Origin of the sequence: Vibrio sp. UCD-FRSSP16_30 (assembly GCF_001676025.1) — a bacterium.
GTDB lineage: Bacteria > Pseudomonadota > Gammaproteobacteria > Enterobacterales > Vibrionaceae > Vibrio.
On the sequence record NZ_LZFW01000001.1, the window covers coordinates 1 to 115,343 of the forward strand.

Here is a 115,343-nt window from a genome sequence, read left to right on the forward strand (position 1 = left end):
CCGCAGTCGTATTTAAGGCGTAATACCTCTTTGATTTTATTCATTGGAGTTCTCTTTTTGGCCATTATCGCTTCCTTTCCTTCTTGTTTTAGAAGTAAAGGATAGCGAGCTATTGATTTAAAAGAGAAAAAGGAAGGATTTCGGCCATTACGATCGCAGTTTTCGCTATTCCGATCATCGATTTCGGAGTTAGGTTAAAAGTGATCTGATAATCGCGGAATCAGCGATCGGTTTAAACCGAAATGGGTGATCGGATAATCCCGAAATGGGTGATCGGAATGCTCCGAAATATGCACTATATATAATCATTTCAGATATAAGATATAGACTTATTTCAAATAGGATGGTGTCAACGGTATTTATAATTAGTTGCTATATCAGTTCAAGTTGGATGGCGTGGTCGGATGTATTTAGTTCGATGATATTAATTTCAATTATAAGTATTTTGATATATTTCTTTAAGGTATGGGGTGGCGGTGATAGCAAGCTACTTATATCATTATCGCCATTATTTCCTTTTCATATATGGCCAATTGTATTGTATTGTATTGTATGTATTGGTGGGTTAGTGACTTTGTTTTATTGGTTTAAGGTTAGAGTGTTATTTGTAAATAATGTGGAGCGAGGGGTACCATACGGGGTGGCAATACTTTTAGGTACAAATCTCTGTTTAGGTGGAATTATAACTGGTGTGATTGCTATATAGAGATTAACGCATTATGAATACACGTATAATATTTGTTTTTTCATTTACAATAGTGTCAATAGCGCTCTTTATCCTTTTCCAAAATGTGAATGCTCGTGCTCAAAATAAAGTACATAAGGAATATGAATCACAAAAAGAGCAAATTAAAGAGGTAAGCTTTGTCCTTTGGAAAGCAAAAAAAGAATTAGAAAGAGGAGAAAAAGTAACAAAAACGGACTTTGTACGTATCGTGGTACCTCAAGAACAAGCACTTTCTTTAGGGGTTGATGGAGATGTATTGTTGCCGTTAGAGTCGGATGCATTAATAAATAGAAAGATCGATAAAGGAGAGTGGGTTTACTCTGAATTTATCTCTAATCCCAATGATAGTGGTTACTTAGACCTTCTTGCCTCTGAGGGAATGATTCTTTATCCACTACCGATTTCAACAATTAACCTGATTAATAATTACATTCGTCCAGGGGATAGAATTGACATCATTTCGGTTAGTTCACCATTAACTAATCTCGCTGATACTGGTGCGCGAATTACTCAATTTCGTGGAGTAAAAGCTCGTACAATTAAGCGAAATGTCAAGGTGTTGGCTTTTGAGCAAAAGCCTGTTGACTCTAAAGAACAAACCCCACAGAGCAGTAACTCTTTAAGTCCAAGAGTCTCCGCGGCTGGTGATTCTAAAACAACCGTAGTGATAGAAATTGAACCAGAATTTGTCTCTCGCCTCTCTTTAGCCCAGCGCACCATGCATCTAGAAATTTACCGCTCACAAACGAGTGGTGAAATTACTCCTGCCAATATGAGTGATGTGATTGAAAATTATCAAGGCATTCGTGAATTGCGCGGCGCAGAAACGCAAACCACTAATCCGGAGGTGTACTAATGTTAGTTAGATTATTTCGTTCATTGGCATTAGTGCTGTGTTTTGTCTCCTTACAAGCTCAGGCTTATTTAATCCCGCTTAATGATGCGCGTTCAGTACGCACCAAACAGCAAATTGGCACGGTATTTATGAGCCAGCCGACCATTGCTGATTATAAAGTCATCAATGAGCGCCAAATAGTAGTGTTCGCCAGTGCGATTGGTAAAACCCGTTTAATGATCTACGACATTGATGGCCGCTTGGTGGTCTCTAGAGTAGTAGAGGTGACTCAGCCCCTTAATCAAGTGCGTAGTGAGATTACTAAACGCTATCCAGATTTAGAGATTGAAGTGGTTCCTATGGGAGCCAAAATAGCGGTCAACGGTACGGTGTTTACTGAAAAACAGCGCGATGGTATTTATGCGTTAGTGGCAAGCATACTAGGTAAAGAACCGGTCGCTCGTTATCCAACCTTTGATATTCCTTTAGAGTTACCTGAACCATTTGAAGCAGATTCACAAACTCAATTTTATCGCAATTATACTTATAGTGATTTAATAGAGGGCTTGCAAATGAGCTTTCCTTTTCAAGTCAATGTACGCACTACAATAGCCGCGGTAGGTAGTGAATTTGAGGAAACAATTGGCATTGATTGGACATCAGGTGGTTCACCGGGTGTGTTTACTTTCCCAGATATGACTGCTACTGATTTATCAGCCACTATTACGGCTCTTGCTAATGACAATTTAGGGGAAGTGCTAGCAGAGCCTAATCTAACAGTACTTTCTGGCCAAGAAGCTTCTTTCTTAGTCGGTGGTGAAATCCCAATGATTACCTCTGATACCAACGGCACCACTATATCGTTTAAAGAATACGGTATTGGCCTAGATATCGCAGCCAAAGTACACAATGAACAAAAGATTCGACTGCGCGTTCAACCAAGTGTCAGCGTAGTGGACCAAATTTATAAAACCACCACTGCCGAAGTGCCTCAGTTATCAACTCGTAAAGCGACCACAACCATTGAAATCGCTGATGGACAAACTTTTATGATTGGCGGTTTGATGAACAGCGAAGATATAGAATCTCTACAAAAGATCCCTCTACTAGGCGATATCCCTTTATTTGGTGCGCTGTTTAGCAAAGCTACCACCAATCGTAAAACCACAGAAGTGGTGATTATCGCCACGGTTAATTTGGTTAAACCTACCAAAGCAGAACAATTGACTCTGCCTCGTATCCATAAAACCAATACTTTTTCGCGCTGGATGGGCATGAGTAATGAATTTGATGAACAGCGTCAACAAGATGCTCAATTGATTGAACTGCTTAATCGTGGAGGGTTTGCTCAATGATGAGATTTATTACTAGCGTATTGGCTATTTTATTGATTAGTGGTTGCGCCGATCATGCCTTACAAAATCGAGGCTCAGAGAGTGTGGCTTATCAAGAGCAACATCGATTTGAATTTAGCTTTCACTCTCAAAGTGAACAGCTTGATTTACAGCAAGTGAATTCATTAGTTGAGCAGTTTGATCTGCGTAAAGCGCGTTTTACGGTGCAATACCCGAGTGTCTATGAAAAGCAAGCTAGTGACTTAGTGCATTACTTAAAAGATATGAAGATTCGTCCGGATTGGATTACTAACGAAGCTTTAGATAAGGGCGATAGTGTGGTGCTAATCGTATCTCAATGGCAATCCGTGATTGAATATTGCAAGCCAGTAACGATCACTCTAGCAATGCCACAAGCAGGCTGCTCGGTAAAAACTAATCACACCATACAACTTGTTAACCCAGGGGCGAGAGTAAATTAATGGCGAATATGTTTGATCTCTCCGAAGAGCTTTCTCTCGATATTGATAAAAAGAAGAAATCTAGCCCCAAAGCAAATGCGCCAAAACAAAGTGGTGGTGCAACACTGTTTTTTAATGATGCAGAATGTAAAGAGACGGTCTTAGAAGCGTATAACTTTGAAGGATTAGAAGTGCCAACCTGTATTAAAGGCCTGCCTAATAGTGATAAGCAGCAAGCACTTGGTGATGTAGTGCTAGTGCAAATGACTCAATCACTAGACATTGAAATTGATGCCCAGCAAGTGAATGCGACTTTACCCAATAGTAAAACCGTCATTTTATTGGGCCAGACTGACTCTATTCATACTTTGCGCCGCTTAGAGAAAATGGGCTTTTACTATTTGCCGTGGCCGGTGGATAAATTAGAGCTTATTGAGTGCTTAAAACAAGCCAGTCGTGATGAGCGTAAGCGTTATGAAAGCGGTTATTTTCGTAAGGCCAAGCGTGTTGCTGTAGTGGGGACGAAAGGTGGCATAGGCACTTCTGTTATTGGTACAGAGTTGTGTAGCTTACTGGCAAAAAAAGGCAGTCGCACCGTATTGGTGGATCACCATTATTCTCTTAGTAACATCGATATTATTTTAAGTAAAAAAGAGCTAGAACAGGTCGATATCAGCAGTATTACTGTCGAGCCGAGCAAATTAGATGAAGAGTCTGCGAGCAGTTATCTCAACGAAGTAGAGCACAACTTTTTGTATCTTGGCTTTACTGGCGAAGATAAGCTCGATGAGCTGGAAAAATACACTAATACGGTCAGTGAAAAACTTAGTCGTCAGGCGAACTTTATCGTGAGTGATTATTCTGGGTCATTAGATTTCCCGGTTAAAGCCGAGACCTTAATTGCTGAGCATGATGTAGTGGTACTGATCACTGAGCCTTCTGTTTCTGGGATAAGAGCGACACAGCGTTTGCTGGATAAAATTAAAGATGTAGTAATTCCTCAGTTAGTTAGGCCACGTGTGATGGTGGTAATTAATCATCACCGACCAGAAGCATCGTTTAATTTAAACATTGAAGAAGTAGAACGCTTTTTAAAAGTGAAAGCGGATATGGTCATTCCATTTTATAAAACCGCTTCTAAGCAATTAATTGATGGCAAAAAACTGCAAGCATTAGAAAAAGGTAAACAAGTGCCTTTTACACAGCTTGCAATGGTCATTAACGGCCAAAATTTGAAGAAGAAAACGGGACTGTTTTCCGGTTTGTCTTTTAAGCGAGCTAAGAAATGAGCCTAACGAAAGAGTTGTACGAACAGTTTCGTGCGCAAATATTTGAAGTCATTGATGCCAGTGTCGTCAATCAGATGACTCCTCAAGAGCTTAATGCACAAATAGAACGAGCAATTGGCAAGCTGTGTGAAAACTATCCCACGCCAGTACCTGCGGTAACAAGGGCAGAGCTTAGTAAAAACTTAGTTGATGAACTTGTCGGTCTAGGACCGCTACAGCAATTAATGGAAGACGAGTCCATCTCTGACATCATGGTTAATGGTGTCGATGAAGTCTTTATAGAACGAAATGGTAAAACACAAAAAGTGGACATTTCGTTTATGAATCATCAGCAGCTTATCGAGATTGCTAAGCGTATCGCCAACAATGTTGGGCGACGTGTAGATGAGTCTAGCCCTTTATGTGATGCCCGTTTAGAAGATGGCAGTCGTGTGAACGTGGTTATTCCTCCTATTGCCTTAGATGGCGTTGCCATCTCTATTCGTAAGTTTAAAGAACAAAAATTAGGTCTCAGAGAGCTTGTTGGGTTTGGCGCAATGTCGCCGGCGATGGCGCGAGTATTAATGATTGCTGCCCGCTGCCGCTTAAACATTATCATCTCTGGTGGTACAGGCTCCGGCAAAACCACCATGCTCAATGCTTTGTCTCAATACATTGGTAATGATGAGCGAATTCTAACCATTGAAGATGCAGCAGAGCTTAGAATTCAGCAGCCGCACGTTGTGCGCTTGGAAACGCGCCCAGCAAGTACTGAAGGCTCGGGAGCTATTACTCAGCGAGACTTGGTGATCAACGCTCTGCGTATGCGTCCTGAACGAATTATCTTGGGTGAGTGTCGCGGCGCAGAAGCGTTTGAAATGTTGCAGGCAATGAACACCGGTCATGATGGGTCAATGTCGACATTACACGCTAACACCCCTCGTGATGCGATGTCACGTATTGAGTCGATGGTGATGATGGCTAACTTAGCACTGCCACTAGCGGCGATACGCCGAACAATTGTATCTGCTGTTAATCTGATTATTCAGGTCAACCGTTTGCGTGATGGTAGCCGTAAAGTTACTAGTATTACTGAAATTTATGGCCTTGAAGGTGAAGCGCCAGTAATGGAAGAGATTTTCCGCTTTTCTCAAGATACAGAGCAGGGCAAAGATAAAATCTCTGGTAGCTTCGTGACTTCAGGTTTACCGAGTCGCTCACAAATAAGCATTCGAGCTTCTGAATATGGTTTGTCCCGAGAACTTGAAGCTGCCTTTGAAATGGAAGCAGAAAGCGTATGAACATTTGGCTGCTGTTAAGCATGACTGTATTAGGTATTGGCTTGTTGGTTTACTTCAAGCGTAAGCCTGATCCTCGCTATGCTTTCTTGCAGCAAAATATTAAAAGTAAGAGTAATGAGCATTACGCTGTTAATTTTAAAGGATTAACTCAGTCTGGAATATTGCTGAAATTGAGCAATTTATGGAGTGTGATTCAAGCCTCCCTTGGTAAGAAAGCAGTGTTGAAAATATTTCTATTTATCGGGATTATTAATAGCGTAGGTATGTTTGTTAATCAAAGATGGTTCGATTTTCCCCTATGGGAGGTGAGTCTGATAGTAACTCTATTAGGTTTGTTTTTCGGGTTACGACTTGTAGTAGATAAACGACGCAAAGCTTTTGAAAATGACTTTCCTGATGCATTGAATATATTAATGAGTGCGGTGACTGCAGGCGAAGGTATCAATGCTGCGTTTGCTTATGTGGCAAAAGTCTCGGACAACGACGTGGGACGAGAGTTTAAAGATATTTCTGACCGAATGCGTTTAGGTGAATCTACTCAGGCTATTTTTGATCGTTCTTGTAAGCGCTTCCCTTATCCTCCTTTTTTGTTTTTTGTTATTACTATTCGCGCCAATATGGAACGTGGAGGTCAATTAAAAAATGTATTAAGTAAGTTAATTCGAGTATTAGTTGAAGCTAAAAACTTAGAAAAAAAGAAGATGGCAATGACATCTGAAGCCCGGATTTCTGCAAAAATTGTCGGTGCTTTACCATTTTGCTTTCTGATGTTACTTAATTGGTTAAATCCAAAAGATCTTGAATTTGTATTATTTAACCCCGATGGACGATGGATATTATATTACCTTTTGATGAGTGAAGGTCTTGGTATGTTTATTGTTTGGTGGCTAGTAAAGAGTATTCGCTGATGTTAATGGTTATATTTTTTGTGCTTGCCTCAACATTAATAGCACTAGGAATTACTTTATATTTAAATCATAAAGCAAAACAATATAAAGTTAAATGTTTTTTAGATAGCAAAAAGCAAGCAAATTTCAGTGTTGTTCATGAGTTGCTTGGCGGTGTAGGTAAGAGCACACAAAGGGAAAATAGAGATAAGTTTGAAGATGCAGGAATTTATAATCGTGAGCTATTGCGTTATTACACGCCCATTAAGCTGAGTTTATTTGTCCTTTGTACATTTGCTATTTTATTATTTCTACATGAAACAATTGAAATGTTAATTAGTTTTACTGGAGCTATTATTATGGTGATTGTGGCCCCCTGATATGTATTTAGCTTGGCGTAAAAAAAGACTCATAGAGAAAAATTCACGCCAACTTCCTTATATGATAGATATGATGGCAGTTTGTATTCAAACAGGAATGACATTAGAAGGCGCATTTCGTTATTTAGGGGATGAACTTAAAGGCTTTGATAAAGACTTATGTTATCAAATTCGTAAAACCTCAGATGCAGCAGAAGTTAAGGGAATGGAAGTGGCGTTAAAGGATTTGAGTAAACGTATTCCCACTCCACAAGTACGAAGCTTTGCGCTAACTTTAACGCAAAATATTCAATATGGTACTTCTATTGCACCAGTGCTATCTGATTTGGCAGAAGATTTTCGTAATGAACAAATTTTATTAATGGAAGAAAAAGTAGGTAAGTTATCAGCTCAAATGAGTGGACCTTTAATTTTGTTCATTATGTTCCCTATTCTGGTGTTAATTTTAGCTCCGGGTATAACTCGCATGATGTCAGGTAATTAGTATGCGTAATTTTATGTTTATTTTTACTTTATTTATTACTGGTTGCGCTACTCAGTCTAGCCATACCGAAGAGCAGTTAGTATCACAATTGACGGTCAGTAAAAATTACTCTGGTTTAATTGAATTATATAAATCCAAGGTAGTAGCTAACGATAAAGATTGGCTATCACAGCAGCTATTAGCTGAAGCTTACTTGGCTAATGAAGATATTGAATCTGCAGATTTTTATATTCAGCGAGTATTAACACTTTCACCTAAGCCAACTGCCGATGCTCACCTGATCAAAGGCAAGATATTAGCTAAAAACTTTAGTTATGAAGAGGCAATAGAACAATATTCTCAAGCTATGGTATTGGGTTTAAATAGCGCTGATCTATATATGAGTCGAGGTATTGCACTTGCTCAGGCCAAGCATTACGAAACCGCGATTGATAGTTTTAATTTGGCTCGTTTACGTGGTTTTGACGAAGTATCCGTGAAAAACAATATTGCGATGGTGCATATCTACCAAGGGGACTTTCAATCTGCGGTAGACATTTTATTACCTATTTATGAGCAAGACAGCAGTAATAGTAAGGTGAATGCGAATCTAAAGTTGAGTGTGATGAAGCTTGAAGGTGAAGATAGTCTTGAAATACAAGATGAGCCTGTTGCTGAAGTCTTAGTGCTAAATGATCCAGCAAAAAAATCTGTGGGCTCAGAGCTTACTGTCAATAAAGAGAATCAACCTATACCCGATATCGTTGATACACAAGTAGAGGTTACTTCTATTAGTGCTGAAGCGTTCTTTGAAGCTGATGCGCCGCTAAATGTACAAAAGAATGAACCTCAGCAGCGTCGTTATTATCTGCAGTTGGGCGCTTACGACAATATGCCTGAAGCATTACAAAAAAGAAATGAGCTTTTGGATACACAATTGCCAATTACTATCCGTCCTGCTGATTTAGGTAAATCAGGTACTTGGTATCGTTTGTTGACTGGGGACTTTGATTCTTATCGTCAGGCGCAATCATTTGCTAAGCAAAATATACTACTACTGGATGGCCATGATTACTTTATTCAGGTAATAAAATAAATGAAATGTAAGAGTAGGTGGAAAGAAAAAGGAGTTGTATCCATAGAGTTTGCTCTGGGAGGGTTTGCATTATTTCTAGCATTATTTTCTGTTTTAGAGTTGGGGCGCTTTTCATTTATTGTGAATCTTACGGATGCCACACTGTCAGAGAGTACTCGTAAAATTCGTATTTATGATGGACAGACTCTAGGTGCTGTTTACAAAGAGCGATTAGATGAAGTGTTGGAAAGTGATGATTCTTTTTGGAATCGACTGGGGTTTCTGAACTACACAGATTTCTCTTTTGTAATTGAAACATACACATCCTTAGAAGCTGTACAACTGCAAACCCCTGTTGCGGGGTGCGAGCGTTGTCCGTTAGTGATGTATCAGCTGAGTTATCACTACAGCCCTGTTGTATTTGAGACTGTGCTCCCTAGTGCAATCATTTCTCGACGCATTTTAACCGTTCAAGAGCATGAAGGGTGGGAAGATGAAGAGAGTTAATTATCAAAAAGGTGCTTTTACTGTAGAGCTAGCATTTGGCATGACTATCTTAATCATCATGATGTTCTTTATTGGTGATTTGGCCGCACTATTATCAGCAAAAACACAATCAGGGCAGGTGAGCTACGCCATTGCTACAGCGACAAAAGAGCGAAGCCGATTTTTTGAGGGTAGACATACTTTATCTGAAGATGATTTTGACTTACTTAATAGTATTGCGGGCGATATGTTAGAGCACCAAGCCCCTGAAAAACAAGACGGTTATGGGATTACGATTGAGGGTTTTGATGATAAGGGCTCTGAGTCTTTCACAAAACCTTTTGATGATAACGAAACTTGTCAGCCATCGACCTCCATTGAACATTTAGGTCATCTACGCCCTAAACGAGAGGATGGCGTTATGTTCCCTATTTATCAGGTCACCATCTGCATCAAGATGGAAGGCACGTCACAATATTTTCCTGGCATGAGATATGTAAAAAGCTCATCGGTGTTGCCAGGACGCTAACTCAAGGAAGGTTTAGATGAAATATTTTAGGAAACAAAGGGGCGTAGCGATTATCGTTATCGCATTAAGTATGGTTGCAATCGGGGGGATGGCGCAACTGGCTATTGAAGGCGGGCGAATGATTCAAGAAACCAATCGTTTGGCTGATGCTTCGGAAGCAGCGACCCTTGCAGTAGCGATAGCAAATAATACAGAAGAAGGCTATGCAGATAAGGTGGCCCGTGATTATCTTGAGCAGTACTTACCTAATGTTGCAATCAATGATGTAAAAGTAATTCGCGGGGAAGGTAAAGAAGTTATTGATGGTAATACGCTTTATTATGTTCAATATGAAGTGGAAGCCAATGCCACTTTTGATGCCCAAATCAACTTTTTGGACAATGATGGTGCGAATATAACTGAAACTCGTTCAGTTGATAATGATGCGATGGCACGCACTTATATGTTGCCATCGGATTTAGACCTTGTGTTTGTGGCTGATTTTTCTGGATCTATGAATGATCCGTGGGGAGATAAAACCCAACTGCAACATTTAAAAGATCAGGTTGATATAATTTCAAAAGACTTGTTGTCTAGCAGTGCGACTAATGCCGGCTATGCTCATCGAATAGGGTTTGTTCCTTTTAATTTAAGGACTAGAGAAAAGTTGGCTGGTGAAAATGAATACCGTTGTGTGACAGAGCTAGAATATAAAACGAATATTTCTGGTACGAAAATCAATTATACAGGTATAGATTGGCATTACTGGGGAAAGAAAAATGCAAATGATGTAAGTAACTGTATATCAAAGGAAGGAGTCTGTGAAAAAAATACGAACTTACAAAAACAAGCGTCTTTTATAGATGATGTGTTTAAAAAATCAAAAAGTGAAGTTATCAACAATAGTTATTATCGTTATCCGGATCCTAAATTCTATGTTGATATAGATAAAACAGCCATAAATTGGTTAGAATCGAAAACTAAAGTTAGTAATTTACATCCGGAAGCTAGTAATACTGGTACTAATTTATTTCATACAGGCATGTGTGGAGATGCAGCAAAATTTGAGTCAATACACTTATCTTTAGAAGCCCCTGCAGTAGAAGAGATGAAAGCAAGTGGTTGGACATCTGTTTACCAAGGGTTAATTCGTGGAGCTCAAATTCTTGCTGAAGGACGAACGACTTTAGATGATCCAGATAAAAGTGATAAATATCATGAGCGAGCTCAAATGCTATTGATTCTTAGCGACGGGCAAGAGAACCCTTATCAAAGTACCTTCACCGACCTGGTTAATGCGGGGCTTTGTTCGAATATTCGTGAACATTTTATTGAGCATGATAGTCCTTTATATATTGGTGTTATAGGTATCAACTTTGATGCATCTGAAGAATCAGAATTCCATAAATGCGCCGATGGAATTATCGATGTAAGTCATAGCCAAGATCTTCTCGATAAAATCCAAGAGCTAATCCAAAAAGGTGCCGCCACCAACGGCGTATCTCGCCTATACGATAAAACACTGTAAGGAAAGATTATGAGATTATTAGTCGGTGCATTTTCATTAGGTCTTTTCGCTTTTAGCGCGTATGCAGCTGATTCTGCAGTGAATGCCAATATAGAGCAATTATGTTCTACCGAACATATGTTGGTTAAGCACTCTGTCACTATTGGAGAAGCTTATGCGGTTGCGGGGAATCGTGGACAGCATTATCAAATTCAACCGTCATTAAATAATGAGCAGAAATCTAAATTGAAAACTACACCTATTTCATTAGATGAGGGGTGCTTTGAGTATCTCAACAGTAATAATCTATTACAGGTTGATTCTAGCGGTGTGATTGCGCGGGTGTATTTTAATTTTGATCAAAGTGATTTAACGGAGACCTCTAAGGTTACGTTAACGGCGCTGGCTCAGCGTTTAAAAGATCTTAATGAAGTGCCGAAGTTAGAGGTTGTGGGTCATACCGATAATGTGGGCAGTGATGAATATAATAAAAAGCTAGGAGAGCATCGCGCTCAGACCAGTAAAGTGTATTTGGTTGAAAATGACATTACTAAAGAGATACTTTCAGCACATTCAGCCAGTTTTTCTCAGCCGCTAAAAGACAATGATACTGAGCAAGGACGAGCGGCGAATCGTAGAGTTGAGATTAAGATCTCAGACCCATCTTAAACTGTTTGAATATACCGCTCATTTCGCTAACGTATATAACAACTTAGCCGATACGCTTTAATAAGTGCTATCGGCTTATTTCTTTCTAATACAGCAAATCTCTTATGACCTTATCTAGTAAACACAAACGATTCTCCTTTAGCGCACTCGCATTGTTAGTAATTGCGATGTTCAGTTTAAATTTGTACTTACTGCCAGATGAGCAAGTACTGCTTTATGATACAAAGCGACTGTTTTTATGTGCTTTGGTTGTGCTTACTTGTATCAGCCTTATGTTTTCTGGTGAGTTAAGGCGTCAAATTATTCATCGTTATGTTAGTGCAAGTATTGCAGTGCGTATTTTGATTGCGACATTCTTTGTTTTTGCTCTGGTAGCTGAATTGTTTGGGCTTTATCCTGAAAAGGGAATAGTTCTTTACTTCTATTTTGTTGGTCTACTGTTTTTAATCCTTTGTTTTTCTTTAGAACAACCATCTCGAAGCAGCTTTAAGCTTATTTCTCTCATTATTTTCTGTAGTTTTCTATCGGTTTTTATCGGTTATTCTGTGGCTACTTTTTGGGGAGATGGAGCAACAATCTTCACCATTTTAAGCTATGTAAATCCTCGATTTCTAAATCAAGTTCAAATTTGGCTCGTTATCCCAAGCTTATATATGGTTTTAGTATCCAAAGATAAGGCGAGTTATCTATTTCCAATTCTTAATTTTGCCATGATGTTTGCATTGGATGCACGAGGTTTGGCGATTGCTTCTTTGGGGGGGATAGTGTTGTGGTTATTAATAGATAAGCACAACCGTTATGCTATTTTTAAAATATCATTACTTTCTCTCATATTGGGTTTATTGGTATCGGTGATCTTTTTATCACCATTACCTAGCTATTTAATGCATGGTCAAGGATCTCAAACGTTACTTGATCTACGAGATACGACAGCTGATAGGTGGACTTTGTGGCAATACGTTATTGAGCAAGCTAAGTTTTTTGGGTTGGGTGGTAATGGTTTTGTCTGTACTTCTATTCGTGAAATTCGTCCTCACAACTCAGTGCTATATGTATTACTCAACTGGGGCGTTATTCCTGCGATATGTTATATCTCTTTAGGACTAATCCTTCTAAAACAAGTGATCTCTGAAACTCACATCCGTTACCGTATTATCGGTCTAACTCTATTGTCTGGGCTTGCACATAGTTTAGTTTCAGGAGTCCTAGATTCTCCTCTAAGTCTCTTATTGGCCTGCCTATTCACAGGATGGTTCTGCGGAAGAAAGCCTCTAATAAAATCGACAACCAAACCCACCCCTCGTTGGGCGCACATTGCATTAATTACTGTTGCAGTGCTGTGCATCGTTTCTGTGAGCTATAAAGTGAGCATTCGTGTGCAAAATAACTTCTATATCGATCATGTAGAGGAAGTTCTAAGACCTCAATTTTGGCTAGGTAATAATTGCCCTAACAAATAACTACTCAACAGGTTTCATTTGAGTTAACACATTCATGAGGATTATGGAGTGGTTTTGATGTCAATAGTGAGACCTATCGCAAATAACTGATTTACTTAATATTATTGAAATAGAAATATCATTAAATTCTATGTATAAGTACGGGTTAGATAGTTTGGTTTCATATGTCATTTTTTGATGAATCGAAAATCCAAGCAAAAAAGCAGTCATAAATAGATTGCAAATAACTCAATGGCTAACTAGCCGCGTGACATAGAAAGTTGTGGTTTATTTTAGCTCATGGGATGAGCGCGATTATTAGGTTTTAAATAAACAATGATTGAAGCAATAGAAGCTTTCATATTAGCAGCAGAGAATAATTCATTTAGCATTGCTGCAAAAAAATTGGGGAAAAGTCAGTCTGCGGTAAGTCAGTTGATCCATAATCTAGAAATAGACTTGGGCTATGAACTGTTTACTCGAAAAGGGCGTTTTATCTCTCTTAACGATAATGGACATGCATTATTGAAACAAGCGCGGCTGGTTAAAGCGCAGTACACTCGTTTTGTGACTCATGCGGAGCAACTCAAAACCAACCAAAAGCAGCGTATCAACATCGGGATTGATCCACTGCTTTGCCCAAAAAATACCACTCGACTGATTCAACAATTTGAAGTGACTTTTTCTTCAGTCGAAGTGCACCTTGTTTATCGAGATAGCCAATCGTTGAATACACTTTTGCTCGCAAAAGAGTTGGACATTGTGATTGGTGGCAATGATGACTTCTTGCCATCATCGGAGTTTCATACTGAAAGTATTGGTTCTGTCGAGAATATTTGGATAGCGCAAGAGCAGTCTATTGCACGTATTAACTCAGCTGAACAGCTATTTGAGTTGAGTTCTTATCGCTATTTAATTCCACCCCAATTTGAAACGGAAGCATTAAAAGCGATTACCGATATTGCCTCGGTTTGGCGTATTGATGACATCAATACCTTGTATAAAATGTGTGAGTCGGGCTCAAATATTGCCTGCATTCCACATAATGCATTGGTTACTCTGTCACAACATGAAAACTTGCGAGTGATCAGCTCTCGTCTATTACCAAAAGTGAAAAAAGGCTTAGCCCTGAGTTGGTATTTGGATTCTCGCACTACGCCATTTTGTCATTGGATTAGCCAATCGTTACAAAATAACCCGAATGCAACTCCAAATGCTAACCTAGTTTCGCGAGTTTTAGCCCCCGCCTAATCTGTTTGCAATGACGAACTTTATGCACAAAGCCTAGTACTGACTAGGCTTTGTTACGTTTGGTTTAGCAACAATTAAACTTTGGCAAGCATATCTATGCAGATTTCCAGTTAATGGGTCAGAAATTTGATGCGCTTCAAATCGTTGCGAGAGAGTTACGGAAAACCTTCGATTTCGCTTATAACTTAGGCGCTTAGGCTGTATGGACGTTAAGGCCTTGTGATATTATAGCCACTCGTTTTCATAGATGAATTTGTTGATGCTACAAGTTACTGAACTATCTGCAATTAGAGATGAAAGAATTTTATTTGATGACCTGTCTTTTAATATGCAGGCTGGCGATCTCGTGCAAGTTGAGGGGCGTAATGGCACCGGTAAAACTACCTTGCTACGAATCATCGCAGGGCTAGGAGACAAAGAATCGGGAGAGATAAAGTGGAAACAACAATCCATTTTTTCTGATCGTGAAAGCTTTCATCAAGACTTATTGTTTTTAGGGCATCAAACGGGCATTAAACGAGATTTAAGTGCGTATGAAAACTTATCTTTTTACCTTAGCTTTAGTGACCAGTCGTACACTCAAGATGAAGTTTGGCAGGCATTGACTAAAGTGGGACTTGCCGGACGTGAAGATGTTCCTGTCGCAACATTGTCAGCCGGTCAGCAAAGACGTGTGGCACTGGCAAGGCTGTGGCTAAGTAAGCACCCTCTATGGATTTTAGATGAGCCGCTGACTGCAATCGATAAGCAAGGCGTTAAAGTATTAGAGCAATTGTTTGTGCAGCACACAGAGCAGGGCGGCATGGTGTTATTAACCACTCACCAAGATTTGTTTGAAAATAGCACAAAACTTCGCAAGATAAGGTTGGGACACTGATGCTAAACCATATGGGGTCGATTATCCGCCGCGAGCTTTTGATCGCATTTCGACGCCGCGCCGACATTTTCAATCCGCTGTGGTTTTTTATCATAGTGATCACCTTATTCCCTCTGGGTATCGGTCCTGAGCCAAATCTACTTATTCGTATCGCGCCGGGCATTATCTGGGTGGCCGCGCTTTTGGCTGCATTATTGTCACTTGAACGATTGTTTAAAGATGACTACCAAGACGGCGCTTTAGAGCAACTAATGCTACAGCCATTACCTCTGCCGCTAGTGGTGATCTCTAAAGTGATTGCCCACTGGATCCTAACGGGCTTGCCTCTGATTTTAATTAGTCCGTTATTAGCAGTATTGCTTAGCCTTAGCTGGGACTCGTGGATTGCAGTGCTAGTGACATTACTTCTTGGTACACCAACCTTGAGCTTCTTAGGCGCAATTGGAGTTGGTTTAACCGTTGGATTACAAAAGGGTGGGGTTTTACTTAGCCTGCTTATTTTACCTCTTTATATACCGGTTCTCATTTTTGCTACATCCGCAATTGATGTAGCCAGTGCCGGCGCATCTTATAACGGTCAATTGGCGGTTATGGGCGCAATTTTAGTAGCTTCAATTACATTAACGCCTTTTGCGACGAGCGCGGCATTGCGCGTCTCAGTCAATTAATTTTAATTTCTCAGAGAGTAAAAAAACATGTGGAAGTGGCTCCATCCTTACGCAAAATCTGAAGCAACCTACCAACTGAGTGGGAAGCTGCAACCGTGGTTTACCGCTTTAGCTTTATTGTGTCTTACCTGCGGGACTGTGTGGGGTTTGGCGTTTGCGCCAAGTGATTACCAGCAAGGTGACAGCTTTAGAATTATCTATATCCATGTGCCATCGGCTATTTGGTCAATGGGCGCTTATATGGCAATGGCGATTGCCGCTTTTGTTGGTTTGGTTTGGCAGTTGCGACTGGCTAGCCTGGCGGCGCTGGCAATTGCGCCAATTGGCGCGGTATTTACTTTTATCGCTTTGGTGACTGGCGCTATATGGGGTAAACCTATGTGGGGCACATGGTGGGTATGGGATGCACGCTTAACCTCTGAGCTAGTTCTATTGTTTGTTTATCTTGGGGTGATTGGTTTGTATCACGCTTTTGATGATCAAAAAACAGCGGCCAAAGCAGCCGGTATTTTAGCGGTTGTTGGCGTTATTAATCTGCCGATTATCCATTTCTCTGTGGAATGGTGGAACACCCTACACCAAGGTGCAAGTATTACAAAATTTGCTAAACCATCGATATCTAACGATATGTTGTGGCCTCTGCTACTCAATATTTTTGGCTTTGCCTTTTTCCTAGGTTCGGTTTCTATGATTCGTTTTAGAACGGCGATTTTACAAAAAGAAGCTCATCGACCTTGGGTTCAGCAACTTGCTAAACGCACATTTATCAAAGGGTAAAGTATGCATTTCGATTCTTTTTCTGAGTTTTTATTAATGGGAGGCTATGCTTCCTACGTTTGGGGCGCCTTTATCATCACCTTTGGTGCGCTTGGATTATTGTTTGTATTGAGTTGCCGCGAAAGTAAGGCAACCTTAAAAGAAGTGAAAAATAAAATGGATCGCCAAACGCGCATTGACGCGGCTAAGAATATGGAGAACACCCTATGAACCCGAGACGTAAAAAAAGAATGGGCTTAATTGTCGCACTATTATTGGGACTAGGGGTGACAGTAGGGCTAATGCTCTATGCTTTGAATCAAAATATGGATTTGTTCTATACGCCAACTGAAATCGTGAATGGCAAACCAAACGGTGAAAAACCTCATGTTGGTCAGCGTTTGCGTATTGGCGGAATGGTGGTAGCAGGAAGCGTTTCTCGCGATTCACAATCACTACAAGTTTCGTTTGATGTTGCCGATGTAGGCCCTGCGGTCACGGTGACTTATGATGGCATCTTGCCGGATTTATTCCGTGAAGGACAAGGCATTGTCGCGCAAGGCGTATTAAAAGACAGCCACACGGTTGAAGCATTTGAAGTGCTTGCAAAACATGATGAAGAATATATGCCACCTGAAATTGCAGAAGCAATGAAGGTTGTTCATGAGCCTCTTGAGTACACTCAAGAACAAAAACAAGGAAGCGGTCAATGATTGCTGAGTTAGGGCATTTTGCCCTTATAGTCTCGCTTGCGATGGCGGTGTTGTTAAGTGTGTTGCCTCTGTGGGGCGCATCTAAAAACAATGCTTTGCTGATGAATACTTCAAGACCTTTGTCTTGGGGCATGTTCATCTTACTTGCTATCTCATTCTTTATTCTGTGCTGGTCGTTTTATACCAACGATTTTACGGTGCAGTATGTCGCCAGTAACTCTAACAGTAATCTGCCTTGGTATTATCGAATTACCGCAGTGTGGGGCGCGCATGAAGGCTCATTATTACTGTGGGTTTTGATACAAGCGGCTTGGACTGTTGCGGTAGCCACGTTCAGTAAAGGTATGCCTCAAGAGTCTGTGGCGAGAGTATTAGCGGTGATGGGTATGATCACTGTGGGTTTCTTACTGTTTATTATTGTCACTTCTAACCCATTTGATCGCACGCTGCCTTACTTCCCTGTCGATGGGCGAGACCTCAACCCATTACTGCAAGATCCTGGGCTTATTATTCACCCACCGATGTTGTACATGGGCTATGTTGGCTTCTCGGTTGCGTTCTCTTTTGCCATTGCATCATTGATGACTGGTCGTCTTGATACGGCATGGGCTCGCTGGTCAAGACCTTGGACAATTGCGGCGTGGTCATTTCTAACAGTAGGTATCGCGCTAGGTTCATGGTGGGCTTATTACGAACTTGGCTGGGGCGGCTGGTGGTTCTGGGATCCAGTAGAAAATGCTTCATTTATGCCATGGCTTGCCGGTACAGCGTTAATGCACTCATTAGCAGTGACTGAAAAACGCGGCACCTTTAAAGCGTGGACAGTTTTGCTGGCTATCTCTGCATTCTCTCTTAGCTTGCTAGGTACCTTCTTAGTACGTTCAGGTATTTTGGTTTCTGTACACGCCTTTGCTTCAGATCCTGCTCGAGGCATGTTTATTTTGGCCTTCTTAGTGGTGGTCATTGGCGGTTCATTATTACTGTTTGCTCTAAAAGGCGCATCAGTACGAGTACGCGGTAACTTTGACTTGGTATCACGAGAAAATGCTTTATTGGCAAACAATGTATTGCTAGTCGCGGCATTGGTTGTGGTGCTAGTGGGTACTTTATTACCGTTAGTTCACAAACAGTTAGGGCTTGGCTCGGTATCTATCGGCGCGCCGTTTTTCAATATGCTATTTACTTGGTTAATGGTGCCGTTTGCGTTCTTATTAGGCATTGGTCCTCTTATTCGCTGGAAGCGCGATACCCTTGCTCAATTGGCTAAACCTCTACTCATCAGCGGTGTTATTTCACTTTCCCTTGCGGCAGTGATGGTATTGCTACTGAGTGAACGCTTTACCGGTCTTGCTTTCTTAGGCTGGGTGATGGCGTTGTGGATTGTCTGCTTACATGCTTATGAGCTTTATGAGCGTGCGACACACCGTCACTCATTTACCGTCGGTATCACTAAATTACCTCGTAGCCACTGGGCAATGATGAGTGCGCACATTGGTTTGGCGGTGACGGTTATCGGTATTGCGATGGTGCAGAACTACAGCATTGAACGTGATGTCCGATTAGCACCGGGTGAGAATTTTGTTATTGAAGGTTATAACTTTAATTTCTCCGCTCTTCGAGATAACGATGGTCCAAACTATGATGGGTATATTGCTGACTTTGAAATCACCAAAGATGGTAAATACATCAATACGTTACATGCAGAGAAGCGCTTTTATACTACCGCTCGCTCTATGATGACAGAAGCGGCCATTGATGCCGGCTTTACTCGTGACCTTTATATCGCCTTGGGCGAAAAGCTGGATGATAACGTGTCATGGGCTGTGCGTATTTACTACAAACCGTTCGTGCGTTGGATTTGGGCAGGTAGCTTGTTTATGGCATTTGGCGGTGCAATTGCTATTAGTGATCGCCGTTACCGTTTCCGTAATAAAAAAATCAGCAAGGGGGCGTAATGAATAAGAAGATATTATTTGTCCCTTTACTGATGTTTATGGTGCTGGCCATGGTGTTTGCCACCCAGCTAACCAAAAACGCAGGTGGTGATGATCCCACTAAGCTGGAATCCGTGTTAATTGGTAAGCAGGTTCCAGTCTTTAAACTGGAAGATCTTGAAACTGAAGGTCTACTGCACGACCAAGCCATCTTTATAGGTCAACCTTTACTGCTTAACGTGTGGGCAACTTGGTGCCCAACGTGTTATGCCGAGCATCAATATCTTAATGAACTTGCAGCGCAAGGGGTTAAGATCATTGGTCTTAACTACAAAGATGATCGCGGTAAGGCCAATAAATGGCTGACCGATTTAGGCAACCCTTATATGGTGAGTCTGTTTGATGGCAGAGGTATGCTTGGATTGGATCTTGGCGTATATGGCGCACCGGAGACCTTTTTGATTGATGCCAAAGGTGTGATTCGTTATCGCCATGTGGGTGATGTAAACAGCACCAATTGGCGTGAAAAATTAGGCCCTATGTATCAAGCCCTTTTAGATGATATGCGCGATGAGGTGAAATTATGAAAAAATGGATTTTCCCTTTCATCTTGTCATTGATGGTGAGCGTGACCGCGCATGCGGTTATTGAAGTACACGAGTTTGATACCCCTGAGCAAGAGCTGCAATTTCAGGAATTGAACCATACTTTGCGCTGTCCTAAATGTCAGAACAATACGATTGGCGATTCCAATGCCGAACTTGCTTTAGATCTTCGTGAAAAAGTCTATGAAATGACTAAAGATGGTAAATCTAAGCAAGAGATTGTGGATTACATGGTTGCTCGTTACGGTAACTTTGTGACTTATAAACCGCCGTTCACTATTGCGACTGCTGTGTTGTGGCTTGGGCCTTTATTGGTGGTGGTCATTGGCTTTGGTTTTATCCTAACTCGAAGCCGTAAAAGACCCGTTAAGACAGTACAAAGTGCCACGTTAAGTGAAGAAGAACAGCAACGCCTCAACGCCTTGCTCAAAGACGATAATGGAGACAACAAATAATGACGTTGTTTTGGATTACTACTTTAGTTATTGTCCTGTTTGCCGCAGCCTTAATTATAATTCCACTGATTCGCAAACAAGCCATCAACGATGCCGAGCGTCGAGATGAGCTAAATAAAGTCATCTTTAAAGAGCGTGTTGCAGAACTCGCTGTTGAAGATGATGAAGGTATCGTTGTTGATAAAGAAGAACTGATTGTTGATCTTAAACAGGCACTTCTTGATGACATTCCAGAAAATCAGCAATTAGCATCGACCAAGCTTGCTTCTCCTATATTGGTAGCGGTGGTTTCTGCGGTATTGCTATTGGGTGTGTCATACGGTTTTTACGCTAAATATGGCGCAATTAATGAAGTGCAGCAGTGGCAAAAAGTCAGTGCTAACTTACCTGCGCTAAGTAAGAAACTCATGGATGCCCATGGGGAAGCATTAAGTGAAGATGAGCTTAATGACATGACGTTAGCATTAAGAACTAGCTTACATCGTAACCCTGATGATGCCACTGGTTGGTTGTTGTTAGGTCGTATTGGTTTAGCCAATCGTGATATCGAAACTGCAATGGGCGCAATGAAGCGAGCACGCAAGTTAGAGCCTAATAATGTGGATATTCAGCTGGGTCTTGCGCAATCATTAACCTTATCTAACGATGAAGTTGATCATGCTGAAGCAGAACGTTTATTGCATGACTTATTACGCCAAGATTATGTCGATTTAAGAGTGTTCTCTTTGCTTGCCTTTAGTGCATTTGAAAAGGGTGACTATGCAGGAGCGGTGCGCTACTGGAGAACAATGCAGCAGTTGATTGGCCCTGAAGATAGCCGTTATGACATGCTTGAACGCAGTATTAACAGTGCACGTAGCAAGCTTGGCGGTACAGCTGAAGCCATTCCTGGTGTCGTGAGAATTGGCATTTCTGTTGTTGACGGAGCTCAGCTTCCACAGCAGGGAGTATTAATTGTCTCAGTACATAGAGCCGACGGTTCTCCAATGCCAGTTGCAGCCGCGCGTTATGGCTTAGGCAGTTTTCCTCGTATGATCATGATGGACGACGGAAACAGCATGCTAGAAGGACTACAACTCTCTAGTCTTGATTCATTTATCGTTCGTGCTCGCATTGATACTGACGGTGATGTTTCAACCAAAGAGGGTGATTGGTATGGAGAAAGTGCTGTTACTATGAAGGGTGAAGATGTAACTTTAATTATTAATAGTCAATACTAGAAGTTAGAGGTGTAGTGGCGTAGTCTCTACACCTCAATTTTTAATGGTAAAAAAGGGAACGGATATCCTGCATGTATAGAATTTGGATATTATTTGTCATATTGATGGCAGGATGTGCCTCGCATCCTGAGCAGCAAGGTACCGATAGCAGTACCTCGCAAGTGAACGATCCTTTCGAAAGCTTTAACCGCGTAATGTGGAATATCAACTACGAATTCCTCGACCCTTATTTTGTGCGCCCCGTTTCTTTGACCTATACCGGTTATACTCCTGTCTTTATTCGCAGCGGAATAAGCAACTTCCTCGCCAACCTTGATGAACCTGCCAGTATGGTCAATAACCTGTTGATGGGTAATGGAACACTGGCGTTAAATCATTTAAATCGCTTTTGGATTAACACTACTTTTGGTGTAGCAGGGCTCTATGATGCTGCTTCTCAAGGTGGCATTGTTAAACAAGACGAGCGAGCGTTTAGTGATGTGCTTGGTAAATGGGGGGTAGGTAATGGCTGGTACTTCATGATCCCAGCATACGGCCCTATTACGTTGCGAGAGGTGACTGATCAGGCTGATGGCTTGTATCCGCCACTTTCGTATCTCAATATCTGGGCAAGCCTTGGCAAGTGGTTCTTTGAAGGTATGGAAACACGTTCGGCATTGGTTGCTCAAGAAGGGACATTAAAAAATTCCCCTGATCCATATTTGCTGTCACGAGATGTGTTTTTACAACGCAGAGACTATAAAGCTGAGATCAGTGACAACGAAGCGGTGGACGAAGAGCAAGAAGATTATCTAGATGATTACCTTGATGACGAATTTTAAGTTACCCTGTTAGGCATTGTTGTTTATCCAAGATAGTCAGGTGTAGTTATGTCTTTAGAGGCACCTTCTTTAGAACCATTCTCAAACATTTATCAACGTGCATCCCATCGTAAGGGTGGCGATGCTCAATTAGAATTGCGACTGACCAAGCCGTTAACACCTGCCGAAATTGAATGCATTGCTGATGACCGTTGGTTATCAGCAATGACAATGAAGGTGTTTCAGTGTGGCATTTCTTGGCAAGTCGTTCGAGACAAATGGCCAAACTTTGAAGCACTGTTCTTCGATTTTAAACCCGAACTTCTGCTGATGCTGTCAGATGAGCATTGGGAACAAAAAGCCAAAGAACCGAAAATCATTCGCCATCTTACTAAAGTCATGACCATTAAAACCAATGCTGAAATGCTGATGAATGCGCGCTTAGATCATGGCGGATTCTCGAAGATGGTCGCTCACTGGCCTGCTGAGAATATCACTGAGCTTTGGGACTACATTAAGAAGCATGGCAGTCGATTAGGCGGTAACACCGGCGCGTATACTTTACGACAAATGGGCGTTGATACCTTCATTTTATCTTCAGATGTAGAAGGCTATTTGCGCAGTTACGGCATTATTGACGGTGGCCGAGATACTAAAAAATCTCGCGCGGCAGCGAATAAAGCATTTTGTCATTGGCAAAAAGAGTCGGGCAGAAGCATGAGCGAAATCAGTCAGATTATTGCATTTGGCGGTGGGGATAATCGGGTATAGGAAGGGGACAAGGGGGCTAGATACTGGTTTTCTAGGACCTAGGGTCTATAATCCAAAACCTATAACCAAAATCACAAAAGGTGTTGAACTTTGCAGTTCAACACCTTTTTTATTTGCCTGAGTTCTAATTAAATTAGAAGCTTTGGCTGTATTGTAGGCCGACTAGGATTGCGTCTGCGCGAGTTGTTGCTGTAAGCGCTGAAGTACCTGTACTTGGGTTTAGCTCAGTTACGCTTTCATCAGAGCCAACTAGGTAGGTAATACCAAAGTCTAGCGTCGAATCTGCTGTGAAGTGGTAGCTTGCACCAGCAGAGAACCAGTTACGGTCTGAATCTGGAACAGAGATAGAAGTTAACTCGTCTTGTGCACTAGTGTCATACATGTAACCAGTACGCAGTTCAACTTTCTCAGTTACATACCAAGTACCACCGATTGCAAAGTGGAATCCATCCTGCCATTGGTATTGTTTGTTGTAATCACCTTTAATGTAACCAGCATTTAGATTTTCGAAGTCAATTTCATCGAATGCACTCCAACCGATCCATTGCACAGAGTAGTGAACTGCGAAGTCAGTATCTTTAATGTGGTGGTAACCTGAAAATTCAGCCATATCGGGTAGAGGTAGGTCAATTTTCTGATTCTTGTCATCTTCAACACTGATATCAGGGGTATAACGGTAGGATAAGCCCCAACGGTTATTTTTATCAAGTTCGTAAACCGTACCTACGTTGAAACCAACAGCCCAACCATCAGCATCTTCTACGTCAACAGTTTGCACGGTACCAAGACCAAGCTCGCTACCGCCACGACGGAAAGTGCCTTGACCATAGATAACATCAAGACCAGCACCAAAGCTCCATTGTTCATTTAGACGATAAGAGCCAGACAAACCAATGTTCATGCTCTTAATATCAGTTTCGCCACCGAAAGCAGAGTTACTGTAAACAGGACTATCAGAGAAGTCAGTACTAGTACCAAAATTTGAGTAGGCGTTAATACCCCAAGCAAATTTATCATTCACTGGAACGATAAGATGGATATTAGGTGCTACTGAAGTGCCACCGACATCATCATAATCTGGGTTACCAACAGGAGCGCCAGTATATTGCGCATTTGATACCGAAATATCAGTAATAATTGTTTCAAAACCAAGGGACAAAGAAGTTTTATCAAAAAGGGCCATTGTCGCTGGGTTACGTGCCATAGATGATGCGTTGTCTGCAATAACAGCATCACCGGCAAATGCACGACCAATACCTGTTGCTGATTGTGCGTTAAGCTGGAAACCTGCAGCATGTGCCTGAGAAGTAGAGGCAATCACTGCAACTGCAAGTAGAGAGCGTTTAAGAATACGCGTCTTATTCATGAATAATTTCCTTATGTTTTACGCTAAAGTCCTAGCGTATCAACCGGTGTAAAATGTCGAAGTCGGCTGATACTATTGCTAAATATAGTTTTAACAACTCAGACCACTAGGTAAATTAATGAAATTGTTCATTTTTGAGAGCAAAGTGAGCAAATCGTTTAGATTTAATGCATTACTTAGAGTTATTGCTCTAAATCAATTATTGATCAGATAAATCAATTGAAAGTGATAACCCCTTCGCACTTATGGATTGTAAGGGGTTGAAATAACATGAGAATTTTGATTACGACATTGGGATTATGATGCTTGATAACTGTTTTGCAACTTCAGATACATCCTCGTCACTTTCACCCACCAAAATCATAGATGCGTTACCAATAGGCACTATGGCCCCAGACATCTGTTGCTCATTAAAGTTCAGTGTATGCTCTGAGCTGATATTGGTAATAAACAGCGTTATACGTCCTTTTTCGCCCTCAAATACCATATGCAAAGCATTGGCTTCACCAAATCCACAGTGATTTAAATAATACACATGGTAGGGAAAGCTCTCGCTAAATTGGTAAGAGAAAGGGGTTAATTTGGCGTTGATTTGAGTCGAGTTAACTTGTTCATCTAATTGGTTAGTAAACGGGCTCTCATCAATCACATGCTGAACGGCGGTATCAGCCAAACTTGCGTGCGCCGCTGGTATTAGATTGGCAGACCAATTTAGTTGTCCAACCAAGACACCTGCTGCAAAAGCAACTGAAGCGGCGATAGCAAAGCTCTTCTTGGCAAATGCTTTACTAAAGCGAGCACGAACCACATTGTCATCATTGCTTTGGTTAAATAAAATTTTATCAGCAAGATCGTCAGGAACATCCACACGCATTGCTTGCTCAATACGCGCATCGAGATTTAGCACATCATCGACAAACTTTGTATTGTGCTCATTGCTGGTGATGGCATCGATAATATCTTCGTCTCTTGCCTTTGGGTCAGACATGATACGGCGGCGAAATTCTAAATCATCCATTTTGTCTCCCCTTATTTGACGTAGACGCTTCCAGTTGTTCTTTAAGCTGATTTCTTGCTCTAAACAGCCGAGTCATGACTGTGTTTTTATTTAGATCTAATATTTGGCTGATTTCCTCACCACTAAATCCACCAACAACTTGTAGAAATAGCGGTTCGCGGTATTCGAGCTCTAAACGCATAATTTGAGCTTGTAACCATTCACTTTGATGAAAGCCATCATCATTGGAAAATCCTTCATTGCCGGGATCATCTATATCGACTAAATCCAACTGCTTTCTTTCAAAGCGACGTGCATTTTCTCGTCTTAAAATAGTAATGAGCCAAGACTTTGCCGCTTTATCATCTTGTAGTGAGTCCAATGCCTTCCATGCACGTAGGCAGGTTTCTTGTACAAGATCTTCTGCAACAGAACGATCTTTACACAGCCAGTATGCATAGCGAAAAAGGTCACGATGATAGGCTCGCACCAAGGTTTCGTATTTTTTTTGTTTATTCATAACAGAGTCGACCGTCTCGATCGGACTTTTCTTTCGAGATTTCTTTTTATTATCGAAAATCCGCAGCATCGGTGCTCATTCTCCTTTGTGACTCATAATGAGTTGCTGATTGAGTCCTGCATAAGTAACGGTATTGTTACCTGTATTGCCATGTAATGTAAAACCTAATGCGCACTAAACTGTATGCTTATGATTGTGTCGGAGTTTAATCATGCTAATAAGTTCACTTTAATGTCTGTAAGTCTCGTTTTTTGACTAAAAACAGAGTCAGATAACTTTATATTTTGATTTTGTTAACATTTTAATTACAATGATCAGGTCTGACCTCTTAACTATCAACGAAAAGCTATCAAATAAGGAAGTGTGATGGGATTACAGCAGTTAACCACCCGGCAGGGAGATAGAGTTGCAGTGGTAGCGGGATTAAGAACCCCGTTTGCACGACAAAGCACCGCATTTGATGGTGTATCAGCATTAGATCTTGGCAAAATGGTGGTAGGCGAAATGCTTGCTCGTAGTGAAATCGATGCTTCTTTAATTGAGCAAGTGGTCTTTGGGCAAGTGATTCAGATGCCGTCTGCGCCGAACATCGCTCGTGAAATTGTGTTAGGTACGGGCATGAACATCAATACCGATGCTTACAGTGTCACGCGTGCGTGTGCGACAAGCTTTCAGGCAACCGCTAACGTTGTTGAGTCCATTATTGCCGGCAACATTGAAGTGGGCATTGCCGGAGGCGCGGATTCTTCATCAGTGCTTCCTATCGGCGTCACTAAATCATTAGCTGCAAATTTATTAGCGTTAAGTAAAGCGCGTTCTCTTTCGCAAAAGCTTAAAATTGTCAGCAATTTTAAAATGAAAGATCTGATGCCAGTACCGCCTGCTGTCGCGGAATATTCTACAGGATTGTCGATGGGGCAAACCGCAGAACAAATGGCTAAATCTCATTCTATCTCTCGACAAGATCAAGATGCACTTGCTCATCGCTCGCACGCTTTTGCCGCCAATGCATGGAACGAAGGCAAGATTCGCGATGAGGTGATGACTGCATACCCAGAACCGTATAAAAAATGGATTGATACTGATAACAACATTCGTTTTGACTCCACCATTGAAGGCTACGCCAAATTAAGACCGGCTTTTGACCGCCAATTTGGTTCAGTAACCGCAGCAAATGCCACCCCTCTTACCGATGGGGCGGCGGCCATCATGCTCATGACCGAAAGCAAAGCCAAAGCATTGGGTTTAGAGATCCTTGGTTATATTCGCTCTTATGCGTTTTCTGCAACGGGCGTTGATAAAGACATGCTGATGGGACCTTCTTACGCAACGCCTATAGCCCTTGATCGAGCTGGAATCACCTTAAATGATTTAACCTTGATTGATATGCACGAAGCGTTTGCCGCTCAAGCATTAGCTAACGTAAAAATGTTTGGCAGTGATCAGTTTGCTAAGCAAAAACTCGGCAGAGACAAAGCCATCGGTGAGATTGATATGGAGAAATTTAACGTACTAGGCGGCTCCATTGCTTATGGACACCCCTTTGCTGCCACTGGCGCAAGAATGATTACTCAGACTTTGCGTGAGCTTAAAAGACGTGGCGGAGGTTTGGGTCTTAACACCGCTTGCGCCGCAGGTGGCCTAGGTGCGGCGATGATTTTGGAGGTGGAATAATGACTGAGGCAAAAACATTCGCTCTACGCATAGACGAAGAGCAACTAGCCTGGCTATCGATTGATGTGCAAGGCGAGAAAATGAATACTCTTCAAGCCGCTTTCGCTGATGAAATGAATGCGATACTAAGCGAACTTGAACAAAAGAAATCACAAATATCAGGTTTGATTGTTCATTCTTTAAAACCGGATAACTTTATTGCTGGCGCTGATGTACGAATGCTCGATGCTTGCACTAGCGCTGATGAAGCCAGCAAGCTTGCCACTACAGGTCAGCAAATGTTTGCTTCATTATCAGCGCTACCATTTCCTGTGGTGGCGGCGATTCATGGACCCTGTCTTGGTGGCGGGCTGGAATTAGCACTGGCGTGTGATTATCGCGTGTGCAGTGATGACGATAAGACTCGCTTGGGGCTACCAGAAGTTCAATTAGGTTTACTACCTGGCTCTGGAGGTACTCAGCGACTACCTCGTTTAATCGGGTTAGTGCCATCTTTGGATCTTATCTTAACCGGTAAACAACTTAGAGCGAAAAAAGCCAAGAAATTAGGGCTGGTCGATGCCAGTGTGCCACACAGCATTCTTATGGATGTGGCCAAAACCTATGCCAATAAATCGAAGCGTAAACGCAAAGCGCCAGCGAAAGAAAAGCTGATTGCTAGGATAGGGCTGAGCCGTAAGGTCATCTTTGATCAAGCCGCTAAAAAAACACGTCAAAAAACGCGCGGCAATTATCCAGCAACTGAGCAAATTCTTGAAGTTATGCAATACGGCCTCGAAAAAGGCATGACCAAAGGGCTGCAAAAAGAAGCACAACAATTTGGTCAGTTGGTCATGACAGCAGAGTCCAAAGCGCTACGCTCTTTGTTCTTTGCCACCACTGAAATGAAAAAAGAAAACTTTGGCGATGCCACACCTGCCAAAGTGACGCACGTTGGCGTGCTTGGCGGCGGCTTGATGGGGGCAGGTATCGCGCATGTGTCACTTGCTAAGGCTAAGCTTGGGGTCAATCTTAAAGATGTGTCGCAAGATGGTGTGCTAAATGCGTTAGGTTATAACTACAAGCTGCTGAGTAAGCAATGTAAGCGCCGCATTCTGTCTAACGCTCAGCTACAAGCAAAAATGTCGCAGCTTCGTGGTGGTACTGATTATCTTGGTTTTAATAAAGCTGAGGTCGTGATTGAAGCGGTATTTGAAGATTTATCATTAAAGCAAAGTATGGTTAAAGAGGTGGAAGAGGCGTGTTCTGAGCGAACCATTTTTGCATCTAACACGTCATCATTGCCTATCCATCAAATCGCGCAAGGGGCAAAGCGCCCGCAAAATATTGTCGGGCTTCATTACTTTAGTCCCGCGGAAAAAATGCCATTGGTAGAAGTGATTCCTCATGAGACAACGTCACCCGAAACAGTTGCAACTGTGGTGGCACTGGCGCGCAAGCAGGGAAAAACGCCTATCGTGGTGAAAGACAGCGCAGGGTTTTACGTGAATCGCATTTTAGCGCCATACATGAATGAGGCCGCGCATGTGCTATTGGCTCAGCAAGAGATAGAGCATATAGACAGTGCATTATTAAATTTTGGATTTCCTGTCGGGCCGATAACACTGCTCGATGAAGTTGGGGTTGATATTGGCGCGAAAATTATGCCTATTTTGGTAACTGAATTAGGCGAGCGTTTTCAAGGGCCAGATCTGTTTGATGTATTGCTAAATGATGGCCGCAAAGGTCGTAAAGTAGGCAAAGGGTTTTATCAATACAAAGGCAAGGATAAAAAGGTCGATAAGTCTATTTACAGCTTATTGAAACTGAAACCTTCACGCAGTATTGCCGAAGAAGATATAGCGCTACGCTGCGTGATACCTTTGCTGAACGAGGCAGTTCGATGCTTAGACGAAGGCATCATTGCCAGTGCTCGTGATGGAGATATTGGCGCTATTTTTGGTATTGGATTTCCACCATTTACCGGAGGTCCATTTAGATTCATCGACACTTATGGTTTAGATAATTTAATTCGTAAAATGAACCAGTTTGAATTGGCGTATGGCGAGCGATTTAGACCATACCAAGGCTTGTTGGATAGATTAGAAGCCGGACAACAGTTCTATGGTTAATACCAATCGTAGCAAATCTCTGATCAGCCTAGCTGGTTAAAACACTTGATAACTGCGTTGAAATTTTTGGTTGTAGAATAACTACTTACCAAAAATATTCGCCTTGTTCTCAAGTGTTTTTCCTGCGCTATTTCTGATCATTTAATTGCTGTGATTGGTATAATTAAAAACTATCAACTGCTGACAATTTGGTTTTGCTAGGGGTAAACGATTGATAGTTTACCCCTTTTTTATGGCTGAATACTTTGGGTTATTAACGTTTAATTATTAGCGTTCAAATTTAGGCGAATAAATAGAATAAGCGGTAATTTGTCCGGCCATGATGGCAGAGAACATAAATAATGCCGATAAGCCTATGCTAGGGATCGGCAAAATAGATTGCTCAAAGACTGATTGACTAGCACTGACCAAAACGCGACTGCCGGGCACTAGTACGATGATCCCTTGCAGAATATAAATCGAACCTGTGAGGTGCATTTTCTTGGCAATCCAAGTGCCATATAAAGTAATAATGACGGTTGTGAGCCAAGTGCCCACAATCCAACCACTGCCAAAGCCTAGATAATATGGCCCCCACATACCCAGTATGGCTACGGGAAGCCCGAGTAACATATCTTTTGGGCGGGCGTTAAAGATAACACCAATAGCGATGGATATGATGGGTAAGCCGGCAATGTGTAGCCAGACGGGTACATCATTGGTATAGCTAAGGTGCTCCGCAACATGCCAAATGGATTCACCTATGTGAACTCCCATGAAAATGCCAATAAACAGCTTAATTAGGGTTAACATACTTTGCCCAAGCAAACTGGTCCCAGAAACAAGATCGTTAAAGGCAAGGCATTCTAGGGCATTGGCAATGGATAATCCGGGCACAAATAATATGATTGCCGCAATACACAGAGCATACACAGGGATGGGCAGCCCAAAGCTAGCTATTGCTGCGACACAAATCCCCGTTAATAGCGCCGCAATAAATTCCACCGCAATGGTGCGGCGTCCATTAAGCACTTGCTGACATCCCCATACCATTAGCCCTAAAAATATAGAGACAATGATCGCTTCTAAGGTGCTACCAATGAGTATTAAAAATGCGGGTGGTATGGACATATTGGCAAACGCAACCGCCCAAGCAGGATACCGGAAAGGCGTTTGCACTTTGGCATCAGAGGGTTTTCTCAAACGGCCAATAGTTTGCGCCAGCAGACTCAAATCAATAGAAGCGGGCGAAAGGCGCTTCATAATCACATTATTATGCAGCTCCGGGAACTGATAGTTAATTGATGTCGGCAGGGCTTGCACCATGACGGAGATGCCTTGCTGCTTGGCATAAGATTGAGTGAATTTTTCTACTTTATAAGGAGGACAACCGCTTCGATGAAGAGTATTTCCAAATTCAACAATATCGTTTAATGAGTCTTGATGTGACATGCCACAAGCTCTAGTGGGGGAACTTGGCGCGAATGTAACAGATTATCCTCACCCGCACCAAGGGCTTATTATGTGCTTTTGTGGTTCAGCGATAAATTTTAATCGTTATGTGCACTAACCCAACTCTACATCTTTAGGCATCAACTGGAACTCTTCAATTGAGCCTATTTCTTTGCCTAATTCAAGATGCGGAGCATCGTGATGTTGGTTGCCTTGTGTATGCATTACTAACCTATTAGCCGTTCTTGGTTTGAGTTGATTGACGACAAAGCGAATCATGTCTGCGCGAGTTAAGGTGCTGATTTTCTCAACCACTAATTCTCGATTATTAAACTCTTTATCCTTATTACCTATGGATACCCAAAATCGTTGACCTTTGGTGCGTAGGTTATTATCCGGAGCCATAATCTGGTTAAGTAGCCCTTGTTTACTGTTTTGCCACTGCGCTTCGGTAAGCTCTAATAGCACCATATAAAAGGCGTTGAGAAACTCATCAATAGAGGCAACAAGATCGATAGGCGCTGCCACCGGAGATTGCACATATACCACAATGCCGGGGATTCGGTTTAGCGGCATATTGCCCGTACCCACCATATAACCCAATTGCTGCTTGGTGCGAATTTCATTAAAGAATGCCGATGACATTAAATGGTTGGCTAAGGTAAAGGTTGCGATTGATAGCGGCTGAGAATCTTGCCCTTGATAATAAATAGCCACGGCAGAGTCATCTTGATTGCAGTGAATCTCTTTTTGGAAAGTGCCCTTATTACCTAGTTTAACCAATGGTCGTAATGACTCTTTGTATTGCTGGTTTTCCATACGCAGCGCATTTTTTAAATCATCCGCTAGAGCGTGCGCGGCATCACGAGTCCAGTCGCCAAACACAAACATTTCCACATATAGCTTGCCAAGAAGTGTTGCAACAAACTCTGGCAACTGCTCGACAGTGACCTCTTCTAAAGCATCAGCTAATACTTTTGCTGGTGGGTTATTAGGTTGTAAGATCCCCGATAATTGATTGAACAACTGAGATAGAGGGCGATCTTTACTGACATTACGAAATTTGCGTAGCATCTGTGCTTTAATAATATCAAAGCGTTGTGAATCAAAGTTACGGGTTGCAAACTTATCAATGATCATCTTTAGCAGCTGCGGCTGTTTTTCACTAAAGCCTGAGATAGTCAGTGTTAACCCGCCTTGATGAGCATAAATGTTGTAACTCATACCGGCAATTTCTGCCTGATAAGATTGGCGAGATAAGGTTTCCATAAATAATTCAACACATAACCGAAGCTTAACGATGTTGTGTGGAGTGTTGACAGAACACGGACTGTCTATCGCAATATACAAAGAACCTTTAGGCACACGAAAGTCAGGTTCTTGAAGGTGCCATAACCTAAGCCCCGGAAGCTCTTCGATAAGAACGGGTAAAGCGTCATTCCCTTGTAATGGCTTAGGATCCAGATCATAACAGATGAACGGGTTTTTGCTCGGCAGGGCAAATTCTTCACACGCGACTGGATTTTTCCAACGCTTAATTTGTTGCTCTGAAAATGGCTGCACACTGTAAGGGGTGAAATACCATTTGGCTTGTTTATCGTACTCAAGGTCTTTTGCCGTTACCCATACTCGAAGGTTTTCGATGCAAAAATATGGCACAAAGCTTTCGATTAATGCAAAGTCAAAATCACTCATGCGATAGTCGCCATACAGCACTTCATCAACAGGGAAGCGTTGTAAGTTCATCACTAGGTAACTGGCTAGATCCATAGGTTTTATCGACTCTTGAAAACGAAAAGCCGATTCTAGAACCGCTTGTTTCTCGCCATAGCGCCATTGCTCTATGCCTTGAGTAAACACTAGGTTCATATATGAGAAAATCAGCTCTACGATTTCGTCGGTATGCTTTAATCCTTCTTCGGTAAGAATACAGCCGATGCTAAATTCGCGAAAATTACTGCCACTGATCCCACCTCCGGCAGCCAATGAAGTAATCCAGTGCTTATTTTTTAGAATTAGAGTCAGGCTACCGGGGCCTTCATAGCCAATTAAATGCGCAAAATAGGAGAGAGGTTTGGTGGCGTAGTACTTTTCCATATTGGGAAAAGAAAACGATAGACTCAGTTTACGAACGTCTTTTTCCGGCTCGACTTGGACATAAAGTTGCTGCTGATCTGGCGTGAGTAATGGTGTGGTGACGGTCTTGTCACCAAAACCGTTATTTTTAATATCAGAAAATTGCTGTGTGGCAAAAGTTTCTAATTCATCTAAAGATTGTGGTCCAACTAATACAACGGTCATTAACTGCGCGCAATATTGTTGCTCGTAGAAAGTGATTATTTCATCCCTAATTGTGCCACTTTTATCGTCACTGGCTTCATGATCACTGAGCGTATCTTCATTGCCGACAGAAAATTTAGAAAAGGGGTGCGCGGGATTGACCAACTCTTTTTGAACTTGATAGAAGCGGCGAGAGTCATCGTGAATTTTCATTTGATATTCAGAGTTGACCGCTTGACGCTCTTTATCTAGAGCTTCTTGGTTAAACAGTGGCGAGATAAAAAACTGGCTAAAGCGAGACAGCGCCGGCTCGAAAAACTGTGGCAAAATATCAAAGAAAAAACAGGTATGTTCGGTACCTGTCCAAGCATTGTTACTTCCGCCGTGCTGGCTGATGAAAGTTTGAAACTCACCCACTTTAGGGTAGGCTTTGGTGCCTAAAAACAGCATATGCTCGAGATAATGCGCTAAGCCTTCACGATCGCTAGGATCATCAAAGTGTCCGACCCTTACCGCAAGAGAGGCGGCAGAACGTTGAGCTTTAGGATCGTGAACCAATATCACTTTGATTTGGTTATTTAGAGTAATAGGGCGGTAGCTATTATTATCATTCGGGCTTTGATGCACGTAACGCACTCCTTGAATTCTCTAGGGTATCGAGAGTTCAAAATTGATTGAGATAAACTATTGTTTTATATGTTAAGTATGGCGGAGCAATGATTTCTAGCAACTTAAAAGTAAATTTTTATTGAAATGTTGCCTGAGTCAGAGATAACCCCTAGCTTTATAGTGTACTCTTTGAATTAGCCGTCACAAGTTTAGGACAAAAATGAACGTATATATCATGCGCCATGGAGAAGCAGGAAGCTTTGCATCAAGTGATGCGGAACGTACTCTGACCTCACGAGGAGAAACGCAATCTTTGCAGGTTGCCAAAGCCGTGGTTCAGCAGGGCGTGAATCACTTTGATTTAGTACTGGTGAGCCCTTACATTCGAGCTCAGCAAACTTGGGATATAATTAAAGGTCAGTTTTCGGCAGGTAAAGTTGAAGAGTGCGCTGATATTACCCCGTATGGGCAGTCAGAAGATGTTTATCAATATGTGTGCGCGATTGCCGAAACGCAGCAGCCTCAATCAGTATTGTTAGTATCTCATTTGCCATTAGTGGGTTATTTAACCGCTGAATTTGTCAATGATATGACAGCGCCGATGTTTCCGACTTCGGGTTTTGCTGCGATTAACTTTGATTTAGAAAGTAGTAATGGTGAGCTAATGTGGCACATTGCGCCGTAGAATTACGCAAGAGAACTGCTCCATAGAGTTACGACTAAACATTAGACCGAATAAAAAACGGCGACCAAATCGGTCGCCGTTTTACATAGTCCAATATATAGAATCAGAAAGGTACTGATACCAATTGTAGCAATTCTCTGATCAGCCTAGCGGGTTTTAACACTTGATAACCGCGTTGAGATTTTTGATTGTAGAATAACGACTTATCAAAAATATTCGCCTTGTCCTCAAATGTTTTTCCTGCGCTATTTCTGATCATTTAATTACTGTTATTGGTATGAGAATTATCGCTCAGGAATCGACAGTAGAACTAAGAGTGCGCCAGCGCCGCCAAATTCTAATGGTGCTTGATGATAAGCCATGACATCTGGGTGCTGGGCAAGCCAAAGCGGCACTTTTTGTTTTAAAATGTGCTTGCCAATACCATGCATCACACTGGCACAGTGCACATTTTCTTTGATGCAGTGCGCAATCATGGCACCTAATTCACGTTTTGCTTCTTGCTGAGTCATGCCGTGCATATCTAAATACACATCCGGCACATACACGCCGCGACGCAGACGCTTCACTTCATACTTGGATACATCACTTCGCGCATAACGGGTTGGGCCATCTTCACTTAGCAGTGGTTCAAACTCATCAGAGAAGAAAAATTCATTGTCTTTTGCTTCTCGGTCAAACCTTTGTTGCTGTTTTTGTTTTGTTTCTCTTTTTGGCGGTTGGATTATGGTATCCTGTTGAAACTTTTTAACGCCTTGTACTGCTTCTTTAAACAAAGCAAAGTCATCTTTATTTGGCTTGTCTGTTTTGTTCATGGGATAAGTGTTCTGAATCTATCTTTGATTGGGCAGTATTGTAGCGCTTTTTGGAGAAAGTTTTGGATAAGATTTTTGTAGATGAAGCAGTGTCGGAACTTCACACACTGCAAGACATGATTCGTTGGACTGTCAGTCGATTTAACGCGGCCGGCCTATTTTATGGTCATGGCACAGATAACGCTTGGGATGAAGCGGTTCAATTGATCCTGCCTTCTCTCTACCTACCTTTAGATGTGCCACCGCACGTTTTAAGTTCTCGCCTAACCAATAGCGAGCGTTTACGTATAGTAGAACGAGTGATTCAACGCATTAACGAACGTACGCCTACCGCTTATATTACTAATAAAGCATGGTTTTGTGGCATGGAGTTCTTTGTTGATGAGCGTGTATTGGTGCCTCGTTCACCGATTGGTGAATTGATTGAAAGTCAGTTCCAGCCATGGTTAGTAGAACAACCTACGCGCATTATGGATATGTGTACTGGTAGTGGCTGTATTGCGATTGCGTGTGGTCATGCATTCCCTGATGCTGAAGTTGATGCAATTGATATCTCTAGTGATGCACTGGAAGTGGCAGAGCAAAACATTCAAGATCATGGCCTTGAAGGGCAAGTAACACCGATTCGTTCTGACTTATTCCGTGACTTAGTTCAGGAAAAATACGACCTTATCGTGACCAATCCACCGTATGTGGATGAAGAAGACATGAACAGTCTTCCTGAAGAGTTTAAGCACGAGCCTGAGTTAGGGCTGGCTGCCGGTACTGATGGATTAAAATTAGTTCGTCGCATCCTTGCGAATGCGCCAAATTACTTAACTGAAAACGGATTTCTTATCTGTGAAGTAGGTAATTCAATGGTGCATATGATTGAACAGTACCCAGACATTCCATTTACTTGGATTGAATTTGCTAACGGCGGACATGGCGTATTTATGCTAACTCGCGAGCAGTTAGTGGCATGTGCTGATGAATTTGCCTTGTACATTGATTAATAAGTGCGTTTAATTAAGTACAAAGGCTAGCGAGACCGCAATTAAAGTACGGCATCCAATAGGGTGCCGTTTTTTTTGGTCTCAGCTCTGTTGTTGTCAGGATCTTTGGTATAAAAGCTCTTTACAATAGAGTGTGATAAAGACAGTATGAAAGCATTAGCTTGTTTAAAATAAAATTGCAATGAGGAAGTAATGGCAGGAAACAGTATAGGCCAGCATTTTCGCGTCACCACTTTTGGTGAAAGCCACGGTATCGCATTAGGTTGTATCATCGATGGATGCCCTCCAGGTTTAGCGCTTACAGAAGCCGATCTTCAAAAAGATTTAGACCGTCGTCGTCCAGGTACTTCTCGTTATACAACGGCTCGCCGCGAACCCGATGAAGTAAAAATCCTTTCAGGCGTATTTGAAGGCAAAACAACCGGTACATCCATTGGATTATTGATTGAAAATACCGATCAACGCTCAAAAGATTACTCAGAAATTAAAGATAAATTCCGTCCCGGTCACGCAGATTACACTTATCATCAAAAATATGGTGTACGTGATTACCGAGGTGGTGGTCGCTCTTCTGCGCGTGAAACTGCGATGCGTGTTGCGGCAGGTGCGGTCGCGAAAAAGTATCTTGAGCAAGAATTTGGCGTCGAAATCAAAGCATATTTGACCCAGATGGGCGATGTGACCATTGAAACGATTGATTTTGATGAGATTGAAAATAACCCATTCTTCTCACCGGATGCCGGTGCGGTTGATAAGTTTGACCAACTGATTCGTGACCTTAAAAAAGACGGCGATTCTGTAGGTGCTAAACTTCAAGTAGTGGCTAAAAAAGTCCCTGTTGGTTTAGGTGAGCCTATTTTTGACCGTCTGGATGCTGATATCGCGCACGCATTAATGAGCATTAATGCTGTAAAAGGCGTTGAAATTGGTGATGGCTTTGAGGTTGCTGCGCAAAAGGGCACTCAGCATAGAGATGAGTTAACCCCACAAGGGTTTGCTTCTAACCATGCTGGTGGCATTTTAGGTGGCATTTCAACAGGCCAAGATATTGTTGCCAATATCGCTTTAAAACCAACATCAAGTATCACAGTGCCGGGTAATACGATTAACCGTCAAGGTGAAGCGACGCAACTGATCACTAAGGGTCGTCATGATCCTTGTGTTGGAATTCGCGCAGTGCCAATTGCCGAAGCGATGCTCGCGATTGTACTACTCGATCACTTGCTACGTCACCGCGGCCAAAACCACGGCGTAACCACTGAAACACCTGCAATTTAAATAAAATAACAACTAGCGTCACCAGTGGCGCTAGTTTTTCTAGAAACCTAGAAACCTAGAAACCCAGAAACCCAGAAACCCAGAAACCAAATTCCATTTCCTCTAATATAGACAGTACCTTCATGCACGACTACAACGATCTCATCTCCATCTTTGATAATACATTTTATGACTCATTTAATACCCGCTTAGTATTAGGAGGAGATGAACCTATTTATCTGCCTGCTGATGAAGAGTTTGATTTTCATCGTATTATCTTTGCTCGTGGATTTTATGCCTCTTGCTTGCATGAGATAGCTCATTGGTGCGTAGCAGGACCACAAAGACGTTTATTGGAAGATTTTGGGTATTGGTATGAACCAGATGGTCGCGATGCGGCCACTCAAGCACAGTTTGAAGTGGTTGAGATTCGTCCTCAAGCATATGAATGGATTTTGGCACAAAGTGCTGGGTTTCGTTTTCAGGTAAGTTGTGACAATCTACAGGGAGATGTAGAACCTGATAGATTAGGTTTCACCCAAAAAGTACATAACGAAGTTATCGACATTTTAGAGAAAGGCTTGCCAACTAGGGTTAAGATGCTTTCTAATGCGCTGCGGGATTTTTATCGTGTCCCTTCACTTACTCAGGAAGATTTTAAGGTAGTTTAAACCATGATTTTACAGCTCGAAGAACAATTGCTGGATACCATTGACCAAACTGTTGCGACAGCATCGGATGATGAGTTGTTTGCTGGTGGTTATTTACGTGGTCATATTTCTCTTGCAGCCGCTGATTGTGAATATGAAGCCGTGACAGATGTTGCTGTTTTTAAACAAAAAATAGAAAAAAGCCTAACGGATGCACAAACAGAATTGACTCCTGCCGATCGCGTTATTGTAGCGGATATGTGGGATTCTTTATCTAAAGCATTGGTATAACTAATACGCTATATTTTATCGGCTATAGACAAAATACATGACTTAATAAGGAACATTTAGTTATGAAAATCATCGCTTTTGGCGCAAGTACTAGCTCAAGCTCAATTAATAAAACATTAGCGGGTTTTGCCGCGCAGCAAATTTTGAACGCAGATATTGAAGTGCTCGATTTAATTGATTTTCCTGCGCCAGTATTTAGTGAAGATACTGAAAAAGAGCTAGGTAAATCAGAGTCAGCGCAGCGATTGCTGGCAAAAATTGGACGCGCAGACGCCATTATAGTGTCGTTTGCTGAGCATAACGGCAGTTATACCGCCGCTTATAAAAACTTATTTGATTGGGCTACGCGCATTGAGCGTAATGTCTTTCAAAATAAACCTGTGTTGTACTTAGCGACATCACCGGGTCCTGGCGGCGCAAAAACGGTACTTGCTAGCGCGTTAGCTTCCGCGCCACATTTTGGCGCACAAGTGAAAGGTTCGCTCTCCATTGCCAGTTTTTATGATGCATTTGATGTTGAGAAAAATGACTTCAAAAATGACGAGCTTAGAAGCCAGTTGCAACAAGTGGTTGCCGATTTGGTGGAAGGATTGGTATAGCGCCTGCTGTAAGCTGTGTTAGTGATATAAAAAAATGGGCTCTTATGAGCCCATTTTTACCTTCTGTTTTAACCTTTAGCTATCGGTCTTCCTTTTCTGAGCTTTCTTACCCACATGCGGCTTGGATGCAGTGCTTCCAGTATGTCGGTTGCCATCGGGATAGGGTAACCGAGCATTTGCGAAGCAAGAATCTCCGCGACTAATGGCGCTGAGGTCAGCCCTCTAGAGCCCATTCCAACTAAACAAAATAGATTGCTGTATTGGCTGACTTTACTTGGCTCAGGTTTATTGCGTGGATAGCGGTCTGCCAAATTGGCGTATTGCTCAAGTATCTCTGAAAATTTACCCACATTACCGGCAAAGGGCAGATGATCGCGCGAAACACTGCGGATACCTTGCCTAGAGTCATTGTCACTAATATCAACATCAGATGGCCACGGCTGTTGTGGCAAACACTGCTGAAGTTTTTGTGCATTTTGCTGTTGAGCTTGTTCATCGTATTCGGTATTAATGTTGCGACTATCGTAGCTCGCGCCAATGCAGTGATGATCAAGTGGACTTTTTGGCGTGAGATAACCGTCATAACACAGTACGGTCTTTAGCTTTTGTAAATTCTCCGTGGTTGGAATATGGCTCACTTGACCTTTAACCTTACCCAGAGGAATGCGCTCAGCTTGGATAAATTGGTCAAAGCTGTGTCCATTGGCGATGACGACGGCGCTATGTGTGTGCGTGCCTTTAGACGTCGTCACTTGCCAGTTATCTTGGTTTTGTACCTGTTCCAGCTCCGTCACTTCACATTCTAATTTCAAAGTGAGCTTGGAACTTGCACAGAGCAGTTCAATTACGCCTTGAGTACATTGCAAAGGGGAAAGCCAGCCACCTTGAGGATAAAACAGCGATTCATATGAGCAGTCAAGACCACTACTTGCTTGTGTTTGCTGTGCATCTTGGGCTGTGACAAGTTCATTAGGAAATTGCCCTTGCACTATCTTGGACAGTTTTTTACGTTCATCTTCATTCCAAAACAGTTGGGTGACGCCACACCATTGATGATCAAAGGGTGTTTTTTGCGCAAGCTGTTCATAAAACTTCCGAGCATAAATAAAGCCATTAGCAAACACCTGCGAAACAGTATTATGCTCACCATTAAGCAGCGGATATACCGCGCCTTGTTTGTTTCCCGACGCGCCATTTGCCAGTTCTTTATCTTTACAATAAAGGGTAACTTGCATGCCCTTTTGAATAAGGGAATACGCCAAGCAGGCACTCGCAATACCGCCACCTATAATGGCAATGTCGTTACTATCTGTCGTTGAATTTTTGATAAGAGGCTTGCGATCAAAAAGGGGTGAAATATTGCTATAAGCTTGTTTATCACGCATAACACCGGCAATCATTTCTCGCTTATGAGCAAAACCTTTGACTTTTTTCATGTCAAAGCCCGCTTCAATAAGTCCACGACGCACAAAACCTGCGGCGGTGAAGGTGGCAACCGTACCATCTTGCTTTGCCAGTTTTGCCATGCCGTTGAATAAATCTTGGTTCCACATTTCCGGGTTTTTACTTGGCGCAAAGCCATCTAAAAACCAAGCGTCAACCAGACCATCACTATAGGTTGGGACAACTGGCAGGGTTTCTTTGATATCACCAAGCCAAAGATCTAACGTGATCGCGCCGTCAGCAAGGATTAAACGCTGGCATCCCGGCAAAGCCATAGGGTACTTTTGCTGTAATTCTACGGCGTATTTCTCTAGCTCAGGCCAAGCTGCGTGCGCTTGTTTTAGGTCATCCAATGTCACTGGAAACTTCTCAAAGCTAATAAAATGCAATTGAGTTAGAGCTGCTTGTGGATTTTTTTCTCTAAATTGCTCAAACTCTTCGCATACAGCAAGAAAGTTGAGACCAGTGCCAAAGCCGGTTTCGGCAATCACGAAACGGCTTTGTTGATGCTCTTGCCATCTTTGTGGAATATGGTTTTGCGTCAGAAACACATAGCGAGTCTCGGCAAGACCGTCGTTATTTGAGAAATAGACATCGTCGAATTGCTCTGAGATTGGTGTCCCAGAGTCGTTCCAATCGAGTTGTGCGTGTTTTATTTTAGGCATATAGATCATAGAATGAGTCGTTAACTACAGAGATTGTACAAATATCTAGGAAAGCTGACCACTTTATCCTGCCTTTCTAGGTATTATCTAGCGGAAAATTTGAATTATAGGAATGTCACATGAAACGAGTCGTGATCACTGGTATGGGTATTGTTTCCAGTATCGGTAACAACGTCGAAGAAGTACTAGAGTCTCTAAAAGCTGGCAAATCTGGTATTGAAGCCTCAGAACAATTTAAAGAAAAAGGGCTACGTTCACAGGTTTGGGGTAGTTTGAAGATCAACCCAGCTGAGCATATCGACCGTAAACAGATGCGTTTCATGGGTGATGCTGCGGCGTATGCGTTTATTTCTATGGAACAAGCGATTGCTGATTCAGGTCTAGCACCAGAGCAAGTGTCTAACGAGCGTACTGGTATCGTTGCAGGTTCAGGTGGTGCATCATCATTAAACCAAGTTGCGGCAGTTGATATTCTAAGAGAAAAAAGCGTTAAGCGTGTAGGTCCTTACATGGTAACGCGTACTATGGGTTCTACAGTTTCAGCTTGTCTTGCAACACCTTTTAAAATTAAAGGTGTGAACTACTCAATGAGTTCAGCATGTTCAACTTCTGCTCACTGTATCGGTCACGCTATGGAGCTTATCCAGCTTGGCAAACAAGATGTTGTTTTTGCTGGTGGCGGTGAAGAACTAGACTACAGCATGTCAATGATGTTTGACGCAATGGGCGCGCTTTCAACTAAATATAACGATGAGCCAACTCGCGCTTCACGTACTTATGATGCAAACCGTGACGGTTTTGTTATCTCTGGTGGCGGCGGCATGATGGTTATCGAAGAGCTAGAACACGCTCTTGCTCGCGGCGCAAAAATCTATGGTGAACTTGTGGGTTACGGTGCTAACTCTGACGGTCACGATATGGTGGCTCCATCAGGCGAAGGTGCGGTTCGTTGTATGAGAATGGCTCTACAAAACGTAGATTCAGTGGATTACGTGAACACTCACGGTACTTCAACACCAGTAGGTGATGTGAAAGAGCTTGGCGCTATTCAAGAAGTGTTCGGCGGTAACAGCCCTGCAATTTCTGCAACAAAAGCCATGACAGGCCACGCACTTGGTGCGGCAGGCGTTCATGAAGCTATTTACACAGCGCTTATGCTTGAGCACGGTTTTGTGGCTCCAAGCATCAACATCGAGAATCTTGATGAAGCGGCTGCAGGTCTTGATATCGTGACTGAAAAACGCGATCAAGAACTTAAAACAGTAATGTCAAACAGCTTTGGTTTTGGCGGCACTAACGCAACACTAGTATTTAAGAAGTACGAAGCGTAATTTTTTACTCTTAAATATGATAAAGGCCCGACAAGCATTGCTTGTCGGGCCTTTTGTTTATTATTATCCTGTTAGTTATCTAAATAAGCGCGAAGTAGTACAAATGAAAATCGTAATTGATGAAAACATGCCTTATGCCAAAGAACTCTTTAGTCAGCTAGGTGAAGTAATCGCTTTATCGGGACGCACCATCAGCGCCGATGACCTAGTTGATGTTGATGCTTTGATGATTCGTTCTGTCACCAAAGTGAATGAACAATTATTGTCAAAAGCCAATAAGCTGAGCTTTGTTGGTACTGCTACGGCAGGTTATGACCACCTTGATCAACAAGCATTGCAAGATAAGGGCATTACTTACACTCCTGCGCCGGGATGTAATAAGGTCGGCGTTGCCGAATATGTCATTTCATCACTTATGGTACTAGCCCAGCAGCAAGGCTTTTCTATCTTTGATAAAACGGTCGGGATTATTGGGGCAGGGCAAGTGGGGAGTTATTTAGCGCAATGCCTACAAGGTATTGGCATCAAAGTATTGCTCAATGACCCATTAAAAGAAGCACAAGGCGACTCACGTCCGTTTACGCCATTAAATGAGCTACTAGAGCGCAGTGATGTGATCTCTTTGCATACGCCGATTACGCGTCAGGGCGACTACCCAACTCATCATTTAATTGATGATGTGCGTTTACAGCAAATGCGTGCCGATCAGATTTTAATTAATGCCGCTCGTGGCCCTGTGGTTGATAACCTTGCGTTAAAACATCGCTTGCAAAAAAATGACGGTTTCACCGCAGTATTAGACGTATTTGAGTTTGAACCTGAGGTGGATTTAGAGCTTCTTCCTTTGCTTGCTTTCGCCACACCGCATATTGCAGGTTACGGCTTGGAAGGTAAAGCGCGTGGCACCACCATGATTTTTAATTCGTTCTGCCAACACATTAACAGTGATTTAACCGCTAATGCAGCCGATCTTTTACCGATGGCGCCAGTACCACAAATGCATTTATCTCGCCCTTGGGATGAAGCAACACTGCACAACCTCACACAATTGATTTATGATGTGCGCAAAGACGATGCTCTGTTTCGAAGAAAAATCGGCAAAGCAGGTGCATTTGATAAAATGCGCAAAGAGTATTGGGACCGCCGAGAATATGGCGCGGTGACGCTAACAGGTGAAGCGTCTTGTAACTTGCAACCCTTGCAAGAATTAGGTTTTAAGGTAGAGGTAAGTAAATGAGTCAAAAATTTAATGTGGCTATTCTAGGCGCAACCGGAGCAGTAGGCGAAACACTTCTGGATGTACTTAAAGAGAGAGATTTCCCAGTAGGAGATCTACATTTACTGGCCAGTGAACGCAGCAAGGGTAAAACCTATCGCTTTGATGGTAAGAGCATCGAAGTACAAAACGTAGAAGAGTTTGATTGGTCTCAGGTTCATATTGCGCTGTTTTCAGCCGGTGGTGAACTTTCTGAGCGTTGGGCTCCAATCGCAGCCGATGAAGGCGTGGTAGTCATTGATAATACTTCACAATTTAGATACGACTACGATATTCCTTTAGTGATTCCTGAAGTGAACCCTGAAGCCATTGCTGAGTTTCGTAACCGTAACATCATTGCTAACCCAAACTGTTCAACCATTCAAATGTTGGTTGCTTTAAAACCAATCCATGATGAAGTGGGTATTGAGCGTATTAATGTCTCGACTTATCAGTCAGTGGCAGGTGCAGGTAAAGCAGGTATTGATGAGCTAGCAGGTCAAACAGCGAAGCTATTAAACGGTCGCCCAGCAGAACCAGATGCTTTTTCTCAGCAAATTGCGTTTAACTGTATTCCACAAATTGATGCATTTATGGATAACGGTTACACCAAAGAAGAAATGAAGATGGTGTGGGAAACACAAAAAATCTTTAACGATCCTTCAATTATGGTCAACCCAACTTGTGTTCGTGTACCGGTATTCTACGGTCACGCAGAAGCGGTACATGTTGAAACTCGTGCGCCAATTGATGCTGCTCATGCTATTGAGTTGTTTGAACAAACCGAAGGCATTGAAGTCTTCCCAGGCGAAGACTTCCCGACACAAGTACGTGATGCAGGCGGTAAAGATCATGTCATGATAGGGCGCGTTCGTAACGACATCAGCCATCAAAGTGGTTTGAACTTGTGGGTTGTTGCTGACAACGTGCGTAAAGGCGCGGCAACCAATGCTGTGCAAATCGCAGAATTATTGATTCGTGATTACTTTTAAGCATCAAATCCTTAGATTAGAGCGCTTTTAAGACCCATCATTTTTAAAGCCATCAGTGAGTTAACTTGCTGATGGCTTTCTATTTTTGGTAACTCAACACCCATCACTTGACCGTTAATCGAATTTTAGGCACATTTTTGACGTAAATTATCATCCTGTAGTTGTCTTTTACACAAAACTTTAGCAAATTAGAGCTATTCACCGCGAAAGGGAAATCAAGTTGCGCACTCAAATGGAATTGTATCGTCGTACGCTTATTGTAATAGCATGTCTTTGTTTTTCGGTCGTATCGCACGCCGAAGAGATTCGCCTTGTTGGGCCTGATGGTCACCTGCAAGCTGTTCCTACCTATGTCGTACCAGATGCACTTGATGGTACCGCGCTTAATCGTGAGCAAAATAAACTTTCTACTCAGCGTACTTATGGCCCAACGGCCATTGATGAAACACTGTGGTCTATTGGCAAAAACGTCCGAAGCAGTGACAAGCAGTCTGTTTATAAAGTCATTTTAGCCATTTATAAAACCAATCTAGTTGATTTTGAAGATCGGAATATTCACCTGCTAAAGCCTGGCAGCATTATCAATATTCCAACCGATGCAAAGATTGCACAGCAGAGCATTGCCGAAGCGGTACGTATTTTAAAAATACACGCCAAGAAACCCAGCTATCTTGCCAAAATGGCTGAGAAAAATGCCCCAACCGAAATTCATGTCGAAGATTTAGGTGCGCGTAAGATCCAGCAAAAACAGATTGAGTTTTTACAGCAGCAGTTACAATCCTCACAGCAAGAATTCAGCTCTTTACGACAAAATAATCAACAGCTTCTCAATGCATTGGGCAGTATTCGCACCGATGTTGTGCAGCTAAAAGGGCAGCTTGATTTAGAAACTCAGCGACGCGCGAGTGTTGAGAAGACCCTCAGTGAACAAAGTAATACCCCTGCTGAAGAACAAGAACAAAGCTCCATATTCACCAATGTTTGGGTGATTATTGCCTTGTCCGTTGCGGTAACAGCTTTGGTTATGTTACTGATTATTCGAATGATGCTGTCAATAAGACCAGTTCCTCAGCTTGGCAATGAGCCAAGTCAGGTTAAAGCATTAAACCCCGCTCCTGTGCCGTTAACCGATAATGATCCTGAGATTGAAAATGTTGAGCCTTTGGAAAGTCAACCTAAACCTGAGTCTTCTAAAGTTGTTGCAACAGACGTTAAGGACAGTAGCGAAGCAAATTATGAATCGAATAAGGGAACAGTAAATCCTTTAGATAAAGAATTTGAGGAAGAGCTGGATAAAATACTGGCAGACAAAGCGGATGTTCCTGATGAGCAAGAAGGTGAGCAACAAAATGATGCTGACTCCCAAAATGATGAGCCGCTAGCCACTGAACCGTCAGCTAAAGTCACTGTCAATGATGATGATCTGCCAGAATATGGCGAGAAAGAAGCGCTCGCAGATGCGAAAAAAGAAGCTCGTGAATTATTAGCAGAAGATGAACAATCAGACGAGCAAACTAGTGAGCCGGAGCCTGAATCTATCGATGTGAGTGCGCCGACCGAGCCTGTTACTCAATATAAATCCATTGCTGAGGTGATTGCCGAAGTTGATGCGGAGCCGGCGGTTAATCCCGATGAAGAAGAACTTGATTTACGGGTTGGGCTAGACGAATTTCCTGATGTTATCGGCAAGGTTGAGCTTAAAGATGTCGACATAGAAGGTGAAGTATCCAGTCAATTAGACTTAGCTTCTGTCTACATTCAAATGAACGATTTCAACCATGCCCGCAAGCTATTAGGCGCGGTTATTGATAAAGGCAATGCAGAGCAACAGCAACGTGCTCAGCAGTTACTTGATTCTATTCATTCTTAATATGATATTTGAGGCAATCAAGGACTTAGTTTATACTGCCGAGCCTAAATTTTAACTGGATAGTTTCTGATGAGAATCGCGCTCGGTATTGAATACGATGGTGCAAAATATTATGGCTGGCAACGACAAAATGATTTTGACTCTGTACAAGGTCGTTTAGAAAAAGCCTTATCAACCGTCGCAAACCATCCAGTTGAAGTTCAATGTGCTGGTCGTACCGATACTGGAGTACACGGCACAGGGCAGGTGGTGCATTTTGATACCACAGCATCAAGAAAGTTAGTAGCATGGCAAATGGGCGCAAATGCCAATTTACCCAGTGATGTAGCGGTGCGCTGGGCCAAAGAAATGCCTGAAGAGTTTCATGCGCGTTTTAGTGCCACTGCCAGACGTTACCGATACATTATTTATAACCACAGTTTACGTCCTGCTATTCTTGCTAAGGGTGTGAGTCACTATCATGGCGATCTTGATGTGGATAAAATGCATCAAGCGGCTCAGTTCTTATTAGGCGAAAATGATTTTAGCTCTTTTAGAGCAGCGCATTGCCAGTCAAATAGTCCATTTCGCAATATGATGCACATTAACGTTAGTCGTCATAATCAATATATCGTAGTGGATATTAAGGCGAATGCGTTTGTTCACCACATGGTGCGTAACATTGTTGGCAGTTTGCTCGTTGTAGGTCGAAGTGAGCAACCGGTAGAGTGGATGGCATGGCTACTGGCACAAAAAAATCGCAGTTTAGCGGGCGCAACAGCGAAGGCGCACGGCTTATATTTGGTAAAAGTGGATTATCCGCAAGATTTTGGCCTACCAGAACTTCCTATGGGACCGCTGTTTTTACCTGAAGAAATGTGACGAAAAGCAAAGTTAATATCAATTTAGCGTCATTTTCCTGTCATAATTAGGCGTTAACGGATAGGTACAACCAGTTTTTTATCTACACTCGAGTGGATATATGGTTTAATCCTTGCAAATTATCAACCTCTTGCCTTTTAGGCGAGAGCTTAATGAAAAAGGTCTTTCATGAGTTGGATTGAGAAGATTTTCAATAAAAGCAGTATTTCACCGTCTCGCAAAGCGAATGTTCCAGAAGGTGTGTGGACTAAATGTACCTCTTGTGAGCAGGTTTTATATCAGGCAGAGCTACAACGTAACTTAGAAGTATGTCCTAAATGTGATCATCACATGCGTATTTCTGCACGTACACGCCTTGAGAGCTTTTTAGACGCAGATGGTCGCGAAGAACTGGGGGCAGAACTAGAGCCTCAAGATAAACTGAAGTTTAAAGATACTAAGCGTTATAAAGATCGTATTACGGCTTACCAAAAAAGCAGTGGCGAAAAAGACGCATTGATCGTAATGAAAGGCTCTTTGCATAACATGCCAGTAGTGGCTTGTGCCATGGAATTTAAATTCATGGGCGGCTCTATGGGTTCTGTTGTTGGTGCACGTTTTGTGCGCGCAGTAGACGCGGCGATTGAAAACAACTGCGGTATGGTTTGTTTTTCTGCCAGTGGTGGCGCGCGCATGCAAGAGGCATTAATGTCTTTGATGCAAATGGCCAAAACCAGTGCTGCTCTTGAGCGTCTTTCTAAGAAAGGCTTACCGTTTATTTCGGTAATGACTGACCCTACGATGGGCGGTGTATCGGCAAGTTTTGCTATGCTAGGTGACATCAACATCGGTGAACCTCGCGCAGTAATCGGTTTTGCGGGTCGTCGTGTTATTGAACAAACTGTGCGTGAAGACCTTCCTGAAGGTTTCCAAACGAGTGAGTTCTTATTGGAGCATGGCGGGATCGATATGATTGTTGATCGTCGTGAAATGCGTCAATGTGTGAGTGGTTTGCTGGCTAAAATGACTAACCATTCATCACCTGTGAACATTTTGGGGCAACAAGCTTCAAAAGAGGCTCAATACGAAGTACCCGTAGCGCCAGAAAAATAGTACAGTACTCATTATCTACCGTTTAAGCGTTATATAGATTGATGAGTTCATATATCCCACAAGCCACATCATCCTTAGCGGTGTGGCTTGACTATTTACAGTCCATCCATACCAGTGCCATTGACTTAGGTCTTGACCGCATTTCTCAAGTGGCCACACAGGCACAGCCGAGTTTAACTAAACCAGCCCCTAAAGTGATTACCGTTGCCGGTACTAATGGCAAAGGTTCAACTTGCGCGATTATGGAAGCAATACTTCTTGATGCAGGTTACAGCGTTGGCGTTTACAGTTCTCCCCATTTAATTCGCTACAATGAGCGTGTTCGTATTAACGGACAAGAATTGGATGAGCAGTACCATGTGGATGCCTTTTGCGCTATAGAAGCTTTACGAGGCGATATTAGCCTGAGTTTCTTTGAGTATGCGACTCTTGCAGCCTTGCATCTATTTCAGCAACAAAAAGTGGATGTTGTGGTATTGGAAGTTGGATTAGGTGGTCGATTAGATGCGACCAATATTGTTGATCATGATGTCAGTGTGATTACTAGCCTTGCTATCGATCATGTTGACTGGCTTGGTGACGACATTAATGTCATTGGCTTTGAAAAAGCCGGTATTTTTAGATCAGGCAAACCTGCCATTTGCGGGCAACCCAATGCCCCAATGACTGTCGCAGCGCACGCTGATGATATTGGCGCGACTTTGTATCAAGTCGGCTATCAATATGAATATGAAGAAAAAGAGTCATTGTGGAATTGGCAGTCGGGTAGCTTTGATGTTAAAGACTTGCCTAAACCCAATCTACCGCTTGCTAATGCCGCCACAGCGCTGATGGCATTGGGCGTGTCGGATTTAGAACTGACGGATATGAATATTGTGAATGGGCTAAACAAGGCTCAGTTGGCGGGAAGAATGCAATATTTATCCCATGCGCCCACCATTATTCTTGATGTGGCTCATAATCCACATTCTGCTGAGTATCTTGTCACTCAACTTCAATCTAAATACCCACAGCAGAAGATTCGCGCTGTGATCGGTATGCTTTATGATAAAGATGTGGAAGCGACGCTTAAAGTGCTATCAAATTGCACAGAGCATTGGTATCCCGCATCACTACAAGGCCCAAGAGCAGCCTCTGCTCAAGAACTCTGTCAACACTTAGCTGATAACACGAAAGCTTATGATAATCCTGTACTCGCATTTGAGCAGGCGCTTAGTGATGCAAGCAAAGAAGACGTTATAGTGGTAATGGGTTCATTTTTTACCGTAGGTGCCGTGTTAGAACATTGGCAAACAAGGAGTAACAATGGCGAGTAAATTTCAAAATCGCTTAGTCGGGACTATCGTCTTGGTTGCCGTAGGGGTGATTGTGCTCCCGGATATATTAGATGGAGAGAAATCTCACTATCAAGAGCAGTCTGTCGCGATTCCTATTAAGCCTCAGCTTGAGTCTGAGGTTGAATCATTTGCGGTGGTTGATCCTGTAGAAGAAGAGGTTTCTTTACCGCCAGAACCGGTGGAAGAGGTGATTCATGAGCATCATACTCAACAAAAGCATACTCAACCAGCCAAACACGTTGCAGAGGTGAAACATCACACAAAAGCTGCAGCAAAACCGACAGTGCATCATAAACCTGAAGTTGTGAAGGTTAAAGAGCGCAAAGTTGCAGAGCGCAATCAGTATCAAGACAGTGGTTGGATTATTCAATTAATTGCGCTTCGCAGTGAAGATAATGCAAACACAATGGCCAAAGATCTGCGTAATAGCGGTTATCGTGCAAATGTTGTGAAAGCGAATAACTTTTATCGAGTGATGGTCGGTCCGGATGTATCCCGTTCTAAACTCGAAAAACAACTGCCTAAATTGAAAAAGCTCTCGGGCGCTCAAGGGCAGATCCAGACATTTAAGCCACTAAAACCATAAAGAAAACGTTTGCGTCGCGCATTTTTCTGTTAGAATGCGCGCCAGCATGAGGAAGTAAAGCTCATGAATTGGATAGATTTTATTATTCTAGGTGTGATCGGCTTATCTGCGCTGATCAGTTTGGTTCGAGGATTTGTTAAAGAAGCATTGTCTTTAGTAATTTGGGCTGGCGCCTTCTTTATTGCCAGTCAGTATTACACAAGGTTGGCAGTGTACTTTACCAACATCCAAGATAACATGATTCGAAATGGGGCTGCGGTTGCCGCTCTGTTTGTCACAACATTGATTGTTGGTGCAGTAATTAACTACACCATAGGTCAATTGGTTCAGAAGACCGGCTTGTCGGGAACTGACCGAGTGCTCGGTATTGTGTTTGGTACATTACGCGGCGTGTTAATCGTTGCTGCGGTACTGTTTTTCTTGGATGCATTCACCAGTTTGTCAAATGCCGACTGGTGGCGTCAATCCCAGTTGATTCCCGAATTTAGTCGTCTGATCGCACCGTTTTTCGAACATCTTAAAGAAACGTCTAGCTTTTTATCCGGCGTGGTAAAAGCTTAACTGACCAATACTGAGGGTTTTAGACATGTGTGGTATTGTTGGAATTGTTGGTACAACTCCTGTTAATCAATCGATTTATGATGCGCTGACCGTTTTGCAGCATCGTGGGCAAGATGCAGCGGGTATTGTTACCATAGATAGCAATCGTTTTCGTCTACGTAAAGCGAATGGTTTAGTTAAGGATGTGTTTGAAGTAAAACACATGCAACGCTTACAAGGTACAGTGGGAATTGGACACGTCCGTTACCCAACTGCAGGGAGCTCTAGTGCTTCTGAAGCTCAACCGTTCTACGTTAACTCTCCTTTTGGTATTACGCTTGCTCACAACGGTAATCTAACCAACGCTGCTGAAGTGCGTCAGAACCTTTTTGAAAAAGATCGTCGCCATGTAAATACAACTTCTGATTCAGAAGTGCTATTAAATGTACTTGCGCATAACATCGATATGACAAAAACATTTAACATCACAGAGCAAGATGTATTTGAAGCGGTAGAGCGTGTACATGAAACTATTCGTGGTGCTTACGCGGTAACGGCAATGATCATCGGCCACGGTATGGTTGCTTTTCGCGACCCTAATGGTATCCGTCCTCTTTGCTTAGGTAAGCGTGAAGTGGAAGGTGGCATTGAATACATGGTGGCTTCAGAGTCTGTTGCACTTGATGCTGTTGGCTTTGATTTCATGAGAGATGTAGCCCCTGGTGAAGCGGTTTACATTACTTTTGATGGCAAGTTGTTTACTCAGCAATGTGCAAAAAATCCACAATTGAACCCATGTATTTTTGAGTTTGTTTATTTTGCACGTCCTGATTCCTTTATTGATAAAATTTCGGTTTACAGTGCTCGTGTTGAAATGGGCAACAAACTGGGTGAGAAAATCAAACAAGAGTGGGGCGATTTAGACATTGACGTGGTGATCCCTATCCCTGAAACGTCATGTGATATCGCATTGCAGATTGCACAGATCATCGATAAACCTTATCGCCAAGGTTTTGTTAAAAACCGCTATGTTGGCCGTACGTTTATCATGCCAGGTCAGCAACAACGTAAAAAATCAGTTCGTCGTAAACTCAACGCTATTCGTTCTGAGTTTAAAGGCAAGAACGTATTACTTGTTGATGACTCAATTGTTCGTGGTACTACTTCAGAGCAGATTATTGAAATGGCGCGCGACTCAGGTGCAAACAAGGTTTATATCGTTTCTGCAGCACCAGAGGTTCGCTTCCCGAACGTTTACGGCATCGATATGCCAAGTGCAAATGAGTTGATTGCTCATGGTCGTGAAGCGGATGAGATTGCTGAGTTAATTGGCGCTGATGGCTTGATGTTCCAATCCCTTGAAGATCTTGTTTCTGCAGTCGGTGAGGGTAACCCTGACGTGAATGTATTTGAAACTTCCGTATTCAGTGGTCAATACGTTACCGGTGATGTGGATCAGAAGTATCTCGATTTCTTAGATTCAATGCGTTCTGATGATGTGAAAGCAGACAATATGGCGCAAGATATCGCAAACCTTGAGATGTATAACGAAGGCGCTTAATACTCCTTTGTTTTAGAACTAAAAAAGGCTCTGCATTTGCAGAGCCTTTTTGTTTGTACGGCATCTTTAATTAAGCAAATTTTCTAATACCAATCACAGTCAGTAGAGGAATATCCTAGTTGGATTTGTTCATTTACTGACTGTGATTGGTATTATTTTTGTTATTGATTTAGTTAAAGTAATCGCGAATGTAATCGATAAATAGACGCGTTTTTTCAGGGATATGATCTTTGTGATTATAAAGCATGAAAATGTCGCGTGGGTTAGCGGTCCATTCAGGTAATACTTGCACAAGTCCGCCAGATTCGATGTGTTGGTCAACCATCACATCAGGAACAAGTGCGATACCAACACCACAAGAACAAGCGTGTCTTACCACGTTAAGATCAGATGCTTCTAAGCGACCCTTTGCCTTATTCACCACTGTCTCACCATGGATATTAACCAGTGACCAGTGAGTAAGAGGCAGACCTTTCAACAAAGAGTGCGCTGTAAGGTCTTCAGCGTGCTGTAGAGAGGTTGTATTGTTCTTTAGGTAATCTGGGCTAGCAACTAGAATGTCTTTCACTTCTGTGAGCTTTCTAGCGATTAGATTAGAATCTCGTTGAGGGCCAACTCGGAAAATCATATCCCATTCAGTTGGGTCTAATTCATCTGCACGGTTAGTCATGTTCAGATCGATTTGAATGTCAGGGTAAGTTTTCATAAACCCTTCCATTAGAGGCATTAGCATACGCTTGGTAAGGTTAGCGGGAGAAGAAACTCTCAAGCGCCCTGCTGCTCCTCGACATTCTTCACCCAATTCAACTGCAGAAGTGGAAATTTGTTTCAGAAGTGGACCACACTGCTCATAGAAACGTTGTCCTGCTTCTGTCAGCGTTAGCTTACGTGCATGTCGATTTAGAAGGCGCAAATCAATCGCATCCTCTAACGCTTGTATGCGTCGTGTGATAGTTGCAACTGGAATTCTAGTTGCTCGTGATGTTGCTGTATAGCTTCCATGCTCCACGACTTGGCGGAACAAATTGAGGTCATCGAGTTTCATTGTGTCTTTCATGATCTAGATATGCACTCACATAAATGAGGGTATAAACCCTATGGGTGAAGATGATTAAGGCGTTATTATCAATCAGTTTAAACAATTTGTCGTTAAAATAACTCAATTATCTTTGTTAATATTTTGACGACCATCTAATGTTATATCTAATAAAATAGACTTAAAGAGTGTAAAGTGCACGTAGAAAATAGCTTATTGGAACTGCAAATGATTGAAAAACAAGCAGGTGATGTATTAATCCTCGATGATGATGTCGTTTTTAGGACTTTAGTGAGTTCATTACTTAAAGCGCAAAATTATCGTGTTTTTGAAGCTGACAATGGATTAGTCGGTTTACAACATTTATCTAAACATGTTCCGGACTTAGTTATTTGTGATATTGAAATGCCATTATTAGATGGTATTGAGTTTGTTGAAGAGGTCAGTCAGCAATATCCTTCGTTACCAATGATCGTGGTTTCGGGGACCGATAAAATATCGGTAGTGGCGAAAGCGTTAAAGTTTGGAATTAAAGATTTTGTCACTAAACCCATTACTGATCCTACCCACTTACTTAAAACTGTCGCCAGCACGCTTAAAGAAGCACAAGATTGTGCTGTAACAGGGCGAGATTTTACCAGTCAATGGTTTCAGCTTAATCAGCAAGGTGAATTGCCCGATGATCAAGAACTGCATTGGCATTTAGACTATTTGCATCAAAACCCGAGTATCTCAAGAGATCTTTTGCAAGCCCTTGTACCCGAAGATAAAACTCATCAAGGGGTTTGGCGTTGTCATTTCAGAGTTCTGCAAAGTTTAGACACTTTGCCGGTGGTTTATGACTATGCATGGGGTATGAACGGTCAGTTTTTATTTTATGTACTGGACTCAGACTCTAGTGAGCAATATGGCGTATCCACAACCTTATTAATTCGCGCCTTATTTAATGATTACATTCGTAGTCAGGAAGGGCCGGTATTCCATATCCAAGATCTGGTGAGTAGTTTAAATAAAGGCATACGTTATGCCGATTATGGTGAGCCAATTAATGCGGTTATTGGCTTAGCTGATTTTCCAAATAAAGAGTTTCAAGTATTAAGTGCCGGGCTTGATGGTACGTGGTCGAATAGCTTGACCGGCAACACATTAGTTTCGCAAATTAGTTTGGGTGAAGATGAGTCATTAACACAACAGGTTTTCCCATTGGCATCAACGGGTAAAAACACTCTAAAGTTAAGTGGATTATCTCAAGCAAATTGCCAAATTATTATCGAAGGGGAATAGGCAGAATAAGTTGTCCTGTTGTTTTTTTAATAGTTCAGATATTCTGCACGGTAATATTTAGATCGTACGGGTAAAAGTGTGGATAGTGCTCCTACCTCGATAAAAAGAGTTGTTTTAATCTGCATTGGCATCATCAGTCTACTGTTAGGTGTGCTTGGTGCGATATTACCTTTACTTCCCACTACGCCGTTTATATTGCTTGCCAGTGCGTGCTTTATGCGCGCTTCACCACGTTTAAATCAAAAGCTCTTATCACATTCGACATTTGGTCCAATCATTGAGCATTGGCAACAAAGCCGTAGTATGCAGCGCGTAGTTAAACGAAAAGCGAGCATGATGACTGTGTTGAGCTTTGCCATTTCCATCTATTTTGTTCCATTAATATGGGTGAAGTTGGCGCTGGTGGTACTTATGAGTGGATTACTGACCTATTTGTGGCGATTACCTGAGCCTACGGTATAGTTCGAGAATGAAAACTTGAGGTATAGCATAGTGTGACTTGCTCAAAATTGATAAACTCACTACTATGACGTCCACTTATATCAATCTAAATGTGTGATGATTAACATCCCGTTTAAATTGGTATCAATCACATCCAACCTGATAGTAAATCTCACGTCTCACAAGCCAATTATTAAGCTAGAGTATGACTGAGTCACGATAAACGACTCCTTTTGCTGTGAATCTAGATGAGTACTGCATGGTTAACAACTGACATAACAGTAAGAATAATTATGAATATTGAAAAGCAAGCCTTGGTCAAAGCAAGTATTAAAAGTATCACTGATTATCCTAAACCAGGCATCTTGTTCCGTGATGTCACCAGTTTGATGGAAGATGCTCAAGCATATAAAGCATCCATTGAGATGTTCATTGAGCGCTACCAAGGCATGGGATTTACTAAGGTCGTGGGCACAGAGGCGCGCGGTTTCTTATTTGGTGCGCCACTTGCTTTAGAGCTAGGCATTGGTTTTGTGCCAGTGCGTAAGCCGGGTAAACTACCACGCGAAACGATTTCTCAATCTTATGAATTAGAATACGGTACCGATGTACTAGAAATTCATACTGATGCGATTGTTGAAGGCGACAAAGTGCTAGTGGTTGATGATTTATTAGCAACTGGCGGCACCATTGAAGCAACCACTAAACTTATCCGTCAGTTAGGTGGGGAAGTTGAACATGCGGCGTTTGTCATCAACTTACCAGAAATTGGTGGCGATAAACGCATTGCAAAAATGGGCATCGAAGTCTTTAGCCTATGCGAGTTTGACGGCCACTAATTCATTGTCATATCAGGATAATTAATGAGTTATTTAGCGTTAGCGCGAAAATGGCGACCTAAGCAATTTAAAGAAGTTGTTGGTCAAGAGCATGTTTTAACCGCGTTAGAAAATGCCCTTGATCAAAACCGACTCCATCACGCTTATCTGTTAAGTGGCACCCGAGGTGTGGGTAAAACAACGATAGGGCGATTGCTTGCCAAAGGTTTAAATTGTGAAACCGGTATTACCGCAACCCCTTGTGGTGTGTGCCAAAGCTGTATTGAAATTGATCAAGGACGTTTTGTTGATCTTTTAGAAATAGATGCTGCGTCTCGAACCAAAGTGGAAGATACTCGTGATCTTTTAGATAACGTTCAGTACAAACCGGCGCGTGGTCGTTTTAAGGTTTATCTCATCGATGAAGTGCATATGTTGTCAAAACATAGCTTTAATGCACTCTTAAAAACCCTTGAAGAGCCACCAGAATACGTTAAGTTTTTGCTGGCCACGACCGATCCACAAAAATTGCCAGTCACGATCTTATCTCGTTGTTTGCAGTTTCATCTAAAACCGATCACAGTCGAAAACATTCATCAGCAACTTGAGCATGTACTTGAGCAAGAAGGCGTCAGTCGTGAAGACCGCGCGCTTGGAATGCTTGCCCATGCCGCTGACGGCAGTATGCGTGATGCCTTGAGTCTAGCTGATCAAGCGATAGCGTTAGGTAATGGCTCTGTAGTGACGACTCAAGTCTCTGCCATGCTAGGGACGCTCGACAGTGAACAAGCACTTTACCTAATTGATGCCTTAATTAAACGACAGGCATCAGCCAGCCTTGCCGCGCTAGATCAATTGGCCGCTAATGGCGTTAGTTGGAATGGGCTATTACAAGAGTTGGCAATGCAGTTACATCGTATTGCGATGTATCAAGTATTACCTGCCACTTTAGACCCATCGCATCTTGATACAGAAAGAGTGCAGCATCTTGCAGGTGAAATGTCACCTCAAGAAGTACAGCTTTACTATCAGATTGCATTGAAAGGGCGCAAAGAGCTTTCAATGGCTCCGACTGAGAGAGCAGGGGCTGAGATGACCTTGCTACGCATGCTTGCATTTAGCCCTAAAGCAGAATCCTTAGCGAATACTATTTCCACACACAGTGTTGCTCCGGCTGCATCAGTGCAATCATTGCCTGTGGTTGATACTACGCCGGCGATGGAACGACCATCACCGGTACAGCAAGCTAAAAAAGTGCTTGAGCAACCGCAAAGAACGACGCCTGTTGTGGATTCATCGATTAATCGCCAGCCGGTGATCGAAAGCCCTGAGCATCCGTCAGTTTCGGATCTTGCAGATAGCCGTTCAAATAGCCCGGCACATGTGCCGGAAAGTACTGGTGTTAGTCATACTGCAGCGCCAAACGAAACGGTGAAGAGTCCTCTGGTTGGATTGCGTCATCAGCTTCGCTCTAAAAGACAAAGCAAGTCATCATCGCAAGGTGACAGTGCAAAAAAGGGTGAAGCAACACAGACCAAGATGACGAAAAAAGAGAGTGTTTTACAGCGAGTGACGCAACAGCATCCTCCTAAAGCACCCTCAGAGTCAGTGTTGCAGCAAAAAGTGGATACCAGCGGTCAGCCGTATCAATGGCAAGCATCAAAACCACTACAAGCAGAACAGAAAAAACCTAGCCTAACGCCAGCGTTATTAAAAAAAGCGTTAGAGCATGAGAAAACGCCAGATATGGTGAATAAGCTGCTTGAAGAGTCAGTGACTCAAGACAGTTGGTGCGCACTAATCGCCAAATTAAACACGGCGAAATTGGTGGAACAGTTGGCGCTAAACTCTTATTACGAAGAAAAAGAAGACGCTATTGTGTTGCATTTAAGATCCAGTCAAAAGCATCTTAATAGTGACAAATCACGTCTTGAATTAATTGAAGCATTAACTCAAGTAACCGGTGAGACACGTCCTCTTAGCGTTCAGATTGATGAGCAAGGACAAACACCGTTAGAGTTGCGAGAAACCTTGTACCAAGGAAAACTTGAGCAAGCGTTTCAAAGTTTGGATAATGATGAACACATCAAGTTTATTGAAGCTCGCTTTTCTGCAGAGCTTGATAGAGAAAGTGTTCGTCCTATTTAGGGTTGAAATGGTCGGGCTTAGACCCCATTTCGATTGATATAATAATTACTACCGATATCAAAAGAGAGATTCAGAATGTTTGGAAAAGGCGGTATGGGCAACCTAATGAAGCAAGCCCAGCAAATGCAAGATCGTATGGCTAAAGTTCAAGACGAAATTGCACAAATGGAAGTGACCGGAGAATCTGGTGCTGGCCTTGTAAAGATCACCATTACTGGTAGCCACAATGTCCGTCGTGTTGACATTGATGAAAGCCTAATGGAAGACGACAAAGAAATGCTAGAAGATTTGATTGCAGCAGCATTCAATGATGCAGCGCGTCGTGTTGAAGAAACTCAAAAAGAAAAAATGGCTTCAGTGACTGGCGGTATGCAATTACCACCAGGCATGAAAATGCCATTCTAAGACGCGAATTAAATGCGTACCAGTAATATGCTGGAGCAATTAATGGAGGCCTTACGTTGTCTACCTGGGGTTGGCCCCAAGTCGGCGCAGCGTATGGCCTTTCATTTATTGCAGAGAGACAGAAGTGGTGGGGTTAAACTTGCTGATGCTCTTAGCCAAGCGATGACCGAAGTTGGTCATTGTAATGAATGCCGAACGTTTACCGAAAACGATATTTGCAATATATGTAGCAACCCTAAAAGGCAAAAAACTGGACAGATTTGTGTAGTGGAAAGCCCAGCAGATATTGCAGCAGTTGAGGCAACCGGTCAATATTCAGGTTTGTACTTTGTTTTGATGGGGCATTTATCCCCTCTTGATGGTATCGGTCCTAGTGATATCGGTTTAGATAAATTGGACTTTAAACTCCAAGAAGGTGAAGTGGCGGAAGTCATTCTAGCGACTAACCCTACGGTCGAAGGTGAAGCGACTGCGCAGTATATTGCTGAGCTTTGTCATATCCATCAAGTGAGTGCATCACGTATTGCCCATGGCGTCCCGGTTGGTGGAGAGTTAGAGTTAGTTGATGGTACAACCCTCTCTCACTCTTTATTAGGGCGACATAAGCTGTAATACCAATCGTACTAAATAACTGGTCATTCTAGCTTGTTAAAATACTCGATAACTGCGTTAGAATTTTTGATTGTAGAATAACTACTTATCGAAAAATTCTGCCTTGTTTTCGAGTATTTTTCCTGCGCTATTTCTGATCACTTACTTAGTGTGATTGGTATAAAATCGAACCAATAAAAAGGCCGTTTAGTTTTTGACTAAACGGCCTTTTCTATCTCTATGAGATTGGTATTATTCTTTTCCAGCTACGGCTTTATACACGATTGCACCGATAATACCGCCGATAATAGGGGCAACCCAGAATAGCCATAATTGGCTAAGTGCGTAATCACCTACATACACAGCAACCGCCGTACTACGAGCTGGGTTAACAGAAGTGTTGGTTACCGGAATACTGATAAGGTGGATTAGGGTTAAGCAAAGGCCAATGGCAAGTGGTGCCAAACCTGCTGGAGCGCGTTTATCGGTTGCGCCCATAATCACAAACAAGAATACCGCAGTTAGGGTGATTTCAGTCACCAGTGCCGCTAGCATGCTGTAACCGTGCGGAGAGTGCTCTCCATAACCATTGGTTGCGAAGCCACCAATATCCGCGCCCGCTTTACCAGTGGCAATGATGTATAAAACGCCACCCGCAATGATGCCACCAATTACTTGGGCAACGATGTAAGGGACAACCTCTTTAGCTTCATGACGACCGCCCGCCCAAAGCCCAATTGTAATTGCGGGGTTTAGGTGACAACCTGAGATATGACCAATAGCAAACGCCATAGTCACCACTGTTAAACCGAATGCAAGAGCGACACCTAGGTATCCAATACCTAAATCTGGAATGCCAGCCGCTAACACTGCACTACCACAACCGCCTAGCACTAACCAAAATGTGCCAATTAGCTCAGCCATGTACTTATTCATAAAACGTCCTTTGAATCTGATTGAGTTCTGAACTAAAAATATACGCTATTTGCCATATAGGCAAAGTTTCCGTGGATATTTATTCAGGCGGTAATGTATTCAAGTTCTGTAAGGATCTCAATAGCTTGTTTGGCGTTTTCACCGCAAACCCATTTTGCAGCTTTGAAATCATGGCAAACATCAGGACGTTCTTTTTTGCCAAATAGCTTGCATAGATTGTCATCGGTGAGTTGTTTACAACGCTCACCTGCTTTTTTCCCATGTGGGTGTAGCGGGAAACTACTAGAGATACTGGGTGCAATACAGCACGCCCCGCAATACAGTCGACATTCCATACAGTTGTTCTCAAAGATTTAAAGGGAGGATTATCGCCATATTTACTAGGATTGAAAGAAGTTTTACTCAAACAGTGAAAACTATACTTGTAAGCCTTTGATTATCGTTTGTGCTTGTATTTTAGGCGTCAAATAGGTATAAAACGCCTCCAAGTTCACGACGGTAAATTAATGATGACTTCTCCATTTTGGCAAACAAAAACCCTAGAACAAATGAGCGAACAAGAATGGGAAGCTCTTTGTGATGGCTGTGGTAAGTGTTGCCTGCACAAATTAATGGATGAAGACAGCGATGAAGTTTATTACACCAATGTGGCGTGTAGCTGGTTGAACAGCAAAACCTGCAGCTGTAAAGATTATGAAAATCGTTTTGAGTCAGGAGAGGAGTGTCTCAAACTGACTCGTGATAAAATTCATGAGTTTCATTGGCTCCCAGAAACCTGCGCTTATCGTCTGCTTTCCGAAGGTAAAACATTGCCACAGTGGCATCCACTGATCACCGGCTCCAAGTCTGCTATGCATGCCGCAGGCGAAAGTGTTCGCAATAAAGTGGTTTACGAAATTGATGTGATAGATTGGCAGGATCACATATTAAATCTGCCGGATAGATATAAGAAATAGAACGGTTTTTCTGTTATTGATTGACTGAAAAAATCGTGAATAGATTGAATTAAAAAGAGGCTAAGATGAAACTCATCTTAGCCTCTTTTGGATCATGCTTTTATTATTGCGCGGCGACTTTATTGTTAGATGCGATATCAACTTGAGTCACACCTTCAACTGTCTTCAGTGTGGCTTGAAGAGCCAACAGATCCTGCTGCCCTGCATTGATCACCACCATATTACTCAGCGTATCTTTATCAACAGAAAGCACCAATTGAACATCAAACTGGTTAAGAGAATCAAATAATTGCTGAGCATGCTCTTTTGCCACAGTAATGATCATTTCGCCACTGGCTTGATAACTCATGTGAGTCTCAGAGTCACGAATGACATCACCCGCATAGATATGCTCTGTTTGTTGAAAACCATTACTGGTTTGTATTTGATAAGCTGCCAACGCAGGTTGCGCTAGAAGCAGAGTCGTAGCAAGCATTGATACGCAAGGCAGTGTTAACGTTAACTTCATTTTATGCTCCTTTGTTATCAGCATGGCCATTAATTTGGATAGACCAATTATGCATGATCCCTGGCGTACTATTGTTTGTCGCAACAATAAGATGGGAATGAACAAAATCTGCCGCGCTAGTACTGACGTTTTGTGAGTAGACTTTATCATTGGCATCGTACACTTTGAGTGTCCATTGCCCTTGCATAGGCTCACCCCAGAACGTATTGATATCAAACGTAAACTGCAAATTATGCATACGGTACAGTGGATTAGCACTGACTAGTGGAATACCGTTGTATGGGTTTAATACAATGGCGTGCGTGCCTTTAGGCGAGATAAGCTCAACTTGTAGATCGTTAAGTCTCTCGTGATCAATGTTAACCTGTAATGATACGGTTTCGATTGTGCCGCTTTTATCTACTTTAAGTGTGTCAGTTAAACCTTTGGCACTTGCGTCAGGAATGGCTTTTTCTAACGGCTGTATTGGCTTGACCGTTGGGTATTCAATTAATGGCCCTAAGGTATTTGATGGATAGGTTTTAGCCATCGCAATCGCTTTATCAATATCAATTAGACCAAAGCCGTAACGGTTATTGAAATGCAGCCCAGCAGCATTGGTTATCCAACCATTTTGCGCAATTAAGTCACCATCTTTAAGCGCAAGCGTGACGCTTGGGCTATCGAGGTCAATTTGTTTGGCTGTATGCGCTAGGATATTACGAACATCACGCCATGAAAGATCATCATTTACTGAGAGAATATCGGCAACAGCGCCCGATACCACAGGTGTTGCCGCAGATGTTCCATCCATAGCAGCGTCATAATCACAGTTGGCGTTTTCTAGTAGTCTGCCTTGGTTAAATCCATCAACAAAGCTATCAACTACTGAGAAGTTGGCAAAGCCAGAGCTTTCGGTACAACCCATGACATCAGTGGTGATGATGCGTCCATAAGGTCTTTCACCACCCAGTCCAGAAATAAACATATTGGCACCAGAGCCAGAATAGCTTGCCTGTTTACCTTGCGCGGTTACCGCGCCCACTACGGTTACATACGGAGAGTTTTGATAGAGGCTAAGCATGGCGCCTCTAAACGGCAAACCGTGGTTAATTGTTTTTGGTGTCACTTGAGGATCAAATGTGCGGTAGTCAATCGCCTCTTTATCCGTCGGTTGATAATAACGTTCATCGGTCCACTCATAGCCTTGTTCGTTATTCGCGGAGGATTTTATATAGATAATGCCTTTACCATCAAAGCCTAATAGTGCGCCTTGTTTTGTTATACCCTTATGAATTTGGTTGTACATGCAGATGGAGGCGTATTCATTGGCACAAAAACCAATGGAACCCCAGCTTTCATTGTAGATACGCGCAAGGCCATCTAAGGTTTGCTCATCAAGGTTTAAGGGGGCTACACCACTTGGTTTTACTGCTTTAGCAAAACCATGGCTTCTAGCAAAATCAAAGGCACTGGAGGTGGCATCTAGCATGTTAAAACTGATAATTTTGGCATCGGGCGCTACGCCACGTCCGCCTATATTATTCCAACCTTTTTCAGCGATGATACCGGCAACAGCAGTACCATGTCCGTTGATAACCGGCATGATGTTAAACCCTGGCAGCAGGTTCATTGAGCCTTCACCTACGTTTAAATCAGGATGAGTGAGCTGTACACCATGGTCAACAACTGCAACGGTGATGCCTTTACCTAAATACCCAGATGCTAGCGCATCTTTCATATTGATGTCGGTTTTTCCGTCAGCCGGTAAGTTGAGATCAGTGTATGAAGCTTGACCTAGATTATGTAGGTGCCATTGCTCAGGGTAGAGTGGGTCACTATTGATTTGAATTTTGATGGTTTTTTGTTCATCGTCATCTTGATAAACCAAGGTATCAATAGAGTGGCTTTCATCAGTAGCAGTCTGTGGGATATATAAAAATGAATTATGCTCTTTTTGAATAGCACCGTGCGTCACACCTTTAGTATCCACTAAAGATAATGTATGTCCAGTATGAACAAAACGCACCAAGCGACCAGCTTGAGTGTAGATCATCGCACTTGAATTAGGGACTAACTCTTGTGGTTGAAATATTGCATCTTGTGGAACAGCAGCAAATAATGTTTGATTGTGCGCTGTAGGCTTGGCTGAGCCGGATGACTCTCCTCCACAACCATTGAGTACACCTAGCCCTACAAGGCAAACAATAACGGTATTTTTTTTCATTATATTATCCCTTAGCTAAGTTGTGGTAGCAGTTCAAATAGCACGCGCTTATCACGTTCAATTTGCAGTTGGTAGTTTTCTGCTTGTTGTAATGGTGAAAGCGAATTACCCCCTACTGGTAATGGCGCGTTCGTTTGAGAACCAGAGTTCTGGTTATTTGTCGGCAACGGTGGTTTCGATTGAGCTACTGGCCCATTTGTGCTTGTTGGCAGTGGTGGTTTTATCTGAGGTAGTGGGGGTGTCAACTGTTGCTGATTAATGCTGTACAATTTAAAAACAGAGTTTTGAATTCGGTCTCTTAGCTTAGCGGCAAGAATGTTTTCTGGGCCAATATAAACACTTTTACCTGTCTCTGGATCATAGACTTCATCAGCTGCAACCCAATTAGGCTGTATCGTATATTGGTTACTCGCGGCATCATAGGTATAGATTGGGCTTCCTTGATTTAAGCCTTCATCTTTATGCACAGACACGTACTCTCGCCATTCGGTGCTATGTCCGTATGATCCTTGAACACCATCTTCAGTGGCGATAACTACCTGCTTGAGCAAAGCTTTTAGGTAGTTAATACGCATTGTCATGCCTTCTTCAGTCGCATTAGAAAAGGGCAAATCAAAGTGTTGGTACAGATGTTTGTTAGAACTGGATTTAGTCACCGGCTCAATGTATTTATTTGCCGCATCATTACCCCTATCACCTTGGATGTTATAGGCGATGAATTTCTCAATGTAGTTTTCGTAATAATACCCTTTATTGGATGAAGAAATATAAGGTGCATAAGGTTGACCTGCCGCAACCGGACCCTCATTGGTAATATCACTGTATTGGATGATATCTTGCTTACAGGTGTTCTTGAACTGATCTTGCGTTGGCATTTCAGTCGGGTATGACAACGGAGACTGTATTGTGCTCAAGTGATAGTCAGAGTAATCTGTATGCATGACCGAGTTACATAAGAACATTTCTACAACACGTCCCATCTTATGATCATAATCGACCATAGATAGGTTAGAAAAGTGATCCATAGGATCGAGATCTGAAGAGCGCAGTAGCTCGCGGACTAACTCAAGTTTGGTTGGCCATTGAGGTGCAATGCGTTTATATAAATTACCATCTTGCGGATGAATATCATTAGGCAGATTAATACCATTTAAAGGCGTAACGACAGATGCGGTTGCAGACGGTGTAATCTCTGCTCTGAAATTGTCTTCATTGCTGGCATCAATAGATTTAAGCGCAAGTGCGTTAACAACCGTTTGATTATTCATGATTAAGATCTTGATCAACATTGATTGATGCTGTTCATCTTGGAAAATCTTATATAAATCATTTGGATTATTGAACGCTGATTGCCCCTTATTAAACGCAATATGGGACTGAATAGCGGCTTTATAGACATCACTTAGATTAATATCAGTCACCAAAATGGGCTCAGAAGTATCAATCGTTAGATTTGGTTTTGGTCTTAGATATATTTTTACGCGAGCATCAACATCGTTCATGTTCATCGCGGAAACCGAATAAAAAATACTCGAATCTAAGGCAAAACGCAGAGATGTACATTGCTCAAGCCCTGCAGGCGAATAAGGTGATGGCACAGAATTAAAATTATAAGGACAGCTTTGATCATTAAGATAATCGTCAGCATCATAGATGCCGGCCGCATTTGCTGAACGTGCAATATTATGACGAACTTTTATCAGTGAGCTGCTCGCCGTATAGTAATCACCATTATCAAACACTTTACCCAAAGCCGACATATCATATAAGCCGTTACCCGCTAAGGCTTGGTTGAAGAATGCGATATACAGACCACCCAACAATTGACGGCTGATGCTGCTTAGCGTATCTGCGCCACCGAGGTTAGTCGCGGAAGACTGCAGTGCAATATCTGACTTATTACAATAGAAATCGGTCTCAATATCGGCATCACTACAGAACTCATAGCGCACCGAATCCATGTTATAAGATTGCTCCATTGATGAGATAGCGCCATTGCCAAGAGAAGGTGCTGTAGGCAACTCTTTCTGCCATTGGCTGATAATATTATTATCGTGGCTTTCTAAGCTCATCCAATGTGCATCAGCATCAAATAGACTATTTCCAGTATATGGATCTGAGGTATCGGTTTGTATTTCGCGAGCGTAGCCAAAACGTAATGCCGCCAGATCGTATGCACCATAAATTTTATTGTAGTAAGAGTCACCCGCCATATACTCCATGACAGAGCTGTATTGGGTGATGATTTGCATCGACTTGTCACCCGAAACACCTAATGCACTATCAATTTTAGGTTGTACAGTCTTATAAAATGGTGAGTTCTTCGAAAAGTGATGAGAAATATCAATACTTGAACGGAAGTTATGACGAAGCCCAAGTGAGTGGCCTAATTCGTGGGTCAAAATAGCCGAGTAGAAACCATTACCAGTGATTTCTTGTACCAGTAATTTGTTTTTATCGGATAGCTCAGAGTAGGGCAGCATATCTGAGTGTCTAGGTTCACCTGTCCATAATTCTGGGTTATCCCAAAATGAGGAATCAGGCCCATAAATTGGCGCTAGATTTGTGGTCCAGAAGCTTTGAATATCTAAAGGTAATCGAGCTTTTGAACCTTGTTGAGGGACAGGGGTTTTTTGCGGTACAGGAGGCGTATCACTGGATGTTGCCACGTCGACACCACTGTCGATAATCGTAGTACTTGTGCTGTGACCCTGTACGGAATTAAACGTTTCTAGTCCATGCAGTGAGTTATAGAATTTAGTCGATTGAGCTAGATTGCTACGTTGAGTCTCGGTCAGTGCCGGTTCATCGCTAACCGTATCGTAGCTGCTTGTGTCTGTTGAAGTTGATGTTAGGGTACTCGTGGAATCGAGTTTAACCTCACCGCTACTGAGCTCTTTGCTCAGATCAGATGCATTTACTTGACCATTTAAGTATTTAAAAGTGTCTTGAATGATTTTATAGCGTTCTTCGGTTCCGGTAGAACGTGCCATTGGCAAATTCATAATAATACGAGAACTGACAATTTCCCCAGTTTGGGTATCAGTAATCGATTCAGTCAGTCCACTGTAGTTAAAGTTATCAGCAAAATTATCAAGACTGATGAAGCTATAACGCAGGTCGCCAAATCGTTTATCACCTTGTTTTTCAAGAGTAATACTTGGTACACCTGTTTTTGCTTGTTGCAGTTCGATATTAATGGCTTTGACGGTTCTCTTAGCCGAATCCAAATACGGTTTGTTTTGTGGAAGGTAATAGCGATTATCTAAATAATAGGTAATGGTTTTACGATTAGGGTTCCAGCGGTAGAGGTAATTATGATAGCGGTGACCGTCTTGTAATTTGCTACGACTGCGCAATGAAATGTAGCCAAGATTGTCGGTTTCGCTATCAAAAAAGCCAAATCGAGCAAAGTCATCATGGGTATAAGGAACTGGCGTATATTCGTTTGTATCTAGGCTAGATTTAGCAACTAGTGAGTAGAATTCATGAGTTGAAAAACTGTTTGCGCCATTACCTGCTCCCATTTCGCTGCCGGCAATATTGCGATAGATCACTTGGCAAGAGTCGCTATTATTTAAGGTGTAGCGTTTTTCTAGCTCAAAGTTAATCACACCTTTAGTTAAATCAACCTCCGAACCTAACCATTGACCATCATGGACTAAGTTGGCACCGCCTTGCTGCTGCATGCAGTTATTGAATTGCTCGCCTGAACCTTCCTGATCTATAGAAAACTGCTCGACATTAGCAAAATCGGGAATGAAATAGTGTTTTTGATCCCACTGTATATCGGCATCAGAATCGACAACTTCTTGGTTGATACATTTATCGTAACTGTCTTCCTGACATTTATAGTCAACATAGTGACCAGGTATAAATAGCACCATTGGCCAGTTGTTAATATCATCACTATTTGCAGTGGTATAAATGTCTTTAGGCAACTCTCTAACTTCAATACCATCTTCAACTAAGTTGATGCGCACTGATGCGTGGCGTCTTAAGTCATAGGCAACAGAGTTGTTCAGATAAGAGGGCAGCTTGGTTATCGTATGGCTATATATAAGTTTAGAGTCATTAAGGCTCTTAATATCAACAGAGTTAACTTGATGAATATCTTTAGCGACTTCTTTATAATTTTCGTCTTTTGGCCCACAGCCAACAATGGCAAAAGAGCACATTAAAGACACTACAATTCCTTTGCAGTTCATATTATTCCTACTTATATACATACATTTACTACCGCTAGACTAAAGTGTAACCAATTGTAAAAATTAATTGCTAACTGTGAACTATATCGCCTTATGGTGAGTATGGTCAATTCGTGATTTTAAATTCAAATATTTCGAATATGAAAGTTTGAGCGTAAAGGTAGTGTTTGTAGGCAGGGCAGGGTGATCGGTAGGGATTGTGGCAGAGTGTGTAGAGGTAAAAAGATGCGTGATATGTCATTGTAAATGACTAAGTAAGCGACACAGCATGTTGCTAGATTAATAACATGCTGTGGTTAGTTTTTTGTATCAGGGTTTTAGTTAATCCTATACCGCTAGCTAACCTTATACACATGAAGATTAAAGTCAGCTTGGCAATCAAAAGTATCTAGGCTTTTGAGTTGCTGTTGTAATTGCTCTGTGGCCTTCCAAGCAAAAGGCGTCATTTGCAATAGCTCAAAGGCCAGTCCGTTATCAAGTTTCATGGGGTAGTTGAGCTTGATGTGATCAATTAACTGTAAGCCTTCAAAAGTATCGGCTTGTTCTTCATGCAAGCGTACTTCTTGGTAGATAAGTTCACGCAACTCAAATAAGTGTCGCGCGCCAGGGGTTACGGTGATGAGTAGGCCACCCGGTTTTAAGCAACGTAACAACTCTTGCTCTTTGCTCGGTGCGTAGACTTTGACTATCGCATCTAAGCTATGATCAGCAAAGGGCATTTTATAGCTAGAGGCCACACTAAAATGACAGTTGGGGTAACGTTTTGAAGCGTAGCGTATGGCGACTTTAGAAATATCTAAGCCATAAACTTGTGCGTTTTCACCCAATGTATTGGCCATTTCATTTGTGTAATAGCCTTCACCACATCCCATGTCTAAAACCGTCGGATTGGCAGTATCACTCATATATTGAGAAAGAGTCACAGCCAACTTTTGTTGAAGCGCCTGATAGTGTCCAGATTCCAGAAACAGTCGACGAGATTGCATCATCTCTTTGCTGTCGCCAGGGTTTTTAGAATGTTTATGATGCGCAGGCATTAGATTTACATAGCCTTCTTTTGCTTTATCAAATCTATGATTGTTAAGGCAGGTAAATGTACGAGACTCTAAAGCTAAAGATTGTGAACAAAGAGGGCAGGCGTAGATCATAATAACTTGGCTAGAAAAATGTTATGCAGATAGTAGTCTCAATCAAGGATTGAGACAACGATAAAAGTGACTCAAAGGGCTAAATTAATTAGCCGCTCTAGAGTCACAATTAGGCATCATTGTTTATTTAGAACCAATGGTGCTTGATAGCGTATAGCTTGCGCCGGGTTCAACAACAGTGCCGCTCTCGATGTTTGGAGCGTGATGACTTGCTTCTACGCATAGCATCGTTTTGTAGCCATCATCGGGCATGTCGGACATTGACTGCGCACCTTGCGACCATGGATTCCAAATTACGCTAGAGTTCACCCCTTGATTTTCAACGATGAGCTTACGCTCAAAGCCAGGATCGGTGAGGGTAATGAGTGGTTTAGGCTGAGTGTAAATACGGTCAACCGGTTCTGTCACGGTTAATGTGTCTGATCCGGTAGTTAACGCCGCATCATTCAGACCATCGATGTATTCAGTTCCCATACCTTGAACATTAACCGCTTCAATATCAGAAATATTCAAATAGGTATGCAGCGCTGCGGAAAAGCGCCAACTTTCGCTGTCAGTGTTGGTCATAACAAGGCTAACTTTTAGCTCGTCACCCACTTCTATATTCAGCACTGCTGCAAATTGGTGAGGCCATATCGCCAGTGTTTCATCGCTTGATTTAAGACCTAAGCTAATGATAACGCCATTGGTATTTTCCCTATGCTCAAGTAGTTCCCATTGTGCGGTGCGAGCAAAACCATGTGCAGGTGCTGCAACTCGACCAAACCAAGGCCAGCAAACAGGAATTCCGCCGCGAAGTGCCGCTTTGCCATCTAAAATAGCTTGCTTGCTCATCCAGATTAAATCGGCTTGATCTTTAGGTTGAAAAGAAATGACATGACCGCCATGCAAAGCAATCGCTGCACTGGCTTTTTCGTGTATGACACGCACAATTTTTAATTGATCAAGTTGCGCGATGGTGACGTTGTCAGACAGTACTGCAACGGGTGGTAACTGATATACATCCATATTGCGTTCTCACAAAACTAGGGCGTATCTTCTGTTGAGTAAGGGTGTTTTCCTACTCTTTAAATTTTTGCCCTAAAAATTGACAAAAAAAAGGCGACTCGAAAGCCGCCTTATACAAAATACTTAACTAATGCTTACTTAGAGATGTGAGCGATTAGGTCAAGAACTTTGTTTGAGTAACCGATTTCGTTGTCGTACCAAGATACAACTTTAACGAATTTGTCAGTTAGAGCAACACCAGCTTTAGCATCAAATACTGAAGTCTGAGTTTCGCCGATGAAGTCTTGAGAAACTACTGCATCTTCAGTGTAACCAAGAACGCCAGCCATTTCGCCTTCAGAAGCTTCTTTCATTGCTGCACAGATAGCTTCGTAAGATGCGCCTGTTTTTAGGTTAACTGTTAGGTCAACTACAGAAACGTTAGCAGTTGGTACGCGGAAAGCCATACCAGTTAGAAGACCGTTTACTTCAGGAAGTACAACGCCTACAGCTTTAGCAGCACCAGTTGATGATGGGATGATGTTTTGAGAAGCACCACGACCACCACGCCAGTCTTTAGCAGAAGGACCATCTACAGTTTTTTGAGTTGCTGTAGTAGCGTGAACTGTAGTCATAAGACCAGACTCGATACCGAACTTGTCGTTAAGAACTTTAGCGATAGGTGCTAGACAGTTAGTAGTACAAGAAGCGTTAGAAACGATGTCTTGACCAGCGTAAGTGTTGAAGTTTACGCCGTTAACGAACATTGGAGTTGCGTCTTTAGAAGGACCAGTAAGAACAACTTTCTTAGCGCCAGCAGTGATGTGCTTACGTGCAGTCTCGTCTGTTAGGAAAAGACCAGTTGCTTCAGCAACAACGTCAACGTCAATCTCGTTCCATTTAAGATCTTCAGGGTTACGCTCAGCAGTTACACGTACAGTGTTACCGTTTACGATTAGGTTACCGTCTTTAACTTCAACAGTGCCGTTAAAGCGACCGTGAGTTGAGTCGTATTTAAGCATGTAAGCCATGTATTCAACGTCGATAAGGTCATTGATGCCTACAACTTGGATATCAGCACGCTCTTGCGCTGCACGAAATACGAAACGGCCGATACGGCCAAAACCGTTAATACCTACTTTGATAGTCATTATGTTGCTCCACAACTTAATTAAGATTAATTATAAACTGGTAGTAAATTACAAAACTCAGTTTCCTTCTGCAATAGATAATCAAGTTTATTTTGTTTAAAGTCAAAAAAAAATACTATCTTATCGTTCATATGACTGCAGATGGTGATTTATTGCACTTATTTGGTCAAATCTCGCCGAATAAATGTGCGTTACGCAACAAAACTTTATTTTGAGGCGTAAATTACAAACTATTTCACATAAGCGGTTGAAAGTATGTGCTACAACACCGCTGTAGGCAAGTAATCAAAACATAAATTTCATTTAGCAAAGTAGGGTTAATTTTGAGCAACGAAGGGAACCAACAAACAAGCCAAGAATGGCGTGATACATTGACTGAGGAGCAGTATCGTGTTTGCCGAGAGCAAGGTACAGAAGCACCTTTCAGTGGTAAATTGTTACATAATAAATCATCTGGTGACTATGTTTGTACTTGCTGCCAAACATTATTATTTAAATCAGACAGTAAATATGATTCTGGTTGTGGTTGGCCAAGTTTTGATGCGCCGGCTTCAAAAGAGGCGATTCGCTTTATCGAAGATAACAGCCACGGTATGACACGAGTCGAAATTCGTTGTGCCAACTGCGATAGTCATCTTGGGCATGTGTTTCCTGATGGCCCACCAAGCACCGGTGAACGTTTTTGCGTTAACTCGGTCTCTTTGGTGTTTAATCAATCATCAGAAAAGTAGCTAGGGCGAACGCATGAGTGAGCACTTATCGACCAATCATGCACAGGATTTTGTTCAAATAACGTTTGTGATCTCACTCTGGATAAGTCGTCTTGTGAATAATTTGTTTAGTGATGCGTTTAGTCGAGTGTATTAATTAAAACCGTCAACATGGAAGAGAAGTGATTTAAATGAAACCGAATTTACAACAAATGGTCGATGCAATTACTCCTGATGCTTATCAGAGATTGAGCTTTGCGGTAGAAACAGGCCGTTGGCCGGAAGGGACGGTATTGAGTGATGACCAACGAGCATACTGTCAGCAAGCTGTTATGCTTTATCAAAGTAAGCACAATACCGAAGCGCAGCACATGACGGTTGCCGCCGGTGGTGATATTAGCTTTAAATCAAAGGGCGAATTGCAACGTCAGTTTAAAAATGAAGAAACCATTACCAAAGTAAAAGTGGATTAAAAAAATGAGCGCTGATGATAAGTCATCGGCGCTCATAGGTTAATTCGCTATTCTATAATTTGTTATTTTACAGTAGGTTCTTTTACTGAAAATAAGCGAGATTATAGGCTCATTTCACCGTGCAGAACTTGCTGCATTTTAGTTTTGATTTCTTCGTATTTTAAGCCGCGGCTAAGTAAAAAGTGTAGCTTGGCGAGCGCCGCTTCATGAGTCATGTCATAACCACTGATCACTCCAGCCTCTGCAAGAGCACAGCCTGTCGCGTAACCCCCCATATTCACTTTTCCTGCCAAGCATTGGGTTAGGTTTACTACAATCACGCCTCTTTCTGAGGCTTCTTTTAAATGCCCAAGCAGTTGAGGGTTTTGCGGAGCATTGCCTACGCCAAAGGTTAACAAGATCATCGCATTAACAGGCTGTCTTAATGTATTTCGAATAACTTCGTGCGAAATGCCTGGATACATGGTGATCACGCCAATAGGTTGCGGCGTAATGTTATGCACTTTAAACGTTCCCGATGGCTTCTTATCGACTTCCGCATGAGCACTAACTTGGATGTTGATGCCCGCTTCCAAAAGAGGCGGCAAGTTAGGTGAAGTAAAGGCGGAAAAACCGTCAGCGTGAGACTTGGTACTACGGTTGCCTCGCATCAACTGATTGTTGAAAAACAAAGTCACTTCATTAATTGGATAATTAGCGGCGATATGCAGTGCATTTAGTAGATTTGCTTGTCCATCAGAGCGAAGTTGAGCTAGAGGAATTTGCGATCCAGTGACTATCACTGGTTTGCCTAAGTTTTCCAGCATAAAAGACAAAGCAGAGGCGGTGTAAGCCATGGTATCGGTACCATGCAAAATGACAAAGCCATCATAGTTATCGTAGTTTTGTTTAATATCATCAGCAATTTGCTGCCAATCAGAAGGCGTCATGTCAGAAGAATCAATCAGAGGCGCATATTCATGAATGGTATACAAAGGCATTTCCGGACGATTAAATTCCGGCATTCCAGCCAATTGTGACTCCATAAATCCCGCAACAGGCACATATCCATTTGCCGATTTTTGCATACCGATTGTGCCGCCAGTGTAGGCGATATAGATGTGTTTTCGTGCGTTATTTTGAGGCATAAGTGCAGATTTTTATACTGATAATTAAGTGATACGCAGTATAACGGATCTGTTGAGGCAAGCAATAAGGCTACTGAGGCATAAAGCACAAAAAGCCCAGCAAGTGCTGGGCTAAATTTGTAAAGTGTTAGCTCATCGAGTTATTCGACCTGACAAGGCAAACACAAGGTATAAGTGCCATTAGGATCGTTAAATTGATGCATCAAACTAAAGTCCTCTTGAACTTGCGTCGCAATAGGTTGCAAAGAACTTGGCAATGCTGCATTAGACATCAGTGAGCTTGATAGCATGCTATTAAAATCGATTCCCGTTGATACCGAAATACGCTTGCTAAAATCTTTTAGGAATTGCTGCGCTGGAGTTAAAGACTTTTGTAGCCAGTTTAGGCGATAGCCATCCACTTTTGCGAGACTTGCTGCGCGAGCGATGGCATCGTCAAAGTCACCGATAGAATCGACCAGTCCTTTATCAACGGCATCTTGCCCTGTCCAGACTCGACCTTCCGCAATTTTTTCAACAGCATTAGCATCAAGGTGACGGTTTTCGCCAACTAGCCCGGTAAAGCGGCGATAGCCATTTTCAATGCCAAGTTGCATGGCGCGTTTTGCACCTTCATTAAGACCGGTAGTTACGCCGACACCAGCAAACGGTGATGTACCCAATCCGTCAGTATAAACGCCGTATTTGTTTAAGCCTTTCTCAAAGGTGGTAATCACACTAAAGATACCAATTGAACCGGTTAACGTAGTTGGTTGCGCTAATATTTCATCTGCTGACATGGAAATCCAATAACCACCAGAGGCGGCCAGACTGGACATCGAAACCACCACTGGGCGGTTAGTTGCTTTAAACGCTACAATCTCGTTACGAATAACTTCAGATGCAAACGCGCTACCACCAGGGCTATCAACACGCAGTACTAAGGCTTTTACATCATCATTTAGACGAGCCTTACGAATTAGCGCTGCGGTAGTGTCACCACCAATAGAGCTGCCTTTTTGCGGACCATCCATAATTGCGCCACTGGCGACAATGACGGCAATTTGGTTGTCCGATTGAATTTTTGACTCAGGGATTTGGTCTTTGTAAGTGTAATAATCAACGGACTTAAAGCCATTTTTATCATCACCACCAAAGGCATCAATCATCGCTTTTTGCGCTTGTTGACGAGTGGCTAATTCATCCACCATTTTAAGCTGAACCGCTAATTGAGCAAGGCTACCATCCGCTTGTTCAAACTCTTTTAGGAACGCATCCATGCTTGGATTAAGTACTGATTTTTCGATGTGACGGTTGCGAGCGACATCTTCAACGTATGCCCCCCAAAGTTGACCTAACCATACACTTGCCGCTTCTTTAGCAGGAGCTGACATGTTGTTGCGAGTGAAGGGTTCTACCGCTGATTTGTAAGTACCTACTTTAAATACATGCGTATTCACATCAAGATTTTCAAGCAAGGTTTTGTAGTACATAGAGTATGAGCTATAACCTTTGAGCAATACACCGCCATCAGGTGATAAGAAGATCTTATCTGCGTAACTGGCTAGGTAATATTGGCTCTGATTATAAAAGTCACCAATAGCGTAAATAGGTTTACCGCTGGCTTTAAATTCATTCAATGCTTTGGCGATGTAACGCAGTTTGGTGAGGTTAGTCTCAGGCATTTTTTTCAGGCTAAGCACTAAACCTGACACACTTTCATCACTGGCAGCGTGACGAATGGTTTCACGAATATCGTACAAGACGTTTTCTTTGGGGATGTCTTTACCGATAAGTGAGCCGGTTAAGGAATCCATAGGATTGACGAAGCTTCTACCTTCAACAATTTTGCCTGATAGGTTTAGCACAAGTGCTTTTGGTTCTTTATCGACTGCTACGGCATCATCTTGGCTGTCAATTTGAGAAAAACTAAAATAGACAAAGACGATAGCTGCAATAAACAATAGGTTAGCTAAGGCAAGACGAGTGAAGGTGATGACCTTCCAAATGCCTTTGAGCACTTTACCTAAAAAGCGAAACAGTGTTTTCATGATGTTCTCCGCCTGATCTTTCAACAATCAGAGAATTAGGGGGAATGATTCTTAATGCTAAGTGATAATGACATCGATCACAAATCACTATGAAGGAATAATTCCAAAAGAGTTAAATAAAATCATAGACCTACAATGTGCATTTCGTGGAATAGTTTAGCACTTTTTGTTTATGCCAAAGGAATTGAAATAGTGTGACCCAACATTACTTATGTTGCATAAATGTAAATTTATGTTTGCTATATGTAAGATTGCGACTTATCGTGGTCTGACCAGAGTATATTAAGCTAATAGGGGATGCTATGTACCCAAACCTTCTTCGTCCACTTGATTTAGGGTTTACGCAATTAAAGAACCGAGTATTAATGGGCTCAATGCATACTGGACTAGAAGATAGTGTCCAAGGGCTAAAAAAGCTGGCTGCATTTTATGAAGAGCGAGCTAAAGGCGATGTGGGTATTATTGTTACTGGCGGATTCTCTCCCAATTTACGTGGTCGTCTTTATCCTACTGCTGCGCAATTTAGTCGTCCTAAACATGTGCAAGCGCATAAAGTTATTACACAAGCGGTGCATCGCCATCAGGGTAAAATTGCTCTGCAACTGTTGCATGCAGGCCGATATGGCTACCACCCGCTAGCTCAAAGCTCGACTCCCGCGAAGGCCCCTATAGCAAAATTTGCGCCAAGTGAGATGAGCTCAAGACAAGTCAAAAACACCATTGATGATTATGCCAATAGCGCAGCTCTTGCAAAGCAGGCGGGTTATGATGGCGTTGAAGTGATGGGCTCTGAAGGTTATTTAATTAACCAATTTATCTGTAAGCGAACCAACCAACGTGATGATGAATGGGGTGGCTGTTACAAAAATCGTATGCGTTTTCCTATTGAGATAGTGAGAGCGATTAGGCGCTCAGCCGGCGATGATTTTATTATTATCTTCCGTCTTTCTATGCTTGATCTAGTTGAAGAAGGCAGCACTTTAGATGACGTGATTTTATTGGCAAAAGAGCTAGAAAAAGCCGGAGTCTCTATCCTTAATACCGGTATTGGTTGGCATGAAGCCAGAATTCCAACCATTGTGACTTCCGTTCCGCGTGGCGCATTTACTTGGGTCACCAACAAGGTAAAGCCGCACGTTTCTATTCCGGTTGTGGCAACCAATCGCATTAACAGTCCTGCGCAAGCTGAGGAAATTTTACAGCAAGGCGGGGCGGATATGGTGTCGATGGCGCGTCCTTTCTTAGCCGATGCCGATTTTGTACGTAAAGCGCAAGACAATACTCCAGAGCTAATTAATACCTGTATCGGCTGTAACCAAGCCTGTCTTGATAACGCCTTTAAAGGAAAAAGAGCCAGTTGTATGGTGAATCCGCAGGCGTGTTACGAAACAGAATTACCCATAATTAAAACAAAACAACCTAAACGCGTTGCTGTTGTAGGGGCAGGTCCTGCGGGCCTGAGTGCGGCCCTTTACAGTGCAAAACGTGGGCATAAGGTTGATCTGATTGAAAAAAGTGATCGAATTGGCGGCCAGTTTAGACTGGCAATGCAAATTCCGGGCAAAGAAGAATTTCGTGAAACTATCCGCTATTTTGCCAATCAGTTAGATAAACACGCCGTTAATTTACAGCTCAATACCGAAGCGACAGAGCAGATCCTTTCTCAATACGATGAAATTATTATGGCAACAGGGGTGATACCTCGCAGGCCAGACATTAAAGGGCTTTCAGAAAGCACTAAGGTTTATGACTATCAAACGTTGATTAGAGAAAAAAGCTATTTAGGTAACAAAGTAGCGGTCATTGGCGCAGGTGGTGTTGGTATCGATGTTGCGACCATGCTCACTGAGCCGAGCCGTTTTTCCCTAGATGAATGGATGCAGGAATGGGGTATTGATCAGGAATATCAACATCCTGGCGGGCTCTATCCATACCCTGAGATTCACTCAAAAACCGAAGTATGGCTGTTGCAACGCAAGGAAGGCACCGTTGGAAAAGGGCCGGGTAAAACCACGGGTTGGGTGCATAGAGCGACGTTGAAAAAACGTGGCGTACATTTATTAGGCGGAGTAGCTTATCAAGAGATTGATGAATCAGGTCTGCATATCTCAGTGAAAAATGAATCCCAAACTTTGGATGTCGATAGCGTAGTGGTGTGTGCAGGACAAGAATCAGTGAGGCCTTTTGAAGATAAATGGCAAGAGAAACAAGGTCATGTGCACGTAATTGGCGGTGCGGATGAAGCGGGCGAGTTAGACGCGGTTCGTGCAATACGTCAAGGGTTTGAACTTGCAATTAAGATTTAATCTCACTTAGATGTTACACTTTAATGAGACTAAAAATAGATTTTGGAATAAAGACATGGACGCATTAGAGCTTTTATTACACCGTCACTCTATCGCAAAACTTGGCCACCCTGCGCCAAGTGGTGAAGTGCTAGATAATATTTTAAGAGCGGGACTTCGCGCCCCAGATCATGGAGCACTAACCCCTTGGCGGTTTGTGATTAGTGAAGGCGAGGGCTTGAAGAAACTGGCCGATATCTTAGTGTCAGCCGCTAAACAGGCTAACTCTGAAGATGCTGTGCTTGAAAAACTGGCCAATGCTCCTTTTCGCGCACCGATGGTGATTACGGTCATCGCAAAAACCAAATCGCACCCTAAAGTGCCTGAATTAGAACAGTATTTATCAGCAGGTTGTGCCGCGCAAGCTATGCAGATGGCAGCAGTCGCTCAAGGTTTTCAGGGCTTCTGGCGTTCAGGTACTTGGATGTTTGATGCCAATGTAGAGCGTGCTTTTGGTCTAGAAGAAAAAGATCACATTGTGGGTTTCTTATATTTGGGAACAGCAGAGTGTGCGCCACATAAAGTGCCAGAGCGCGATCTGAGCAAATTTGTTGAGTACCTATAACGAGTTCTAAGCTTAAGCCTCTAAATAGCCCCTTATCAGTGATAATCTGTTGTCATTGTTGCACTTAGATTACTGGGTATGTATATTTATCCAGTAATCTAATTCACCTATTATTTCTTATGACACGACTTTTTGTAGCAGAAAAACCCAGCTTAGGCCGCGCGATTGCCAGCGCTCTTCCCAGACCCCATAAAAACGGGCAAGGGTATATTGAGTGTGGTAATGGCGACATAGTGACTTGGTGTATTGGGCATTTGCTAGAACAAGTCGAACCCGACGTTTACGATCCTAAATATAAACGATGGGATCTTGCCGATCTTCCTATTATCCCTGATGCGTGGCAACTCAGACCGCGTAAAAGTGCCGCTAAGCAATTAGCCGTCGTCAAAAAACTGCTCAAATCATCCAAGCAAATTGTTAATGCAGGTGACCCTGATAGAGAAGGGCAATTGCTGGTGGATGAGGTGTTTGATTACTGCAAAGTCAGCAAAACCAAAAAAGAGTCGGCGCAGCGTTTATTAATCAGTGATTTAAATTTGTCAGCGGTGAAGCGTTCTTTATCGAGCATGCGCAGTAATAAAGAGTTTGTGCCTTTGTCAGTTTCTGCCCTTGCACGCTCTCGCGCTGATTGGTTATACGGCATGAACATGTCTCGCGCTTATACGCTATTGGGTAAAAAAGCTGGATATAACGGTGTGTTATCTGTTGGCCGAGTGCAAACACCCGTATTAGGTTTAGTGGTGCGTCGCGATCTTGAAATCGAAAATTTTGTGCCGCGTGATTACTTTACCCTTGAGGCACTGATTCCTTATTCAGACCATAGCGGCACTTTTGATATTCGCGCTAAGTGGATACCCAGTGAAGCATGTAAAAAATGGTTAGATGAAGACGGAAGAGTATTAAGCAAAGCATTGGTAGAAAACGTGGCTCAGCGTATTCAAGGCCAGCCTGCCAGTGTCACCAAATCAGAACAAAAGACCACCAAGCAAGCACCGCCATTGCCTTATTCCTTGAGCGCCTTACAAATAGACGCGTCAAAACGTTATTCAATGAGTGCTCAGCAAGTTTTAGACTTGTGTCAGTCACTCTATGAAAAATACAAAGTGATTACTTACCCTCGTTCGGATTGCCGCTATTTGCCGGTTGAGCACTTTAACGAAGCAAAATCAGTATGTGATGCTATTTTAGCTAACGCTTCAGATCAAAGTAGTGCGGTGGCAAACGCCAATCTGTCACTGCGCTCTAAAGCGTGGAATGATAAAAAAGTCGATGCGCACCACGCCATCATTCCGACACCAAAAAAAGCCTCAAACTTGCCGCCTCAAGAGGCAAAGGTATACCAACTGATTGCCACCCAATATCTCATGCAATTTTATCCGTCAGCAGAATACGCCGAATCTAAATTAGAATTTGATATTAAAGGCGGCAAATTTACCGCCTCTGGTCGGCAATTATTGGTTCCCGGTTGGAAAGTGTTATTCCCTGCACGTAAAGACACTTCAGATAAAGATAAGCAAGCTCCACTTGTGCCAGCGCTAGCAAAAGGACAACAGTTAACTTGCCGTGAAGGTGAGATTAAACAAAAGCAAACCGAGCCGCCAAAACACTTTACTGAAGGGACGTTATTGCAAGCAATGACCGGTATTGGACGTTTTGTGCAAGACAGTTCACTAAAGAAAATCCTTAGAGAAACCGATGGTATCGGTACCGAGGCCACTCGCGCCGGTATTTTAGATACCTTATTTAAACGTGCTTTATTATCGCGCAGTGGCAAATCCGTATTAAGCACCCCCGCAGGTAAAGGCCTAGTAGCCGCATTGCCCGATCTCTCCACCTATCCAGATTTAACCGCCCACTGGGAAAAACAGCTACACGATATGGCCGAGAAAAAACAGGCATACCAACCTTTCATTACCGAATTACATCAACAACTCGCTCAACTAATGAACACAGCCAAAACAGGCCCAGTACCAGAGTCATTACGCTCACTACCAGAAGTGAAAAAGCCTGCGTATAAGAAACGTCGAGCTAGTGGTAAGAAGTCGGTTACTAAGCGTGGTGGGAAATAGGAGTGTAGAATATCTGATAATTGAGACTTTCTTCTAGTTGCCTATTAATACTATAAATGTGTTATTTATAGCTAGGCTATATTTATAATAAGGCGTATAAGCAAATGGTGAAAATGAATGCATATAGTCATGGAGTATAAATAAAATTAACACCCTGTAATACTAGTTTTAATTATTGATAGGTATAACATATAAGTATTGTTTCTATTAAGGTTGATACTATGCTTGATTTTATTGAAAATATATTTAATTTTATAATTAAGTGTATAGTTGCACTTATTAAGTTTGTAGTAGTAATTGTTTTAGTTATCGGCGTAATTGCATGGAATTGGGATACGTCTGACTCTAGTAGCGACGAATGGATGGGTTTTGTTTATCCTGATAAAGCTAATTTATGGAATGACAGGGATGTAGGTACGTTCTCTACGCTGGAGGAGTGTAGAGAGGAATCTTTGGATGCATTGCGAATGATAGGTGCTACCCGTTCTGGTGATTATGAGTGTGGTCTTAATTGTGATACATCAAAAGGGAAACCCTATATTTGTGAGAAAACAGAACGTTAATTACTTAAATGAATTAGATCTAATGTAATATATTAAATCGTAATGTTCTTGTGTGATATTACTAGCAATTACTTAATAATTCTTATTAATATAATGAGTGTATATGAGCTTAATTTTATAGTGGGTGGTTGTGTTATTTATTTAACTGCTCGACGTTGTAAATATAGCTAAATCTATAACCTTTGCTAATTTAGTTAATAATTAATAAAAGTTATAGGTTGTAATTCCAGGGTGAAATAACGAACGTGTTTTGAACAAAATTATGTGCATTATCGGAGCAAGTCTTTGTGGCATGGATGCCACAATGAAGCCATCAAGGATGATTTCACGGCGTCTTGTGGAGATAATGTACATGATTGGTCGATAAGTGTTCACTCATGCGTTCGCCCTAGTTGTAATGCTAAGTTCTCTTACCAAGCAATACTCTGCCCATCATAATTAAAGAACCCGCCAGATTGCTCCGTTGTTGAGTTTTCAATCACGTTGACCAAACCTTTAACCGAGTCATTGACTTCGATTAGGGCATTAGGCCCACCCATCTCGGTTTTGACCCAGCCGGGGTGAAGGGCGAGTACGGTGAAGCCTTGTGGGTTTAAGTCGTTGTGCAGGCTTTTTATGACAGAATTAACGCCTGCTTTTGATGAGCGATAGATGTAGCCACCGCCAGAGGTGTTTTCTGTCATGCTGCCGACTTTTGATGAGAGTATCGCGATGCGCTTTTCATTACTTTTTTCAAGGGCAGGGTAGAAGGCTTCGACTAATTTAAGCGGAGCTATGGTGTTCACCTCTAATACTTTGCGCCACTCTTGCACATCAATATCGCCCAAAGAGCCGCCTTTTGGTCCGTAGTAGCCTGCATTATTAATCAGAAGATCTAACTGATCGAATTCATTGGCAAGACGTTTGACGGCAGCGTAATCCGTCACATCAAGTTGTCTTATGTGCAAGTTGTCGTAGGTTTGAATTAAATCAAACAGCGGATCGCTGGTGGATTCATCACGGTAAGTGGCGACGACCTGTGCGCCTTTCTTTAAATAGTGAACAGTTAGGCCAAAACCGATTCCACGGTTTGCTCCGGTGATTAAAATGGTGCGCATGGCCTTTCCTTTTATTAATGATGATGTGAGTTAACGATATTACTTTGGTTGAGCGTCTATACACAAACCTGTGATGGCGTCTGCTTGCTCACTCATTAAGTATAAGTAGAGCGGCATAATATCAAGAGGCGTTTTTAATGTGTCAGCATCTTCAGCAGGGTAAGCACCCGCACGCATTGAGGTGCGTGTTGCGCCGGGATTAATCGCATTAACTCGTATTGGCGTATTACTTAACTCGTCAGCGAGTACTTGCATCATACCTTCGGTGGCAAATTTTGAGATGGCATAACTGCCCCATAACGCACGTCCCATATGCCCGACGGTCGAGGAGGTAAACACAATGCGTCCATACTGTGATTTTTTGATAATAGGCAGCAAGGCTTGAGTCATAATAAATTGTGCTTTGACATTGATTTGCATGACTTCATCAAAGGTATCTTCTTCAATTTGGTCAAACGGGCTGATCATGCCAAGGATCCCAGCATTGTGCAGTAGGCCATCAAGTCTGCCGTATTGGCCTTCGATAGTTTCTGCCATATCAATGTAATGCTGCTTAGTTGCACCTTGCATATCTAATGGAATAATCGCCGGCTCAGGGAAGCCAGCATTAATGATTTCGTCGTATGTTTGCTCAAGTTTTGTCACGGTACGACCGAGTAAGATAACCGTCGCCCCATGCTCTGCATAAGAAAGTGCAGCTTGTTTTCCAATGCCATCTCCAGCACCTGTTACGAGAATGATTTTGTCTTTTAAAGCGTCAGTTGCCACTGCGTAATCCACAATCTGAATCCTTTTAATGCGGTTTTGATTTAACGAATAGGAATAGAGGGTTACAATACAACAATAATCATCTTCAGGGATAAGACATTGGAATTTTTGTTAGACTACGGCTTGTTTTTGGCCAAAATTGTTACGTTTGTCGCCGCTATTATTGCAATCATAGTCATTGCTAAATCAGCTTCATCTAAAGGTGGCGCGAAAGGTTCACTTGAAGTCACCAACCTTTCTGAACTTCACGAGAATAATATTGAGCTAATGGAACATCATCTACATGATGAAGCTTTCATTAAAGCGCGAGATAAAGCAGCGAAAAAAGAACTAAAAGAACAAGAGAAAGCACGTACTAAAGAGATCAAAGAAGCGGTTAAAAATGGCCAGCTTGACTCAAAACGTAAATCTCATCTATTTGTTTTGGATTTTAATGGCAGCATTGATGCCAAAGAAGTTACTCAACTTCGCGAAGAAATTACCGCGGTGTTAGCGTGTGCTCGTGACGGTGACGAAGTGTTAGTTCGTCTTGAATCTGGCGGCGGCATGGTGCACGGCTATGGTCTAGCCGCTTCTCAGCTAGATCGTATTAAAGCGGCCAACATTCCATTGACCATTGCGGTTGATAAAGTCGCGGCAAGTGGCGGTTATATGATGGCGTGTGTGGCGGATAAAATTGTATCAGCGCCATTTGCTATCGTTGGCTCTATTGGCGTGATTGCGCAAATTCCTAACTTTCATAAGTTGCTTAAAAAGAACAACGTTGAATTTGAACAAGTGACCGCAGGTGAGTACAAACGTACTTTGACTATGTTTGGTGAAAATACGGACAAAGCGCGCGATAAATTCAAACAAGAGCTAGAAGAAACTCATGACTTGTTTAAAGATTTTATCCGTGAGCGTCGCCCTGCGTTAGAACTTGATAATGTTGCCACTGGTGAGCATTGGTATGGTTCACAAGCTTTGGCTCTAGGCCTAATAGATAAAGTGCAAACGTCTGACGATCTGGTGATTGAAGCGTGTAAAGATAAAACCGTACTTGCCGTTCAGTATGTACAAAAGAAAAAGCTAGCTGATAAATTTGGCAAAGCGGCGGCTGAGGCGACAGATTCAGTGTTGCTAAAATGGGTTCAACGAGGTCAAAGACCGATTGTTTAATCTGATTACTTGTTCAAATTAATCATGGCCGACCTTTTGTGGTTGGCCTTTTTGTTATTTAGTTTCCTCCTTCTTTATAGCACGGAGCTCTCCAGATAATGTTGATGCTCTATATCACAAGTGACTGCCCATATTCTTCAATGTTATTGCTCGCGCCCTGCGGTAATAACCTCTATAATATGCCCGCGTTCATTGATGCGCACTTAGGGCAAAGACCCACAACAAAAGAAAAACATCTGGAGTAACTATGTCTTCTCTTTCTCCTGTCATTACCGTAGACGGCCCAAGTGGGGCAGGTAAGGGCACTTTATGTATGATGTTGGCTAACAAACTAGGCTTTCAATTACTCGATTCTGGCGCGATTTATCGTGTATTGGCACTCGCGGCGATTCACCATGGTGTGGATCTTGAATCTGAAGATGCTTTAGTTCCTCTTGCGACGCACTTAGATGTGCAGTTCATCGCGCAGGGTGACTTGGTTCAGGTTATCCTCGAAGGTGAAGATGTTTCGGGCGAACTAAGAAAAGAAGAAACGGGTATGGCGGCATCGAAAGTGGCGGCTTTACCGCGTGTTCGTGAGGCGCTATTACGCCGTCAGCGTGCTTTTCAAGCAGAGCCGGGTCTTGTTGCAGATGGTCGTGATATGGGAACGGTTGTATTTACAAATGCAGTCGCGAAGATTTTCCTTGATGCAAGTGCCCAGGAGCGAGCTCAAAGACGCTTTAATCAGTTGCAAGGCAAGGGCTTAGAGGTTAGTATTGACCACCTTTTAAGCGAGATCCAAGAACGAGACTATCGTGACCGCAACCGAAAAGTTGCGCCTTTACGTCCGGCTGATGACGCTTTAGTGCTTGATTCTACAGAACTTTCTATTGATGAAGTCGTAGAGAAAGCCTTACAATTTATCGAATCTAAATTGTCTTGATGCATTCCTAAATAGGAAGTCAGGGCATTATGGTACGTTGGTCCCAAGGATGATGACCGGCGAATTTATCAACCCCTCGCGGCAGGATGCCCGTGGACGTTTAAATATTGAAGATCTAATAAATGACTGAATCTTTTGCTCAACTCTTTGAAGAGTTTCTAAACGAAACTGAATTCCAACAAGGTAGTATCGTTAAGGGTACTGTAGTAGCTATCGAGAACGGTTTCGTTCTTGTTGATGCTGGCCTTAAGTCTGAGTCTGCTATCCCTGCAGAACAATTCAAGAACGCTGCTGGCGAACTTGAAGTTGCAGTAGGCGACGAAGTAGACGTAGCGCTTGATGCTGTTGAAGATGGTTTCGGTGAAACTCAACTTTCTCGTGAGAAAGCTAAGCGTCACGAAGCTTGGATCGTACTTGAAAAAGCTTACGAAGAAGCTGAAACTGTTGTTGGTATCATCAACGGTAAAGTTAAAGGCGGTTTCACTGTTGAACTTAACGGTATCCGTGCTTTCCTACCAGGTTCTCTAGTAGACGTACGTCCTATCCGCGACACTGCTCACCTAGAAAACAAAGAGCTAGAGTTCAAAGTAATCAAGCTTGATCAGAAGCGCAACAACGTTGTTGTTTCTCGTCGTGCTGTTATCGAATCTGAAAACAGTGTTGAGCGTGACGAACTTCTTGAGACTCTACAAGAAGGTACTGAAGTTAAAGGTATCGTTAAGAACCTTACTGACTACGGTGCATTCGTTGACCTTGGTGGCGTAGATGGTCTACTTCACATCACTGATATGGCTTGGAAACGTGTTAAGCACCCATCTGAGATCGTAAATGTTGGTGACGAGATCCTAGTTAAAGTTCTTAAGTTTGACCGTGAGCGCACTCGTGTTTCTCTAGGTCTTAAGCAACTTGGCGAAGATCCATGGGTAGCTATCGCTAAGCGTTACCCTGAAGGTCACAAACTTACAGGTCGTGTTACTAACCTAACTGACTACGGTTGCTTCGTTGAAATCGAAGAAGGCGTTGAAGGTCTAGTTCACGTTTCTGAAATGGATTGGACTAACAAGAACATCCACCCTTCTAAAGTTGTGAACGTAGGCGACGAAGTTGAGGTTATGGTTCTTGAGATTGACGAAGAACGTCGTCGTATCTCTCTAGGTCTAAAACAATGTAAAGCTAACCCTTGGCAGTCATTCGCTGAAATTCAAGCGAAAGGCGATCAAGTTACTGGTAAGATCAAGTCTATCACTGACTTCGGTATCTTCATCGGTCTAGAAGGCGGCATTGACGGTCTAGTTCACCTGTCTGACATTTCTTGGAACGTTGCTGGCGAAGACGCAGTACGCGAATACAAGAAAGGCGACGAAATCTCAGCTGTTGTTCTTGCAGTAGATGCAGAACGTGAGCGTATTTCTCTTGGCGTTAAGCAAATGGAAAACGACCCGTTCAACAACTATGTTGCTGACAACAAAAAAGGTACTCTAGTTTCTGGTACTGTAACTGCAGTTGACGCAAAAGGTGCTACAATTGAACTTGTAGACGGCGTTGAAGGTTACATTCGTGCTTCTGAAGTATCTCGTGACCGTATCGAAGATGCGTCTCTAATCCTAAGCGTTGGCGATAGCGTTGAAGCGAAGTTCACTGGTGTAGACCGTAAGAACCGCGTAATCAACCTATCTATCAAAGCTAAAGACCAAGCTGAAGAGCAAGAAGCAATGGCTTCACTGAACAAAGCTGAAGACGGCGGGTTCGGTAATGCTATGGCAGATGCATTCAAGGCTGCTAAAGGCGAATAATCACTTTTTTAATTAAAAGTTGACCGCTAAGAGGGAGCCCACAAGGCTCCCTTTTTTTGATTTGTGAATGAGGGAAACTATGACAAAGTCTGAGTTGATCGAAAGACTGTGCGCTGAGCAGACACACTTATCTGCTAAAGAAATTGAAGATGCTGTAAAAGACATTATTGAATATATGGCTGATACTCTAGAAGGTGGTGAGCGAATCGAAATTCGTGGTTTCGGTAGTTTTTCTCTTCACTATCGAGAACCTCGTTTGGGACGTAATCCTAAAACTGGTGACCAAGTGGATTTGGACGGAAAATTTGTTCCTCACTTTAAGCCAGGCAAAGAATTACGCGAACGTGTTAACGCCAGTCTATAATGATAAAAATTAAGTAAGAACGGCACTTCTCTCTTGAAGTGCCGTTTTTTTCGTTATGCTTTTAAAGATGACTCAAATTTGACATCAAAAAAATCAATTTTTAGATACTTAACATGATGATTATCATCGATTTAGCATGGTGTAGGATGTCAAATTCCTGCATAATCAACACAAGTATACTAATTAAAAAGGGCCGCTATAGTGAAAATTATTAAGATCGTATTAGTGTTGATTTTGTTTCTTTTTGCATTGGCATTAGGCGCACAAAATCAAGTAGTGGTGACTTTTAATTACCTATTTGCTGAAGGTGACTTTCATCTTTCTACTTTAATTGGTGCTGTATTTGTCACCGGTTTTGTGATGGCGGGCGTTATTTTTGGCAGCATGTATTTTAAGTCTCAGTTAAAAGTACGAAAACTCAATCGCCAGTTAAAGAAATTAACACCTCAAGTGAGCGCACCTGTTGCGACGCCTTCAACTTCTGTTACTAATACTATTGTTAAGTAACACGCTGAATGCTTGAGCTTTTATTTCTACTTTTACCAATTGCAGCAGCCTATGGATGGTACATGGGTCAGCGCAGTGCACGTCAAGAATCTCAAAGACACTCAAACCAAATTTCTCGTCAATATATGCATGGCTTAAATCTATTGCTATCAGAGCAATCAGATAAAGCCGTTGATCACTTTATTGAATTACTGCAAGTTGATGATGAAACCATTGATACCCACTTAGCGTTGGGCAACCTGTTTCGTTCTCGTGGCGAAGTTGATCGCGCTATACGGATTCACCAAAGCTTAATTACTCGAACTGAGTTGACCATAGATCAAAAGAACATTGCGCTGCAGCAATTGGCAAAAGATTATATGGTTTCTGGCTTTCTAGATCGCGCTGAAAAAATCTATGAACAACTGGTTGATGAGCCTGAGCATAAACGAGATGCACTGATTCAACTGGTTTCTATCTATCAGCAGACAAAAGAGTGGAGCAATGCCATTCACTATGCGGGACTGCTGGTTAAGATGGGCAGTAAAAAAACACGCATAAATATTGCTCATTATTGGTGTGAGCTAGCAATTAGTGAAAAGGCCTTTGGTAAACGCAGTAAATCCATTCAATATTTTAAGAAAGCATTATCGGAAGACTCTAAATGTGTTCGTGCAAACATCTCGCTTGGCCGAATGTACATGGAGACAGAAGAGTATGCCAAAAGCTTGCGCTATTTCGAGTCTATCGTAGATCAAGATATAGACTATGTGAGTGAGGTATTGCCTAACATCGCTGACTGTTATCATCATTTAGGTCAAGAACCTGAGCTATTTGAGTTTTTGAAGCTCTGTATGGATAAAGGTGCCGGCGTTTCGGTGGAATTAATGCTGGCGCAAATGGTTGCTCAGCATGAAGGTATCTCTGTCGCACAAACGTTACTCACTAGACAGCTAACAAAAAACCCGACCATGAAAGGCTTTTATCGCCTGATTGATTATCATGCGGCAGAAGCGGAAGAGGGCAGTGCAAAGGACAGTCTGACCCATCTGCAAGCAATGGTGGGTGAGCAATTGAAAATAAAACCGCATCATCGATGCCGTAAGTGTGGTTACTCAACTCACGCTCTGCATTGGCATTGTCCTTCGTGTCGTAGTTGGGGCAGTATCAAGCCTATCCGAGGATTAGACGGAGAATAAAAAGTGCTTCGCTCTAACATTCTTGCTCATAGGAGGTTAGAATAGGCGCGCTTTATCCCTTATCCCCCAATTAGGAGACCCCTCGATGGATCAAAAAGTGATTGTTGCTCTCGATTACGACAACATAAATGACGCTTTAAACTTTGTAGACAGAATTGACCCAGCTTCTTGCCGCGTTAAAGTAGGCAAAGAAATGTTTACGTTATTTGGTCCTGAGTTTGTAAAGCAACTCCATCAAAAAGGCTTTTCTGTCTTCTTAGATCTTAAATTTCATGATATTCCAAATACTTGCTCAAAAGCGGTACGCGCTGCTGCAGAAATGGGTGTTTGGATGGTTAACGTTCATGCCAGTGGTGGTGAGCGTATGATGACCGCTTCTCGTGAGATTTTAGAACCGTATGGTAAAGACCGTCCATTACTGATTGCCGTTACGGTACTCACTAGTATGGAACAATCAGATTTAGCCGGTATTGGTTTAAATGTGGCACCGAAAGATCAGGTATTGCGCCTAGCGACACTGACTAAAAATAGTGGTTTAGATGGTGTGGTATGTTCAGCGCAAGAAGCAAGCTTCCTAAAGTCTGACTTAGGTAAAGAGTTTAAGCTGATTACCCCTGGTATTCGTCCTGCAGGTTCGGCTGTTGGCGATCAAAAACGCATCATGACTCCAGTTGATGCGATTCAAGCTGGCTCTGACTACCTTGTGATTGGTCGTCCTATCACTCAAGCGGCTAACCCTGCTCAAGTGCTAGCGGATATTAACGCAACACTTGCTTAATCATCTTTAATAAAAAATTGGAATGCAAAGCATTCCAATTTTTCCCCAGTTGCCAGTTATTTAGACCGTTACGGCCTCACCGATCGGTGCACCACTATGAAATTTAAATTCATTATCTGATGATGTAATCAGATCAGCTTCTACTTTTGCAAAGTAGGCGATACGCTCACTAATGTCTTCCCCTGCAATCTGCTGAGCTAACGCAAGATAGTCTTGATAGTGACGGGCTTCTGAGCGAAGCAGTGAGATATAGAAGTTTTTAATATCGTCATCCATGTACGGTGCAAGCGCGGCAAATCGCTCACAAGAACGCGCCTCAATAAATGCCCCTACAATTAACTTATCAACAAGAGTTTGCGGCTCATGGGTGATAACGTGTTTGAGAAGCCCTTTGGCGTAGCGCCCAGCAGGAACGTGGTGATATTCAATATTGCGATTGTTCATGATCTCTAATACTTGATAAAAATGATGCAGTTCTTCTTTGATGAGTAGCACCATTTTATCGATAAGATCTTGGCTATAAGGTGAATCTGACTGAGCAATAATGCCTTTTGAGATATTACTCTTTCCTTTTAAGCTCGCCAGATCACCCACTCTCTTATAAGCAAATTCTTCATAGGGTTTAAACCAGTCGAGTAGTTGCTGCTTGCTGTTATTATCTGCGGCATATTTACGAATAAGATACATCGCAGATTGTCCCGCCTTTAGCTCACACAATAAATGATCAATTAATACTATTGGTAATCGCTGCGGCTTTTTCGCTTCATTTATCCATGAAGTGGGCGTAGTGCAATTAAGAAATTGATGAATAGGGTCAAGGAGTTGCTGATACATGAAAAATCCAAGGTAATAATGGCTAGACGTAGCCTAAAAAAATTGTGAGGTTGTGTCTATAGTGGTTTCAATATCATGATAATTAACGAAACTACTATTCAACATAACTAAAAAGCGTTATAACTAATAATTATATATAAGGAGTATGAGGCATAGTATGAAGCTGCAACAATTGCGATACATTGTAGAAGTGGTCAATCATAATTTGAATGTATCAGCGACTGCAGAAAGTCTTTATACATCTCAACCAGGGATCAGTAAACAAGTTAGGTTACTGGAAGATGAACTTGGCGTGCAAGTATTTGAGCGTAGTGGAAAGCACCTTACGCAAGTCACTCCAGCCGGCGGTGAGATAATTAAGATTTCTCGTGAAATTCTATCACGCGTTGAGTCAATTAAATCCGTTGCCTCTGAGCATACGCACCCAGAAATGGGTACGCTGAATATCACTACAACGCATACTCAGGCGCGTTATGCATTGCCTGATGTGATTAAAGGCTTTACTTCACGATACCCAAAAGTATCGCTGAATATGCATCAAGGGACACCGTCACAAATGTCGCAAGCCATTGCCAAAGGTACGGCTAACTTTGCGATTGCGACCGAAGCTCTGCATTTATATCACGATGCCATCATGTTGCCATGCTATCACTGGAATCGTTCTATTGTTGTTCCTCGTGACCATCCTTTAGCAAATAAATCTCATGTCACGATCGAAGACTTAGCCGCCTACCAGTTAGTGACTTATGTGTTTGGTTTTACTGGTCGCTCAGAGCTTGATACTGCGTTTAATACCGCAGGATTAACACCGCGTATCGTCTTTACGGCAACGGATGCTGATGTCATTAAAACCTATGTACGTATGGGTATTGGTGTCGGTGTTATCGCGAGTATGGCTATCGATGAAGAGCAAGACAAAGACCTAGTGGCGATTGATGCCAGCCATATCTTTGGTGCGAGTACAACCAGCATTGGCTTTAGACGTGGTACCTTCCTAAGAAGTTACATGTATGATTTTGTTGAGCGATTTGCGCCACATCTGACTCGCCCAGTGGTAGAGCAGGCTATTTCTCTTAAAAATAATCATGAAATTAACGAAATGTTTAAAGATATTGATCTTCCCATTCGTTAATCATTTCTAATCTTGTCACTTCCCTCTAAAATACCCTTTTAGGGGGAAGCATGCGCACTCAATTTACCGTTCTCGATCAACTGCTCTTTGAGCATCAACACTTCTGGCGCTTTGAGCCTTTCCACGAAAGCTACGCTGTTAATCATCGCTTTAGCAATACTGTGCTTGGTGATTGGTTAGATGGTTTATCAGCGCAACAAGTTCAGCACTTTAAACAGGATGTATCGAGCTTAAATGTGCAGCTCAGTGAGCTTCTTCCTCAGCTAAACAAGCTAAATACTTTGTGCCAGATTGATCAGCATGACGTCAAATCTTTAGATCTTGATGCAAGGTTAGTCTCTGGTATCCCCGGGCGAAAACTGTCACAGATCAGTGCCATGGGCGCACAAGCACTTAATACGCACTCTGGTAATCAATGGCTTGAATGGTGTGCAGGAAAAGGGTTTTTAGGACGTATTTTAGCCCAGCAATCACAGCAAGCGGTGACCAGTTTTGAATGGCAGGGCCCTTTGTGTGAGCATGGGCAAGCAGAAGCCGATAAACAGGAGCTACCAGTTACCTTTGTGCAAGGTGACGCCTTTAACTGCGATCATCAAAAAGTGTTTAAGCCAAATCAACATGCGGTTGCCTTACATGCCTGTGGCGATTTACACGTTTCTTTGATGAAACATGCCATTGATTATCGCCTGCCTGCGCTGTCTATTGCGCCATGTTGTTATCACCTTATACAAGACAATGCCTATCAGCCAGTGTCAGCGGTGGCTCAGAATGCGCAAATCCATTTATCCAAGCCAGAGCTACGAATCCCTTTACAAGAGACTGTGACAGGGGGAGAGCGAGTCCTGCGTCATCGTTTTTTAGAAATGAGTTATCGGTTAGGTTTGGATGAATTATTGACAGAAGAATTAGATTTTAAAGAATACCAACCCATCCCCAGCATTAAAAAATCGTTATTACAGGAAGGATTTAAGGCATTTTGTGATTGGGCTGCAAATAAAAAAGGCTTTAGTTTGCCGGATTGTGATTTTGCGGCGTACCAGTTGAAAGGCGAGCAACGTTTTCAACGAATGGAAAAGTTAAGCTTAATACAAATGGCCTTTCATCGACCATTGGAAATGTGGCTGATTTTTGATAAGTCTTTGTTTTTAATTGAAAACGGTTACAAGGTCACCGTCAGTGAATTTTGCAGTAAAAGCGTCACGCCTAGGAATATTTTAATTCACGCGAAAAGGGAAGTAGGGTCATTCTAGATCTTAAGATCCTAGCCCCTACATCCCGATCTATCGCCTTATTGCAGTGCGATTTCTATTGCTTTAGCAGGTTCAACATATTCAAGATTGAAGTTTTCTGCTACTTCTTTGCACGTCACCATGCCTTGGATGACATTAAGACCATTTAGGAACCCAGCATCGTCTGTTAGAGCCGCTTTTACGCCTTTATTTGCCAGTTGTAGAATGTATGGCAATGTTGCGTTATTAAGGGCGTAGGTCGAGGTTCTGGCTACTGCGCCCGGCATATTTGCCACGCAATAGTGAACAACGTCATCAACGATATAAATAGGGTCGGCATGAGTGGTTGCATGCGATGTTTCAAAGCAGCCGCCTTGATCTATCGCCACGTCAACAATTGCTGCGCCCGGTTTCATGGATTTTATGTGTCTTTTTGTAACAAGCTTTGGTGCGGCCGCGCCAGGGATTAATACCGCGCCGATAACCAAATCAGCGTCAAGTACGTGGCGATTTAGTGCTTCTTCAGTCGAATAAACTACTTTCGCTCTTCCTTGGAATTCCTCATCCAATGTTCTTAAAGTGTTAATATTGCGATCTAGGATAGTGACATCAGCCCGCATACCGACTGCCATTCTAGCGGCGTTTGAACCTACCACGCCGCCGCCAATGACAACCACTTTTGCTGGTTCAACTCCAGGGACGCCGCCGAGTAATAAACCTCGACCGCCATTGGACTTTTCTAATGCTTGTGCACCTGCTTGAATAGACATTCTTCCAGCAACTTCAGACATTGGAGCTAAAAGAGGTAGTTGATTTAAGCGGTCGGTCACGGTTTCGTACGCAATGCAGGTCGCTTTGCTATTGATTAGTTGTTCAGTTTGTGGAAAATCAGGAGCTAAGTGTAAATAAGTAAACAATATTTGCCCTTCGCGAAGCATTGCTCGCTCGATGGCTTGAGGTTCTTTAACTTTCACGATCATCTCTGCTTGAGCAAAAATTTCCGTTGCGGTTGGAAGAATGGATGCACCGGCTGCGATATAGTCATCGTCGCTGAAACCTATGCCTGAACCGGCTAGAGTTTCAACAATTACCTGGTGTCCGTTAGAGGTAACTTCTCTCACGCTGTCTGGAACCATGCCTACTCGGTACTCATGGTTTTTGATCTCTTTAGGGATGCCAATGATCATCCTGACTCCTTATTGTTTTCTAGTGATAGTATCTATGTTTTTGTTATATGTAGGGTGTTATCGACTAGTATATAGCTATTTGTATAAATTTTAGTGCTGAATATCTTATTATTGTAGTGTATCTTGTTGCAAGGAAGTAAAAAGATGGAGAAAAACCATGATTGAAGTAAATAAACCGTCTAAGGAATTGGACCGTATAGACAGAAATATTCTTAGTGAATTACAAAAAGATGGACGAATTTCTAATGTAGAACTGTCTAAGCGTGTTGGTTTATCTCCAACTCCGTGTCTGGAAAGGGTAAGACGTTTAGAGCGTCAAGGTTATATCTTAGGTTATACCGCTCAGTTAAACCCACAATATTTAGACGCCTCTCTATTAGTGTTTGTCGAAATTACACTTAATCGAGGCGCACCGGATGTATTTGAGCAATTTAATGTTGCGGTGCAAAAGCTCGATGATATTCAAGAGTGTCATTTAGTTTCGGGTGATTTTGATTATTTGTTAAAAACCCGAGTGTCAGATATGGGAGCCTATCGCAAATTATTAGGTGATACGTTACTTCGTTTACCTGGTGTTAACGATACTCGCACTTATGTAGTGATGGAAGAAGTCAAGCAGACCAACAACCTAGTCATCAAGACTCGTTAAATTGCTGAATACCCAAGGTTCTATTTGGGTTTTTACCCTTGCATGTGTTTAAATGAAGGTTATCACGGGCGACAGTTGTCGCTCGTGTCTTTTATCCGACTAAGACTCTCATGCAATGGATATGTTGAAAAGAAATCCTAAAATTCGAACAGTAGTTCACACGTCTCCAAAAAAATACCAGTCTCATTTGTCAGGCATTCAGCGCCTGAGAGAAGGCTGCTTAATTATTGGAGTATTACTTGCCGTCCTAATGGCGGTGTCACTGATTTCATTTAATCCAGCCGATCCATCGTGGTCTCAGACCGCATGGGGCAGTGATGTCACCAATGCTGGTGGACTGCTTGGCGCTTGGATAGGTGATACGCTGTTATTTACCTTTGGCGTTCTGTCCTATTTCGTCCCAGCAATTATCGTTTCGCTGTCATGGATAGTGTTTCGAAAGCGTTCGAATCCTCAATCGATTGATCTAATGCTTTGGGCAACACGCTTATTAGGCGGTGCATTGCTGATAGTCACAAGTTGTGGCCTAGCGGATCTTAACTTTGATGATATTTGGTATTTCTCATCAGGTGGGGTAGTAGGCGATGTGATCGCAAGCCTTGCTTTGCCAACGCTAAATACATTAGGTTCTACGTTAGTACTGCTGTTCTTCTGGGGTGCATCGTTTACTTTGTTTACCGGCATTTCATGGCTGTCTATGGTCGAGCACATCGGTCAAGGCACACTTTCTTTTGTCAGCTATTGCCTTAATTTTGTGCGTGGCGATAAAGAGCAAGTTATTGAACCGACTCGTCTTGATGACCAAAAATTAGTGTATGCAGATACCACACCAGATGTTGCCCCTTTAGCTGATGGTACACAAAGTCAAGACTCTGCAAATGCAGCGACTAACGGATCATCGCAAGCGAAAGACACCGACGACGCACCATACAAAATCTATATGCCAGAAGAGAGTGAAGAGGATAACTTTACTTTCAATCGCACCGATAACTTAAATGCGCCAATTGGCCAGCTAGAGCGTGATGCGCAGCTTGCCAATGATTATGTCGACTCAGATCCTTTAATGGATGAATACCCATCTATTGATGCAAACGCCGAGCATAGCAATACTCAAGCGCCAGCGACCAATAATGTAGATGTCAGTACTGAGGGGAACTCAGGCACTACAGATATTCCGATTATTGAAGCGCCAGTGGTTACGACAGCACCAGTAATAGCAACGCCAATGAGTGAAGCGCCAATTATTGCAGCAGCATCTGTTGCTTCTAATGTTCATGGACACACTCACGATCTTGGAATGGATACCCACGCATCAGACTTTGATATTGATGAGGATGATAAAAGCACACCTAATATTTCATCCCATACTTTTGATGATGTGGAATATGACAATGATGCTATCGAACTTGATGATGAGCCGAAGATTGCCGCAGCATCGAATCTAGATTCTGCTGTTGAAATCGCTCCTGAGTTTATTACCGAGCCAGAACACATCACAACAGAAAACGTTGATATCAACGAGCTAGAAAGTGCACAAGCGCCGCTTTCACAAGAGAGTGCTCTAGATACAACAACACAAGAGCCCCATCATCAGCAAGTGAACTTTGAGGAAGCCCCTCAAACCATCGACAGTCAAGTTGAACAAAGCAGTTTTGAAGCTGAAACTGTTGATGCAGTAAGTGCTGATGTAAACAATGTTGTAGCACAAAGTGCTGAAGATCATATTGTTGAGGAAGTCACTGACGCTCAAGCGTTAGCTCAGCAAGTTGCTGATGCAAGAGCGAGAGAGTCAGCATTACAAAATCCATTCTTGATGCGCCAAGATGACAATTTGCCAGTACCGACTAGCCCAATGCCTACGCTCGATCTTCTGTATCATCCAGAGAAGCGTGAAAATAATATTGATCGAGAAGCGCTGCAAAATATTGCGCGTCTTGTTGAGTCTAAGCTTGCGGATTATAAGATCAAAGCCACAGTGGTTGGCATCTTCCCCGGTCCCGTAATAACTCGATTTGAACTTGATCTTGCTCCAGGGGTCAAAGTTTCTAGAATTTCGAGTTTATCTATGGATCTAGCGCGCTCTTTATCTGCATTGGCAGTGCGAGTAGTCGAAGTGATTCCAGGTAAGCCTTATGTGGGATTAGAGCTACCGAATATGACGCGTCAGACGGTCTTCTTGTCAGACGTAATTAATAGCCCTCAGTTTTTGGAAAACAAATCACCAACAGCGGTGGTTCTTGGCCAAGATATTGCTGGTGATGCTGTGGTGGCTGATCTATCAAAAATGCCACACGTATTAGTGGCAGGTACAACAGGTTCTGGTAAATCTGTTGGTGTAAACGTGATGATTCTGAGTATGTTGTACAAATCAACACCAGATGATGTTCGTTTCATCATGATTGACCCGAAAATGCTTGAACTGTCCATTTACGAAGGTATCCCTCATCTTCTATCTGAAGTTGTTACCGATATGAAGGATGCGTCAAACGCACTTCGTTGGTGTGTGGGTGAGATGGAACGCCGTTATAAATTGATGTCGGCGATGGGCGTTCGTAACCTAAAAGGCTTTAACGATAAACTTAAAATGGCAGCAGAAGCGGGTCATCCAATCTATGATCCATTATGGCAACCGGGTGATAGCATGGACCAAGAAGCGCCACTGCTAGAAAAATTGCCTTACATTGTTGTGATTGTCGATGAGTTTGCTGACCTTATTATGGTGGTTGGTAAAAAAGTTGAAGAGCTTATTGCACGTATTGCTCAAAAAGCGCGTGCGGCAGGTATCCACCTTGTATTAGCGACTCAGCGTCCTTCGGTTGATGTGATTACTGGCTTGATTAAAGCCAATATACCAACCCGTGTTGCGTTTACAGTGTCGACTAAGACTGACTCAAGAACGATCTTGGATCAGAGCGGCGCGGAATCACTGCTTGGTATGGGTGATATGTTGTATTTACCACCCGGTTCTAGTCACACCATTCGCGTACACGGTGCGTTTGCATCTGATGATGACGTACATGCGGTGGTTAATGATTGGAAAGCTCGCGGTAAACCACAATACATTGACGAAATTACCAAAGGTGAACCTTCACCTGAGACCTTGCTTCCGGGTGAAAAAATGGAAGGTGCAGAAGATACCGATCCTTTATTTGATCAGGTTGTAGAACACGTCACAGAAACCCGCCGTGGTTCTGTATCGGGTGTCCAACGTCGATTCAAGATTGGTTATAATCGTGCTGCACGTATTGTTGAACAATTAGAGGCGCAAGGCATTGTGTCCGCTCCAGGGCATAACGGAAATCGTGAAGTGATTGCGCCACCTCCAATTAAAGATATGTAATGGGCCTGCTAGGCCCTACATTTAGAGATAACGTTTATATGAAAAAACTTTTAGTCAGTGTTTTGGTTTTTGCTTCAGGTGTGGCTTTTGCTAATCCTCAGCAACAACTTGTTCAACGTCTTGATAAAACAGATGGTTTTACCGCGCAGTTTGATCAAACAGTGATTAGCCCAGACAATGATGTGGTGATGCAAGGAACGGGTACGGTCGAAATTGCTAGACCGAGCATGTTCCGTTGGTCAACCAATACTCCAGATGAAAACCTGTTGGTTTCTGATGGCAAAACCTTGTGGTACTACAGCCCGTTTATTGAGCAGGTGAGTATTTATAAACAAGAGCAGGCCACTGAGCAAACGCCTTTTGTTTTATTGACTCGTAATAAAGCCAGTGATTGGGACAAGTACAATGTTGAGCAAAAGGGCGATCGCTTTACCTTAACTCCGACAGACAAAACCTCAACTCAAGGTCAATTCCAACTGGATATTGATAAAGCGGGTGAGATTTCTGGCTTTAATGTGATTGAGCAAGATGGTCAACGCAGCAAATTTACTTTTAATCACTATCGCTCTGAAGTGTCACCAAAAAGTCGATTTGTCTTTAGTATCCCTAATGGGGTCGAAGTTGACGATCAGCGTAATTAAGCAACAAAATAATGTACGCAATAGAACGTAAGCGGCAATCATGAGTAATATGCAGTTTGATTTTTCCTCGGGCGATGACTTTCGCCCATTGGCCGCGCGTATGCGTCCTAGAACGCTAGAAGAGTATATCGGTCAGCAACATATCCTAAGTGCTGAAAAACCTCTCTATCGAGCGCTACAAGCAGGCCAACTGCACTCTATGATCCTTTGGGGACCTCCGGGGACGGGGAAAACTACATTGGCCGAAGTCGCCGCAAGTTATGCCGATGCCAGAGTAGAGCGCGTCTCTGCGGTCACCTCTGGCGTAAAAGACATTCGCGCGGCGATAGAAAAAGCCCGCGAAAATAAAATGGCAGGTATGCGTACTTTGCTGTTTGTCGATGAGGTACATCGCTTTAATAAAAGCCAGCAAGATGCCTTTTTACCTCATATCGAAGATGGCACGATTACTTTTATCGGCGCAACCACCGAAAACCCTTCTTTTGAATTAAACAACGCTTTGTTATCCAGAGCGCGTGTATACAAATTACGCTCGTTAACCACTCAAGATATTGAGCTGGTTATTGCGCAAGCACTCAATGATAAAGAGCGTGGTCTTGGTCAACTGCAAGCTGAATTTATCGATGAAAGTGATAAGCGCTTAGCTGAGCTTGTCAGTGGTGATGCGCGGATGGCGCTGAACTATCTGGAATTGCTGTTTGATATGGCACCAGAAAAAAATAAGGTTAAGCAGATAGACCTTGAGCTATTAGCTCAAGTTGTCGGCTCTAAAGTGGCCCGTTTTGATAATAAGGGTGATATTTGGTATGACCTTATTTCGGCGGTGCACAAATCCATTCGTGGTTCTAACCCTGATGGGGCGCTGTATTGGAGTGCTCGCATGATTAAAGCGGGTTGCGATCCTTTATACATTGCGCGTCGATTACTGGCTATTGCCTCAGAAGACATTGGCAATGCCGATCCGCGAGCGATGCAAGTAGCGATCAGTGCTTGGGATTGCTTTACCCGCATAGGTCCTGCGGAAGGTGAGCGCGCCTTGGCTCAAGCCGTCGTCTATTTAGCCTGCGCACCCAAAAGTAATGCCGTTTACAAAGCATGGAAGCAAGCTTTGCAAGATGCAGATGAGACTTCAGAGTTAGAAGTTCCTTCTCATCTGCGCAACGCGCCAACAAAATTGATGCAAGATCTTGGTTATGGGGAAGGGTATCGATATGCCCACGATGAACCGGGAGCGTACGCCGCAGGGGAATGTTATTTCCCCCCAGAGCTAAGTGATACTCGTTACTATTTTCCTGAAAACCGCGGCTTAGAAGGCAAAATTGCTGAAAAGCTGAACTATCTTCATTCATTAGATGAAAAAAGCCGACAAAAGCGCTACAAAAAGTAGTGGTTTTTAGATATCTTTGTTCGATTAAAATTTTCCCATGTTTAGCTCCTTGAGAGTTATCGTTAATTACAAGCAGGATTAGCAATGCTAGATTCTAAATTATTTCGTACTGAGCTGGACGAAACAGCAGCAAAACTAGCTCGTCGTGGCTTCACGTTAGACGTTGAGACTATTCGCCAATTGGAAGAAAAGCGTAAAGCTATTCAAGTTGATGTCGAAAACTTGCAATCCACACGTAACTCTATCTCCAAGCAAATTGGCCAAAAAATGGCTGCGGGTGATAAAGAAGGTGCTGAAGAAATCAAAAAGCAAATTGGTACTCTAGGCTCTGATCTAGATGCGAAGAAAATTGAACTAACAGAAGTTCAAGCTCAGCTAGAAGACATTACTTTATCAGTACCAAACCTACCTGATGAGTCTGTACCAAGTGGCAGAGACGAAAACGACAACGTTGAAGTTTCTCGTTGGGGTACGCCAAAACAATACGACTTTGAAGTAAAAGATCACGTTGATCTTGGTGAGTTGGCTGGCGGTTTAGATTTTGCTAGTGCTACTAAAATCACGGGTGCACGCTTTATCGTAATGAAGGGACAGTTTGCTCGTCTTCACCGTGCAATTGCTCAATTCATGCTTAACCTACACACTGAAGAACACGGTTATACAGAAATGTATGTGCCATACCTTGTTAATTCAGATAGCCTTTTTGGTACAGGTCAATTACCTAAGTTTGGTGAAGATCTATTCCATACCGAACCACTAACAGAAAAAGTAAACGATGAAGAGCCACGTAAACTGTCTTTGATTCCAACAGCTGAAGTTCCTGTTACTAATATGGTTCGCGACACTATTGTTGATGAAGCTGATTTGCCAATCAAGATGACGGCTCACACTCCGTGTTTCCGCTCTGAAGCAGGCTCTTACGGTCGTGACACTCGTGGTCTGATTCGTATGCACCAGTTCGACAAAGTTGAATTAGTACAAATCACTCGTCCTGAAGATTCAATGGCAGCATTGGAAGAACTAACAGGACACGCTGAGAAAGTTCTACAGTTGTTAGAGCTTCCTTACCGTAAAGTGGTTCTGTGTACTGGTGATATGGGCTTTGGCGCTCGTAAGACTTACGATCTTGAAGTCTGGGTTCCAGCTCAAGAAACGTACCGTGAGATTTCATCTTGTTCAACAACTGGTGATTTCCAAGCTCGTCGCATGCAAGCGCGTTTCCGTCGTAAAGGCGAGAAAAAACCAGAACTATTACATACTCTAAATGGTTCAGGTTTGGCTGTTGGTCGTACTATGGTCGCAATTTTAGAAAACTACCAACAAGCAGACGGTCGCATTGAGATCCCTGCGGTACTACAACCATTGATGGGCGGATTAACCCATATTGGTTAATTGTGTAGAATAAACAAAGGTCAGCTATCTAGCTGGCCTTTTTTATGTCAAAAATAACCTAATAAGTCGCTTTTATTCAGCCCCATTAATCATTTACTGCTATGTTTAATTCATTGTTTTAAATGTAGATTTAACTTAAATGAGGTTCTTATGGATGAGAAGAAGAAAGGCTTAGAGTATTTTAGTACCCCACAAAAATTATTCGTTGGTTATACACTGGCGATTTTAGTGGATTTGACGGTTTTAAACTTATTGGATGAATTTTGGCATTACGTCCATATTTCATCATTTATCGTGTCACTTGGCGCGGCGATTTTATTGCAGTTGTTACTCAAACTATCCATTGGTTTAGAGCATAAGCTGGCTAACTACTTCAAATCAAAACCGGGCACCGCCCCTAAAGTCTATCGCGGAATTAGTACTTACATTATTTTGGTAGGCTCTAAATTTGTCATGTTAGGCGCAATTGATCTTGTGTTTGGTGACGCCGTTTCGTTTAGCGGACCTTATAACGGTATCGTGGCGTTCTTTGGTGTGGTATTTGCCATTATGATTGCTGAAGCGATAGTCGGTAAAATTTACGTCGCCTTGGGCGATGATTAACGCTCATCTCATAGCGTAAGATTAGGAAAGGGTATTGGAAGTGACACTTGCTCCAATACCCAATACCCAATACCCAATGAGATAGCTAGCGTATAAATAACGCTTCATTTTGTAGGGCGCTTTCTATGGCAAAAATCAGTTGTTGTAGCGACTCTTTTTCAATAATGAAGGGGGGCATGATGTAAATCAGCTTGCCAAAAGGGCGGATCCACACGCCTTGCTCGACAAAGTGAGCTTGTATCTTTTCCATATTGACTGGGTGAGTGGTTTCGACCACGCCAATAGCGCCTAACACTCGAACATCTTTGACTAACGGATAATCTCGCAGTGTCGCTAAGCCTTGGGATAACTGAGATTCTATGCTCTTAACTTGCTGTTGCCATGCACCACTTTGTAAAATCGTTAAGCTGGCGCAGGCCACAGCGCAAGCCAATGGATTGCCCATAAAGGTGGGTCCATGCATAAAGCATCCCGCTTCACTGCTGCAAACGGTATTGGCAACTTTGGGCGTAGTTAAGGTGGCAGATAATGTCATATATCCGCCAGTTAAGGCTTTCCCAACACATAAAATATCAGGCTCAATGGCAGCGTGTTCAACGGCAAACATTTTTCCCGTACGACCAAATCCCGTGGCAATCTCGTCAGCAATCAGCAATATCCCATATTGATCGCAAAGCTCACGCACTCGCTTTAAATAGGTCGGATGATAAAGGCGCATCCCGCCTGCGCCTTGCACTATCGGTTCTAAAATAATGCCGGCTATATCTTGGTGATGCACAGCCAGTGTGTCGCGCATAGGTTGAATGTCGCGCTCATCCCAAGGGTCAAAGAAACCGCATTGTGGTGAATCGACAAAAATATGCTCAGGTAAAAAACCTTTATATAAAGAATGCATTGAATTATCAGGATCGGTGACAGACATCGCCGCAAAAGTGTCGCCATGATAACCGTGACGTAGGGTCAGAAACTTAGGGCGAGTTTCACCTAACGAATGCCAATATTGCAACGCCATTTTCAAGCTTACTTCCACCGCAACGGAACCCGAATCGGCTAAAAAAATGTGCTCAAGATTATTGGGCGCTAAATCGAGCAGCTTTTTGCCAAGCTCAATAGCTGGTTCATGAGTGATTCCGCCAAACATCACATGCGACATTCGATCAATTTGCTGGTGGGCGGCTTGATTAAGTTGCGGGTGGCAATAACCATGAATTGCAGACCACCAAGAAGACATACCATCGATTAACATCGAGCCATCTTCTAAGGTTAATTTTACCCCCGAAGCACTAGTAACAGGGTAACAAGTAAGAGGCGAGATGGTTGAGGTATACGGGTGCCAAAGGTGGTTCTTATCAAAGCTTAAATCCATAAATGAGCTCAAATTGTTTAATTTATAATCACTAGTAAACAAAGTTAACTTTGTTTTGTTGACAGTGTATCCCTTCGGGTTAGACTAGCCAAGCATCAGACCGTTAAAAAGGATAACAGCGTGGAAGTTCGTCATGATTGGACAGTTCAAGAGGTCCAGCAATTACTCAATCTCCCTTTTATGGACTTGCTTTATCAAGCACAGACCGTTCATCGTCAGCATCAGCAGCATAATTATGTTCAGGTAAGTACGCTTCTTTCTATTAAGACAGGCGCTTGTCCTGAGGACTGTAAGTATTGTCCGCAAAGTGCTCACTATCGCACTGATGTGGATAAAGAGCGTTTGATGGAAGTGGAGCGCGTATTAGAAGCGGCGGAAAAAGCCAAGAGCTCAGGTTCGACTCGTTTTTGTATGGGCGCGGCTTGGAAAAACCCTAAAGCGCGAGATATGCCTCTTTTGACGGATATGATCAAAGGCGTTAAGTCACTGGGTTTAGAAACCTGCATGACACTTGGTATGTTGACCCCCGATCAAGCATCGGAGCTTTCAACAGCTGGCCTTGATTACTACAACCATAACTTAGACACTTCTCCTGAGTACTACGGCAACATCATTACTACTCGTACCTATCAAGACCGTTTAGATACCTTGTCTCATGTGCGTGATGCGGGAATGAAAATTTGTTCAGGTGGCATCATTGGCTTAGGTGAAGGTTCCGCAGACAGAGCTGGTTTATTGGTTGAGTTAGCTAATCTTCCTGTACAACCTGAAAGTGTGCCTATCAACATGCTGGTTAAAGTCAAAGGCACGCCTTTGCAAGATGTCGAAGATGTTGATCCATTTGAGTTTATTAAATTAATCGCCATTGCGCGCATTATCATGCCTGAATCTGCCGTGCGTCTTTCTGCGGGTAGAGAAAGCATGAATGAGCAAATGCAGGCGCTATGTTTTATGGCCGGTGCAAACTCTATCTTTTATGGATGTAAGCTACTGACTACGCCAAATCCGGATGAAGACAGTGATATGCAGTTATTTAAAAAGCTGGGTATCAATACTGTTGCAACCAGTCAAAAGCCAGATGAAATTCAAGAGATGGAACTGCTTGAAGAGGTGAATGAGCGCGTTGCAGCAAGACCAACCAAAGATGACATCTTTTACGATGCCACTGTTTGAGTCTCGAATTAAACAAGCCTTGTCTACTCGTAAGCAGCAAGGCTTAACTCGAACTATTACCCCAACTATCGCCGGAAATACCGACACCATCCTCCTTAATCAGCAATCATTCATTAACTTCTCTAGCAATGATTATTTAGGGCTTGCCGATGATGAAGCACTAAAGCAAAGCTGGGCGAGCGCGATCAATGAATATGGGGTTGGCAGTGCTTCATCACCGATGGTGACAGGGCATAGTATTGCTCATCAACAATTACAGCAGACGTTGTGTGATTGGTTAGGCTATGAGCAAGCGGTATTGTTTAACTCTGGTTTTAGCGCCAATCAAGCGGCGTTATTTACTCTGCTACAAAAAGACGACAACCTGCTACAAGACAAGCTCAATCATGCCTCATTGATGGAAGCGGGTATGTTAAGCCCTGCCAAAATGCAGCGCTTCGCGCATAATGATACCCAAAGACTACAGCGCTTATTGCATAAAACTGGCCCCAGTTTAGTGGTTACTGAAGGCGTATTTAGCATGGATGGTGATACGGCCCCAATCAATGAGATTAACGCTTTATGTCAACAGAGTGGATCATGGCTGATGGTCGATGATGCGCATGGTATTGGTGTACTTGGTGATGAGGGACGTGGCAGTTGCGCTGCTGAAAATATTCATCCTCAACTATTAATCGTGACCTTTGGTAAAGCCATTGGCGTCCAAGGGGCGGCGATTTTATGTGATGACGTCACCGCAGACTATTTGCGTCAATACGCGCGTCATTTTGTGTATTCGACTGCCATGCCTGCTGCGCAAGCGGTCGCTGTGAGCAAATCTATTGAACTTATCCGTACTCAGCAATGGCGTCGAGACCATCTAGACAGTTTGCAACAGCACTATCATCAATCCATCTCTCATCTGCCTGGCTTTATTGAAACACAGACCCCAATCAAGCCTTATTTAGCCGGCAGTTCACAACGAGCTATGCAACTTGCTAGCCATTTACGCCAGCAAGGAATTTGGGCAACGGCAATCAGACCGCCTACGGTAGCTAAAGGCAAAGCTAGGATTCGCATTACGCTGTCAGCTAAACATCAATATCAACAAATAGATGCATTGGCGCAAAGCATAGAGCAGTTCGAGTTAAAGACAGTCAGTGAGGACGCATTGTGAGTTTAGCGATGATGAAGTCAAAGGTGGATGTCACTGCGCACAAACTGGCGATAGCCGATGCGTTTGGCCGCGCGGCGGGGCACTATGATAAGCATGCTCAGTTTCAGCGAGATGTGGTTGATACTTTACTGAGCGATCTGCCACTTTGTTTAAGCGGTTATCGCATTTTGGATGTGGGTTGTGGCACTGGCTACTTTACGGAGCAACTGATTTTGCGCGGCGCGAGTGTGGTTGCTTTGGATTTATCCGAGAAAATGTTAGATCAGGCGCGACTACGCTGTGCAGATAAAGCCACTTATTGTATTGGTGATGCTGAATCACTGCCATTTGCCGATGAAGAGTTTGATGTTGCGGTTTCAAGTTTAGCTTTGCAGTGGTGTGTTGATTTAAGCGTCCCATTATCAGAGTTGCTTCGAGTCATTAAGCCAACGGGCAGCGCGCTATTTTCTACCTTAGTAGATGGCTCGTTATTTGAGCTGCGCAAAGCTTGGTCTGCGGTTGATCAATATCAACATGTGAAACAGTTCATTGAGCAAAATCAGGTAAATATTGCGTTGGCTCAAGCAGGCAGTCAAAGCTATCACTTAGACTACAAGCTCATGACGTATTGGTATGACAGTGCTTTTGACCTAATGAAAGATCTTAAAGGCATTGGCGCAACTCAAATTGGTGGACGCTCTCAAGGTCTGACCAAGAAAAGCACCTTGCTTAAAGTTGAGCAGGCATACCAAGACCTTTTTCAACACCATCTCAGATTACCGGCAACTTATAGAGTGTGCCTAGGGCGAATTAACAAATGAAGAAGACATTTTTCATTGCTGGAACGGACACCGATGTAGGAAAAACCGTTGTATCAAGAGCGCTATTACAAGCTTTCAATGCTAAAGGTCTATCAACGATTGGTTATAAACCTGTTGCCGCAGGTTGCGAACCGACAGAGCAGGGCTTAACTAATTCTGATGCATTATATTTACAAGCGGCAGCCAGTATTGAACTTCCTTATCAAGACGTAAATCCTTGCTCATTGATGACTCCGGCTTCTCCGCATATTGCCGCAAACATTGATGAAACCGAAGTTGATACAAAACTATTATCGACCAAGCTTCATCAACATCAAACCAATGCCGATATCGTGTTGGTTGAAGGCGCTGGTGGATGGCGCGTGCCGATATCTTCAGAGCGTTACCTTTCACAATGGGTCGCTGAAGAAAAATTACCGGTGATCTTGGTCGTTGGCGTTAAGTTAGGCTGTTTAAATCATGCAATACTGACCGCAGAAACCATCAGAAATGATGGCTTAAATGTGATTGGTTGGGTAGCCAACCGCGTTAACCCATGTGAAGAGCACTATAAAGAGATCATTACCTTCTTAGAGGCAAGAATGGGCGCCCCAAAAATTGGTGAGATCCCTTATATGCGTAGTGTTAAGAAACAAGAGTTAAGCGATCACATTCACTTAGATGCGATTTTATAATCGGTTATTTATCGCGATGAGTATCATGAACGTTTAAAATAAAATGCCCACTATGAAGTGGGCATTTTGTTGTTTAAATACAAAGATTTAAACAAAATTTGTCTAGAGGCTATCCCTATTGGATATCACTTGCCTTTTTAGCTTGAGCATTGAGTACTTGCTGTTCAACTGTCTCGAAGTTGCCTAAACCTAGCTCTTCAAGAGCCTCTTCTTTGCTCATACCAAGGTGGCAACGCAGTATATCCAGTGCCATCTCATGATTAGTATTTTCACCCATAACGAACTCCTTTTGTTAATGCAAGGTTAAATAAGTTAGCGATTATTGGTTGTAATTTAGACTTATTCATTGATTTTAAGCAAGTTACTTCTATAAAAATTGCGTTAATTGTGACCACGCCCAACTATATTGTAGCAATTTGTTACCGTGAGAGAGTTTTCGCAATGAGTCCTCGTGTATACAATGTCATAATACAGATTCGGGATTGATGGTGTTTGTTTGGTCATTACTGATCGAATGGATTGAGAGTGAACATATTGGATTTTTATGGGTCTACTCTTATTACCGAAACCTATAATGACATAGATTTAGCTTCTTACTTTGGAGAACATGAATGAAGCGCGTAGCGTTATTTTTACTGACTAACCTTGCTGTTATTGCCGTATTGAGTGTGGTGTTAAACCTTGTATATGCCTTTACCGGTATTCAATCCGGTAGTCTTTCAGGTTTGCTTGTGTTGGCAGCAGTCTTTGGCTTTGGTGGCTCAATTATCTCTCTGATGATGTCAAAGGGTATGGCACTTCGTTCTGTCGGCGCTCAAGTAATTGAAAGCCCTCGCAACCAAACAGAGCATTGGCTAATAGAAACGGTGACTCGTCAAGCTCAGCAAGCTGGAATTGGCATGCCTACGGTCGCGGTGTATGACTCTGCAGATATCAATGCATTCGCCACAGGTGCAAAACGCGATGACTCATTAGTTGCAGTATCAACCGGTTTACTCAACAACATGACCCAAGATGAAGCAGAGGCGGTGCTAGCGCACGAAGTGAGCCACATTGCTAATGGTGACATGATTACCATGACCTTAATGCAAGGCGTGGTGAACACCTTCGTTATTTTCCTATCTCGCTTTATTGCTAACATCGTTGCGAATAACAACAATGATGAAGGTGAGGGCGGTTCTAACATGATGGTGTACTTTGGTATTTCTATGGTGTTGGAATTGGTGTTTGGATTCTTAGCTAGCTTCATCACTATGTGGTACAGCCGTAAGCGTGAATTTCATGCTGATGCAGGAGCGGCGCAACTGGTAGGCAAGCACAAAATGATTGCCGCGCTTGAGCGTCTTAAAACGAGCCACGAACCACAACTAGAAGGTTCAATGATGGCGTTTGGTATTAACGGCAAGCAATCATTGACAGAGCTATTAATGTCTCACCCACCACTAGATAAACGTATTGAAGCGCTAAGAAATACCGAGCACTTCTAATCCGTCTTTCTCAATGCAATCTCAAAAGCTTGGTGCAATCGCCAAGCTTTTTTTTTGATCTTTTTTTTATTTGCCACGTAAGTACAAGATAAGTAAATAAATACGCTACCTTAAAATGGCAAGGATGCCGAACACGCCCTACAAGGAATTGGATTATGAATGTCGATACTGTTGCCGATGTCTATCAAAGACTTAATAAGAATACACTCGATAGTCTTAAACAGATTTATCATCCAGATGTGGTTTTTGAAGATGCAGCCCATCAGTTAAATGGCTGGCAAGCATTGTCTGATTATTTTGAGCAACTGTATAGGAATGTGGCGGCTTGTCGTTTTGATATTCAAAGTACTCATCAAGCAGGTGAAGTCGGATTTATTATTTGGATTATGCGTCTGCGTCACCCCAAGCTCAAAGGGGGCAAAGAAGTGGCGGTTAGAGGAATTAGCCACATAGAATTTTTTGAAGGAAAAATCATTCATCATCGAGACTATTTTGATATGGGTGAGATGTTATATGAACAACTCCCTGTTCTAGGTTCGTTGATTAAAGCCATCAAAAAACGTTTGGGGCAATCATGAAACCGATTCTTATTACAGGCGCCACCTCTGGTATTGGTCAGCAATTAGCGAAAGATTATGCCCAAGCAGGAACCGTTGTGTATGCGTGTGGGCGCAATCAGCAAAAGCTGCAACAACTTGGTATGTTGTACTCAAATATCATCCCACTGCAATTTGATATTACCGATCGTCAGTCTTGTACACAGGCGTTGCAGCAGCTCGATCCTGTACCTAATACTTGGGTATTTAATGCCGGAGATTGTGAGTATATCGATGACGGTGTTATCAACGCGCAGTTACTTGAAAGAGTCTTTTCCACCAATGTGATTGGGCTTGCCAATACCATTGAAGCCGCTCAATCTCATTTTGTTTCTGGTCACCATTTGGTGATAGTCGGCTCCATAGCCAGCGAAATGGCGCTACCGAGAGCAGAAGCGTATGGCGCATCAAAAGCTGCGGTCAGTTACTTAGCACGAACCCTTGCGCTGGATTTATCCAGTAAAGGGATCAAAGTAACGACGGTATTCCCCGGTTTCGTCAAAACACCACTTACCGACAAAAATGATTTTCCTATGCCGATGATGGTTGATGTAGAAAGCGCCGCCAAAGCAATTAAAGACGGCATCAGCCGAGGAAAATCCCACATATATTTCCCTAAGCGTTTTACTTGGATATTGAGGTTTATTGGCAGTTTGCCATACTCAATTCAGCATGTGCTGGCTAAAAAACTGATTAAGGATTGATCACCATGAAGATAGCCATTATTGGAACTGGAATTTCAGGATTAACGTGCGGGTATCACTTGCACAAACAGCACGATGTCACTTTATTTGAAGCCAACAGCTATATTGGAGGTCATACCGCAACTGTTGACGTTAATGTTGATGGCAAACCTTACACCGTTGATACCGGCTTTATTGTTTACAACGATAGAACTTACCCTAACTTCATACAGATGATGGAAGAGATTGGGGTTAAAGGTAATCCAACGCAAATGAGCTTTAGCGTGCGTAATGATGGCAATGGTTTGGAATACAATGGGCATGGAATTTCAAACTTATTTGCGCAAAAGCGCAATTGGCTGAACCCTAAGTTTTATCTGTTTATCTTAGAGATCCTGCGATTTAATAAATTGGCAAAAGCACACGCTGATGATGACTCACTTGATGATAAAACATTAGGTTCATTTTTACATAAGCATCAGTTTAGTGATTATTTTAGTGAAAATTACATCTTGCCAATGGGCGCGGCAATTTGGTCTTCAACTTTGGCCGATATGCGCGCTTTTCCTTTGTCGTTCTTCTTACGCTTCTTTTTAAATCATGGCTTGTTAGACATTAAAAACAGACCGCAATGGTATGTTGTTCAAGGTGGCTCACGAGCGTATATCGAACCGCTGTGTCGAGGCTTCTCCGATAAAATCCATCTCAATTCACCGGTAGAAAAAATTCAGCGTACAGCCGTAGGTGTTCGCTTGTATGTGCAAGGTGTGTGGCAGTCTTTTGATCAGGTTATTTTTGCTTGTCACAGTAATCAGGCATTAGCGATTTTGGATGAGCAGCAAACACCTTTAGAGCAAGACATCTTAGGCGTAATGCATTATCAAGCCAATGAGGTTGTGTTGCATACAGATACGTCGTTCCTTCCCAAACGACATAAAGCGTGGGCTTCGTGGAATTATTATTTGCAAGGAGGCGATGACCAAGAGCAGTGTTTACCGACTCTGACTTACGATATGAACATCTTACAGCACATTGAATCTGAGCATACCTTTTGTGTGTCTCTCAATAACAGCCCCAATATCAATCCACAAAAAGTCCTGAAAAGCTTTATCTACCATCACCCTGTGTTTACTCGTGATTCCATTGCCGCACAACAGCGAAGTGACGAACTGCAAGGGCTAAATAATACTTGGTTTTGCGGCGCGTACTGGCGAAATGGCTTTCATGAAGATGGCGTGGTGAGCGCACTCAATGTGGTTAAGGCGATTAAAACGCTGGTATCAGAAGAAAAAGGCGCGGCATGAGTTGTTCAATATCAGGAGTTTTATTATGGCTGACTCAATAGTGGAAAACTCAACGTCAACACCAGCAATAACCAATTCGATAATAACCAGTTCGATAATGGTCGGCGAGGTCAGGCATAGACGTTTTTCTCCTGTGACTCATCGTATTAATTCGCCTTTATTTATGCCAAGCATCGATTTAGATGAACTTAGCGAATTAAAACAATCAGTATGGGGTTTTGGTGATAAATGGTGGCACTGGGCGCGCTTTTCTCGCAAGGATTATGTCGGTGAAGGCTGCCTTAAAAAAGCGGCGCAAGATAAAGTGTTTGAGCTTACAGGTAAGCGTTACAGTGGAAAGGTTATTGCTGTGGTACACCTTCGCTATTTAGGGCTCTATTTTAGCCCGGTTAATTTTTATTATATTTATGATGAAAATCAGCAGTGGCAAATGTTATTAGCGGAGGTCAGCAATACGCCATGGAATGAACGTCACTACTACGCCATTGATGCCAATCAAGGTCAAAATGGCGAAAATTGGACACATAAAAAAGCCTTTCACGTTTCGCCTTTTAATCCTATCAATCAGCAATATGTATGGAAATTAAAGCCATTAACTCACCGTTTGATGGTGCATTTAGAGTGTCATCGAGAGCAAAAGGAGTTTGATGCGACCTTATCGATGCAAGCACAGCCTTTTAATAGTAAAAACTTACTCAAACAATTGATCTTTACGCCACTAATGACAGTAAAAGTAGTCATGGGTATTTATTGGCACGCTTTAAAATTGTGGCTCAAAAAAGTACCCCTTTACCCTCATCCAGCAAAACATAAATAGCACACCACAAATAGTGCTGCAAAATAGCGTAATAATGCAGGAGATTTATGACTATGTATCAGACTCAAACTTTGACTATTGAAAAGGAATTTTCACCGATACAGCGCTCTGCGAGAGCCATTATTTTTAAGCATTTACAAAAGCTGCAACATGGTGAGTTAGTGATTACGGAGCAGTTTGATTCGCATAAGTTTGGCTCAGATAAGTTTGATTCATATAGCAGCGTAAACCATTTTGGTCCGTCTTTTTCCTCTATTCATAGCAGTATCAATGTTTATCACCCTGATTTTTACTCGCGAATGATAAAAGGCGGAAGCATTGCCGTAGCGGAAGCGTATATGGATGGCTGGTGGGACAGTAGCGACCTAACCTCAGTGATGACATTGATGGCATTAAACCTTAATGCTCTAGATGCGATGAACAATAAACAAAGCTTATTCACTAGCGCCTTACATAAGATAGATCATTGGTTAAATCGTAATACAGTGGCGAATTCTAAGAAAAACATTCAAGCGCATTACGACTTGGGCAATGATTTATACCAACAATTTTTAGATCGTAACATGTTGTATTCGAGCGCAATTTTTCATCACGCCAGCGACAGTTTAGAACAAGCGCAAGTGAACAAAATGGACAGATTGTGCCAGCAACTACAGCTAACAGCAGATGATCATGTGATTGAGATTGGTACGGGCTGGGGCGGCATGGCTATTTATATGGCGCAAACCTATGGTTGCCGCGTGACCACTACTACGATTTCTGAGGAGCAATTTGCTTATGCTCAGCAAAAAGTCGAACAGGCAGGGCTATTAGATAAAATAACCCTGCTTAAACAAGATTATCGAGATTTACAAGGGCAGTATGACAAGTTGGTTTCAATTGAAATGATAGAAGCGGTCGGTAAAGAATTTCTGCCTTCTTATATCAAAAAATGCCAACAGCTTCTAAAGCCGGGTGCTTTGATGGCGATCCAAAGCATTACCATTGCAGACCAACGTTTCGACTCTTACAGCAAAGGCGTCGACTTCATACAAAAATACATTTTCCCCGGCGGATTCTTACCTTCCGTTACCCATCTTTTACAACAAACTACTGAGCACAGTGATTTAGTTCTGCAAGACTTGCATGACATTGGCAGTGATTATGCTCGCACGCTAAAAGCGTGGCTACATCGCTTTAATCAAGCAGAGCCTGAGTTAGCAAGTTTTGGCTATGATCAGCGCTTTATGCGTATGTGGCGTTATTACCTATGCTATTGCGAAGGTGGATTTTTGGCTAAACGCATTAGTACCGTCCATTTAACCTTTAGAAATTCGATATAGGAGCAACATGATGAACAAGAGCTTACTGGTTAAGTCATTATGGTTTCAGTGCTTATGGTTTCTAGCGGTGATAGGTAGAGATAGTACGGTATTACTATTGTTTATTTGCGTGCTGGCGAGCATTGCTTTTTCTTATAAAAAACAACATATGCCACTGAGTTGGTTGGCAATGGTGGTGTTAGTGGGGGTAAGCCTTGATCTCATGCACAGCTTTGTCGGCTTGTTCGAATTTCCTGATGCGGGCATTCCTGGTTGGTTAGCCTTATTGTGGGTAAGTTTTGTTTGGTATGCCTATCAAATGAAATCTATTTTGACCCATTTTCCATTGTCTCTCGTATGTATGGTAGGCGCGTTGGGAGCGGCGGGCAGTTACTACGCAGGTATGAGTTTTGGTGCGGTGCACTGGCCTTATGCTAACGGATTAACCGCCATCATTTTAATGATTGAATGGGCATTGGTTTTTGCACTGATTATTTTCTCCCTTAACGCATTGCAAGCGCGACAAAATGGAGTAAAGCATCATGAGACGGATCCTACCTAAAACCTTATTGGCGTGCGTCACCACCATTATCTGCATGATGAGCACGCCCAGTCCAACACAAGCTCAAGAACTCACTGGTCATGAGACAACAACTGAAGATTGGAAACAATGGCCTTTAATTGGCCGTGCTGATTTAGATGTGTTGTTTTTTGATATTTATACGTCGGAGCTTCGTGCGCCACAAGGGCGCTATACCCTTGGTCGTGATTTATCGCCGCATCCAGTGGCTCTATCAATTACCTATGAAAGAGACATATCCAAAAAACACCTCATCAAAGAAACCGGTAAGCAATGGCGCAACTTAGGTTATGCAAAAGAACAATCCTTAGCTTGGTTAGACCGACTTGAAGGGATCTATCCTGATGTGGCACTGGGTGAACAGTTGGTGTATGTCACTGATGGGCAGTTAGGCTCATTTTTCTATATTCGAAATGACGGCTCGTCAGAGCTTCGAGGTGAAGTCATTGATGAAGCGCTCAATGATGCCTTTTTAGCGATTTGGTTATCCCCGCAAACAGAATACCCAAAGCACCGCTTACAATTATTAGGGATGA

General features: G+C 42.6%; 107 protein-coding genes and 1 pseudogene (1 of these 108 running past the window's edge). 84 read left to right on the forward strand and 24 right to left on the reverse strand.

The genetic code is table 11. The features are described 5' to 3' along the window. The first annotated feature begins 265 nt into the window (after positions 1-265). From A9260_RS17225 to A9260_RS00130, 26 genes and pseudogenes are all read left to right on the forward strand, one after another. On the forward strand, positions 266-706 hold the full coding sequence (locus A9260_RS17225; RefSeq protein WP_068694936.1) for a prepilin peptidase: 441 nt from the start codon (positions 266-268) through the stop codon (positions 704-706). Positions 707-719: 13 nt separating this feature from the next. Continuing rightward, positions 720-1,583 carry an RcpC/CpaB family pilus assembly protein gene (locus A9260_RS00010; RefSeq protein ID WP_068694938.1) on the forward strand — a complete coding sequence of 288 codons (864 nt, stop codon included), beginning with the start codon at positions 720-722 and terminating at the stop codon, positions 1,581-1,583. Then, positions 1,583-2,917 (forward strand): type II and III secretion system protein family protein, encoded by a 1,335-nt coding sequence (locus A9260_RS00015; RefSeq protein ID WP_068694940.1) that lies wholly within the window; start codon positions 1,583-1,585, stop codon positions 2,915-2,917. The genes A9260_RS00010 and A9260_RS00015 overlap by 1 nt, the downstream gene beginning before the upstream one ends. Then, positions 2,914-3,378, forward strand: a complete 465-nt coding sequence (locus A9260_RS00020; protein WP_231892610.1) for a hypothetical protein — start codon at positions 2,914-2,916, stop codon at positions 3,376-3,378. Before A9260_RS00015 ends, A9260_RS00020 begins: the two co-directional genes overlap by 4 nt. Next, positions 3,378-4,646: an AAA family ATPase gene (locus A9260_RS00025; protein ID WP_068694942.1), complete on the forward strand. Its 1,269-nt coding sequence runs from the start codon at positions 3,378-3,380 to the stop codon at positions 4,644-4,646. Before A9260_RS00020 ends, A9260_RS00025 begins: the two co-directional genes overlap by 1 nt. Beyond that, positions 4,643-5,926, forward strand: coding sequence for a CpaF family protein (locus A9260_RS00030; protein ID WP_068694944.1), 1,284 nt, complete (start codon positions 4,643-4,645; stop codon positions 5,924-5,926). Before A9260_RS00025 ends, A9260_RS00030 begins: the two co-directional genes overlap by 4 nt. Then, on the forward strand, positions 5,923-6,834 hold the full coding sequence (locus A9260_RS00035) for a type II secretion system F family protein (RefSeq protein WP_068694946.1): 912 nt from the start codon (positions 5,923-5,925) through the stop codon (positions 6,832-6,834). The genes A9260_RS00030 and A9260_RS00035 overlap by 4 nt, the downstream gene beginning before the upstream one ends. Next, positions 6,834-7,677, forward strand: a pseudogene (locus A9260_RS17205) (type II secretion system F family protein). Before A9260_RS00035 ends, A9260_RS17205 begins: the two are co-directional and overlap by 1 nt. A gap of 1 nt (position 7,678) precedes the next feature. Beyond that, positions 7,679-8,752, forward strand: a complete 1,074-nt coding sequence (locus tag A9260_RS00045) for an SPOR domain-containing protein (RefSeq protein WP_068694948.1) — start codon at positions 7,679-7,681, stop codon at positions 8,750-8,752. Continuing rightward, complete coding sequence (locus A9260_RS00050; RefSeq protein WP_068694950.1) at positions 8,753-9,238, forward strand: TadE/TadG family type IV pilus assembly protein; 486 nt, start codon at positions 8,753-8,755, stop codon at positions 9,236-9,238. Further along, complete coding sequence (tadF, locus tag A9260_RS00055) at positions 9,225-9,746, forward strand: tight adherence pilus pseudopilin TadF (protein ID WP_068694952.1); 522 nt, start codon at positions 9,225-9,227, stop codon at positions 9,744-9,746. The genes A9260_RS00050 and tadF overlap by 14 nt, the downstream gene beginning before the upstream one ends. A gap of 16 nt (positions 9,747-9,762) precedes the next feature. Next, positions 9,763-11,253: a TadE/TadG family type IV pilus assembly protein gene (locus tag A9260_RS00060; RefSeq protein ID WP_068694954.1), complete on the forward strand. Its 1,491-nt coding sequence runs from the start codon at positions 9,763-9,765 to the stop codon at positions 11,251-11,253. Positions 11,254-11,262: 9 nt separating this feature from the next. Beyond that, positions 11,263-11,901 (forward strand): OmpA family protein, encoded by a 639-nt coding sequence (locus A9260_RS00065; RefSeq protein WP_068694956.1) that lies wholly within the window; start codon positions 11,263-11,265, stop codon positions 11,899-11,901. 104 nt (positions 11,902-12,005) lie between these two features. Next, complete coding sequence (locus A9260_RS00070; RefSeq protein ID WP_156683979.1) at positions 12,006-13,361, forward strand: hypothetical protein; 1,356 nt, start codon at positions 12,006-12,008, stop codon at positions 13,359-13,361. A gap of 315 nt (positions 13,362-13,676) precedes the next feature. Beyond that, a complete protein-coding gene (locus tag A9260_RS00075) occupies positions 13,677-14,591 on the forward strand; it encodes a LysR family transcriptional regulator (protein ID WP_068694960.1) in 915 nt (304 codons plus the stop codon). 259 nt (positions 14,592-14,850) lie between these two features. Further along, positions 14,851-15,468: a cytochrome c biogenesis heme-transporting ATPase CcmA gene (ccmA, locus tag A9260_RS00080; protein WP_068694962.1), complete on the forward strand. Its 618-nt coding sequence runs from the start codon at positions 14,851-14,853 to the stop codon at positions 15,466-15,468. After that, on the forward strand, positions 15,468-16,136 hold the full coding sequence (gene ccmB, locus A9260_RS00085) for a heme exporter protein CcmB (RefSeq protein WP_068694964.1): 669 nt from the start codon (positions 15,468-15,470) through the stop codon (positions 16,134-16,136). The genes ccmA and ccmB overlap by 1 nt, the downstream gene beginning before the upstream one ends. Positions 16,137-16,163: 27 nt before the next feature. Further along, positions 16,164-16,913 (forward strand): heme ABC transporter permease, encoded by a 750-nt coding sequence (locus A9260_RS00090; protein WP_068694966.1) that lies wholly within the window; start codon positions 16,164-16,166, stop codon positions 16,911-16,913. Positions 16,914-16,916: 3 nt separating this feature from the next. Then, positions 16,917-17,123, forward strand: a complete 207-nt coding sequence (gene ccmD, locus A9260_RS00095) for a heme exporter protein CcmD (protein WP_068694968.1) — start codon at positions 16,917-16,919, stop codon at positions 17,121-17,123. Then, positions 17,120-17,605 (forward strand): cytochrome c maturation protein CcmE, encoded by a 486-nt coding sequence (gene ccmE / locus A9260_RS00100; RefSeq protein ID WP_068694970.1) that lies wholly within the window; start codon positions 17,120-17,122, stop codon positions 17,603-17,605. The genes ccmD and ccmE overlap by 4 nt, the downstream gene beginning before the upstream one ends. Then, complete coding sequence (locus tag A9260_RS00105) at positions 17,602-19,560, forward strand: heme lyase CcmF/NrfE family subunit (RefSeq protein ID WP_068694972.1); 1,959 nt, start codon at positions 17,602-17,604, stop codon at positions 19,558-19,560. Before ccmE ends, A9260_RS00105 begins: the two co-directional genes overlap by 4 nt. Next, positions 19,560-20,126 (forward strand): DsbE family thiol:disulfide interchange protein, encoded by a 567-nt coding sequence (locus A9260_RS00110; protein WP_068694974.1) that lies wholly within the window; start codon positions 19,560-19,562, stop codon positions 20,124-20,126. The genes A9260_RS00105 and A9260_RS00110 overlap by 1 nt, the downstream gene beginning before the upstream one ends. Then, positions 20,123-20,599: a cytochrome c-type biogenesis protein gene (locus A9260_RS00115; protein ID WP_068694975.1), complete on the forward strand. Its 477-nt coding sequence runs from the start codon at positions 20,123-20,125 to the stop codon at positions 20,597-20,599. The genes A9260_RS00110 and A9260_RS00115 overlap by 4 nt, the downstream gene beginning before the upstream one ends. Further along, positions 20,599-21,819: a c-type cytochrome biogenesis protein CcmI gene (gene ccmI, locus A9260_RS00120; RefSeq protein ID WP_068694977.1), complete on the forward strand. Its 1,221-nt coding sequence runs from the start codon at positions 20,599-20,601 to the stop codon at positions 21,817-21,819. The genes A9260_RS00115 and ccmI overlap by 1 nt, the downstream gene beginning before the upstream one ends. A gap of 71 nt (positions 21,820-21,890) precedes the next feature. Further along, on the forward strand, positions 21,891-22,640 hold the full coding sequence (locus tag A9260_RS00125; protein WP_068694979.1) for an MlaA family lipoprotein: 750 nt from the start codon (positions 21,891-21,893) through the stop codon (positions 22,638-22,640). Between the two features lie 48 nt (positions 22,641-22,688). After that, positions 22,689-23,390 (forward strand): DNA-3-methyladenine glycosylase I, encoded by a 702-nt coding sequence (locus A9260_RS00130; RefSeq protein WP_068694981.1) that lies wholly within the window; start codon positions 22,689-22,691, stop codon positions 23,388-23,390. A 133-nt stretch (positions 23,391-23,523) separates the two neighbouring features. Here the strand turns inward: A9260_RS00130 and A9260_RS00135 are convergent, their stop codons facing one another. From A9260_RS00135 to A9260_RS00145, 3 genes are all read right to left on the reverse strand, one after another. Continuing rightward, complete coding sequence (locus A9260_RS00135; RefSeq protein ID WP_068694983.1) at positions 23,524-24,756, reverse strand: outer membrane protein transport protein; 1,233 nt, start codon at positions 24,754-24,756, stop codon at positions 23,524-23,526. Between the two features lie 283 nt (positions 24,757-25,039). Beyond that, a complete protein-coding gene (locus A9260_RS00140) occupies positions 25,040-25,774 on the reverse strand; it encodes a DUF3379 family protein (RefSeq protein ID WP_068694985.1) in 735 nt (244 codons plus the stop codon). Then, positions 25,767-26,342, reverse strand: coding sequence for a sigma-70 family RNA polymerase sigma factor (locus A9260_RS00145; protein ID WP_068694987.1), 576 nt, complete (start codon positions 26,340-26,342; stop codon positions 25,767-25,769). Before A9260_RS00145 ends, A9260_RS00140 begins: the two co-directional genes overlap by 8 nt. Positions 26,343-26,639: 297 nt before the next feature. Between A9260_RS00145 and fadI the strand changes: the two genes are divergently transcribed. Together fadI and fadJ are read left to right on the forward strand one after the other, a co-directional pair. After that, on the forward strand, positions 26,640-27,947 hold the full coding sequence (fadI, locus tag A9260_RS00150) for an acetyl-CoA C-acyltransferase FadI (RefSeq protein ID WP_068694989.1): 1,308 nt from the start codon (positions 26,640-26,642) through the stop codon (positions 27,945-27,947). Next, positions 27,947-30,058, forward strand: a complete 2,112-nt coding sequence (gene fadJ / locus A9260_RS00155) for a fatty acid oxidation complex subunit alpha FadJ (RefSeq protein ID WP_068694991.1) — start codon at positions 27,947-27,949, stop codon at positions 30,056-30,058. The genes fadI and fadJ overlap by 1 nt, the downstream gene beginning before the upstream one ends. 267 nt (positions 30,059-30,325) lie before the next feature. On the opposite strand, the gene A9260_RS00160 is transcribed toward fadJ, so the two are convergent. Together A9260_RS00160 and A9260_RS00165 are read right to left on the reverse strand one after the other, a co-directional pair. Continuing rightward, positions 30,326-31,489: a threonine/serine exporter family protein gene (locus tag A9260_RS00160; protein ID WP_068694993.1), complete on the reverse strand. Its 1,164-nt coding sequence runs from the start codon at positions 31,487-31,489 to the stop codon at positions 30,326-30,328. Between the two features lie 114 nt (positions 31,490-31,603). Beyond that, complete coding sequence (locus A9260_RS00165; protein ID WP_068694995.1) at positions 31,604-34,396, reverse strand: insulinase family protein; 2,793 nt, start codon at positions 34,394-34,396, stop codon at positions 31,604-31,606. Positions 34,397-34,598: 202 nt separating this feature from the next. Between A9260_RS00165 and sixA the strand changes: the two genes are divergently transcribed. Beyond that, entirely contained in the window at positions 34,599-35,063 is a 465-nt protein-coding gene (sixA, locus tag A9260_RS00170; RefSeq protein ID WP_068694997.1) for a phosphohistidine phosphatase SixA, read from the forward strand. Positions 35,064-35,347: 284 nt separating this feature from the next. Here the strand turns inward: sixA and smrB are convergent, their stop codons facing one another. Next, positions 35,348-35,878 (reverse strand): endonuclease SmrB, encoded by a 531-nt coding sequence (gene smrB, locus A9260_RS00175; protein ID WP_068694999.1) that lies wholly within the window; start codon positions 35,876-35,878, stop codon positions 35,348-35,350. Positions 35,879-35,940: 62 nt separating this feature from the next. Here smrB and prmB point away from each other — a divergent pair, with 62 nt between their 5' ends. The 5 genes from prmB (at position 35,941) to A9260_RS00200 (ending at position 39,670) form a co-directional block, all read left to right on the forward strand. Beyond that, positions 35,941-36,873, forward strand: coding sequence for a 50S ribosomal protein L3 N(5)-glutamine methyltransferase (gene prmB, locus A9260_RS00180; RefSeq protein ID WP_068695001.1), 933 nt, complete (start codon positions 35,941-35,943; stop codon positions 36,871-36,873). Positions 36,874-37,065: 192 nt separating this feature from the next. Further along, positions 37,066-38,151, forward strand: coding sequence for a chorismate synthase (gene aroC / locus A9260_RS00185; protein WP_068695003.1), 1,086 nt, complete (start codon positions 37,066-37,068; stop codon positions 38,149-38,151). 122 nt (positions 38,152-38,273) lie between these two features. Beyond that, positions 38,274-38,801, forward strand: coding sequence for an elongation factor P hydroxylase (locus A9260_RS00190; RefSeq protein WP_068695005.1), 528 nt, complete (start codon positions 38,274-38,276; stop codon positions 38,799-38,801). Positions 38,802-38,804: 3 nt separating this feature from the next. Further along, positions 38,805-39,071 (forward strand): YfcL family protein, encoded by a 267-nt coding sequence (locus tag A9260_RS00195; protein WP_068695007.1) that lies wholly within the window; start codon positions 38,805-38,807, stop codon positions 39,069-39,071. A 62-nt stretch (positions 39,072-39,133) separates the two neighbouring features. Then, complete coding sequence (locus A9260_RS00200; protein ID WP_068695008.1) at positions 39,134-39,670, forward strand: NADPH-dependent FMN reductase; 537 nt, start codon at positions 39,134-39,136, stop codon at positions 39,668-39,670. 68 nt (positions 39,671-39,738) lie between these two features. Here the strand turns inward: A9260_RS00200 and mnmC are convergent, their stop codons facing one another. After that, complete coding sequence (mnmC, locus tag A9260_RS00205; protein ID WP_068695010.1) at positions 39,739-41,778, reverse strand: bifunctional tRNA (5-methylaminomethyl-2-thiouridine)(34)-methyltransferase MnmD/FAD-dependent 5-carboxymethylaminomethyl-2-thiouridine(34) oxidoreductase MnmC; 2,040 nt, start codon at positions 41,776-41,778, stop codon at positions 39,739-39,741. Between the two features lie 119 nt (positions 41,779-41,897). Here mnmC and fabB point away from each other — a divergent pair, with 119 nt between their 5' ends. From fabB to purF, 10 genes are all read left to right on the forward strand, one after another. Continuing rightward, the gene (gene fabB / locus A9260_RS00210) at positions 41,898-43,109 is read left to right on the forward strand and encodes a beta-ketoacyl-ACP synthase I (protein WP_068695012.1); all 1,212 of its coding nucleotides are present in this window, start codon (positions 41,898-41,900) and stop codon (positions 43,107-43,109) included. Positions 43,110-43,212: 103 nt separating this feature from the next. Further along, the gene (locus A9260_RS00215; RefSeq protein WP_068695464.1) at positions 43,213-44,346 is read left to right on the forward strand and encodes a 4-phosphoerythronate dehydrogenase; all 1,134 of its coding nucleotides are present in this window, start codon (positions 43,213-43,215) and stop codon (positions 44,344-44,346) included. After that, on the forward strand, positions 44,343-45,356 hold the full coding sequence (locus tag A9260_RS00220; protein ID WP_068695014.1) for an aspartate-semialdehyde dehydrogenase: 1,014 nt from the start codon (positions 44,343-44,345) through the stop codon (positions 45,354-45,356). Before A9260_RS00215 ends, A9260_RS00220 begins: the two co-directional genes overlap by 4 nt. Before the next feature lie 232 nt (positions 45,357-45,588). After that, on the forward strand, positions 45,589-47,226 hold the full coding sequence (locus A9260_RS00225; RefSeq protein ID WP_068695466.1) for a FimV/HubP family polar landmark protein: 1,638 nt from the start codon (positions 45,589-45,591) through the stop codon (positions 47,224-47,226). A 69-nt stretch (positions 47,227-47,295) separates the two neighbouring features. Further along, positions 47,296-48,087 (forward strand): tRNA pseudouridine(38-40) synthase TruA, encoded by a 792-nt coding sequence (gene truA / locus A9260_RS00230; protein ID WP_068695016.1) that lies wholly within the window; start codon positions 47,296-47,298, stop codon positions 48,085-48,087. Positions 48,088-48,255: 168 nt separating this feature from the next. Next, positions 48,256-49,179 carry an acetyl-CoA carboxylase, carboxyltransferase subunit beta gene (accD, locus tag A9260_RS00235; RefSeq protein WP_068695018.1) on the forward strand — a complete coding sequence of 308 codons (924 nt, stop codon included), beginning with the start codon at positions 48,256-48,258 and terminating at the stop codon, positions 49,177-49,179. A 38-nt stretch (positions 49,180-49,217) separates the two neighbouring features. Beyond that, a complete protein-coding gene (gene folC / locus A9260_RS00240; protein ID WP_156683980.1) occupies positions 49,218-50,495 on the forward strand; it encodes a bifunctional tetrahydrofolate synthase/dihydrofolate synthase in 1,278 nt (425 codons plus the stop codon). Then, positions 50,485-51,102: an SPOR domain-containing protein gene (locus A9260_RS00245; protein ID WP_068695022.1), complete on the forward strand. Its 618-nt coding sequence runs from the start codon at positions 50,485-50,487 to the stop codon at positions 51,100-51,102. The genes folC and A9260_RS00245 overlap by 11 nt, the downstream gene beginning before the upstream one ends. Positions 51,103-51,165: 63 nt before the next feature. Beyond that, on the forward strand, positions 51,166-51,663 hold the full coding sequence (locus A9260_RS00250; RefSeq protein ID WP_068695024.1) for a CvpA family protein: 498 nt from the start codon (positions 51,166-51,168) through the stop codon (positions 51,661-51,663). A 25-nt stretch (positions 51,664-51,688) separates the two neighbouring features. Then, positions 51,689-53,203: an amidophosphoribosyltransferase gene (purF, locus tag A9260_RS00255; RefSeq protein ID WP_068695026.1), complete on the forward strand. Its 1,515-nt coding sequence runs from the start codon at positions 51,689-51,691 to the stop codon at positions 53,201-53,203. A gap of 169 nt (positions 53,204-53,372) precedes the next feature. On the opposite strand, the gene A9260_RS00260 is transcribed toward purF, so the two are convergent. After that, positions 53,373-54,248, reverse strand: coding sequence for a LysR family transcriptional regulator (locus tag A9260_RS00260; RefSeq protein ID WP_068695028.1), 876 nt, complete (start codon positions 54,246-54,248; stop codon positions 53,373-53,375). Positions 54,249-54,434: 186 nt separating this feature from the next. On the opposite strand from A9260_RS00260, the gene A9260_RS00265 reads away from it, so the two are divergent. The 6 genes from A9260_RS00265 to recR all read left to right on the forward strand — a co-directional run bounded on the left by A9260_RS00265 (position 54,435) and on the right by recR (position 59,947). Next, on the forward strand, positions 54,435-55,523 hold the full coding sequence (locus A9260_RS00265; protein ID WP_068695030.1) for a response regulator: 1,089 nt from the start codon (positions 54,435-54,437) through the stop codon (positions 55,521-55,523). A 78-nt stretch (positions 55,524-55,601) separates the two neighbouring features. Then, positions 55,602-55,985 (forward strand): YbaN family protein, encoded by a 384-nt coding sequence (locus tag A9260_RS00270; protein ID WP_197485297.1) that lies wholly within the window; start codon positions 55,602-55,604, stop codon positions 55,983-55,985. Between the two features lie 272 nt (positions 55,986-56,257). Further along, complete coding sequence (gene apt / locus A9260_RS00275; protein ID WP_068695032.1) at positions 56,258-56,803, forward strand: adenine phosphoribosyltransferase; 546 nt, start codon at positions 56,258-56,260, stop codon at positions 56,801-56,803. 24 nt (positions 56,804-56,827) lie between these two features. Then, positions 56,828-58,930 carry a DNA polymerase III subunit gamma/tau gene (gene dnaX, locus A9260_RS00280; protein ID WP_068695034.1) on the forward strand — a complete coding sequence of 701 codons (2,103 nt, stop codon included), beginning with the start codon at positions 56,828-56,830 and terminating at the stop codon, positions 58,928-58,930. A 75-nt stretch (positions 58,931-59,005) separates the two neighbouring features. Further along, positions 59,006-59,335, forward strand: coding sequence for a YbaB/EbfC family nucleoid-associated protein (locus tag A9260_RS00285; protein WP_068695036.1), 330 nt, complete (start codon positions 59,006-59,008; stop codon positions 59,333-59,335). Positions 59,336-59,347: 12 nt separating this feature from the next. Beyond that, complete coding sequence (gene recR / locus A9260_RS00290) at positions 59,348-59,947, forward strand: recombination mediator RecR (RefSeq protein WP_068695038.1); 600 nt, start codon at positions 59,348-59,350, stop codon at positions 59,945-59,947. A 231-nt stretch (positions 59,948-60,178) separates the two neighbouring features. On the opposite strand, the gene aqpZ is transcribed toward recR, so the two are convergent. After that, complete coding sequence (aqpZ, locus tag A9260_RS00295) at positions 60,179-60,862, reverse strand: aquaporin Z (protein WP_068695040.1); 684 nt, start codon at positions 60,860-60,862, stop codon at positions 60,179-60,181. Positions 60,863-60,945: 83 nt separating this feature from the next. Beyond that, complete coding sequence (locus A9260_RS00300; RefSeq protein ID WP_068695042.1) at positions 60,946-61,197, reverse strand: hypothetical protein; 252 nt, start codon at positions 61,195-61,197, stop codon at positions 60,946-60,948. Between the two features lie 174 nt (positions 61,198-61,371). Between A9260_RS00300 and A9260_RS00305 the strand changes: the two genes are divergently transcribed. Continuing rightward, complete coding sequence (locus A9260_RS00305; protein ID WP_068695470.1) at positions 61,372-61,818, forward strand: YcgN family cysteine cluster protein; 447 nt, start codon at positions 61,372-61,374, stop codon at positions 61,816-61,818. Positions 61,819-61,921: 103 nt separating this feature from the next. Here A9260_RS00305 and A9260_RS00310 read toward each other — a convergent pair whose 3' ends face one another. The 6 genes from A9260_RS00310 to gap all read right to left on the reverse strand — a co-directional run bounded on the left by A9260_RS00310 (position 61,922) and on the right by gap (position 72,026). After that, positions 61,922-62,326: a hypothetical protein gene (locus tag A9260_RS00310; protein ID WP_068695044.1), complete on the reverse strand. Its 405-nt coding sequence runs from the start codon at positions 62,324-62,326 to the stop codon at positions 61,922-61,924. Between the two features lies 1 nt (position 62,327). Beyond that, entirely contained in the window at positions 62,328-64,532 is a 2,205-nt protein-coding gene (locus tag A9260_RS00315; protein WP_068695046.1) for a S8 family serine peptidase, read from the reverse strand. Positions 64,533-64,543: 11 nt separating this feature from the next. After that, positions 64,544-68,740 carry a hypothetical protein gene (locus tag A9260_RS00320; RefSeq protein ID WP_068695048.1) on the reverse strand — a complete coding sequence of 1,399 codons (4,197 nt, stop codon included), beginning with the start codon at positions 68,738-68,740 and terminating at the stop codon, positions 64,544-64,546. A gap of 335 nt (positions 68,741-69,075) precedes the next feature. Then, positions 69,076-69,888 (reverse strand): 23S rRNA (guanine(745)-N(1))-methyltransferase, encoded by an 813-nt coding sequence (gene rlmA / locus A9260_RS00325; RefSeq protein ID WP_082957147.1) that lies wholly within the window; start codon positions 69,886-69,888, stop codon positions 69,076-69,078. A 123-nt stretch (positions 69,889-70,011) separates the two neighbouring features. Beyond that, positions 70,012-70,896, reverse strand: coding sequence for a D-hexose-6-phosphate mutarotase (locus A9260_RS00330; RefSeq protein WP_068695050.1), 885 nt, complete (start codon positions 70,894-70,896; stop codon positions 70,012-70,014). 134 nt (positions 70,897-71,030) lie between these two features. Continuing rightward, a complete protein-coding gene (gene gap / locus A9260_RS00335) occupies positions 71,031-72,026 on the reverse strand; it encodes a type I glyceraldehyde-3-phosphate dehydrogenase (protein WP_068695052.1) in 996 nt (331 codons plus the stop codon). 323 nt (positions 72,027-72,349) lie between these two features. Between gap and msrB the strand changes: the two genes are divergently transcribed. Beyond that, positions 72,350-72,757 carry a peptide-methionine (R)-S-oxide reductase MsrB gene (gene msrB / locus A9260_RS00340; RefSeq protein WP_068695054.1) on the forward strand — a complete coding sequence of 136 codons (408 nt, stop codon included), beginning with the start codon at positions 72,350-72,352 and terminating at the stop codon, positions 72,755-72,757. A gap of 170 nt (positions 72,758-72,927) precedes the next feature. Then, a complete protein-coding gene (locus tag A9260_RS00345) occupies positions 72,928-73,209 on the forward strand; it encodes a YeaC family protein (protein ID WP_068695056.1) in 282 nt (93 codons plus the stop codon). Positions 73,210-73,310: 101 nt separating this feature from the next. On the opposite strand, the gene ansA is transcribed toward A9260_RS00345, so the two are convergent. Continuing rightward, on the reverse strand, positions 73,311-74,336 hold the full coding sequence (gene ansA, locus A9260_RS00350) for an asparaginase (protein ID WP_068695058.1): 1,026 nt from the start codon (positions 74,334-74,336) through the stop codon (positions 73,311-73,313). 140 nt (positions 74,337-74,476) lie between these two features. Then, entirely contained in the window at positions 74,477-76,366 is a 1,890-nt protein-coding gene (gene sppA / locus A9260_RS00355) for a signal peptide peptidase SppA (RefSeq protein WP_068695060.1), read from the reverse strand. Positions 76,367-76,668: 302 nt separating this feature from the next. On the opposite strand from sppA, the gene A9260_RS00360 reads away from it, so the two are divergent. The 4 genes from A9260_RS00360 to A9260_RS00375 all read left to right on the forward strand — a co-directional run bounded on the left by A9260_RS00360 (position 76,669) and on the right by A9260_RS00375 (position 81,908). Next, a complete protein-coding gene (locus tag A9260_RS00360) occupies positions 76,669-78,672 on the forward strand; it encodes an NADPH-dependent 2,4-dienoyl-CoA reductase (RefSeq protein ID WP_068695062.1) in 2,004 nt (667 codons plus the stop codon). A 55-nt stretch (positions 78,673-78,727) separates the two neighbouring features. Beyond that, on the forward strand, positions 78,728-79,276 hold the full coding sequence (locus A9260_RS00365; protein ID WP_068695064.1) for an NAD(P)H nitroreductase: 549 nt from the start codon (positions 78,728-78,730) through the stop codon (positions 79,274-79,276). A 119-nt stretch (positions 79,277-79,395) separates the two neighbouring features. Next, positions 79,396-81,345 (forward strand): DNA topoisomerase III, encoded by a 1,950-nt coding sequence (locus A9260_RS00370; protein ID WP_068695066.1) that lies wholly within the window; start codon positions 79,396-79,398, stop codon positions 81,343-81,345. A 221-nt stretch (positions 81,346-81,566) separates the two neighbouring features. After that, on the forward strand, positions 81,567-81,908 hold the full coding sequence (locus A9260_RS00375; RefSeq protein WP_068695069.1) for a hypothetical protein: 342 nt from the start codon (positions 81,567-81,569) through the stop codon (positions 81,906-81,908). 410 nt (positions 81,909-82,318) lie between these two features. Here A9260_RS00375 and A9260_RS00380 read toward each other — a convergent pair whose 3' ends face one another. Both A9260_RS00380 and A9260_RS00385 read right to left on the reverse strand, forming a co-directional pair. Then, complete coding sequence (locus A9260_RS00380; RefSeq protein ID WP_068695071.1) at positions 82,319-83,005, reverse strand: SDR family oxidoreductase; 687 nt, start codon at positions 83,003-83,005, stop codon at positions 82,319-82,321. A 39-nt stretch (positions 83,006-83,044) separates the two neighbouring features. Next, complete coding sequence (locus A9260_RS00385; protein ID WP_068695073.1) at positions 83,045-83,785, reverse strand: YciK family oxidoreductase; 741 nt, start codon at positions 83,783-83,785, stop codon at positions 83,045-83,047. Between the two features lie 87 nt (positions 83,786-83,872). On the opposite strand from A9260_RS00385, the gene sohB reads away from it, so the two are divergent. From sohB to pyrF, 7 genes are all read left to right on the forward strand, one after another. Next, positions 83,873-84,931: a protease SohB gene (gene sohB / locus A9260_RS00390; RefSeq protein ID WP_068695075.1), complete on the forward strand. Its 1,059-nt coding sequence runs from the start codon at positions 83,873-83,875 to the stop codon at positions 84,929-84,931. A 247-nt stretch (positions 84,932-85,178) separates the two neighbouring features. Beyond that, the gene (gene cmk / locus A9260_RS00395; protein WP_068695077.1) at positions 85,179-85,856 is read left to right on the forward strand and encodes a (d)CMP kinase; all 678 of its coding nucleotides are present in this window, start codon (positions 85,179-85,181) and stop codon (positions 85,854-85,856) included. A gap of 122 nt (positions 85,857-85,978) precedes the next feature. Next, positions 85,979-87,649 (forward strand): 30S ribosomal protein S1, encoded by a 1,671-nt coding sequence (rpsA, locus tag A9260_RS00400; RefSeq protein ID WP_068695079.1) that lies wholly within the window; start codon positions 85,979-85,981, stop codon positions 87,647-87,649. A gap of 79 nt (positions 87,650-87,728) precedes the next feature. Continuing rightward, positions 87,729-88,013, forward strand: a complete 285-nt coding sequence (gene ihfB / locus A9260_RS00405) for an integration host factor subunit beta (RefSeq protein WP_068695081.1) — start codon at positions 87,729-87,731, stop codon at positions 88,011-88,013. Positions 88,014-88,214: 201 nt separating this feature from the next. Beyond that, entirely contained in the window at positions 88,215-88,520 is a 306-nt protein-coding gene (locus A9260_RS00410; RefSeq protein WP_068695083.1) for a LapA family protein, read from the forward strand. 8 nt (positions 88,521-88,528) lie between these two features. Beyond that, positions 88,529-89,698, forward strand: coding sequence for a lipopolysaccharide assembly protein LapB (gene lapB, locus A9260_RS00415; protein WP_068695085.1), 1,170 nt, complete (start codon positions 88,529-88,531; stop codon positions 89,696-89,698). Positions 89,699-89,783: 85 nt separating this feature from the next. Continuing rightward, positions 89,784-90,476 carry an orotidine-5'-phosphate decarboxylase gene (gene pyrF / locus A9260_RS00420; RefSeq protein WP_068695087.1) on the forward strand — a complete coding sequence of 231 codons (693 nt, stop codon included), beginning with the start codon at positions 89,784-89,786 and terminating at the stop codon, positions 90,474-90,476. A 60-nt stretch (positions 90,477-90,536) separates the two neighbouring features. Here pyrF and miaE read toward each other — a convergent pair whose 3' ends face one another. Continuing rightward, positions 90,537-91,310, reverse strand: coding sequence for a tRNA isopentenyl-2-thiomethyl-A-37 hydroxylase MiaE (gene miaE, locus A9260_RS00425; protein ID WP_068695089.1), 774 nt, complete (start codon positions 91,308-91,310; stop codon positions 90,537-90,539). Positions 91,311-91,467: 157 nt separating this feature from the next. Here miaE and cysB point away from each other — a divergent pair, with 157 nt between their 5' ends. Both cysB and A9260_RS00435 read left to right on the forward strand, forming a co-directional pair. After that, positions 91,468-92,442, forward strand: coding sequence for an HTH-type transcriptional regulator CysB (gene cysB, locus A9260_RS00430; RefSeq protein ID WP_068695091.1), 975 nt, complete (start codon positions 91,468-91,470; stop codon positions 92,440-92,442). Between the two features lie 50 nt (positions 92,443-92,492). Next, positions 92,493-93,692, forward strand: coding sequence for a methyltransferase (locus A9260_RS00435; RefSeq protein WP_068695093.1), 1,200 nt, complete (start codon positions 92,493-92,495; stop codon positions 93,690-93,692). Positions 93,693-93,730: 38 nt separating this feature from the next. Here the strand turns inward: A9260_RS00435 and ald are convergent, their stop codons facing one another. Then, positions 93,731-94,858, reverse strand: coding sequence for an alanine dehydrogenase (gene ald / locus A9260_RS00440; protein ID WP_068695095.1), 1,128 nt, complete (start codon positions 94,856-94,858; stop codon positions 93,731-93,733). 157 nt (positions 94,859-95,015) lie between these two features. Here ald and lrp point away from each other — a divergent pair, with 157 nt between their 5' ends. The 6 genes from lrp (at position 95,016) to A9260_RS00470 (ending at position 102,870) form a co-directional block, all read left to right on the forward strand. Further along, the gene (lrp, locus tag A9260_RS00445; protein WP_068695097.1) at positions 95,016-95,507 is read left to right on the forward strand and encodes a leucine-responsive transcriptional regulator Lrp; all 492 of its coding nucleotides are present in this window, start codon (positions 95,016-95,018) and stop codon (positions 95,505-95,507) included. Positions 95,508-95,628: 121 nt separating this feature from the next. Next, positions 95,629-98,847: a DNA translocase FtsK 4TM domain-containing protein gene (locus tag A9260_RS00450; protein ID WP_068695474.1), complete on the forward strand. Its 3,219-nt coding sequence runs from the start codon at positions 95,629-95,631 to the stop codon at positions 98,845-98,847. A gap of 38 nt (positions 98,848-98,885) precedes the next feature. Next, the gene (lolA, locus tag A9260_RS00455; protein WP_068695476.1) at positions 98,886-99,488 is read left to right on the forward strand and encodes an outer membrane lipoprotein chaperone LolA; all 603 of its coding nucleotides are present in this window, start codon (positions 98,886-98,888) and stop codon (positions 99,486-99,488) included. A gap of 40 nt (positions 99,489-99,528) precedes the next feature. Then, on the forward strand, positions 99,529-100,875 hold the full coding sequence (locus A9260_RS00460) for a replication-associated recombination protein A (protein ID WP_068695099.1): 1,347 nt from the start codon (positions 99,529-99,531) through the stop codon (positions 100,873-100,875). An 84-nt stretch (positions 100,876-100,959) separates the two neighbouring features. Beyond that, positions 100,960-102,267: a serine--tRNA ligase gene (serS, locus tag A9260_RS00465; protein ID WP_068695101.1), complete on the forward strand. Its 1,308-nt coding sequence runs from the start codon at positions 100,960-100,962 to the stop codon at positions 102,265-102,267. 150 nt (positions 102,268-102,417) lie between these two features. Next, complete coding sequence (locus A9260_RS00470; protein ID WP_068695103.1) at positions 102,418-102,870, forward strand: hypothetical protein; 453 nt, start codon at positions 102,418-102,420, stop codon at positions 102,868-102,870. Between the two features lie 85 nt (positions 102,871-102,955). Here the strand turns inward: A9260_RS00470 and bioA are convergent, their stop codons facing one another. Further along, entirely contained in the window at positions 102,956-104,236 is a 1,281-nt protein-coding gene (gene bioA, locus A9260_RS00475) for an adenosylmethionine--8-amino-7-oxononanoate transaminase (protein ID WP_068695105.1), read from the reverse strand. A gap of 120 nt (positions 104,237-104,356) precedes the next feature. Between bioA and bioB the strand changes: the two genes are divergently transcribed. The 4 genes from bioB to bioD are packed head-to-tail and all read left to right on the forward strand — an operon-like array spanning position 104,357 to position 108,039. Then, entirely contained in the window at positions 104,357-105,409 is a 1,053-nt protein-coding gene (gene bioB / locus A9260_RS00480) for a biotin synthase BioB (RefSeq protein ID WP_068695107.1), read from the forward strand. Continuing rightward, positions 105,396-106,565 (forward strand): 8-amino-7-oxononanoate synthase, encoded by a 1,170-nt coding sequence (gene bioF, locus A9260_RS00485; protein WP_068695109.1) that lies wholly within the window; start codon positions 105,396-105,398, stop codon positions 106,563-106,565. Before bioB ends, bioF begins: the two co-directional genes overlap by 14 nt. 8 nt (positions 106,566-106,573) lie before the next feature. Further along, positions 106,574-107,365 carry a malonyl-ACP O-methyltransferase BioC gene (bioC, locus tag A9260_RS00490; protein WP_068695478.1) on the forward strand — a complete coding sequence of 264 codons (792 nt, stop codon included), beginning with the start codon at positions 106,574-106,576 and terminating at the stop codon, positions 107,363-107,365. Then, the gene (bioD, locus tag A9260_RS00495) at positions 107,362-108,039 is read left to right on the forward strand and encodes a dethiobiotin synthase (RefSeq protein WP_068695111.1); all 678 of its coding nucleotides are present in this window, start codon (positions 107,362-107,364) and stop codon (positions 108,037-108,039) included. The genes bioC and bioD overlap by 4 nt, the downstream gene beginning before the upstream one ends. Before the next feature lie 115 nt (positions 108,040-108,154). Here the strand turns inward: bioD and A9260_RS16980 are convergent, their stop codons facing one another. Continuing rightward, entirely contained in the window at positions 108,155-108,316 is a 162-nt protein-coding gene (locus A9260_RS16980) for a hypothetical protein (RefSeq protein ID WP_197485298.1), read from the reverse strand. A gap of 334 nt (positions 108,317-108,650) precedes the next feature. Here A9260_RS16980 and htpX point away from each other — a divergent pair, with 334 nt between their 5' ends. From htpX to A9260_RS00535, 8 genes are all read left to right on the forward strand, one after another. Continuing rightward, positions 108,651-109,526: a protease HtpX gene (gene htpX / locus A9260_RS00500; protein WP_068695113.1), complete on the forward strand. Its 876-nt coding sequence runs from the start codon at positions 108,651-108,653 to the stop codon at positions 109,524-109,526. Positions 109,527-109,681: 155 nt separating this feature from the next. Next, complete coding sequence (locus tag A9260_RS00505; RefSeq protein ID WP_068695115.1) at positions 109,682-110,104, forward strand: nuclear transport factor 2 family protein; 423 nt, start codon at positions 109,682-109,684, stop codon at positions 110,102-110,104. Next, positions 110,101-110,826 carry an SDR family NAD(P)-dependent oxidoreductase gene (locus A9260_RS00510; RefSeq protein ID WP_068695117.1) on the forward strand — a complete coding sequence of 242 codons (726 nt, stop codon included), beginning with the start codon at positions 110,101-110,103 and terminating at the stop codon, positions 110,824-110,826. Before A9260_RS00505 ends, A9260_RS00510 begins: the two co-directional genes overlap by 4 nt. A gap of 5 nt (positions 110,827-110,831) precedes the next feature. Further along, positions 110,832-112,109 carry an NAD(P)/FAD-dependent oxidoreductase gene (locus A9260_RS00515; protein ID WP_068695119.1) on the forward strand — a complete coding sequence of 426 codons (1,278 nt, stop codon included), beginning with the start codon at positions 110,832-110,834 and terminating at the stop codon, positions 112,107-112,109. 97 nt (positions 112,110-112,206) lie between these two features. Further along, on the forward strand, positions 112,207-112,926 hold the full coding sequence (locus A9260_RS00520) for a DUF1365 domain-containing protein (RefSeq protein ID WP_068695480.1): 720 nt from the start codon (positions 112,207-112,209) through the stop codon (positions 112,924-112,926). Between the two features lie 53 nt (positions 112,927-112,979). Further along, complete coding sequence (locus A9260_RS00525) at positions 112,980-114,248, forward strand: SAM-dependent methyltransferase (protein WP_068695482.1); 1,269 nt, start codon at positions 112,980-112,982, stop codon at positions 114,246-114,248. Between the two features lie 7 nt (positions 114,249-114,255). Further along, positions 114,256-114,789, forward strand: coding sequence for a DUF2878 domain-containing protein (locus tag A9260_RS00530; RefSeq protein WP_231892616.1), 534 nt, complete (start codon positions 114,256-114,258; stop codon positions 114,787-114,789). Positions 114,790-114,823: 34 nt separating this feature from the next. Then, on the forward strand, positions 114,824-115,343 hold the 5' portion of the coding sequence (locus A9260_RS00535; protein WP_156683987.1) for a hypothetical protein. The gene runs 5 nt beyond the window's last position; the window shows 520 of its 525 coding nt (coding positions 1-520); it begins with the start codon at positions 114,824-114,826; the stop codon falls past the right edge of the window.

Excerpts from the sequence above, each read along its gene's own strand:
- A9260_RS17225 (WP_068694936.1), top strand. The coding sequence starts at position 266 with ATGGGTGATCGGAATGCTCCGAAATATGCACTATATATAATCATTTCA.
- A9260_RS00010 (WP_068694938.1), top strand. The coding sequence starts at position 720 with ATGAATACACGTATAATATTTGTTTTTTCATTTACAATAGTGTCAATA.
- A9260_RS00015 (WP_068694940.1), top strand. The coding sequence starts at position 1,583 with ATGTTAGTTAGATTATTTCGTTCATTGGCATTAGTGCTGTGTTTTGTC.
- A9260_RS00020 (WP_231892610.1), top strand. The coding sequence starts at position 2,914 with ATGATGAGATTTATTACTAGCGTATTGGCTATTTTATTGATTAGTGGT.
- A9260_RS00025 (WP_068694942.1), top strand. The coding sequence starts at position 3,378 with ATGGCGAATATGTTTGATCTCTCCGAAGAGCTTTCTCTCGATATTGAT.
- A9260_RS00030 (WP_068694944.1), top strand. The coding sequence starts at position 4,643 with ATGAGCCTAACGAAAGAGTTGTACGAACAGTTTCGTGCGCAAATATTT.
- A9260_RS00035 (WP_068694946.1), top strand. The coding sequence starts at position 5,923 with ATGAACATTTGGCTGCTGTTAAGCATGACTGTATTAGGTATTGGCTTG.
- A9260_RS00045 (WP_068694948.1), top strand. The coding sequence starts at position 7,679 with ATGCGTAATTTTATGTTTATTTTTACTTTATTTATTACTGGTTGCGCT.
- A9260_RS00050 (WP_068694950.1), top strand. The coding sequence starts at position 8,753 with ATGAAATGTAAGAGTAGGTGGAAAGAAAAAGGAGTTGTATCCATAGAG.
- tadF (WP_068694952.1), top strand. The coding sequence starts at position 9,225 with ATGAAGAGAGTTAATTATCAAAAAGGTGCTTTTACTGTAGAGCTAGCA.
- A9260_RS00060 (WP_068694954.1), top strand. The coding sequence starts at position 9,763 with ATGAAATATTTTAGGAAACAAAGGGGCGTAGCGATTATCGTTATCGCA.
- A9260_RS00065 (WP_068694956.1), top strand. The coding sequence starts at position 11,263 with ATGAGATTATTAGTCGGTGCATTTTCATTAGGTCTTTTCGCTTTTAGC.
- A9260_RS00070 (WP_156683979.1), top strand. The coding sequence starts at position 12,006 with ATGACCTTATCTAGTAAACACAAACGATTCTCCTTTAGCGCACTCGCA.
- A9260_RS00075 (WP_068694960.1), top strand. The coding sequence starts at position 13,677 with ATGATTGAAGCAATAGAAGCTTTCATATTAGCAGCAGAGAATAATTCA.
- ccmA (WP_068694962.1), top strand. The coding sequence starts at position 14,851 with ATGCTACAAGTTACTGAACTATCTGCAATTAGAGATGAAAGAATTTTA.
- ccmB (WP_068694964.1), top strand. The coding sequence starts at position 15,468 with ATGCTAAACCATATGGGGTCGATTATCCGCCGCGAGCTTTTGATCGCA.
- A9260_RS00090 (WP_068694966.1), top strand. The coding sequence starts at position 16,164 with ATGTGGAAGTGGCTCCATCCTTACGCAAAATCTGAAGCAACCTACCAA.
- ccmD (WP_068694968.1), top strand. The coding sequence starts at position 16,917 with ATGCATTTCGATTCTTTTTCTGAGTTTTTATTAATGGGAGGCTATGCT.
- ccmE (WP_068694970.1), top strand. The coding sequence starts at position 17,120 with ATGAACCCGAGACGTAAAAAAAGAATGGGCTTAATTGTCGCACTATTA.
- A9260_RS00105 (WP_068694972.1), top strand. The coding sequence starts at position 17,602 with ATGATTGCTGAGTTAGGGCATTTTGCCCTTATAGTCTCGCTTGCGATG.
- A9260_RS00110 (WP_068694974.1), top strand. The coding sequence starts at position 19,560 with ATGAATAAGAAGATATTATTTGTCCCTTTACTGATGTTTATGGTGCTG.
- A9260_RS00115 (WP_068694975.1), top strand. The coding sequence starts at position 20,123 with ATGAAAAAATGGATTTTCCCTTTCATCTTGTCATTGATGGTGAGCGTG.
- ccmI (WP_068694977.1), top strand. The coding sequence starts at position 20,599 with ATGACGTTGTTTTGGATTACTACTTTAGTTATTGTCCTGTTTGCCGCA.
- A9260_RS00125 (WP_068694979.1), top strand. The coding sequence starts at position 21,891 with ATGTATAGAATTTGGATATTATTTGTCATATTGATGGCAGGATGTGCC.
- A9260_RS00130 (WP_068694981.1), top strand. The coding sequence starts at position 22,689 with ATGTCTTTAGAGGCACCTTCTTTAGAACCATTCTCAAACATTTATCAA.
- A9260_RS00135 (WP_068694983.1), bottom strand. The coding sequence starts at position 24,756 with ATGAATAAGACGCGTATTCTTAAACGCTCTCTACTTGCAGTTGCAGTG.
- A9260_RS00140 (WP_068694985.1), bottom strand. The coding sequence starts at position 25,774 with ATGGATGATTTAGAATTTCGCCGCCGTATCATGTCTGACCCAAAGGCA.
- A9260_RS00145 (WP_068694987.1), bottom strand. The coding sequence starts at position 26,342 with ATGCTGCGGATTTTCGATAATAAAAAGAAATCTCGAAAGAAAAGTCCG.
- fadI (WP_068694989.1), top strand. The coding sequence starts at position 26,640 with ATGGGATTACAGCAGTTAACCACCCGGCAGGGAGATAGAGTTGCAGTG.
- fadJ (WP_068694991.1), top strand. The coding sequence starts at position 27,947 with ATGACTGAGGCAAAAACATTCGCTCTACGCATAGACGAAGAGCAACTA.
- A9260_RS00160 (WP_068694993.1), bottom strand. The coding sequence starts at position 31,489 with ATGTCACATCAAGACTCATTAAACGATATTGTTGAATTTGGAAATACT.
- sixA (WP_068694997.1), top strand. The coding sequence starts at position 34,599 with ATGAACGTATATATCATGCGCCATGGAGAAGCAGGAAGCTTTGCATCA.
- smrB (WP_068694999.1), bottom strand. The coding sequence starts at position 35,878 with ATGAACAAAACAGACAAGCCAAATAAAGATGACTTTGCTTTGTTTAAA.
- aroC (WP_068695003.1), top strand. The coding sequence starts at position 37,066 with ATGGCAGGAAACAGTATAGGCCAGCATTTTCGCGTCACCACTTTTGGT.
- A9260_RS00190 (WP_068695005.1), top strand. The coding sequence starts at position 38,274 with ATGCACGACTACAACGATCTCATCTCCATCTTTGATAATACATTTTAT.
- A9260_RS00195 (WP_068695007.1), top strand. The coding sequence starts at position 38,805 with ATGATTTTACAGCTCGAAGAACAATTGCTGGATACCATTGACCAAACT.
- A9260_RS00200 (WP_068695008.1), top strand. The coding sequence starts at position 39,134 with ATGAAAATCATCGCTTTTGGCGCAAGTACTAGCTCAAGCTCAATTAAT.
- mnmC (WP_068695010.1), bottom strand. The coding sequence starts at position 41,778 with ATGCCTAAAATAAAACACGCACAACTCGATTGGAACGACTCTGGGACA.
- fabB (WP_068695012.1), top strand. The coding sequence starts at position 41,898 with ATGAAACGAGTCGTGATCACTGGTATGGGTATTGTTTCCAGTATCGGT.
- A9260_RS00215 (WP_068695464.1), top strand. The coding sequence starts at position 43,213 with ATGAAAATCGTAATTGATGAAAACATGCCTTATGCCAAAGAACTCTTT.
- A9260_RS00220 (WP_068695014.1), top strand. The coding sequence starts at position 44,343 with ATGAGTCAAAAATTTAATGTGGCTATTCTAGGCGCAACCGGAGCAGTA.
- A9260_RS00225 (WP_068695466.1), top strand. The coding sequence starts at position 45,589 with ATGGAATTGTATCGTCGTACGCTTATTGTAATAGCATGTCTTTGTTTT.
- truA (WP_068695016.1), top strand. The coding sequence starts at position 47,296 with ATGAGAATCGCGCTCGGTATTGAATACGATGGTGCAAAATATTATGGC.
- accD (WP_068695018.1), top strand. The coding sequence starts at position 48,256 with ATGAGTTGGATTGAGAAGATTTTCAATAAAAGCAGTATTTCACCGTCT.
- A9260_RS00245 (WP_068695022.1), top strand. The coding sequence starts at position 50,485 with ATGGCGAGTAAATTTCAAAATCGCTTAGTCGGGACTATCGTCTTGGTT.
- A9260_RS00250 (WP_068695024.1), top strand. The coding sequence starts at position 51,166 with ATGAATTGGATAGATTTTATTATTCTAGGTGTGATCGGCTTATCTGCG.
- purF (WP_068695026.1), top strand. The coding sequence starts at position 51,689 with ATGTGTGGTATTGTTGGAATTGTTGGTACAACTCCTGTTAATCAATCG.
- A9260_RS00260 (WP_068695028.1), bottom strand. The coding sequence starts at position 54,248 with ATGAAACTCGATGACCTCAATTTGTTCCGCCAAGTCGTGGAGCATGGA.
- apt (WP_068695032.1), top strand. The coding sequence starts at position 56,258 with ATGAATATTGAAAAGCAAGCCTTGGTCAAAGCAAGTATTAAAAGTATC.
- dnaX (WP_068695034.1), top strand. The coding sequence starts at position 56,828 with ATGAGTTATTTAGCGTTAGCGCGAAAATGGCGACCTAAGCAATTTAAA.
- A9260_RS00285 (WP_068695036.1), top strand. The coding sequence starts at position 59,006 with ATGTTTGGAAAAGGCGGTATGGGCAACCTAATGAAGCAAGCCCAGCAA.
- recR (WP_068695038.1), top strand. The coding sequence starts at position 59,348 with ATGCGTACCAGTAATATGCTGGAGCAATTAATGGAGGCCTTACGTTGT.
- aqpZ (WP_068695040.1), bottom strand. The coding sequence starts at position 60,862 with ATGAATAAGTACATGGCTGAGCTAATTGGCACATTTTGGTTAGTGCTA.
- A9260_RS00300 (WP_068695042.1), bottom strand. The coding sequence starts at position 61,197 with ATGGAATGTCGACTGTATTGCGGGGCGTGCTGTATTGCACCCAGTATC.
- A9260_RS00305 (WP_068695470.1), top strand. The coding sequence starts at position 61,372 with ATGACTTCTCCATTTTGGCAAACAAAAACCCTAGAACAAATGAGCGAA.
- A9260_RS00310 (WP_068695044.1), bottom strand. The coding sequence starts at position 62,326 with ATGAAGTTAACGTTAACACTGCCTTGCGTATCAATGCTTGCTACGACT.
- A9260_RS00315 (WP_068695046.1), bottom strand. The coding sequence starts at position 64,532 with ATGAAAAAAAATACCGTTATTGTTTGCCTTGTAGGGCTAGGTGTACTC.
- A9260_RS00320 (WP_068695048.1), bottom strand. The coding sequence starts at position 68,740 with ATGAACTGCAAAGGAATTGTAGTGTCTTTAATGTGCTCTTTTGCCATT.
- rlmA (WP_082957147.1), bottom strand. The coding sequence starts at position 69,888 with ATGATCTACGCCTGCCCTCTTTGTTCACAATCTTTAGCTTTAGAGTCT.
- A9260_RS00330 (WP_068695050.1), bottom strand. The coding sequence starts at position 70,896 with ATGGATGTATATCAGTTACCACCCGTTGCAGTACTGTCTGACAACGTC.
- gap (WP_068695052.1), bottom strand. The coding sequence starts at position 72,026 with ATGACTATCAAAGTAGGTATTAACGGTTTTGGCCGTATCGGCCGTTTC.
- A9260_RS00345 (WP_068695056.1), top strand. The coding sequence starts at position 72,928 with ATGAAACCGAATTTACAACAAATGGTCGATGCAATTACTCCTGATGCT.
- ansA (WP_068695058.1), bottom strand. The coding sequence starts at position 74,336 with ATGCCTCAAAATAACGCACGAAAACACATCTATATCGCCTACACTGGC.
- sppA (WP_068695060.1), bottom strand. The coding sequence starts at position 76,366 with ATGAAAACACTGTTTCGCTTTTTAGGTAAAGTGCTCAAAGGCATTTGG.
- A9260_RS00360 (WP_068695062.1), top strand. The coding sequence starts at position 76,669 with ATGTACCCAAACCTTCTTCGTCCACTTGATTTAGGGTTTACGCAATTA.
- A9260_RS00365 (WP_068695064.1), top strand. The coding sequence starts at position 78,728 with ATGGACGCATTAGAGCTTTTATTACACCGTCACTCTATCGCAAAACTT.
- A9260_RS00370 (WP_068695066.1), top strand. The coding sequence starts at position 79,396 with ATGACACGACTTTTTGTAGCAGAAAAACCCAGCTTAGGCCGCGCGATT.
- A9260_RS00375 (WP_068695069.1), top strand. The coding sequence starts at position 81,567 with ATGCTTGATTTTATTGAAAATATATTTAATTTTATAATTAAGTGTATA.
- A9260_RS00380 (WP_068695071.1), bottom strand. The coding sequence starts at position 83,005 with ATGCGCACCATTTTAATCACCGGAGCAAACCGTGGAATCGGTTTTGGC.
- cmk (WP_068695077.1), top strand. The coding sequence starts at position 85,179 with ATGTCTTCTCTTTCTCCTGTCATTACCGTAGACGGCCCAAGTGGGGCA.
- rpsA (WP_068695079.1), top strand. The coding sequence starts at position 85,979 with ATGACTGAATCTTTTGCTCAACTCTTTGAAGAGTTTCTAAACGAAACT.
- ihfB (WP_068695081.1), top strand. The coding sequence starts at position 87,729 with ATGACAAAGTCTGAGTTGATCGAAAGACTGTGCGCTGAGCAGACACAC.
- lapB (WP_068695085.1), top strand. The coding sequence starts at position 88,529 with ATGCTTGAGCTTTTATTTCTACTTTTACCAATTGCAGCAGCCTATGGA.
- pyrF (WP_068695087.1), top strand. The coding sequence starts at position 89,784 with ATGGATCAAAAAGTGATTGTTGCTCTCGATTACGACAACATAAATGAC.
- miaE (WP_068695089.1), bottom strand. The coding sequence starts at position 91,310 with ATGTATCAGCAACTCCTTGACCCTATTCATCAATTTCTTAATTGCACT.
- cysB (WP_068695091.1), top strand. The coding sequence starts at position 91,468 with ATGAAGCTGCAACAATTGCGATACATTGTAGAAGTGGTCAATCATAAT.
- A9260_RS00435 (WP_068695093.1), top strand. The coding sequence starts at position 92,493 with ATGCGCACTCAATTTACCGTTCTCGATCAACTGCTCTTTGAGCATCAA.
- ald (WP_068695095.1), bottom strand. The coding sequence starts at position 94,858 with ATGATCATTGGCATCCCTAAAGAGATCAAAAACCATGAGTACCGAGTA.
- lrp (WP_068695097.1), top strand. The coding sequence starts at position 95,016 with ATGATTGAAGTAAATAAACCGTCTAAGGAATTGGACCGTATAGACAGA.
- A9260_RS00450 (WP_068695474.1), top strand. The coding sequence starts at position 95,629 with ATGTTGAAAAGAAATCCTAAAATTCGAACAGTAGTTCACACGTCTCCA.
- lolA (WP_068695476.1), top strand. The coding sequence starts at position 98,886 with ATGAAAAAACTTTTAGTCAGTGTTTTGGTTTTTGCTTCAGGTGTGGCT.
- A9260_RS00460 (WP_068695099.1), top strand. The coding sequence starts at position 99,529 with ATGAGTAATATGCAGTTTGATTTTTCCTCGGGCGATGACTTTCGCCCA.
- serS (WP_068695101.1), top strand. The coding sequence starts at position 100,960 with ATGCTAGATTCTAAATTATTTCGTACTGAGCTGGACGAAACAGCAGCA.
- A9260_RS00470 (WP_068695103.1), top strand. The coding sequence starts at position 102,418 with ATGGATGAGAAGAAGAAAGGCTTAGAGTATTTTAGTACCCCACAAAAA.
- bioA (WP_068695105.1), bottom strand. The coding sequence starts at position 104,236 with ATGGATTTAAGCTTTGATAAGAACCACCTTTGGCACCCGTATACCTCA.
- bioF (WP_068695109.1), top strand. The coding sequence starts at position 105,396 with ATGCCACTGTTTGAGTCTCGAATTAAACAAGCCTTGTCTACTCGTAAG.
- bioC (WP_068695478.1), top strand. The coding sequence starts at position 106,574 with ATGATGAAGTCAAAGGTGGATGTCACTGCGCACAAACTGGCGATAGCC.
- bioD (WP_068695111.1), top strand. The coding sequence starts at position 107,362 with ATGAAGAAGACATTTTTCATTGCTGGAACGGACACCGATGTAGGAAAA.
- A9260_RS16980 (WP_197485298.1), bottom strand. The coding sequence starts at position 108,316 with ATGGGTGAAAATACTAATCATGAGATGGCACTGGATATACTGCGTTGC.
- htpX (WP_068695113.1), top strand. The coding sequence starts at position 108,651 with ATGAAGCGCGTAGCGTTATTTTTACTGACTAACCTTGCTGTTATTGCC.
- A9260_RS00505 (WP_068695115.1), top strand. The coding sequence starts at position 109,682 with ATGAATGTCGATACTGTTGCCGATGTCTATCAAAGACTTAATAAGAAT.
- A9260_RS00510 (WP_068695117.1), top strand. The coding sequence starts at position 110,101 with ATGAAACCGATTCTTATTACAGGCGCCACCTCTGGTATTGGTCAGCAA.
- A9260_RS00515 (WP_068695119.1), top strand. The coding sequence starts at position 110,832 with ATGAAGATAGCCATTATTGGAACTGGAATTTCAGGATTAACGTGCGGG.
- A9260_RS00520 (WP_068695480.1), top strand. The coding sequence starts at position 112,207 with ATGGTCGGCGAGGTCAGGCATAGACGTTTTTCTCCTGTGACTCATCGT.
- A9260_RS00525 (WP_068695482.1), top strand. The coding sequence starts at position 112,980 with ATGTATCAGACTCAAACTTTGACTATTGAAAAGGAATTTTCACCGATA.
- A9260_RS00530 (WP_231892616.1), top strand. The coding sequence starts at position 114,256 with ATGATGAACAAGAGCTTACTGGTTAAGTCATTATGGTTTCAGTGCTTA.